Below are 115,343 nucleotides of genomic sequence, written 5' to 3'. Positions count from 1 at the left end.
AAGGGTTTGTTGATGTTGAGCGCGACAGTCTGCTCCATCAATTGCAAGCGGATATTCTCAATCTTGAAGAACATCAAGATGATCAACAGATTGAAAACAGTCATCACAAACAAGTGGTTAGCTTGGGTGATAAATCACTGAGCCTACACGCTTGTCACAGCCCGATGCGTGAAGTGGAAGTGCTGCATGATCAACTATTGGCGATGTTCGATGCTGACCCAACGTTAAAACCGCGCGATATTATCGTGATGGTCGCGGACATCAACGCTTACAGCCCTGCGATTCAGGCGGTCTTTGGTAACGCGCCGGGTGAGCGTTTTATTCCATATTCGATTTCTGACCGAACCGCCGATCAAGAGAGCCCAATTCTGGCCGCATTTATGCAGTTGGTGAACTTACCCAATACGCGCTGTTTGGCATCAGAACTACTCGAACTTCTGGAAACTCCGGCGATATTAAAGCGTTTTGAACTCAGCGAAGATGATTTCTTACAAGCCAAACAATGGGTTGAAGAATCGGGAATTCGCTGGGGATTGGATGCCAATACCGGACGCGAATTTGAACTGCCGGAAACCCGTCAAAACACATGGCAATTTGGTATTCAACGCATGTTGCTTGGCTACGCGATGCCAGAATCCGCAGGTTTGTTTGAAACCGAGCAAGGCAGTTTATCTCCGTACAACGAAGTGCAAGGCATGGGTGCAGAGCTTGCGGGCAAGTTGGCACACTTTATCCAACAAATTAGCACTTATCGAAGCAAACTTTCTCATGTTCAGACTATTGATGGTTGGCGAGAGACTTTGGTTTCACTGCTGGATGACTTCTTCTCAGTTGAGTTAGAAGGAGAAATGGCGCTCAAATCCATTCGCGATACGCTCAGCCAACTCAAAGAGCAATTAGCTGATGCCGCATTTGATGATGCGTTATCGCCGTCGATCATCAGCCAATACCTTCAAAACAAATTATCTGGCACACGAGTCAGCCAGCGCTTCCTTGCTGGTCAAGTGAACTTTTGTACTCTGATGCCGATGCGCTCTATTCCGTTTAGAACCGTTTGTCTACTGGGGATGAATGACGGCGTGTACCCACGCTCCATGCCGCCAGAAAGCTTTGACTTGATGACAGGAAGAACCAAACCGGGCGACCGTTCGCGCCGAGATGATGACCGTTACCTATTCCTCGAAGCGATGTTGTCTGCACAGCAAACGCTCTACATCAGTTATGTTGGCCGTTCAATCCAAGACAACACCGAGCGAGTGCCTTCGGTTCTGGTTTCTGAGCTGATGGAATACTGCCACCAAAACTATTGTTTAAGTGGTGATGAAGCGTTGCCCGTTGATGAGTCTGGCGATAACTTATTAAATGCGTTGGTGAATACCCATGCCATGGTGCCGTTTAGCCCAAGTGCGTTCCAAGGCATGCACGCCAGCTACGCGAAAGAGTGGATTCCAGCGGCATTGACTCAAAGTAGTCAATCGCAAGGCTATGTTCGTCGTGATTTTAATCGGGCATTAGATGACTATCTGTTAGGAGCGACGTTCCCACTTGAGCTCGACTTAGTCGAGTTACAACGTTTCTGGCGCTTACCGGTGCAGTATTTTTTCAATCGTCGCTTAAAAGTAATCTTTGAACCGCCACTGCCGGTGATGGAAGACGACGAACCCTTTGTTTTAGGTGGTTTGGAAAGCTATCAAATGCGTGATGAGCTGTTAGAAACCTTGCTTGAAACGACATTGATGCAGCCAGAGAAAAAAACAGAGGTGCTTAAACACTTTATGAGTCAACAGCGCGCGCAAGGCAAACTACCGGTGGGGGCGTTTGGTGATATCGAGTTTGAAACCAACCGAGTTCAGGCGGAAGAGCTGGTGGATAAACTGGCGTTTTTATCTGGTGCGCCTCAAGACGATTTGGAAATCGACCTGACGTTTGATTCCTTGTTTGAGCGAAATGAAGGCGAAGAGAAAAACGTTCGCTTAACAGGTTGGCTAACTCAATGCTACCAATCCGGTTTGATTCGCTATCGAAGCGGTAAGATTCGATCGCAGGATTACCTTGCAGCGTGGATCGATCACCTTGCCATGTCGGCGTCGGGTCATGCTAAGAAAACCCACATCATTGGTTACGATCGTAAAGAAGGCGCACTGCATTTGATCTACCCAGAAATTGCCGATGCGCAGTATGCCAAACAGCTACTGACTGAATTAGTTCGCTTATTTTTCGAAGGCATGACTAAGCCTTTGCCTTATTTCCCGAAAACGGCGTTGGCTTGTGTTGAAGCGGGCTTTAGCCGCGGTCAGTGGGTCGATGACGAAGAGAAATCTTTGAAGAAAATGGCTGACGCATTCAATGATGGCTTCATGAGCCCGGGCGAAGGCAGTAATGCGTACATCTCTCGAATTTGGCCTGCTTGGAATGATGAGTTGGCCTCAGAAGTTCGTTTGCTGACAGCATTAGTACTGCAAGGTGCGCGCTTAGCGGTTCAAGACGCTGATGACGTAAAAGCGTAATAAAGACAGTTGGATAAAGAGAAGGAAGAGTAGGGTGGCCGCCAGAAAATCATTATTTTTTGTAGGGCGTTCGCTGTACGGCCACAAGGTCAGAGGGACCATGATACTTTTGTTTAATTCATTTGAGTTGTGTCGCCAAAAAGGTTTGGCTTATCTCGTGGGGCGCATACTAACGGTACGTCTTATGGATAACCGTGAGAAAGATCTCACAAAGCTCTAAATTATCCAACTTGTTAAACATATTAATAGAATTTTTAACTATAGATCACATTTATTAGGTGATACGTCCTAGTAAATAATCCGGAGAGATTCAGCGTTATGGATCAAATGTCAGGTGCAGAGTGCCCTCTACATACGTTAGACCGCACAGAGCAGCCTCAACCAACGCCACTAGAACCGATGACGTTTCCTCTGCACGGTGCGAGGTTAATCGAGGCATCAGCAGGTACAGGTAAAACCTTCACTATTGCAGGTTTATATCTGCGTCTTTTGCTTGGTCATGGCAGCGCGGAAACTCGACATCGCGTACCGCTTACGGTCGACCAAATTCTGGTTGTAACCTTTACCGAAGCGGCAACTGCGGAATTACGCGATCGTATCAGGGCAAGGATCCATGACGCGCGAATCGCGTTTGCGCGTGGACAGAGTTCCGATCCGGTGATCCAACCTTTGCTTAATGAGTTTGACGATCACAAGCAAGCCGCAGAAATTTTATTGCAGGCAGAGCGTCAGATGGACGAGGCGGCGGTCTACACGATTCACGGTTTTTGCCAACGTATGCTAACGCAAAATGCGTTTGAATCTGGCAGCCGATTTAATAACGAGTTTGTGACCGATGAAAGTCACCTAAAAGCGCAAGTTGTAGCCGATTACTGGCGTCGCAATTTCTACCCGTTGCCGTTTACCTTGGCTGGGGAAATTCGCCAGCTATGGAGCTCTCCATCTGCGTTGTTGTCTGACATCAGCAATTACTTAACTGGTGCGCCGTTAAGCCTTTCTGTTCCTGCAATGAAAGGCAGTTTGGCTGATCTTCATACTGAAAACTTGAAAAAAATTGATGAATTAAAAGCACAGTGGCGAGAAAGCCAAGATGACTTCTTCACGCTGATTTCAGATTCAGATATTAACAAACGTAGCTATACCAAAAAGTCTCTGCCGACGTGGTTGGAGGTGGTAAACGCTTGGGCGGCAACGGAAACTACAGGTTACGATTATCCAGACAAGCTGGAGAAATTCGCGCAAAACGTCTTGTTGGAAAAAACACCGAAAGGCAGTGCGCCGCAGCATGCGGTATTTGAAGCCATTGAAACATTTCTTGCCAACCCAATCAGCTTAAAAGCGCCACTGCTTGCTCATGCGATTGAGCATTGTCGTGTGATGCTGGCCAACGCGAAAAATCAAAAACAGTGGCTCTCTTTCGATGATTTGCTGACACAACTTTCTGCTTCTATCGATACGGACGAAAGCGAGCTTTTAGCGGCGCGTATTCGTACTTTGTATCCTGTCGCTATGATTGACGAGTTCCAAGATACCGACCCGCTTCAATACAGTATTTTCAGCCGTATTTATCTGAACAACCCGGAATGCGGTTTGTTTATGATCGGTGACCCAAAGCAGGCGATTTATGGCTTTCGTGGCGCAGACATTTTCACTTATATCAAAGCGCGTAACCAAGTAAGTGCCCACTACACGTTAGGAACCAACTGGCGTTCTAGCGCAGATATGGTGCAGGCGGTAAACCAAGTATTTGCTTTGCCAGACAGTCCATTTATCTACGATTCGGATATTCCGTTCTTACCCGTTAAGTACAGTCCCAATGCCGAAAAACGCATTTGGACTATGGGTGGCCAAAAGCAACCAGCGCTGACTTATTGGTTGCAAGAAGCGGACGATAAACCGCTACCAAAAGGCGAGTATTTGACTCGAATGGCAGAGGCGACCGCAAGCCAAATCCAAACCATTTTGACGCAGGCTCAACAGGGGCAAGCGTGTCTGGTGAATGGCGAAAATCAGAAAGCGGTTCAAGCGGGCGATATCGCGGTGTTGGTTCGAACAGGTAGTGAAGGTCGAATGGTCAAACAAGCCCTGGCAAACCAAGGCATTGCCAGCGTGTACCTGTCTAACCGAGACAGTGTGTTTACCAGTTCTGTGGCGCAGGATTTACAGCGTTTGCTGCAAGCGGTGCTGACTCCAGAAAATGATCGTGCGCTGCGTGCAAGTCTTGCCTCTGAGCTGTTTGCCCTCGATGCAGCAAGTTTGGATGCGCTTAATAACGATGAAGTCGTGTGGGAAAACGCTGTTAACGAATTCAAAGAGTATCGCAAACTTTGGGTTCAGCGTGGTGTGCTACCGATGCTGCGCGCAGTGATCAGCAAACGCCATATTGCTGAGCGATTACTAGAAGAGGGTGCAAGCTCACAGGGTGAAAATGGTGAGCGAGTACTTACCGATTTAATGCACATCGGTGAACTGCTTCAACAAGCTAGTAATGAACTGGACAGCGATCACGGTCTGCTGCGTTGGCTCGCTCAGTCCATCAGTGATGCGGAAAACGGTTTGGGTGGCAGTGATGACCAAATCCAACGTTTAGAATCGGAACGTAACTTAGTGCAGATCGTAACTATTCACAAATCAAAAGGCTTGGAGTATGACCTCGTATTTCTGCCGTTTGTGTTCAGCTATCGAGAAGCCAGCGAAGCCAAATATTACGATGCAGCCAATGACCGCACGGTACTGGATATCACTGGCAACGATGCGTCCATGAAGCAAGCGGATAAAGAGCGTTTGGCGGAAGACTTACGCTTGATATACGTGGCACTAACGCGTGCTGTTTATGCGTGTTTTATCGGAGCCTCGCCTTTGCGCAATGGTCGTTCGACCAAAGAGCCAACTGGCGTACACCGCAGTGCGATTGGCTATTTGATTCAGAATGGTCAAGAAGGTGGCATTAACGATTTGCACCAAGGTTTAACAAAGCAACAAGACGAGCTTGATTGTGTCGTTGTGGCCGATCCGCCGCAGCAACTCGAAGACAAGTACGTAGCGCCACAAGAAGAAATACAAGATCTTAGCGCGAAAGAGCTGCAAAACCCTATCGACAGAAACTGGCGCATCACCAGTTATTCTGGCTTGGTCAAGCAAGGCTCTCATCACGCCGAGCATGATGCCACGATTGAGATTACAGGTTTCGATATCGACTCATCTGAAGAACAAGACGAAGCGGATTTGGTGGAGCCAGAGCGTTCGATTTTTACCTTCCCTCGTGGTGCGCGTCCGGGTACGTTCCTGCACAGCCTGTTTGAGGAAATTGAATTTACTCAGCCAGCCACGACGGAAGAGAATACACAAATCATCCTTGGCTTGATGGAAAGCGAACAGCTCGATGAAGAGTGGTTGCCCATTTTACAGCAATTGATTGATACCGTACTCGCAACGCCGTTGGATGGTAAGTCTTTGCTGCTGAATCAAAAAGCACCGTCGCAACGTTTGGTGGAGATGGAGTTTTTGCTGCCGATTGAAGTTTTGTCTGCACCGGCGTTAAACCGAGTCATTCAACGTCACGATCCGTTGTCGGCGAAAGCGGGGGATTTAGGTTTCCAAACCGTGCAAGGCATGCTCAAAGGTTTTATCGACTTGGTGTTTGAACATCAAGGTAAATACTACGTGCTTGACTGGAAATCGAATCATCTTGGCGACGATGTGACGAGCTACCATGGTGAGGCTCTGAAATCGGCGATGGCGGATCACCGCTACGATTTGCAGTATCAGATTTATGCGTTAGCACTGCATCGTTTCCTACGTAACCGATTGGCCAATTATGATTATGAACAGCACTTCGGTGGCGTGTATTACTTGTTCTTGCGCGGCATGGATGGGCAGAGCGACCACGGCATTTTTGCCGCGAAACCAACCTTAGACTTCTTACAAGAGATGGATCGTTTGATTGATGGTCAAGCACTTGAAACGCGCTCAACTCAAGCCGGGCAGATGGAGCTACTTTAATGACGACAAATCACAATCTTCATTCTGACCAAGATAGCCTATTGGTAGTGTTGGAACGCTTGGCGTACAAAGGTGCTATTCGTCAGCTCGACTACCAATTCGCCTGTTTTATTGATTCTCAAACGCATGATGAACAGTCGGATAGCCAAGCACTGGCGTTTATCGCGGGTGTTGTCAGTAGTGAGCTCGGCAAAGGACATATCTGTCTGCCTCTGTTCGATGCACAAGGGCAATCTACGGATTTGGCTAGTAAGTTAGGGCTGTTTGGTGAGTCGGCATTGGCGCTCAATACACAGTTGCAAGGCATAGACTGGATTCAAGTATTACAAAATTCCACCGTGGTCGGCGCGCAAGGAGAAGCCTTGCCGCTGATGTTCGATGGCGAGCGTCTGTATCTGCACCGCTATTGGCATTATGAAGTGACACTGGCGGAAAAGCTCAATCAGTTGGGCGCCGCAGTTAACTTGCAACCACAAGAGTTTGTGCGATTATCGGAGTTGCTCAACCATTTGTTTGCACGCCAATACCATTTTCTGTTTAACGCGTTAGGCAAAGCAGTAGAAGCGGGAAGCAGCAACCAAGTGTTGCGCCAGCAATTGGTATGTGATCACCTTGATGTGGTCGCAAGCGAATCGTTGGATTGGCCCGCGATTGATGCCGTGCTTAGCAATGCGTGCAGGGTTCAGGACTTGCAAACACTGAATGAACTTGTGCCACTCTCAGCTTGTGTGAACTGGCAAAAAGTCGCGGCGGCGGTTGCGTTAACTCGTCGATTTGCTGTGATTTCTGGTGGCCCAGGTACGGGTAAAACGACGACAGTAACCAAATTGCTTGCTGCTTTGATTGAACAGGCGACGCACGAGAAAAATCTAACCATCAAGCTGGTGGCCCCGACGGGGAAAGCGGCGGCGCGATTAACCGAGTCCATTGGTAAAGCAGTGCAAGAACTGCCAGTTTCTCCGGAGCTAAAAGCCAAAATTCCGACTGAATCGAGCACCTTGCATCGATTGCTGGGCGCGATTCCTAATAGCGCAGAATTTCGTCACAACAAGCAAAATCCACTGCATTTGGATATTTTAGTTATCGACGAAGCGTCGATGGTTGATTTACCAATGATGTATAAAGTGGTTGATGCCTTACCGAAACATGCGCGGCTGATTTTGCTAGGTGATAAAGACCAACTTGCTTCAGTTGAAGCAGGGGCTGTGTTGGGTGATATCTGTTCGTTCCATGCATTGGGTTATGGCAAAGAGCAGGCGTCAGCCATCGCAAAACTGACAGGTTTCGATACTTTAGCGCATACGAGTAACAGTGCATCTAGCATTGCTGATAGTTTATGTATGCTGCAAAAGAGCTACCGATTTGATGCTCGCTCAGGCATTGGTCAGTTGGCAAAAGCGGTTAACTCCGGTTCTGCTGCGAGCGTAGATAACGTCTGGGCGCGTGACTTTTCTGACATCGAACACTTCGCGCTAAGTAGTCAACATTACAACCAAATGATGCAGACGTTGGTGCAGGAATACGGTCGTTACCTCAAACGCATTGGACAACAGGAAACCGATCCTAAAACCGGAGAGCCAGAGTCGCTAACGCACAAAGCCAAAGCGGTGTTAGATACCTTCAACCAATGCCGGTTGCTGTGCGCGATCCGTGAAGGTGACTTCGGTGTGGCTGGGCTAAACCAACGTATCGAGAAAGCGCTCGCAGCGCGCAAGTTCATTCAAGTTCAGGATGAAATTTGGTATCACGGCAGACCCGTCATGGTTACGCGTAATGATCACGGTTTAGGTTTGTATAACGGTGATATTGGTATTTGCATGCGAGATGACACTGAAGAAGAACCGCGTTTGAAAGTCTTTTTTGAGTTACCTGACGGCAGTGTGAAATCGGTCTTGCCAAGCCGAGTACCTGAACATGAAACGGCTTACGCCATGACCATCCATAAATCGCAAGGCAGTGAATTTGATTACACCCTGATGATTTTGCCACCAGACTTTAGCCCGATATTAACCCGTGAGTTGATTTACACAGGCATTACCCGCGCGAAAAAGCGTTTAGCTCTTTACGCCGAACTTAATGTTCTGAAGCGAGGCATTAAGGTGAAAACCACTCGTGCGAGTGGGTTAGTAAAGCGGCTTACTAACTAAAACAAGAAGACCGAGCTTATGGCTCGGTCTTCTTTTATGCATGTTTTGCAAACGCATTGGTAAAAGACACGCTGCGTATTTTGTATTGCTGTTGATAAGCAAGAATAAAATCTCGGATAGCGTCATTTACGGGGAAAACACAGTGGACGTCTAGGCCTTCTAAAAACTGATTGTCAGCCATATCCCAGAAGCTTTGAAGCGAATTACAAATGATTGTTCTCATAACAGTGCTCGTCTCGGCTTATTTAAAGTCAGATTAACAACTGTCCTTGGTGTGCAATACGGAGCTAACTAGTTTTTCAATTGCCCAGTATTTTAGGGTGAAGGCTACATTACATCACCTAGATCCATTCGTATTGGTTAAAAACCAATCACTAGCGAGCAGAGTATAGCCAACCAAATGTATATTTAAAAGATAAAATTGGAACAAAAATCAAGCAATGGTTTGCGCATTTCTAAGTTGGGTTTACATGATGACCCGCTAGTCCGGAGTAGGGTTTATGTGTGGCCTTACTCCTAAACAAACTCGTTCCTAAACAAGCTCGATGTGCAGGGTTGAGCGTTAATGAACTGAATCCTGCCCTTTGAGGTTAGTTGGTATAGTGGAACGTTAAGTTTCGCTCCCTGATTTAAGGTTAAGCTATAAATCTAACGCTAAGATTTTGGACTTACGCTGGAAGTTATATAACCCTTGTTTGGCTCCAGGCAAATAGTCGACACTGACTTCGTAAAAACCTTGCTCTCTAAACCAATGCAAACTGTGTGTCGTGAGGACAAAAATTTGATCAATGGTCTCGGATTTAGAACGATGTTTCATGTAGTTGAGCAGTAACAAACCTCGGTTTCCATCACGATAGTCAGGGTGAATCGCTACGCAAGCCATCTCAGCTTTGCGCTCTTCTGGGTATGGATAAAGGGCAGCACAGCCAATAATCAAGCCGTCTTTTTCGATGATGGTAAATTTTCCAATCTCTTGCTCTAGCTGCTCTCGAGAGCGCCTAACGAGTACACCTTGTTCTTCTAAAGGGCGAATGAGGTCTAAGATACCGCCAATATCGTCAATATTAGCTTGCCTCACTTGTTCAGCACTCGCCATAACAACTTGGGTACCGATACCGTCGAAAGAGAACAACTCCTGAATTAAGGCGCCATCTACTTTATAACTGATCAAGTGGCTACGAGGTACTCCGGCACGGCAAGCGGCAATAGAGCCTTTAAGAAAGCGCAGTGTCCCAGTGTTGTAATCTAGGTCAGGAGACGTATTTTCAGAGAGTGTTTTGATGACATGCTCCGCTTCAATTGGCAGTAACTCGGCGACAGCATTGCCGTTGTCATCAATGACACCTTGTTCGGAGCAAAAACCAATCAGCTTATCCGCACCCAGCTTTATCGCTAGTTGGGTGGCGACTTCTTCCGATAATAAATTGAAGCACTCGCCAGTCACAGAGCTCGCAATGGGGCCAAGTAGCACAATAGAGCCTTGGTCGAGCGTGCGATTAATCGCGTCGGTGTCAATGCGGCGAATACGTCCACTATGGCAATAGTCCACACCATCATCAACGCCGAGTGGTTGGGCAATGATGTAGTTTCCGCTAACGACATTGAGCTGGGTACCTGCCATCGGAGTATTGTTGAGGCTCATTGATAGGCGCGCAGTAATCGCAAGCTGAAGTTGTCCGGCAGCTTGCATAACAACAGATAAAGCCGATTCATCCGTAATGCGGATATTTTTGTGGTAAGGCGTAGTGAGGTCTTGTTTTTCTAGCAGCTGATTAATTTGAGGACGTGCACCATACACCACCACGACTTTGATTCCGAGGCTGTGCATGAGGGCGATATCATTAATAATGTTGCCAAAATTTTTGTGTGCGACGGCTTCTCCGCCCAGCATGATCACCATGGTTTTTCCGCGGTGAGCATTGACATAAGGTGTTGATTGACGGAATCCTTTTACGAGAGCAGTACTACGAATTTTCACTACAGCCATTCCTTTGTTTAATTATGTTAAAATAATGCCTTTTTATTCATTTGGTGGCAAGGTGAAATTTTGGAATAAAGCACAAACATATTGAGGTAGGTTCTTGGTCCCGTTAAAAGGGAAGGTTACAATGGGTGCGTCTTTCCTCAATACGTGAACCTCATGTCTTCTGCTGTTAATAAGAATGCTGCGATCACTGCTTCCAATCTGTCAAAAACGTCATCTAAATCAATGCTTCGTAAGTGGCTAGAGCGTTCTCTCATGCTTATAGCGATAGTTGGAACCGTTGTCGTGTGCATGCTGTATAGTGATTTGATTACTCGAACCATTAATCCGCCCATTCCCAAATCGACAATTTATGGTCGCTGGGTTGAGCAAGATGTTGCGCCTTATGCTCGTGAAGAATTTGTGTTGAGTGAGCGCGGTGTTACCGTAAATGGTTCTACAGTGGCGACCAGTTTTGAATTCGATGGGGATTCGTTTTCGTATCGAGTGGGTTCAAATGAGCGGCACTTCAATTTTGTGGGTAAGCAGCATGCAGAAATGAAGCTGGATGCCAATGCACATTATCTACCTGTATTCCGTTTAGAGGGGCGTGCAAGGATTGCGGTAAGATAGTCGTTTTTATCTTTGTCTGTTAAGCAGAGATCTCTTGCGTCTGTGAGTCACATGGATGATCACAATTTCATCTCTCAATCAGTAAATCTTACTTTCAAACATAATCCGGACAATTCCGTAATTCTTCCGCTGCTATCATGTTGTATTAACTGAATGAATTCACAACGAGTAAACGGATTGGCTTAGCGTTGAAACATTTTGTCGTTGCTTTTCAATTGCACCGTATGCATTTGTTTGCCATCCTTTTGCTATTCTCTTTTACGGAAAAGACACGTGTTAAAAAAACTCCTTCCTATTATCTCTTTGAGCCTACTCTTTGGCTGTGCTCAACAAAATGATCGTGCTCAGCAATATCTTGATGGTGAGTTTCCTCAGATCCTCAATCAAGTGGATGTGGTTGAGTCTAACAAACCACGCGATTTTACTGAATTTAACAAGCAAGCTGAGCAAGTGGTGATAAAGTCACCATCCATGGCGAAGATATACCAACCGCTATATCAACGATTAAGTGAGTGGGCGCAACAGAGCGGAGATACCAGTGCGTTGAGTGCGTTTGGCATTCAAGCCGCGCAATTAGGCGGTGGTGATCAAAAAGGTAATGTACTGTTTACCGGATACTTTTCTCCCGTGATGGAGCTGCGTCATACACCAAACGACATTTTTAAGTACCCAGTTTATGGCAAGCCAAACTGCTCATCAGATTGTCCGACTCGCGCGGAGATCTACAACGGGGCATTAGATGGCCAAGGTTTAGTGCTAGGTTATGCGCCTAATCGTATTGACCCGTTTATGATGGAAGTGCAGGGCAGTGGCTATGTGCATTTTGAAGATGATGATACGTTGGAGTACTTCGCGTACGCAGGGAAAAATAATAAAGCTTACGTTAGTATTGGCCGCATTTTGATTGAACGTGGTGAAGTGCCGCGTGAAAAAATGTCCCTCAAAGCAATCAAAGAGTGGGTGATGGACAACGACGATGCGACAGTGCGCGAGTTGTTGGAGCAAAACCCTTCTTACGTCTTCTTTGCGCCAAAAGCGGAAGCGCCAGTAACGGGGTCGGCTGGTATTCCTTTGTTGCCAATGGCGGCGGTCGCGGGTGACCGTTCTATCTTACCAATGGGGACACCAATCTTGGCGGAAGTACCATTGCTGAATGCAGATGGTACGTGGAGCGGTGCTCATCAACTGCGAATGCTGATCGTTTTAGACACTGGTGGTGCGGTAAAACAGAACCATTTGGATCTGTATCATGGCATTGGTGCGAGAGCAGGAACGGAAGCAGGGCACTACAAGCATTTTGGTCGAGTGTGGAAACTTGGGTTAGAAAACTCACCAACTCAAGCGCCTTGGGCTTTACCGCCAGAAAAGCTACAATAGTCGTCCAAGAGAGAGGAACACTCTCTTATCTAGACATTTCATCAAAGAGTGCGTATAAATCGCACTCTTTGTTTTTCTATCGATCATCTGGACTTCAATATGCGTGAACTCGATACCCCAGCATCTGACAGCTACAATCAACGCTTTGGCGGCACTCGTCGTCTTTATGGCAACAGCGAAGTAGACATTCTTCGCGCTGCACACGTTTGTGTGATTGGTATTGGTGGCGTAGGTTCATGGGCGGTGGAAGCGCTGGCTCGTACGGGGATCGGTGAGTTGACTCTGATTGATATGGATGATGTTTGTGTCACGAATATTAACCGCCAAATTCATGCGATGACGGGCACCGTTGGCCAAAGCAAAATTGAAGTGATGGCCGAGCGTGTCAAATTGATCAACCCAGAGTGTAAAGTCAATCTGATTGATGATTTCATCACGCCAGACAATCAACATGAGTACTTAAGCAAAGAGTTTGATTACGTGCTAGATGCGATTGACAGCGTAAAAGCGAAGGCGTCTTTGTTGGCGTATTGCCGCAGCAACAAGATCAAAGTGATCACTACGGGGGGCGCTGGTGGTCAGGTTGACCCAACGCAGATCATGGTCGCTGATTTAACGAAAACGATCCAAGATCCTCTAGCGAAGAAAATCAAAGACACTTTGCGTCGTCATCATAACTTCCCTAAGAATCCGGCTCGTAAGTTTGGTATTGATTGCGTGTTTTCAACCGAGCAGCTGAAGTATCCTCAAGCAGACGGTTCAGTGTGTGGTGTGAAGTCGACAGCGGAAGGCCCAAAACGTATGGATTGTGCTAGCGGTTTTGGTGCGGCGACTGTTGTAACTGCAACGTTTGGCTTTGTCGCGGTATCGCGAATCGTTGAGAAGTTGATTTCAAAATATAAGAAGTAAACTAGAAGAAGAGCGCATCATGACAGATTTTCCCGTTTCTCCATTTGGTACAGATATCACCAGCGAAGACATTGTAGCGACTATGCAGCAATTTAAAGGCTGGGAAGATCGTTACCGTCAGGTTATTCAGTGGGGTAAAAAGCTGCCACAAATGCCAGAAGAGCTGAAATCAGAACAAGTTACCGTTTCGGGTTGTGAAAGCTTGGTGTGGTTAGTGAGCCAAGAGCAAGATGGCGTTTGGCATTTTTGTGCGGACTCCGATGCGCGTATCGTCCGTGGATTGATTGCCTTGGTGATGGCGGCTTATGACGGAAAAACGGCCGATCAAATTCAAGCATTTGATATTGATGCTTATTTTGATCAGCTGGGGCTTGTCTCCCATTTAAGCCCGTCACGTGGTAATGGCTTGAAAGCTATTGTAGAGCAGATTAAGCAAACCGCCGTGTAACGAGTCATTTTCCCAATTCTTAAAAAACGCCGAATAGCCTAGCTGTTTGGCGTTTTTTGTATCTGAGTTGAGATATTTTTTGCATATGGATAAAAAATATGCAAATGGTCGACTATTTTAGCGTTAATTAACCATTCTATTGATCCTGGTTCATTATATTGCCCACTTGGTTTTTATAAACTCAATTGTATTTAAAATTTGTCTATATTAGATAGTAGACATATGCCTCATTCGCTCCTGTTCCCCAATGCTGACACGCATTTGGAGGCGATTGGGATATTTAGGTACAAACGCTAGGAACCTCCCTATATGCAATTCACCTTGGAACATGCGCAAGACGTGTTATCCGGAATGCCAGACCCCACTTTTATTCTGAGTGAAGATGGTATCTATATTGATGTTTTTGGAGGAACAGATAAAAAAGCCTATCACGATGGAAGCAATTTGATAGGTAAGACACTTCACGGCGTACTTGAAAAAGATAAAGCCGACTGGTTTATCGAACAGATAAATCGGTCACTGAAACAAGACAGTATTGTGACGATCGAGTACAAGATGTGCGCCGACAGCATTCAGGGAATAGATGCTAACAGTGGGCCAAGAGGCGACCTATACTACGAAGGCAAGATCTGCCCACTCGCTATAAAATACCGAGGTCGTCGCGTTGTCCTTATTCTTACACGCAACATCTCCAATCGCCACCGAGTTGAAACCCTTCTTCGCCATCAAAGCCAAATTGATGCTCTTACCAACATCTACAATCGACGTGTCTTTTTCGAAAAGCTCACAGAAGAGGTCATTAAAGCTCAAGAGCCGAACTATCACTCCGCGTTGTTATTGTTTGATTTGGACTTTTTTAAAGTCATCAATGATAAACGTGGTCATGATGCGGGGGATTATGTCTTAGAGACCTTAGCTGATTTGGTTTCTCACTTACTCGTCAAAGACGAAATTTTTGCAAGAGTCGGAGGGGAGGAGTTTGCGATTATTTTGCCAGAAACTTCTCTGTCGGCGGCGAAAGAGGTAGGAGAGGAAGTACGTTCCCACATTCAAAATTGTCAGTTCGAATTTGAAAAGATTGAAATTCCGGTCACGGTGAGTGTAGGCGTGGTGGAAATAGGCAGAAATGAAACCACCAAACGTTTGTATGCGCATGCAGATAAAGCGCTTTATGCTGCGAAAAGAAATGGCAGAAATAGCGTGGCGACTCTGGATAGGTAGATGGAGTAACCTTGTTGGTTACTCCAAATCAAACCGTTGGCGTTATAGCATGTCGACGGCTTTTTCTACGGCGGCGATGAGTCTATCCACATCTTCAGCCGTGTTATAAATACCAAAAGAAACGCGTACCGTGCCTTTAACGTTTAGCGCATCCATCAATGGGTGAGCGCAGTGGTGTCCTGCTCGTACCGCAATGCCTTGTTGATCGAGCAGTGTCGCCATGTCTTGGTGATGAACGCCGTCCATGACGAACGTCAGTACAGAGGCATTCAGCTGATAGCCTAGAATATGAATGTCATCCAAAGCGCTTAGTGCTTGGTAGGCCTTATCCTGAAGCGCATGGAGATGAGTCTCTACTTCATGATGGTCAAAACCTTGGTACCACTCAATGGCTTTCGCTAGAGCAATCGCGCCCGCAACGTTTGGTGTGCCCGCTTCAAATTTTCCAGGAAGTGCAGAAAACGTCGTTTTTTCGAAAGAAACGCGTTCAACCATTTTACCGCCGCCGTGCCATGGTGGCATGGCTTCCAAAAGTTCAAGCTTGCCGTATAAAACCCCAATGCCTGCTGGTGCATAAAGTTTGTGACCTGAGAAAACGTAGAAATCGATATCTGATGTCGATAAATCAAGTTGCTCATGTACGATGCCTTGCGCGCCATCAACTACAACAACCGCGCCAACGTTGTGCGCCAGTTCAGTGATTTTTTCGATAGGTTGGCGTGTGCCTGTTACGTTGGTTATTTGTGCGCAAGCAACAATTTTACAGCGGTCAGACAGAAGCGCCTCAAATGCACTGATGTCGAACTGGCAATCTGATGTCATCGGAACTTTAATGACTTTAGCACCCGTTTGCTCTGCCACGATTTGCCAAGGCACGATGTTGGCGTGGTGCTCCATCTCGCTAATTAAGATCTCATCACCTGGTTGTAACGTGCTACGGGCGTAGGTTTGAGCAATTAAGTTCAGTGCTTCGGTTGCGCCCCGTGTCCAAATGATCTCTTTAGAGCTGTTTGCACCAATAAAGCTTGCCACTCGTTCTCGTGCCGCTTCAAATTGGCTGGTGGCATTAGCCGTTAAACTATGGCTGCCACGGTGAACATTGGCATTTTGCGCACTGTAGTAATGACTGATGACATCAATCACACATTGCGGTTTTTGCGTTGTCGCTGCGCTATCTAGATACACTAAGGGCGTATCGTTGACGGATTGATTTAGAGCGGGAAATTGCTCACGTACAGCATTTACGTCAAACATTATTCTTCACCAAGCTTGTGGTAGTGCAGAGTAGGCAGAGGGAGCATTGGTTCAGCAACTGACCATGCGTGTTTTTTACCTGAGAGTTGAATGATTACTTCCATCGCGAACTCTAAAGCTGTACCCGGACCTTGACTAGTGATCAGGTTGTGGTTGATATCAAAGGTCACGCGTTTGCTGCGCCACTTCTCTTCCGGGATATGTGACTGAAAGCTCGGGTGACAGGTCATCAGTGATTGTGGGAAAAGATCATGGTGTTGCAATACCAACGCCGGTGCTGCGCAGATAGCTGCGACCAATTTTCCCTCATAGATGTGCTGCTTAAGGATTTCTATCATCACCGTACTATCACGAAAAATTTCTGCACCACCAACACCACCAGAAAGCGCTATGGCGTCAAACTCATCATCAGCGATATCGACCAGTTTACAATCGGCTGTTAGTGTGACTCCGCGAGAAGCTTTCATCGTCAATGAGCCATCAAAAGCAGCACTCGCTACCGTAACGTCATAACCCGCGCGAACCATCATGTCGATAACGGTGACGGCTTCCATTTCTTCGGTGCCTGGAGCGATTGGCACTAAGATTTTCTTACTCATTGTTCTGTCCAGCTTTGTTCTATTTGTTTGATGCGTTGGTAAAGTTTTAAATTCTCAGGCGTATTGATGCGATGTTTCTCGGCAGCCTTTAACAAGTATCCGGTTATAAAATCAATTTCCGTTCGACGCTGATGGAATACGTCTTGTCTCATTGAAGAATAGTTCTCAGCTGTGGCGTTCACCACTTGCATTACCGTATCGAAAAGAGAGCGAAACTCGATAGCAATACCTTCTTTACTCATTACTTCAACCAGTTCTTGAGTGATGCTTTCGAGTTGTATCTTAAACTCGGGCTGCGCAAGCTCACCATTCTTACACTGCTGAATCGCAGTCAGTGGGTTAATCGCGCAGTTAATTGCTAACTTAGTCCATAACGCAGATTGGATGTGTGGATTCCAAATGGCCTCTGGAAGAGCATGATGCATAACATCTTGCAGAAAAGCGCACTGCATTCCTTTGTCATTATAACCACCCACTTGCGTTGTTCCGTGACCGGTATGCAGTACGTGTTGGTTATCTGGTTTGTATGCGCCGTGCGTCGTTGTGGCGAGCACGATAGGATTGTTTGGCAGAGCCTTCTCCACGCCAGAGGCGGTACCCATACCATTGTGCATCAGCATGATAATCGTGTCTGCGTTGATATGAGGCAGTAAAGGCTGAATGGCGTCTTCCATTTGCCAAGCTTTTACCGTGATCAAAATGAGATCTGCTTTATTTACGGAGGAAATATCTTGATTACTGAATACGATTGCGGGTGTGTCATCCAACTGAAGTGATTGTTGGCTTTCAGAACTTCTTCCCCACAATGAAACATTGTGCCCGGCAAGCTTAAATTTTGTTGCCCAGAGTGAGCCCACCGCACCTGGACCGAGGATAAGGATATTCACCAAACGCTCTCATTAAAAAGGTTTGCTGCAAGGATAATGAGGGAAAAAAGGAAAGCAAATAAAAATGGCGCCGAAAGGCGCCATTTTTGAGCAAACTTAGTGGTTCAATTAGAACTTGTAAGTTACAGCAAGGTAGTGGCCAAAGCCAGTTGACTTGAACCCATCAGTATCTTTGATACCGTACACGTCTTTGTAACCTTTTAGACCGTAACCCACTGCGAAGCGGTCTGAGTGCCAGTAGATACCGTTGAACATTGCACCACCGTTTGACGCGGTTGAACCAAACTTGTTACCAGCATCATCATCCATACCGAATTGGTAATCGATGTAGCCTTGGTAAGAAATGAATGAACCGTTCTCGAAGAAGTAGAATGGTTTGAACCAGTTAGTCGAGATTTGGAAACCGTTCCAATCCTTTTTGTTGCCGTCGTAAGTGCCGTATAGGTTAACACCAACTTTACCAAACCAAGGAACCATTACGTCAGAACCTAGACCGATTTTTTGAGAGTTAACACCAGAGTTACCACCCCACTCGATTAGAGTTGCAACGTATAGCTCTTGAACTGGACCGAAAGATAGGTCTTTACCAGTTACCGCATCTAGAGACATACGTGGAGCGAATTTCATAAAGATCTTCTCTGCGCCAGCTTTGTCGCTACCTGGATCAGAAGTTAGGTTGAATACATCAACGTAGCCGTAAAGGTCGAAGATACCAGAGCGGCCGCCGAATTCCATTTCTAGGTAGTCGTGTGAAGACTCACCTGGAAGTTCGTCAAATGCACCCATTAGGTTAAATTGCATCCACTTGTAATCGTTTTTGTGAATATCGCCGTCAGAGTAATCTGCCGCCATAACTGGAGCTGAAGTAGCCGCTAGAAGGCTAAGAGCTAAAAGTGATTTACGCATAAGGGGACTCTCTATGTTTGTAATGATTCAGAACACGCAATCTGTGCTGCGCTTTCCAATTGGCGGGAATAATAGCGATAAAAATCCCAAATGAAAGTGATAAAGGGTGCAAAATGAAACGTTTTTGGTGAGTTGCATCACGAAATTATCTTTATTTACGGAACTTTTTGTTTGTTGCATTTTATTGCAATAAATATGTGATTTGGATCGTTTGCGTGAGCGATTTTATGACTTTTTAAGCCAGTCGATTAACCAACATAAATCGTTAGTGATCGGAGTGATAAGGGATTCGTATGTATCCGTGAATCAAAGAGGACGTTTGAATGAAAGAAGTCATGTTATTCCCACTCACTTCAGTTGTACTCCCTGAAGGTAAAATGAATCTGCGCATTTTTGAGCCACGATATAAGCGAATGGTAAAGGAATGCAGCCTACAAAATGTGGGTTTTGGAGTTTGCCTAGTAGGAAGTGAAGGTGACCCTAAAGACGTGGGTAACGTTTCATCTATCGGAACTTTGGTCAGGATCGTTGATTTTGAAACACTCAGTGATGGCCTTCTTGGTATTACAGTTGCTGGTGAGCAACGCTTTGTTGTCAAACGCGTCCGTGCAGATGCGGATGGCTTACGCCATGCAGAGGTTGAATGGTTAGACAATTGGCAACATCTAGACAACTCACCAGATTTCTTCTTTTTAAGCCAGCAGTTATCCCATGTTTATGAAGAGTTTCCTCAACTTGGAAGCCTCTACCAGCATCGTTTTTACGATGACTCTGCTTGGGTTACTCAGCGTTGGCTTGAGTTACTACCCCTAGACTGCAATCTGTTCGAACAGCTAGTCGGCGCAGAGGACTGTATTCCTGCGTTGCAATTTCTGACAGAAACCATAGAAGCCCCGACTAACAAAGAGGCAAGGATATGAAAGGATTTAATAAAGCTGCGCTAACTATTGTTGCGACATTAGGACTGGCGGCGTGTGGCTCCGACAGTGACACTATCGAGTATTCCAATTTACAAGCAGTGCACGCGTCTTCTGATGCGCCGCTTGCAAATGTGTGGATCAACGATAAACCATCATTAACGAATGTTGATTATGGTGTGGGATCTGGCTACGTTAAATTGCGAGAGGGGATGAATTCGATTCAGGTCGATGTTCAGCTCCCAGGTAATGAAACCGCGACCGTAATACCTAAAACAGAACTAGATCTTGATTCCGACCTCAATTATAACGTGTTCGTTGTTGGCGATGCCGATGGTTCGCCAAACCCAGTTGAGCCTTTAGTTGTGACTCGCAGCGCCGATTCAATGGCTGATGCCAATAGTCTAGATGTTCAAGTTGTTCATGCAGCTTCAGGCGTTCCTGCTGTTGATCTTTATGTCACTGAGCCAGGTGCTGCTCTTGCTAGCGCGACTCCAATAACTAACCTTGCTTACAAAGCTTCTACCGACGTATTGAACATCCCAGCTGGTGAGTATCAAGTTCGACTTGCCGTAGGAGACAGCGTTGCTTTTGACTCGGGCACAGTATCTCTTGCGGCTAATTCCAACTTGACGATTGCCGCTATCGGCACAGGAGATTCGAATAGCACGTCACCTGTCAAACTCTTGGTGTTGGACGGTTCGGGCTCTTCTATAATTGAAGATATGGGCAGCCAAGCTGAAGTAAGAGTCGGACACCTTGTCGATGGAGCGCCAGTCGTCGATGTTAACATTAACGGGGCGGCCTTCGCTCCTCTTGCCGACTTAGCGTTCAAAGAGATTCGTGGTTATTTGGATCTTGCTGCTGGCGCTTACGATATTGACGTTTACGTGGATGGCACAACAACCAATCCGATCATAGATGTTGACGGGTTAATGGTTGCAGGTGGAATGGATTACAGTGTTTATGCAGTCGGTGTTGTTAGCCCAGCGATTGATATCGAAGCTCTGATTGTTGAAGATATGAGACGCGCTGTGGCGACTAGCGCGACATTGAATGTGACACACGCGGCGGCTAATCCTATAGCGGAAATGGTGGATATTTACCTCACTACGAGTGCAGGAATAGATGGAAGTGATCCAACTATTGCTAATTTTGCGTATAAAAATAGCGTACAAGGATTATATGTCGCTGAAGGTACATATTATGTAACGGTAACAGTGGCTGGTAACCCAAGTATTGTTGCGGTTGACTCAGCACCTGTCAATGTAATGAACGGTGTTGTGTACCAAGTCGTTGCCATTGATGATGGGAACAACGGTGGTTTCAACTTGTTGGTCGATGACGTGACCGATTAGGACGAATGGGAGGAGGAGACTCCTCCCACAAATTAAGGCCGATTATGATGAGTGATAGCCCGAAAAAACTGGGGCGCAGTGATTGGAACGATTACATGGATAAAGTGAAGGATCGAGACAAAGATGCGTTCGCTTTTGTATTCCGTTTTTACGCACCCAAGCTGAAGCAATTCGCTTACAAACATGTTGGTAATGAGCAAGTTGCTATGGAGATGGTGCAAGAGACCATGGCGACAGTTTGGCAGAAAGCGCACCTCTATGATGGTGAAAAGAGCGCGTTATCGACTTGGATATATACCATAATCCGAAACCTTTGTTTTGATCTGCTGAGAAAACAGAAAGGTAAGGAATTACACATTCATTCTGATGACATTTGGCCGTCAGAGTATTATCCACCTGATCTTGTTGATCACTATTCACCAGAACAAGATATGTTGAAAGAACAGGTGGTTAAGTTTTTAGATATATTACCGAAAAACCAGAGAGATGTTTTACAAGCGGTATATCTTGAAGAGTTACCTCATCAACAGGTCGCGGAATTATTTGATATACCCCTCGGTACCGTAAAATCCAGGCTGAGGCTTGCAGTAGAAAAGCTAAGGCATTCAATGCATACGGAGCAACTATGAACAAACACCCAGATAACAGCTTGTTAGAAGCATACGCTTCGGGAAGCATTGATGCAGTTTCTGGTCTTGTGGTCGCAACCCATTTAGAAACATGCACCAAGTGCCGAGCTTATGTGAACCAAGTCGAAGCAAGTCAAGCGAACATCGTAAGTGACATACCTTCTGAGTATGTTTCTGAATTTGACGACATGTTCAATGACATCATCAACGCGGAGCCAGCGACTGATAACATCGTGATCCGCGACTCTGCTGCTGTTAATGTGGCAGGAAAAAGCTTCGCTCTTCCTAAAACCTTAGCGCGTTTCTCTGACCTCGTAGGGTCATGGAGAAGTTACGGAGGCAAGGTTTTCAGTGCTCAGATTGATCTAGGGGAAGACGCTCGTGTCAGCTTAATGTACATCGGGGAAGATGTGCAAATCCCTCAACATACGCACAAAGGCCTGGAGTCTACATTGATCCTACATGGTGGATTTAGTGACGAGGATGGCCAATATGAAGAGGGCGATTTGATGATTAGAGACGCATCAGTGAAGCACAGCCCTTACACTAAGGCCGGAGAAGACTGCTTGTGTTTAACCGTATTGACTGAGCCGATGATCTTTACTCAAGGCGTGGCACGTATATTTAATATGTTTGGTAAAGGGTTATACCCATAGACCTCTTATCTTATATCTCGCAAAACAAAAACCACCGAATTCGGTGGTTTTTTATATGTTTCGTTAATGTTTGTGACGTGCTTTTTCCAATAGAGCATCAAAGTAATGTCGTAGCGAGTACAACATAATCAAGCTTGGCACGACCATTACAGCGGTAAGCACGAAGAATGTGCTCCAATCATTAAGATAATCCACTAGCTCGCCACTGAAAGAAGCAAGAGTCGTCCGTCCGAAGTTTCCTAGAGAGGCAAGCAACGCATACTGAGTTGCCGAAAATGCTTGCCCGGTTAGAATCGTCAAAAATGAAACAAAAGCGACAGTTGAGAAAGCAGTCGTAAAGTTATCGACAATAATCGTGGCTAAGTACAAGTGCTCGTTTGGGCCTACCGAAGCAATCCAAGCAAACATCAAGTTACTGGCAGACATAGCAATACCGCCGATCATTAATCCACGTACAATACCAAACCTAACGTTGAACATGCTTCCGACAAAAGTAAAGAAGATGGTGGCTCCCCAACCGATTAGTTTGGAGTAATAGCCAATTTGTTCATTGCTAAAACCAATATCTTTGTAGAACGCGATCGACATCCTGCCCAAAAACGCTTCGCCAATTTTAAATAGGAAAACGAACAGCAACAGAGTAATCGCGACACGGACACCATTGCGATTAAAGAAATCAAGGAAAGGTTCCACAACAGTCACGGTAAACCAAGCTACGACTTTCGAACCAACTACTTCTTTGTGGCGTTGTTCAGCGGCAGACTGAAGTTGTTCGCGTTGAGTCTTAGGTTCACCGACTAAAATCGTAAAGACCATTAGACTGCCGACTATCACCGCCATCCCGTAATACACACCATTCCAACCGACACTGTCAGCATTAACAAACGCTAAATAACCCGGTAGTGAATAACCTGTCCACCAGCCAATGACCGCCATTGCAGAAGCTTGAGGCAGTTTAGACTCTTCTGACTTTGGGAAAGTATCAATACGAAAAGCATCAATTGCGATGTCTTGTGTCGCTGAAGCCGTTGCAATACACAAGGCGAGTAGTGACGCAAACACCAAGTTTTCCGCTGGATTAACACCGGCAATAAATAGGGTAGCGACGAGTACGATACTTTGACAAAAGAAAATCCAGCTACGTCTTTGCCCCAGCAGTCTAAAGAGGACTGGCAGCTTCACGCGGTCAACCAGAGGTGCCCACAGAAAGTTGATCGCATAGACCGCAAAAACGCTACCAAAATAGCCAATTGCGGAGAGGGTCAAGCCGGCATCTTTTAGCCAACCTGACATGTTTGAACCGATAAGAACCCACGGAAAGCCGCTAGAGCAGCCCAGCATGAAAACCCACATGAGTCGTTTATCGAGGTAACTTTTTACCGTTTCCAACCAAGTGATGGAAGGTAATGAAGACATAAATCAATCCAATAAAATGAAGCCGTTGAAAGAGAAAGCCCTTCGATTATTCAAAGGGCTTATCGTTTTGGCTATTTAAGTAGTGTAGCTTTGGTGATGACGATTTGCGTCTCTGGTACATCACGCATTCGGCCTACCGTCGTGGTCGGCTGCTGAGCCATTTTCTGGATAACGTCGAACCCCTCAGTAACCTCACCAAATACAGCATAACCTGGTGGTCGAGCGCCATAGTTGAGAAAGTCATTGTCGACTAAGTTGACGAAAAACTGACGAGTTGCAGAGTTTGGTGCATTGGTTCGTGCCATGGCGATGGTAGCACGGTCATTGTTTAGACCATTATTTCCTTCGTTTTTGATTGGCGCGTATGTTTTCACCATCTGCATATCTTGGTTAAAGCCGCCACCTTGTGCCATGAAGCCTGGGATAATACGATGAAAAATAGTACCCTCGTAGCTCCCATCTTCTACATATTTTAGAAAATTAGCGACAGTGATAGGTGCTTTCTCTTCGTTTAACTCAACCGTAAATGAACCAAGTGTCGTTTCAAACGCTACTTTTGGTCCAGCCCAAACGCTGCAGCTGAGTAGTGCTAAAGACAGAATCGCTTTGCGTAACATTAGAAACGCTCCTGCATGTATTGACGAAGCTCAGGGTCATTGGCAATCTCTTTAAGCGTCAATGTCACCACATCATTCAATGTCTCTTCAATATCGGCATCAGAAGCACTCAATGTGCCAGATCGCTTTGCTGTACCTGTATAAGTTTTGACTAGCTTGCCCTCAGGTGTCTCTGCTGTGATTTCCAGCACAACTTTAGCATCCATCTCATTTTCCATCACCGAATGCTTCACGTTGACCAACGCTTCTTGAACGCTCAATTCAATCGCGTTGTTGCTGTTTAGATCCGCATGGAAACCTTGAGATGAGAATTGCTTCTCTAATGCTTCTTCTAACGCAATACGTAAATTCTGTTTAGCATGAAGAGGAAGAATGTTCGAACGGCCGTTATCCACCAACGCCACGTACTGCGCTGCACGTACATCTTTGCTGGTCAAACTGTAAGTCTTGCCTTGAACAATTGGATTGGTGCTCAATGTGCTTTCTGGCATCAGGTTCAGCTGAGGTTGTTGAGGGGCTGAACACGCAGCAAGCAACGCAACCGAAGCCGCAAGTACCAATTTTCTCATTTTATTATTCCTTTTAACTATTTTGCTAAAGCTTATTTTGCGCTTAATTTAGCAGGATTTTTTGTAGCCTGTAAAATCACAAACTTATTGTTGGAAGCGATAAGTTTCACATTTTTATCGCCAAACAGACGTTTGAGTTTTGCGTCGTACCCGAGGTGACGATTTCCGATAACCAGTAAACGGCCATTTTCACTTAATACTTGTTTAGCATCGCAGAACATTTGCCAAGCAATATGATCGGTGATTGCCTGTTGTTGATGAAACGGTGGATTACACATAACCATAGAGCTGCTGCTGTGTTTAAAACCGTCCAAGCAATTGTTCGCTATGCACTGTATGTCTCTATTTTCACCAAGGTTGTCGCGTAGGTTCTGTTTTGCTGATTCAAGCGCCATAAAACTTTCATCAACACATGTTAGCCGAGCATTTGGATTCAACTGACCAAATTTAACAGACAGAACACCATTGCCGCAGCCGAGGTCGATGACATTGTCTATCGAAGGGTCTTGAGGCAGGTGCTGCAGCATAAAGCGTGCACCTAAATCTAAACTTTCTCCTGAATAGACATTTGGCATGTTCTTGAGTTCGATATCTTCGCCATCAACGCGCCAAGTCGTGAAAGGCATCACTTCAATCGGAGGCTCAACTGTTGCTTGAGAAAACACCAATCTGTGCTTTTTCCAGGCCAAAGATGTTTTTGTTTCGCCTAAGTATTTTTCAAACAGTTTTAGCGTCGAAGTATGAATGTCTTTCGCTTTATTGACTGCAATGACGGGGCAGGAAGCCGGTAGCGCCTTTCTTAATTGGCTTAGTATCCACACTAGATGGCGGTTACTTTTGGGCAGTTGCAGCAAGACGAGATCAATATTGGCAGGAACGAGGTCCATCGTGGTGGCAAACGCTACTTTATTGCACTGGTTTTGCTCGAGATTTTGCTGTGCACCTTTATGTGAGATGAATGAATCACTCATTAGCGTTACATGGTGCTTTTCCGAAAACCAGCAGGAGAGGGCACCAAAGCTGTCATTAATCACGAGGATGTTTTGATTGTCTGGCAAAGCAAGCTCTTCAACATGATTAATAAGATACTCATCACCGGCATCCCACGCTTGTAGCGTTTCGTTACTACGTTTTGGGAAACGATGAAGTGTTAAGCTTCGCTCGTGAAGGTTCAGTTCGGTTTTCATAGCTAAATGTAAGTTGATTTAGAAATTAAGTGTTATTGTCGCAAATGATGACGTGTCGAGATACAAAAAGCTGTCAAATTTTACGAGTTCAGTGATGACTGCTCTCTAGGCATGTTCATGGAGTCGAGCGCCTTGAGACAATATGTCTACAAAGTGCGTCAATAATGAGAGTGACGTTTGAGTGATGCATGTCTGCTTTACTTAGGTATATACTTATGGAATTCGCATCAATGAGGAACGAATATGATCCAAGAAATCATAGAGAAGAAACTACACAGTGAGCTGCAACCCAGCTATCTCAAAGTCATTAATGAGAGCTACATGCATAATGTGCCACCAGGCTCAGAGAGTCATTTCAAAGTGATTGTTGTGAGTGATTCGTTCGCGGGACAGCGTTTGATTGGGCGCCATCGTCAAGTTCATCAAATTTTGGCAGATGAACTGGATAACCACATTCATGCATTAGCTATTCATACATACACTGATGAAGAGTGGAAGCGTGAACAAGATGGCGCCCCTGATAGCCCGATGTGTATGGGTGGCGGTCACTAAAAACGCAAGATATAAAGGTGCAGAGAAAGGTGGCTTAAGGCCATCTTTTTTCGTTTTACATTCTTTAGGGACGTTAACGTGGCACAAATTCTGGTTAAAAAATGTGTTAACAGTGTTTCAACAAATGAATGGAAATTGCAGAATATTTCAGGCGATGAATATCACTTTTCCATAAGATATGTATGGAATATGGCATTTGTGCGATGGGTCAAAGTTATGACTATTCTTTGACCTTTTAGACCTGATTCTACCGAAATAACCCCTCTATTCTAATGATTGATCATGGCATCAAGTTCCTAAAAAATGCTAGACTACGGCACCTGATAAATCTCGCGTATTCCTTGTGACGAGATTTTTAATAGGATGTTGCGATTTTGATGTTTAAAACAACATCAAAACCGGACACTGATGTCGTGTCTAAAAGTTACGCAATCAAAAGAATCTTTTTCCCGATAAAAGTAGTGCAAGTGCGTATGATTACAATAAAGAAGGGCTTGGATCTTCCTATCGCAGGAACTCCATCCCAGGTGATTAATGATGGTAAGACCATCAAAAAAGTCGCCTTGCTTGGCGAAGAGTACGTTGGCATGCGACCTACCATGCATGTCCGCGTTGGTGATGAAGTGAAAAAAGCGCAAGTTCTTTTTGAAGATAAAAAGAACCCAGGCGTGAAATTTACTGCACCAGCAGCCGGTAAAGTGATCGAAGTTAACCGTGGCGCTAAACGTGTCCTTCAATCTGTAGTGATTGAAGTGGCAGGTGAAGAGCAGGTGACATTTGATAAGTTCGAAGCCGCTCAACTTTCAGGTCTAGATCGTGAAGTGATCAAGACTCAGTTGGTTGACTCTGGCTTATGGACCGCTTTACGTACTCGTCCGTTTAGCAAGGTTCCTGCAATCGAGTCTTCTACTAAGGCTATTTTCGTAACTGCAATGGATACTAATCCACTAGCAGCTAAGCCTGAGTTGATCATTAATGAGCAACAAGAAGCATTCATTGCTGGTCTAGACATTCTTTCAGCCCTGACAGAAGGCAAGGTTTACGTATGTAAATCTGGCACTAGCTTGCCACGCTCTTCACAGTCTAACGTAGAAGAACACGTCTTCGATGGCCCTCACCCAGCAGGTCTTGCTGGCACCCACATGCATTTCCTATACCCAGTAAATGCAGAGAATGTGGCATGGAGCATCAACTACCAAGACGTTATCGCGTTCGGTAAGCTGTTCCTAACTGGTGAGCTATGCACAGATCGTGTTGTGTCTCTAGCTGGCCCAGTTGTGAATAACCCTCGTCTAGTTCGTACCGTAATGGGTGCAAGCTTAGATGACCTAACAGATAACGAGCTGATGCCTGGCGAAGTTCGTGTGATCTCTGGTTCAGTACTAACAGGTACACATGCAACTGGTCCACACGCATACCTTGGCCGTTACCATCAACAGGTTTCTGTATTACGTGAAGGCCGTGAAAAAGAACTATTTGGCTGGGCAATGCCTGGTAAGAATAAGTTCTCGGTAACTCGCTCTTTCCTTGGTCACGTATTCAAAGGTCAGTTGTTCAATATGACAACGACGACCAATGGTAGTGATCGTTCAATGGTTCCAATTGGCAACTACGAACGCGTAATGCCTCTAGATATGGAGCCTACTTTGCTGCTTCGTGATCTATGTGCCGGCGACACAGACAGTGCTCAAGCACTGGGTGCGCTTGAACTGGATGAAGAAGATCTAGCATTGTGTACCTTTGTATGTCCAGGTAAGTACGAGTACGGTACGTTACTTCGTGAATGCCTAGATACTATCGAGAAGGAAGGGTAATTTTCATGGCTCTTAAAAAGTTTCTTGAAGACATCGAGCATCATTTTGAGCCTGGTGGCAAACACGAAAAATGGTTTGCCCTGTACGAAGCTGTAGCAACAGTTTTTTACACGCCAGGTATCGTAACAAATAAAAGCTCGCACGTTCGTGATAGCGTTGACCTAAAACGTATCATGATCATGGTTTGGTTTGCGGTATTCCCAGCAATGTTCTGGGGTATGTACAACGCAGGTGGCCAAGCTATTGCAGCACTTAACCACATGTACGCTGGTGACCAACTAGCGACAGTTATCGCAGGTAACTGGCACTACTGGCTAACAGAAATGCTTGGCGGCACTATCGGTGCGGAAGCGGGTGTTGGCAGTAAGATGCTACTAGGTGCGACTTACTTCCTGCCAATCTACGCAACAGTATTTATTGTTGGTGGCTTCTGGGAAGTGTTGTTCTGTATGGTGCGTAAACACGAAGTTAACGAAGGTTTCTTTGTAACTTCTATCTTATTCGCACTTATCGTTCCACCAACGCTACCTCTATGGCAAGCGGCACTAGGTATCACATTTGGTGTTGTTGTAGCAAAAGAGATCTTCGGTGGTACAGGTCGTAACTTCCTTAACCCTGCACTTGCAGGTCGTGCATTTCTATTCTTCGCTTACCCAGCACAAATTTCGGGTGACGTAGTATGGACTGCAGCTGACGGCTTCTCTGGTGCAACTGCTCTTAGCCAATGGGCTCAAGGTGGTAACGGTGCTCTAGTTAACACAGTAACTGGCGCTCCTATCACTTGGATGGACGCGTTCATCGGTAACATCCCTGGCTCTATTGGTGAAGTATCGACTCTAGCTCTAATGATCGGTGCAGCGATGATCGTTTACATGCGAATCGCTTCATGGCGCATCATTGCGGGTGTGATGATCGGTATGATCGCAGTATCGACTCTGTTTAACGTGATCGGTTCTGACACTAATCCAATGTTTAATATGCCATGGCACTGGCACCTAGTTCTAGGTGGTTTTGCATTCGGTATGTTCTTCATGGCAACGGACCCAGTATCAGCGTCATTTACTAGCAAAGGTAAATGGTGGTACGGCATCCTGATTGGTGCAATGTGTGTGATGATCCGTGTAGTTAACCCAGCGTACCCAGAAGGTATGATGCTGGCGATTCTATTCGCGAACCTATTCGCACCTCTGTTCGACCATGTAGTGATTGAGAAGAACATCAAGCGGAGACTAGCACGCTATGGCAAGTAATAACGACAGCATTAAAAAGACGCTGGGTGTTGTTATCGGGTTGAGCCTTGTTTGTTCAATCATCGTATCAACAGCAGCAGTAGGTCTGCGTGATAAGCAAAAAGCTAACGCTGTCCTAGATAAGCAATCAAAGATCGTTGAAGTTGCAGGCATTGACGCAAACGGTAAGAAAGTACCAGAGCTATTTGCTGAGTACATCGAACCTCGTCTAGTAGACCTTGAAACAGGTAACTTTACTGAGGGTAATGCATCTACGTACGATCAACGTGAAGCATCAAAAGATGCAGAACGTTCAATCGCATTGACACCAGAAGAAGACGTAGCTGATATCCGTCGTCGCGCGAATACAGCAGTGGTGTACCTTGTAAAAGATCAAGATGAAGTCCAAAAAGTTATCCTGCCTATGCACGGTAAAGGACTATGGTCGATGATGTATGCCTTTGTAGCCGTTGAAACTGATGGTAACACTGTGTCTGCTATTACTTACTACGAGCAAGGTGAAACTCCTGGACTTGGTGGTGAAGTAGAGAACCCTTCATGGCGCGATCAATTCATTGGCAAGAAATTGTACAATGAAGATCACCAGCCAGCGATTAAGGTCGTGAAAGGCGGCGCACCGCAAGGTTCTGAGCACGGTGTTGATGGCTTATCAGGAGCGACGCTCACTAGTAATGGTGTTCAACACACATTTGACTTCTGGTTAGGTGATATGGGCTTTGGTCCTTTCCTAGCAAAAGTTCGTGACGGAGAACTTAACTAATGTCTAGTGCACAAAACGTTAAAAAGAGCATTCTAGCGCCAGTATTGGATAACAACCCAATCGCGCTACAAGTTCTTGGTGTATGTTCTGCTCTTGCAGTAACAACTAAACTAGAAACAGCTTTTGTAATGACACTAGCGGTAACATTTGTAACTGCGTTGTCTAACTTCTCTGTTTCATTGATCCGTAACCACATTCCTAACAGTGTGCGTATCATCGTTCAGATGGCAATCATTGCATCGTTAGTAATTGTGGTAGACCAAGTGCTAAAAGCTTACCTATACGATATCTCTAAACAGCTATCTGTATTCGTTGGTCTGATTATCACTAACTGTATCGTAATGGGTCGTGCTGAAGCATTCGCAATGAAGTCTGCGCCAGTACCATCTCTTATTGACGGTATTGGTAACGGTCTAGGTTACGGCTTCGTTCTTATCACTGTAGGTTTCTTCCGTGAGCTATTTGGCTCAGGCAAACTATTTGGTCTAGAAGTTCTACCTCTAGTGAGCAACGGTGGTTGGTACCAGCCTAACGGCCTAATGCTACTAGCACCATCAGCATTCTTCCTAATCGGCTTCCTTATCTGGGTAATCCGTATTCTGAAACCAGAACAAGTAGAAGCGAAGGAGTAAGGACGTCATGGAACATTACATTAGTCTGTTAGTTAAATCGATTTTCATCGAAAACATGGCTCTGTCTTTCTTCCTAGGTATGTGTACTTTCCTTGCCGTATCTAAGAAGGTTAAGACCTCTTTCGGCCTAGGTGTTGCAGTTGTGGTAGTTCTGACTATCGCTGTTCCTGTGAACAACCTGGTATACAACCTAGTTCTGAGAGAGAACGCGTTAGTTGAGGGCGTGGACCTTAGCTTCCTAAACTTCATCACCTTTATCGGTGTAATTGCAGCACTTGTACAGATTCTAGAGATGGTCCTAGACCGTTTCTTCCCACCTTTGTACAACGCGCTAGGCATCTTCCTACCGCTGATCACAGTAAACTGTGCAATCTTCGGTGGTGTATCTTTCATGGTACAACGTGACTACAACTTTGCTGAATCGATCGTTTACGGTTTCGGCTCTGGTGTGGGCTGGATGCTAGCAATCGTTGCTCTTGCAGGTATCCGTGAGAAGATGAAGTACTCTGACGTACCTCCAGGTCTACGTGGTCTTGGTATCACATTTATCACTGTAGGTCTTATGGCGTTAGGCTTTATGTCTTTCTCTGGTGTTCAACTGTAAGTCGGGTAAACCGCAACAATTAAGGAATAGTCAATGGACATTATTCTTGGTGTAGTGATGTTTACTCTGATCGTACTAGCACTAGTACTAGTGATTCTTTTCGCTAAGTCTAAGCTTGTACCAACAGGTGACATTACAATTTCTGTGAACGATGACCCTTCTCTGGCGATCGTTACACAACCAGGTGGTAAGCTACTGAGTGCTCTAGCAGGTGCTGGCGTATTCGTATCTTCTGCTTGTGGTGGCGGTGGCTCATGTGGTCAGTGTCGCGTAAAAGTTAAATCAGGTGGTGGCGACATCCTACCAACCGAGCTTGACCATATTACTAAAGGTGAAGCGCGTGAAGGTGAGCGTCTAGCGTGTCAGGTTGCAATGAAAACTGACATGGATATCGAGCTTCCTGAAGAAATCTTCGGCGTTAAGAAGTGGGAATGTACTGTTATCTCTAACGATAACAAAGCGACATTCATCAAAGAGCTTAAGCTACAAATTCCAGATGGCGAATCAGTACCTTTCCGTGCTGGTGGTTACATCCAGATTGAAGCTCCTGCTCACCACGTGAAATACGCAGACTACGATATTCCTGAGGAATACCGTGAAGACTGGGAGAAGTTCAACCTTTTCCGTTACGAGTCTAAAGTTAATGAAGAGACCATTCGTGCATACTCTATGGCTAACTACCCAGAAGAGCACGGTATCATCATGCTTAACGTTCGTATCGCAACTCCGCCGCCGAACAACCCAGACGTACCACCAGGCATCATGTCTTCGTACATCTGGTCTCTAAAAGAAGGCGACAAGTGTACTATTTCTGGTCCATTTGGTGAGTTCTTTGCGAAAGATACAGATGCAGAAATGGTATTCGTTGGTGGTGGTGCTGGTATGGCTCCAATGCGCTCACACATCTTCGACCAACTTAAGCGTCTGCACTCTAAGCGTAAGATGTCTTTCTGGTACGGCGCACGTTCTAAGCGTGAAATGTTCTACGTAGAAGACTTCGATATGCTACAAGCTGAGAATGACAACTTCGTATGGCACTGTGCACTGTCTGATCCACTTCCAGAAGATAACTGGGATGGTTACACTGGCTTTATTCACAACGTTCTTTACGAGAACTACCTACGTGATCACGAAGCGCCAGAAGACTGTGAATACTACATGTGTGGTCCACCTATGATGAACGCTGCTGTAATCGGCATGCTAAAAGATCTAGGTGTAGAGGATGAAAACATCCTACTAGATGACTTCGGTGGTTAATTCCTCCAAGTGATTGAATCTATGGCTAGCTCTCCAAGAGAGCTAGCCATTATTTTTTATAGACATAAAACTGATACTCAACAGTTGATATAGGTAATCGGATTGAAAGGATTGATCCTATTTCCCATATCAATTCAACAACATTGGGAGTTAACAAGTGAAAAAGTGGCTTGTTGCATTTGCTTCTCTATTGATTTTGGCTGGCTGTGAGCAGCCTGCCGATCAAATTCATTTAAGTGGCCCTACCATGGGGACTTCTTACAACATCAAGTATATCGAGCAAGATGGTATTCCAACGCCAAAAGCGATGCAGACAGAAATTGATCGCTTATTGGAAGAGGTTAATGACCAAATGTCGACCTATCGTGACGACTCAGAGTTAAGTCGTTTTAATCAGCATCAAACGAGCGAGCCATTTACAGTTTCGACACAAACTGCAACGGTAGTGAAAGAAGCAATTCGCCTTAACGGTCTTACTTTAGGTGCATTGGATGTGACGGTCGGCCCTCTAGTTAACCTGTGGGGGTTTGGTCCAGAAGCTCGTCCAGATGTAGTTCCAACCGATGAAGAACTCGCTGCTCGCAAAGCAAATACCGGTATTCACCACCTATCTGTTGATGGTAATACACTGTCCAAAGACCTTCCTAACTTGTACGTCGACCTATCGACGATTGCGAAAGGTTGGGGGGTTGACGTGGTTGCTGACTACCTTCAATCTGAAGGGGTACAGAACTTTATGGTCGAAGTTGGCGGTGAAATGCGTCTCAAAGGTGTCAATCGTGAAGGTGTGCCTTGGCGTATCGCAATTGAAAAACCGACCGTTGATGAACGTTCAATTCAAGAAATTATTGAACCAGGCGACATGGCAATTGCAACAAGTGGTGACTATCGTAATTACTTTGAGAGTAATGGTGTGAGATACTCTCATATTATTAATCCACGAACAGGCAAACCAATTCATCATAAAGTGGTGTCTGTAACGGTATTAGATAAATCGTCGATGACTGCTGATGGTCTTGCAACTGGTCTTATGGTGCTAGGTGAAGACAAAGGCATGGCAATTGCGAACGAAAATAATATTCCTGTTTTCATGATTGTGAAAACGGAAGATGGTTTTAAAGAGTTGGCTTCGGAAGCATACAAGCCATTCATGAAGAAATAACAACAGAAGTGAGCATGTTTTTATGAATACATTTCTAATTACCTTTGCTGTGTTTGTCGCGGTAATCACTGCAATGGCTGTCGGATACATTTTCCAAAAGAAAGTCGTGAAAGGTAGCTGTGGTGGCTTAGGGGCAGTTGGCATCGAAAAAGTGTGTAATTGTCCAGAACCCTGCGATGCGCGTAAAAAACGTGAAGCGCGCGAGGCTGCGCGTGCTGAGAAATTGGCGGCGTGGGAAAAAGATAGAATTGCTTAGTATTGGTTAATCGTACTAAGAAAGTGATAAAGCTCAGCGTTCTGCTGAGCTTTATTTTTAGGCAGCTAACCAAAGCTCAGATGTCCGAGAAAGAGCCCAATACCGTGTTTTGTTGTTTCTTTCTCTCATGTTACAGAGCAAGACCACACTGATAGTCATTAGGACGAAGAAATGATTTGGTTACGTCCGTTCTCTTTGGCCATGTAAAGTCGCTCATCCGCCACTTTTATTTGTTGTTCCAGCTCCCCCTCGATGTTGCTTACACCAATACTCGCGGTCACAAGAATGTTTTTGTCCAAATAAGTTATTGGCGTTTTTTCTATGCGCTGTCTCATTTGTTCTAAGCGTGTTAGAAAGCCGTCATAGTCGCCACTGGCTTGAATACAAAACTCCTCGCCACCAAGCCTAACGACAATATCATTTGGAAAATAGATTTTTAGAATATTCGCTATCATGACTAACACTGCATCGCCGCCCTCATGTCCGTGTGTATCATTTACTTGCTTAAAGAAATCGATATCAAGCATCGCGATGTTTCTTTGAGCGTTTTCTACATGGGGTTGCTCAAACAGAAAGCGGCGGTTCCATAAGCCCGTTAGCGCATCTTGATTTGCCATTTTAAACAGTTCAGATGTTGCGTCTTTGATATCTAACAGTTGGTGAATACGGCAAAAAAATTCTTCTTGATTAAATGGCTTGTATAAAAAGTCATTGGCCCCTGCTTTTAGAAACCTAGCCGTCATGGTCTTAGAGTTACTACCCGACAAGCCGAGAATGGCTAATTGATTTTTATCCCACTTCCGACGTAATTCACGCACCATAGTAATGCCATCTTTAACGGGCATATCATGGTCGGTTAAAACGAGAGTGATATCTGGATTTTGCTCGACAAGCTCTAGGGCTTTTTGCCCATTGTCAGCTTCCAACGTCTGAATATATTGATGCTCCAAAAGTTGGGCAATGTGTCTTCTTACGGTGTGTGAATCATCAACGACTAAACATTTGTGTTGTTGATTGTTGGTTAGTCGCTTGAGGAGTGGTAATAGATAGGAAACGGACGCCATGCTGTCTTTCAAAATATAGTCGAGGACACCTTTTGCAAGCATCTTTTCGCGAGTGTCTTCTTGAAATCGAGCCGTTAAAACAATGACACGATGACCATGTTCCAAAACGAGGTCAATAATCTCGCCATCTTGAGCATCCGGTAAACAATAGTCTAAAACCGCACAGAAGAGGTCCTGTGCTGAAGATAACAAGTTCTTTGCCTCCGCGTAGCTTTCCGCTGCGATGACCTCATAACCAGCTTGGCTTATTGTTTGGCAAAGAAAGTTTTTAAATGCACGACTATCTTCAACAACCAGAATCTTATTACTCAAGCGCAGTCCCCAAAATTAATTGTTTAAAATCAATGATAACTAAAATTAAACTTATCGCCATCAAAAAACACATGTCAACCAAAAGTAGAACAACTACTCAAATGTTTGACACGCATCCGTTAACATCACATCATTATTCCTGTCTTAGTTATATAATTATGTTTAGCTAACGTAGGGAGAAAGTAGTATGGAAATGCATCAACATGGTATGGCTGAGCTATTTCAACAACTGGGCCTCGGTAGCTCTCCTCAAGAAATGAAAGATTTTATTAATCAACATCGACACAAAAGAGATTCTGCGCCTTTACATGAAGCTAGCTTTTGGACGATGTCACAGGCGAACTTTCTAAAACAAGCCATCGAAGAAGATGCAGATTGGGCCGAATTAGTCGATCAATTGGACGTAATGCTTCGAGATTGACGTTCGCTTAAACACGCCCATTTCTCTTCAGGTAGATTTGATTTATACTGTTTTTTTGAACAGTGCTTTGATGGCTATGTCAGATCGAATTAGAAAAATTATTCATGTCGATATGGATTGTTTTTATGCTGCCGTAGAGATGAGAGATAACCCCAGTTACCGTGGCATTGCACTCGCTGTTGGCGGACATGAAAAGCAGCGTGGAGTGATTAGCACCTGTAATTATGATGCGCGTAAATATGGTGTTCGCAGTGCAATGTCAACGGCGCGCGCGTTGCAACTCTGTCCTCATTTGTTGGTTGTGCCCGGTAGAATGCATGTATATAAGCAAGTCTCTCAGCAGATTCGTGCTATTTTTGAGCGTTATACGCCTATCATTGAACCTCTCTCATTGGATGAAGCATACCTCGATGTCACGGACTCGACAGCTTGCCGTGGCTCCGCTACGTTGATCGCAGAGTCAATTCGCCGCGATATCTGGAGTGAACTTGGGTTGACGGCATCGGCGGGCATTGCTCCGATAAAGTTTCTTGCCAAGGTCGCGTCAGACATGAACAAGCCCAACGGTCAGTTTGTGATTCCGCCAGAGAAAGTCCAAGAGGTTATCGATAGTCTTCCGCTAGAGAACATTCCTGGTGTGGGGAAGGTGAGTCTTGAGAAGCTCCACCAAGCCGGTTTTTATCGATGTGAGGACATTAAAAACAGTGACTATCGAGAGTTGTTGAGGCAGTTTGGTCGTCAGGGTGCCTCCTTATGGCAGCGAAGCCATGGAATTGATAATCGAGAAGTCGTTGTTGAGCGCGAGAGAAAGTCCGTCGGTGTGGAAAGGACATTCAGCCAGAACATCGCAACCTATGATGAATGTTGGCAAGTGATTGAGGAGAAACTTTATCCTGAACTCGAGAAACGTTTAGAGCGTGCAAGCCCAGATAAGTCGATTATTAAACAAGGTATTAAAGTCAAATTTGCCGACTTTCAACTGACAACAATTGAGCACATCCATCCGCAATTAGAGCTTGAGGACTTCAAGATCTTGCTAAGAGATATTCTTAAACGCCAAAATGGACGGGAAATTCGCCTTTTAGGCTTGAACGTGATGCTCAAGCCCGAATACCAAGCGCGTCAATTGAGCTTTTTTTAGGCCCTTACCGTTTCTACCTGCGTTAATACCTGCTCAAAACTTACATTTGCCATTGCACCATAACCTGCTAGCTTTGAGGCTTTTAGCTGGCTAATCAAAGGAGTGCTGATTCCGCACAAGAAGCGAGCAACGGCATCATTACTGATGGCCGATGGGGAAAGCTGAATAAACTCCCGCGCCCATATCGATACTTGAGATTGTTCAATATCTTCAGGTTCTGGTGCTGTGAATGTGGCGACGTGACCACGACACACGGAGCAGTGACCACATTGCTTTGGTGCATCGTGATCCGCAAAGTAGTTCGCCAATTGTGAGCTCAAACAGTGCTCGGACTGGAACAAGTGCAGCATGGTGTGGATTCTTTCGATATCTTTGCTTTCTTTGGATTGGAACAGTTCATACAGTTGTTGGATTAAAACATCCGAGCTCTGTTTGGTTGGCATAACTGAGTACACGTCCGTCAGTTGTTTGCTCTCTAGTTCTATCCAGCCGTTCTGGTGAAAATAGTCGAGCGCTGCGACAACTCGGCTGCGTTCCGATTGATAGTTCATCCATAGCGCTTCTAGATCAACTTGGCACCACACTTTGGCTTTTTGTGAGCAGGAAAAAATAGCCTCCACAAATTGACGTCGCTCGCCTTGAAATTGATTCACAATAAATTGCTGATCGTGCAAAAACTTAAACCGATATTCCGCAAAGTAACTGTACTTTGCTTCAATGACGTTATGTAGCTCCAAATAAACCAACAAGGTTTTGAGTGGCAATTGGCGGATATTACTTTCACGCGACAAACGCAGTGGCACTACCTCCCATTGTGGAGCATGTTCTTTCGCTTGCTCGACTACATAGTTAATTGACGTAAATTCTGGTGTGTCACCATAGACAAAATTCTCCAACACCGTTAGGCCGGACGTATTGCCTAGCAGAATGCACTCCGAGCGTTGCCCGTCCCTGCCTGCACGTCCAATCTCTTGTGCGTAGTTCTCGATTGATTTGGGTAAGTCGAAGTGAATGACGCGTCGAATATCAGATTTATCGACCCCCATACCAAATGCAATCGTTGCAACAATACAGTCAATTTGGCCATCCATGAACTGCTGTTGGATTTGTTCACGAACGTCGCTTTTCATGCCAGCGTGGTATGCGTGAGCGTTAATGCCAATATGGATTAATGACTTTGCTACTCGTTCTGCTGTTTGCTGCTGCGTCACGTATACGATGGTCGGAAGCTTAGGTGAAGAGGCGATGATCTCACTGAGCTGTTCTTGTTTCTTTGTTTCCTCACACGGGATCACCGAGATATCCAGATTAGAGCGGTAGAAGCCTGTAACGGTAATATGTTCACTGGAAATATCGAACTTTTTTTGCATGTCTTCAATAACTGCAGGCGTTGCCGTTGCGGTGAGAAGTAAAGACTGTGGGATGTTCAGTTCACGTTGATATTGCGGTAGTTTGAGATAATCTGGACGAAAGTTATGCCCCCATTCGGAAATACAGTGCGCTTCATCAATGACCATCAAAGAAATCGGTACTTGGCGAATGAATTCACGAAAACGCTCATTTTTTAGTCGCTCAACAGAAATCATCAAGGTTTTGATTTGTCCATTCTTCACGCCAGCCATGACCTGTTGTGCTTCTTCTCTACTTTGACTGCTATCGATAGAAGCGGCCGCGATTCCTTTACTTTGTAAAAAGCTCAGTTGATCCTTCATTAACGCCAACAACGGAGAGATCACCAACGTAAGGTTGGGTAATATGGTTGCAGGTAGTTGATAACAGAGTGACTTCCCCGAGCCTGTAGGAAAGATTGCCGCAGCAGAGTAACCATTCATAACGGCTTCAATAACGGGTTGCTGACCTTGGCGTAATGAGTCAAAACCAAATACAGATTGAAGTGTTTGATGCAGCGAGTCACTTTGCATAATAGGGAAACCTTTCTTTGATGGTAAACTTGGCTACATTAACACACCCCGAGTACTAAACGCGCGTCCTAAAAGTATGAACAAAGCTGACTTAGTCCAAATTATCATCCAACATCTGGAAGAAAAACTTCAAGTTGCCCATTCATCGGCTCAGCGAGCTATCGATGCCGCCACAGATGAAGAAACTGTTCCCGAGCACAAGTACGATACATTGGCACTTGAAGCCGCGTATCTTGCTCATGGACAAGCCATGCGAATTCAAGATAGTGAAGAGGAGTTGCGTCAATATCGTTCTCTAGTGACTCGTAACTTTAAGAATGCGCCTGTTGGTGTTGGTGCTTACGTTGTTCTCGCAGATGAGAATTTGATCGAAAAGCACTTCTTTGTAGGCCCTTGCTCTGGTGGTTTGACTGTTCAATATCAGACTCTGGAAGTCTTTGTCTTAACAGCCAAATCTCCTCTGGGTCGAGCGTTGTTCGGAAAAGAAGAAGGTGATGAGGTTGACGTGAAAATAGGAGATAAAACAACTTGTTACGAAGTCGTGACGATTTGCTGACATCTCATGTATCACTCAGTGTTATGTTTAACACGAGTAATGTTAAATAAAAGAGAATGACATGAAAAAGCTTTTTACACTCTCATTGCTGATGGTCAGTGCTACTGGTTATGCAGCGCAGTGTCGTGTGGACATCAATAATGAAGTCCGTATGGATGGGCAAAGCTTGGAAATTCGCCAAACGACAGGTGATAAAGCTGTCGTGGATGAGGATAACAACCTCTTCATCAAAGGTGAGCTAATTGAACTCAATGCCGACCAAAAAGCGGCAATTGAAGACTATCGCGAAAAAATGAACGCGTATATTCCACAAGCAAAGCAATTGGCGAGTGATGGTTTAGCGCTTGCGAATGATATTATTGATGATGTTGCGGAAAGCCTCGATGCACCTGGTGCGTTTGATAATGTAAAAGTCGCAGTAAAGGACTTTTTCGCTGATGTTGAATCACGTTACTACAAAGATGGTGATTTCATCCTGCCTGCGGAGAGTTTTGAGTCTATGACACAAGGGTGGACTGAAGACTTTGCAAAAGCACAAGAGATCTTCAATAAAGAGTTTTTAGCCAGTTCGTTGGATGCTTTATCGAAAAAAATGAAGGAAGAGGGAGGGATAAACCTCACTGCATTATCAGAGAGTATGGCTGAACTCAGCGCGAAAGTAGAAGAGCGTTTAGCCGAGCATTCGAAAGAGGTAGAACAACAAGCAGAAGACTTGTGCGATTCGCTGGATGACATGGCAGGGCAAGAAAACGATCTGTTGAAGAAAATCCCTGAGCTAAAAGATTACCGAGTATTTACGATTTAATTACTCATTAAAAAGTAAAAAAACTCAATGAGATAAAGAAAGAGAGCACGATTGTGCTCTCTTTTCGTTTTTACATACTTGAATAAGTAATGGAAACAAGACGATATTTGCGTTTTACTCGCTTGTTCTTTGATAGCTTATTGCGTATTCATCTCGGTGAGTTTATCGCCGACAGGTTTTGAGAAGTTAAAACCATCATGCTGATCCCAGTTGATAGACCATGTCATTACTCCTGCATAATTCGGGTAATTGAACGCTGGCTTGACGGTGCCACATGAAGTGCCTTTGGTTAAACAATCTAGTGCGCTGATAATATTCTGTGTCGGAGCCTGCCCTGAATTTGCCGAGCTAGGACCTGAAGGTAAGCCGATTGCGACTTGATCATCACGTAGTGGTGCAAACTGAGTGCCGTCGGCCAATTCAAAGCCTTCGATAAGCATTTTAGATTGCGCTACCATCATATCCACAGAGCCTTCTGGTGCACTGCCTGGCAGGTATGGGTTTGGCAAACCGCCGTTGTTATATAACTGGACGTGAAGCAAGTCGAGCGTGCTGCGTGTCTCGTTTATCACAGGAATGTAAGCTCCCCAAATACCGCTGTAAGCCACATAGCCGCCTTGAACATAAGGGTGCTCAGGCGCCATGGTTAGGTACATATCGCCACCCATGTTTTGCTCTATTTGAAGCAAAGCACGACCAAGGCGAGCTTGAATTTGCGAGCCATGAACTAAGTTAGAACCACTCTCTAAATCCACATCTAGACCATCAAAGCCCCACTCAGCGATAAGACCTGTTAGGCTAGAGACAAAGTTGGCTTCATCTTGGTCGGTATTCAGCGTAATCGTGCCTTCTGCGCCGCCAAGAGAGAGAACAAACTTCTTACCTTTAGCTTGAAGCGCTGCCATGTCCTGTTTGAATTGTGTTGGATCGAGTGCTGGACAATCGCTGTAAATATCGCCTGAATATAGATTAAAGTGCACGGTGCCATCACTGTTGCGATCATTTTCAGCAAAGGCAATATCAATCACATCCCAAGCATCAGCCATATCCGCTAGACGAATTGGACAGCCCGCTCCATTTACAAAATTGTGCCAGTAACCGATGAGTTTATGGCGTTTATCTACTTGCTCAACCACCGTTATTGCTGCGGCGTCAGACAATGCATTGCTTCCTGACAAATCCACAGCTTGGGCGCTAACTGTAAAGTTACCAAGTGCAGTTGGTGTCCAGTTGGCTGTGTAAGGTGCCGTGGTATCGGTTGCAACAATAGAGCCGTTGATCATGAAATCAACGTGTTTAATGCCTGAAGTTAAAGACGTTGCATCGGCGCTTAATGCGAGGCTTTTGCCTAATCCGGCGGTCTGACCGCTGCTTGGTGAAGTCAGAGAGACGACCAAATCTTTATCGCTGACTTCCACACCAACCAGGGACTCTGACGTGTTGTTATCATTATCGGTTGCGACGGCTTTAAGCTGGTTAGCGCCAATAAGTGTGGCGTTCCAAGTAACGGAATATGGCGCTTGAGTGGTGACCCCTAAGCTGGTGTTGTTCGCAAAAAACTCAACTTGCGTGACTGTGCCATCAGCATCGCTTGCGTTTGCCGTGATTTCGTTATTGCTGCCAGCGAGCACGACTTGTCCATCCGTTGGTGCCGTAATGGTAACTTGCGGTGGTGTCGAACAAGCACCTAGGCCACTCCAAGCATCTTGCCAGTATAGCCCTTCACCAGGCTCGTAAGCCCATGTCGCATCCGAGGAGCACCAACCAGCAACATCACAACGATATTTTTGGTTGAAGTGAGAAACCAGGTCGCCAGCTTGATAACTTGTGCCTGCCACATAAGGTACTGCATCTGCACATCCGCCCGTTCCGGTTTCTGAATTACTAATAACCAGCGCTACTTCTTGGCTCATCGTTGCGAGGTTTGTATCATCAGTCGCTTGTGCTTTGAACGAGTATGTACCTGGACTCGCGGTCCATTGATATTCGTAAGGTGCGCTAGTATCAATGGCGACAGATTGATTGTTTACGAAGAACTCAACTTGTGTGACCACACCATCAATATCGTCAGCTTGAGCGGCTACGGTTAGGTTATCGCCTACATTAAGCACTTCTGTGCCTACTGGGCTTGTCAATGAAATGCTTGGTGGCGGTAATTCGACTTGTGGTTGAACTTGGATAGAAATCGTCGTGGTGCTAACAGCTCCCTCATTATCGGTCGCAATTGCGGTCAATTGCGAGATCCCTTCAATAGCTGTCCAAGAAGCTTCGAATGGTGCTTGAGTTACCACAGCAACGGTTTGGTTGCCTGCAACAAACTCAATTTGTGTGATTTGGCCATCTTCGTCAGCTGCGTTGGCTAACAAAGTGATCGCACTGCCTTCGGGAATTTGTGCGTTGTTTATTGGAGAGGAGAACGACACCGTTGGTGATAAGTTGTTGCTTCCACCATCGCATTGCCCTAACGCTTTCCATGCTTCCCAAGATCCTGAGTTGGTCACGGGGTCATTGCCTTGCGTCCAATATGCAGCCTCATAAGCGGCTCCTTGCGTTTTTACTAAAGCGCCCGATGTATAAGTCGCAGTGCTGTCCCAGTCGGGTAGACTTTGACAGTTATAGGCTTGAGCTTGGTAGCTGGCGCTGAGTGCTACAATCATCGCTCCGTAAAGTAGGGTGACCTTCATTTTCCTCTCCTTGAATCATGGGTATAAATGAGAACAGAGTAATAACTAGCTGATAAATAGACATTAGGGGGAAAAAGCGAAGCACAATATTCTGCTTTTCGACACAGTATCACGAGGAACAGTTCGTCCCTTACACCAGAGCTCATTATTTTTCGGCTCACTTCACGGCAGAAGGATTGGTAAAATTCAGCCACGTGAAACGAGTAACAGTCACGAGGCTTTTGAGCGATGAATATGAGATGTACGTTAAAATTTACAAGCTGAATGACTATAAATTATTTCAACTGTCGAGGATTTAACCGAGGTACTCTTGTTGAATAGTGAATATTGCTATAGTGTACTAGTTAGCTAGTTCAATGATATTTTTGTGTGAGTAGTATGACACAGCAAACCTCTTCTCAGCCTCGCGAGCATTTTGGCTCTCGTCTCGGGTTCATCTTAGCTGCCGCAGGTGCCGCAGTTGGCCTTGGCAATATTTGGGGCTTCCCAACTCAAGCAGCCAGTAATGGTGGCGGTGCTTTCCTGTTAGTTTATTTGGTGATGATTCTTATCGTCGCATTTCCGATGCTGGTGGTTGAAATGGCGATTGGTCGCCATGGTCAAGCCAACCCTGTAGATAGTATGCGTGCAATCACAGATAACCCTACCGGTAAAAAGCTCGGCGGTATTGTGGGTTGGATTGGTCTAAGCGTACCAAGCGCTGTCTTAGCGTTTTATTCAATTGTTGGTGGTTGGTTGATCTGCTTTTTACTAGGTGCAATCACAGATCTAATGGGGTTAGAAGCAGCAACTCAATGGCTAAAGGGCTTTAGTGTTGAACGTAACTTGTTCGGAACCATTACTTTTTATGTACTGACGATTCTCATCGTACAAGGTGGCGTAAAACAAGGTATTGAGAAGTGGTCCACACGTTTGATGCCAGCATTGTTTGTTTTGTTTGCTCTACTGTTTGCTTACATCATGACGCAAAACGGTGCGATGGAAGGTCTGAAACATTACCTAGTGCCGGATTTTGAAAAGGTATGGGACCGCAAGTTGATTCTTGCTGCAATGGGACAGGGCTTCTTCTCGCTTACGATCGGTGGCTGCTCAATGTTGATTTACGGATCTTACTTGAGTAAGAAAGAAAACCTACCAAAGATGGCGATGAACGTGACCATGGTAGATACTGCCGTTGCTTTCATTGCAGGGTTAGTGGTGATGCCAGCGATGTTTGTAGCAATGCAAAAAGGCGTTCAAATCTACGCAGAAGATGGCTCTCTCTTAAGCTCAGATACGTTAGTGTTTACGGTATTGCCACTAATGTTTGATAGTTTAGGTTTGCTTGGTCAACTATTCTCTATTGTATTCTTCTTATTGCTGACGATTGCGGCGCTAACGTCCTCCATTTCAATGTTAGAGTGTCCAGTGGCTTTAGTGAGTGAGCGTTTCAACACCAAGCGTAGCGCAACGAGCTGGGTTTTAGGTGGTCTCATTGCCTTGTTCAGTGTGGTGATTGTTTATAACTTTGGCGCTCTGTTTGGTATGGTCGCGACGGTTGCTACTCAGTATCTACAACCAACCGCTGCGCTCTTATTCTGCTTATTTGGTGGTTGGGTATGGAATCGCAACTCAAAAATCAAAGAGCTTGAGCAAGGTTGCCCGGAGTTTACGCAAGGTTGGTTTGGTAAGTTATGGCCTGCGTATGTGAAGTTTGTATGTCCAATTCTTGTGGCGACAGTCATCTGGGCTTCATTTGGCTAACCGAGACGTCTATCGAATAAAAGAAAAGGGCTTGATGGTAACTCATCAAGCCCTTTTTCATATTGGTTATTCTCGTTTCGGTTATCCGCCAAGCATGGTGTGGATTAACGGAATTGTCCTGCTTCTGGAAGAAAGTCAAAACCAGCAGAAGCCAGTTTTGTCTCCAGTGCTGTGCGCTCGATATCGAAGAAAGCCACCAGTTTGTCCAGATCACCTCCGAAGTCATCGCGTAGCTTCATATTCACAATGCTCATCAGCATGACAGGGTCCATGGATTCAAAGTTCGCTAGATTCATTACTTATCCTCAAAATCTGAAATCAGTAGGTTTGCCGCAGCAAATGCCGCTTTTTCACGCACTTCTTTAGGCAGAGACTCATCCGCCGCAACATCGTTCAGTGCTTTAACTGCACATGAAATTGCTTGGGGAATATAAGCTTGATCGCCACTACCAATCTGAGCATAAAGCTCACGAACCAGTTCACAACAGCCGTATACTTGCATGTTTTCTTTCCACTAAATGATAACTTATCTCAATATACACACAGCGGATTTGAAACTCAAAGTACAGAGTTGTTTTGGCTCAAGTTGAAGGTTTGCTTGAGCGAGATTTAATCACTGCATTTGTGCTTCTAACTGCTGAGTGACTTCTGGTGAAAGTTGAAGTTGTTTCGCTAGTTCTTGCAGATACGCTTTTTCCATAAAGTTTTGTTCATCAGCGACGATCAAAGACGCCAGGTAAATTTCTGACGCTTGTTGAGGAGAGGTCGCCTGATTAGCAATTTCAGCAGGATCAAGCGGTTTGTTTAACTCTTGCTGAACGAGGTGACGAACGTGCTCATCTGCGCCCATATCCGCGAGAGCTTGTTCAATGCGCGCCATTTCCTCTTCATCAACGTGACCATCAGCTTTTGCAGCTCCAATCATTGCTTTTAAAATTAAGACACTGTGTTTACTGTCATCGGGGTCAAAGGTTTCTTGAACACCTTGACCGGATTGCTTGGCTTGCCAGTCGTTATACACTTTGTAGGCCAAGGCTCCAAGCGCAGCTGCGCCACCGACTTTTAATGCGCTTGACGCTACTTTTTTAGTCATTTTTTTACTTTTCTTTGAGCCCATCAGCATACCGATGAGGCCTCCGCCTACAGCACCTGCTCCTAGCGTTTTTAGGCTACTTGAATTTGATGAGGATTTGATGTTGTTGGTTTGTTTGCCCAATGCATCTGCACCTTGCTTAAGTAAGTCTGATTTGAGTGCTTGGTTTAGAAGACTTTTTAAATCCATAACTGACCTCCTTTAGATGATGAAATCAGTTTAATAGCAAGAAGCTGAACCAAAGATTAACAAAGTGAATAGTTCGAAAAAGGTGGAGGGAGGATGTTGAGCTGTAATAAAAAAGGGCTGACCGAAGCCAACCCTTTTTAACTATTTGAAATTACTTCAAATGAGAACTCGTCGAGTGCTTACTTTAGTTGAGCTTTTACGTGCTCAACAATGTCAGTCATTGCGACTGCTGTTTTCTCACCAGTAGCACGGTTCTTGTATTCGAAGTTGCCTTCTTTCATTGAGCGGTCACCGATAATAATGGTATGCGGTACACCAATAAGCTCCATGTCAGAGAACATTACGCCTGGGCGTTCTTTACGGTCGTCAAATAGCACTTCGATGCCCATTGCCGTTAGCTCAGCGTACAATTTCTCAGCGGCTTCTTTCACTTCTTCTGACTTGTGCATGTTCATTGGAACGATCGCTACCTGGAATGGTGCGATTGCATCTGGCCAGATGATGCCGTATTTGTCGTGGTTTTGTTCAATAGCAGCTGCTACTACGCGAGTGATACCGATACCGTAACAACCCATTTCTAGGATGACGTTCTTACCATCAGGACCCAGTACACCACAGTTCATCGCTGCGGAGTAAGCGTTACCTAGTTGGAAGATATGGCCAACTTCGATACCACGCTTAAGCTGGATAATGCCCTTGCCACATGGGCTTGGGTCACCTTCCACAACGTTACGTAGGTCTTCAACTTGACCAAGCTCTACATCACGACCCCAGTTAATACCGAAGTAGTGTTTGCCATCGATGTTCGCGCCCGCACCGAAGTCGTTCATTACCGCAACGCTGCGGTCAACAATGAACGGCAGTTTAAGGCCAACAGGGCCTAGTGAACCAGGGCCTGCACCGATAAGCTCACGAATTTCTTCTTCAGATGCCATTTCCAGTGGAGCTGCAACCTGAGGAAGGTTTTCTGCTTTCACTTCGTTCAGTTCATGATCACCACGAATAATAAGCGCGATGATTGGCGCATCAACTTCGTCAGATGCTTTCACAAACAGTGTTTTCACTGTTTTTTCAATTGGTAGTTCGAACTGCTCAACCAATTCAGCGATTGTTTTCGCGTTTGGCGTATCAACCAACGTCATTTCTTGTGTTGGTGCCGCAGCCTCAGAGGCTGGAGCTAGTGCTTCTGCTTTTTCAATGTTTGCCGCGTAATCTGACTCGCTAGAAAATGCGATGATATCTTCGCCGCTTTCAGCCAGTACGTGGAACTCTTGAGAGCCGCTACCACCGATAGCACCGCTATCTGCAAGTACAGGACGGTAATCCAGACCCATGCGATCGAATGCTTTACAGTAAGCATCGTGCATTGCGTCGTATGACTTTTGTAGGCCGTCTTTATCAATGTCAAAGCTGTACGCATCCATCATTGAGAATTCACGTGAACGCATTACACCGAAGCGTGGACGACGTTCGTCACGAAATTTAGTTTGGATTTGGTACAGGTTTAGCGGAAGCTGTTTGTAAGAGCTCACTTCATTGCGAACAAGGCTAGTGATCACTTCTTCAGCGGTTGGGCTAAGTACAAACGGACGAACATGACGGTCAGTAAAGCGAAGTAGCTCAGGGCCCATCTTTTCGCTGCGGCCTGTCTCTTCCCATAGTTCAAACGGCTGAACAACGGGCATCAAAGTTTCGACTGCGCCTGCATTGTCGATTTCTTGACGAACGATGTTTTCGACTTTACGCAGTACACGTAGACCAGTAGGTAGCCAGGTGTATAAACCTGAAGCCAGCTTACGGATCATACCTGCACGTAGCATGAGCTGGTGGCTCACTACTTCTGCGTCGTTTGGAGTCTCCTTCAGAGTAGAAAGAAGATAATTACTGGTACGCATTAAATTTATCCGTTTATTTAAGTTAGATACTCAAGCTTGAATAAGCAGGAGTATGGGAGTTCCCTAAAGGGAAATTTGTTAGCCGTCTATAATATCAGCCAATTGCGTTTGTCAAAAGCTTTCAATAGCGGTAACCGTTATTAAGTTGCTTGTTGCTGTGAACTTTACGTTCAAGTCGAACAAATTTACCGCATATTCTTTGTCGTCCGGCTTGTTTTTCTTATATGCAGGGCGAGGATCTTGTGCCAGAACTTGTTCAATGACTGATCTTACATAGTCAGTATCGGATCGATTTTCTATCGTTGCTAATGCTTGAGCAGAAAAGGTGACTTGTGACTTTTCTGGCTCTTGGTCTGCGTATCCGCCTTGTGCTTCCGAAATAGAATCCGAATAGGGGATATAAGGCTTAATATCCACAATCGGTGTCCCATCCACGAGATCTACACTGCCTAAATCAAGATAGATTTGATCGCCTTGCTTAGTGACTCCTTTCACTTCAACGGCTGACATTCCGATTCCGTTTGGACGGAAAGTCGAGCGCGAGGCAAAGACACCAATTCGTTCATTGCCGCCTAATCGTGGCGGACGTACAGTTGGTTTCCAACCAGCTTCCAGATTCTGATCAAATAGAAACAACAACCAAACGTGAGAGAACTGTTCTAGCCCACGCACTGCTTCAGGGCTATTTGCTGCACCTAACAGTTTTACGCGTGCTTTAGCCTCTGGTACTAAGCGTGGTTGGCGCGGAACTGCAAACTTTTCTTTGTACGGTGTCTCAATGACGCCGATGGGTTCGATGGAATACATGGTGGACATCTTTAAGAATTCATTGAGATGAAAAGTATCACAAATTTCTCTTGCTTTTCTTGTTGATAATGATTATTAATTAAAATGTTATAACATAACAATTTAATTGAAAGGAAAAGTATTATGAAACCAGGAATCCACCCTGAATATCGTCCTGTGGTGTTCCACGACACCAGTGTAGATAAGTACTTTGTCGTTGGTTCTACGTTGAAAACGGAGAGAACCATCGAATGGAAAGATGGCAAAACTTACCCTTACTTTACGTTAGATGTGTCGTCAGCTTCTCACCCGTACTACACCGGTAAACAGCGCGTTGTACAAACCGAAGGTCGCATTGCGAACTTCAACCGTCGTTTTGGTCAATTTAAGAGCGAAAAGGAATAAATCATGAAGGTAGTAAAATCATTAAAAAGTGCAAAAAGTCGTCATCCGGATTGCCAGATTGTAAAACGGAGAGGGCGTCTTTATGTCATTTGTAAAACGAACCCGAGATTCAAAGCTGTGCAAAAGTAATCAACCTGCATATATCTAACTTATGGTTTTGTTTAATTGATAATGTTGAGTTAATTATCTTACATGGATGAAATATCTACATTTTTATTCAATGTTGGTTATAAATGCCTCTGTTCGTCACAGTTTGTAACATTTAGGGCTTTTATTTGACCTTCTACTCAAGTACCCTTCGCACGCTTTTTGACATTTTTGTCACATTTGCATAGGAATAAAAACAAGGAGGGAACAGATGAGTTCATCTGATTCAATTAAACAAAACTCGCCTAAGAAGCCGCTGTTTACGCGCTTTTTGGATACTGTCGAATATTTGGGGAACTTATTACCCCACCCGATCACACTATTTGCCATTTTCTGTTTAGCCATTCTGGTGATGTCGGGTATTGCAGGATACTTCGAAGTTTCCGTAGTTGATCCTCGTCCTGAGGGTGCAAAAGGTCGTGCCGCGGATGGCATGATTCATGTCGTTAGCTTGCTTAACGCTGATGGCCTTGAACTAATCGTTACCAATCTAGTGAAAAACTTTGTCGGCTTTGCACCTTTGGGTACGGTATTGGTTGCGATGTTGGGTGTTGCTATTGCTGAATACTCAGGCTTGCTATCTGCAGCAATGCGTGGCTTAGTCATGGGTGCATCACAACGCATGGTAACAGTGACGGTCGTTTTCGCGGGTATCATTTCAAATACGGCATCAGAGCTTGGCTATGTGGTACTTATTCCACTGGCTGCAATGCTGTTCCATTCTTTAGGTCGTCACCCACTTGCCGGTCTTGCTGCGGCGTTCGCTGGTGTATCTGGTGGTTACTCAGCAAACCTACTTATTGGTACGGTTGACCCGCTGTTGTCAGGCATTACTGAAACGGCGGCGCAAATGATTGACCCAACTTACACTGTTGGTCCAGAAGTTAACTGGTACTTCATGTTTGTGTCGACATTCTTCATTGCAATCACAGGTGCGTTTGTTACTGAAAAAATTGTTGAGCCAAAGCTTGGCAAATACAGTGAAGAAGAAGCCTCAGAAGATTTGTCGAACGACAAAATGGGTGGCTTAACAGACATTGAGAAGAAAGGCCTAAAACTAGCAGGTGTTGCTGTACTGGTTGTTTCAGCGCTGCTTGCTTGGACGGTTGTTCCAGAAGACGGCATTCTACGTTCTGATGCAGGTACAATTGCAGGTTCACCATTCCTGAAAAGTATCGTGGCATTCATCTTTGTGTTCTTTGCTATTCCAGGCTTTGTGTTTGGTAAAGTTGTTGGCACGATGAAGACGGATCGCGATGTAATTGATGCAATGGCGAAATCTATGTCTTCTATGGGCATGTACATTGTATTAGTTTTCTTTGCGGCTCAGTTCGTTGCTTTCTTTAAATGGACTAACTTCGGTCAGGTATTCGCGGTTGCTGGCGCTAGCTTCCTGCAAGAAATTGGCTTAACTGGCCCAATGTTGTTCTTTGCCTTCATCCTGATGTGTGGCTTTATCAACCTAATGATTGGTTCGGCATCGGCACAGTGGGCAGTAACGGCTCCGATTTTTGTTCCTATGTTGATGCTTGTTGGTTATGCACCGGAAACGATTCAGGCTGCTTACCGAATTGGTGACTCGACGACAAACATCATTACTCCAATGATGAGCTACTTTGGTTTGATTCTTGCCGTAGCGACTCGTTACATGAAGAACTTAGGTATCGGTACGCTGATCGCGACCATGCTACCTTACTCAATCTGCTTCATTGTAGGTTGGAGTGTGCTGTTCTACCTATGGGTATTCGTATTTGGTTTACCAGTAGGCCCTGGCGCAGCAACATACTACACACCGTAGAAAACGGTTACCTCACACAGCTCCATTATAAAAAGCCTGCGAACGTCGCAGGCTTTTTTATCGATTGAGACTGTGTACGCAGGCTTACCTGATTATAGATGTCGGTTTATAGCTGAAAACGCATCAACAAAGGGCGATAAAAGTGCTGAGTGAGCCAGCATAAGCTTTTCCAAATTATGCGTTTGTACCAAGGTAAGTGCGCAATATAAACATAGCTAAATTCAATTTCTGGCCGGGCTTTTCTGTTGCGTTTAAAAGCCGGAGCACCTGAGCTCATATTAAAGCGACGCTGGTATATCATGGCATGGCGGATGGTATAGGCCGATATTCGACGATACAATGCGAGGCGTTGTGGCTTATTGGTATCGTAGCCAAAAATTGGGCAAGTCATATCATTATCAATTTCTACAATGCCTAACGTAGCCAGCATCTCTTCTTGATAAAACAGTCCCACTAAATGTACTAATTTGTTCTGGCTCGCCTGTTTTAAATATTGACTTGAAAACTGGATGTTATTGATGCTGTATTTATTAAGGTAAAGCATGTCATATAACTCTTTGGCGCGCTGAAATTCTTCATCAGTGGTCAGTGGCCTAAACTGCCAATCTTTATCATTAAGCAGTTTGAAGTCTTTCGTTAAATCTCGGTTGAAGCTGAACGCTTGCCAATCATCAAGTAAATACACTTGTCGTGTTACCAAGCTTTGCCATTTTGGCTGCTTCAATCGCTGAATTAAGTGTAAATGCTGACGCTGGTTGAGGGAGCGAAGCACCAAGGGAAAGGTGGGGTATTGATCGAGTGCGACGCGACGCAGTTCATCGAGATTTAAGGCTGCCCATTGTTCGCTATACATATTGGTGGACAAGCACTGATTGTTGAGCGTTTGGACTTGATCCAATCCAGCCAATGATAAGATTGGTTTAGTCATATTAATAAGTAACTTACATACCCATCGAACAGCCACATTTTTGACTTTGTGAAGCTCTTCTTCGGCGTAGCCACTAAGCAGTGTCATAGGGGAGACTGCATAACAGTTGTTTGGTATTTTTGGTGTTACGGAGTAAGGAATGGCAACATCATCGATATAGTAGCAACCAAAGCTTGCTGTGCATTCATCAATAGGATTTGACTGCATAAGAGTGATAAAGGTTTGATGCCATTCTTGAGAGGAAAGTGTCATGAGTTCAATGCCTCTCCATTCCACTCAATATCAACGGTAGAAGCGTCGCTCCACTTCGTCTTGTTCTGCCTAGCTAACCGGAGTAATTCAAACATACTCCGGATTTGGCTCCCGACCGGTAAGTTATGCTGTTGCATCACATTCACTCCAGACCACCAATCTTGCCAAGTTCGAGCCTTGAACAGGGATAACCCGCCTGCAGCGATGAGTGTTATTGGACCTAAATGATGCAATCGCTGCTTGGAAGGACTGGTAAACTCCATATTAGGAAGCAGTTGGTTGCATCGAGACGAGAGTAGGTGCAAACCACTGGTGGCTCTTGGGTTACATTCAATCACGTAGAGTTCATCTTGTGATTTGATGAAGTCAAACGACACTTGCCCATGATAAGTATGACGTTTACCAAAAGCGGCGATAAATCTATCTAGTCGTTTGCATGAGATCGGCTGAAAAGCACTGGCGGCCGAGCTGTTTACACAGTATTTCGGTACATAAGCTTGGTGTGCTTTAAGTTCACCATGTTCAAAAATTGCATAGTTACACACCGGAGTCCCTTGGATTTTTTGTTGCTGAACCCAAGGGAAAAGGGGCGATATCGTGGCGGCAGAAATAGACTGAGTCGTCACATCTCTTATGACTTGCCCGCCAAACCGAGAGTAAACTGGCTTTAGAACGGTTCTCTTATTAATTTCAACCTCACTTTTATCAGCGACCAAACGAGTTTTGGGAAGTGTAATTTCTGGCAAATCTTGAAGCTGTTCAAAGACGGTCAACTTGTTGTGCAGGGCATTGAGTAGTCCTACATTGGGCAGAAAAAAATCTACTTCTGGGCATTGTTTGGCAACATGAGCCAAGTAATACACTTCTTCACAAGTGGGTATCACCATATCAATACGCATCTGAGTAATGATTTTTAGGATCTGCTGTTGATAGGTGGGAAACGCAAATCGAGGCGAAGCGGTGGGGATATAAGACTCGATACCTCGCAAAAACGATCCTAGAGTTTTTTTTAGCGAATCGGTGAGAATTACGTCATGTCCATGATGCATACACATGGTTGCCCACTCTAGTGCAACTGGTGCTCGGGCTCCGGTGATTAAGACCCGCATATGTTCACCACACGTCGTTGTTTATTCATTGGCGTCCAAATAGGCGCAGGGCGGTAACTAAATCTGACAGGATCAAGCCGCAATTGGTCAAACAACTTTATCAAGGCTTGATGTATAACCCGATGGTGGTGAACATCCGCTTCAATTTGAATGGCTTGTGACCCTGTTTGGGTGATTCGGTAATCCACGCGACTTTGGGCGGATAGTGTTATAGCGCGGTAGATGAGATCTGGTAACACCGTCACTGGGACGTGGTTTGCGTTTAGCGTGAGGCGATCACCACATCGTCCGGCAATCGCGCCAAGAGGTTCAAATACGCCATTATCCTGTTTATTCTCAATAATATCGTCGAGCTGATAACGAATAATGGGCTGAGTTTTACGACGAAAATCGGTGATAATTGGGCTGTAATGAGTACGTTCGGTATTCAGCCAATGTTTTTCGATGTAAACAACATCTTGATTCCAGCGCATTTGTCCATGCTGATCAGTACATGCAAGAAAACCTTCGGTACATTGATAGACTTCATGGAGTTCGCTGTCGAACCGTTGAGAGATAAAGTGACGGTCACTCTCAGTTAGGACTTCTGCACCAGAAATGATCCGCTGTGGTTGAATTGCGGGTTGACCAAATTGACCGCTGAACTGGGCGCAGAGCTGAAGAGCTTGCGCACTACCAACCAAAAGCGTGGGTTGGAACTCATCCAACTCTTTTATCCATTCTTGGTAAGGTTTAGTTAAATCCGCATAAAAGAATGTGACAGGGCCTTTCGCGACGGATTTATACAGTGGGCTGTTGGCGCGCAAGGCTAGCGCAATTCGGTGCTTTTGCCATAGGTTGGGCAACAGGCGAGCCAATATATTGCCAGCCCACAGTTGCGTTTCCTGTTTGTCAGCAAGAAACAACCCGCGCATGCCTGATGTGCCCGAAGAAAGCCCAACAGTAACATCGCCAACTTTTGAAGCGGCGAAGTTGCGTGACTGTTCTGCTTCGAGTGCTTGTTGCATTAGCTGTTCAGCATCTAAGCCTTTCGTATTCAACTCCGAGAGGTTCTCCATCATGGTTTGCTTATTCATGATAGGGAAATCACTAAGTACTGCACCTTGAAGTGAGCGGTAATACGGTGAATTACAGCATACCCAATCTAGGTGTTGCGTTAAATGTCGTTGCTGCCAAGCTTCGACTTGTTCCCTTGAACCGAAAGGGCGGTAGCGGGTTCGCCAGAATTCTGAGATAAGCGTTATCACTTCATCCACCCTTCTTTGATTAGCTGCTGGATAGTTTCCTGACAATGTGAAGGCACGAAGCGAACAAAGTGGTGGGTTTGTTGGTAGCAACTTCTCAACTCGGAGAGGGTGTTTTTATAGGCCTTTGTGTCATCGCAAAGCATGTTAGCCAGCCAATGCTGATCGATATTTTCACTCAAGCTCTCAATTAACCAACATGCATCGGCGAGTAAGAACATCCAATCTCGTTCTCTCTTAACTAATAGGCCCACTTGACCCGCAGCATGGCCTGGCAAGCTAACCATATAAATGAATCCGTCGTCGAACATGTCTTTACAGAGCAAATTAACACCTTGGCACTGAGGAAGAATTTGGCTGATTGGTACAGAAAAGTCACTATGAATGAATAATTTAGATTCAAGTTGTGGAGGAAGTAGAGCTTTTAGGTATCCTTTTCTTACGCCTCCAATTCGACCACTTTTAGTAATTGCATCCACCCCTTTTTGTTGGCAATGCAATTGAGAGTGGGAAAACTCAGACACGGCAGCAATGTGATCAGCATGGAAGTGGGAGAGTACTAAGTGTTCAATATCATGAGGTTTGAGACTTTCTTTTGCTAACTGCGCAACAATTCCGTGTTCTTTTTTATAGCGACAAGGTGTTGTCCAAGCATAAAAACGTTCAGGGAAGGGGCGAGTCGCGCTAAAAAAATGCTCGTGATATCCCGTGTCAAACAGGATGTTGCCTTGTGTTGGGTGCTGAATTAACGCAACGGCTGCCGGAAATGCTCTAGGCTTGATACCAGAACCTGGTTTGACAACAAAGCCTGGGTGTACGCAGTGTCCAGCCTCAAAGATTTTTATTTTTAGACCAGTTTGCATACTGCTGTATTCCTTCTTGAATTGAAAAAAGCGGTTGGTAATTCAGTGTTTGTTTCGCCTTGCTGATATCCAGAGTTTGATGATAGTTAAATAATCCTGCGCTGTATGAGGTGAGCCTTGGTTCTGGCTGATGTGGTAAGTGCCTTCGTATTTGCTCACTGAGCTTTAATAATGGTGATACCACACCGTATGGTAATGATTGTAACGTTACTTTTAGGTTTAACCCCTCACATAAAGCTTGCAGAACAGTCTCAATTGGCATTGGTTCGTTGTTGGAAATGTTGAACACATCACCATGCTGAAGTTGGCCTGCCTGAGTGCAAGCGAGCATCGCTGCATGGGCAACGTTGTCGACATAGGTCAGATCAACCACAGGATTTCTACCCGATGGCAGAAGCAGAGTGTTGTTTTTTATCGCCTTAAGCACTCTTGGGATAATCGCGCGATCATTGGGTCCAAAAATGCCACGCGGTCTTAAAATGATCGCTTTGCTTTGGCCTTTTACGGCTTCAATTTCCGATAGGTATTTTGTGTGTGCGTAATCATTACACCAGTATGAAGCTATGGCGTCGGTTTCTCGAATATTCCAACGGTCTTGATGGTCAAAGTAGACGCTGGTGGAGGAAATATGGATAAAACGCGAGATTTGATAGGTATTAGCCGCATTGACGAGGTTTTTGGTGGCATCTACATTGGCTTGATAAAACGCCTGCCACTTTCCCCATGGGCTTGAGAGAGCGGCACAATGGATGATTGCATCCATACCTTGGCATACCGCATGAACTGCTGAGTGGTCTCTTAAATCGACTATATGTGGGATAACATCGAATTGCTCGGCGAGTTGTTTAGCTATGACTGTATTTCGTGCTGTAAAGTGCAGTTCATGCTGCTGGTGAAACATTCTCAGAATTGCGCTACCCAACATCCCGCTGCCACCAGTGACCAATATCTTCATAGTTTTAGCACTCCCATCCCTAGTGACAACCCTGCGGCGGTGCCAGCTAATAACACATGTTTTCCTGCGGCTTCTGGCTGATTACGCAGCCAGTGTAAGTTAATTGGGAGTGAGGCGGCGACTTGGTTTCCCAAAGTCGAAAAGTGATTAACGGTTTTCTCTGTTGGTAGCCCGGTGAGTGAAGGCAGTTTTTTTAATCCATGCGCGCTGGCTTGATGAGGAAGAAAATAATCAATATCGCCGAGTGTTACCGGAGAGGCGTCAAAGCCTTTTTTTAGAAACGCTGGTAAGGCTTTACGCACATGTTTAAAGAGTGCTTTGCCCTCCATTTCAAACTGGCAACTTTTTAAATAGGCTTGATGCTCGGAGGTATGCGGATTGATATGACTACCTCCGCCCTTAATTTGACAAAATGAATACCCGGTATGATGCGTTTCAAAGTGACTGGTGAGCAATCCATCATCGTCGTGTTCTTCGAGCAAAAATGCGGCGGCACCGTCCGCGAATAAGGTTGCAACTTCTGGTTTGAGCGTAAAATTTCGATTCAGTGTGATGCCAGTGGCGAGTTCGCTGGTGACAATAAGAATCCGACGGTACCGTTTTGCTAAGAATAGACTCTGAGCAAGGTCAAGCGCAGAGAGAAAGGATAAACAGGTGCTGTTCAAATCAAAGCTTTCTAGCCATGTTGGAGCGTCTAACGCGGCGAGAACCGCTGAGGCGTCGTAGGGTAGAGACTGGTGGTGTGTGCCGCTAGCGTAGATAAGGAGATCAACGGAGCTTAAGGTATGTGTGTTTCCTAAACACTGCTCTATTGCCTGCACCGCCATGTAAATAGCGGTCTCTTTTGTATTGGCTACATGACGATATTCAACGTCGAATTTATTTCGGCAGGTCCCTGGCGCTAATTTTAGGAAGTGATCCATCTCTCGATCAGACCATTGATTCGTTGGCAGGTAGCTTCCACTGGAAACGATGTTAAAGCCCATTATTCTCTATACACTTATTAAAAACGTCGTTCAAAATAAACCACGTTGCATATTGAAGCTATGGTGAGCGAGATGAAAAATAAACAGAACAAAACAAATGGGAGTAAGAGCACGCTTTGGGTGCAATGCTGAGAATGAATTTTCAGGAATGAGCCAGGCTTTTATTTGCTGGCTCAATATGAATAGAGTGAGGGTTACTTCTTAAATTTCGCCAAAATACGATCCAAATGGTTTGCAAATTCGCGTCGATCGGTTTGAGAAAGCGCGGCGGGCCCACCTGTCTGAATTCCGCTTGAACGCATGGTTTCCATAAAGTCGCGGATATTTAGGCGAGCTTTGATGGTGTCTTTTGTATAGAGCTCGCCACGAGAACTGAGGGCTTGAGCGCCTTTAGAGATAACCTCATCTGCAAGCGGAATATCTGACGTGATCACCAAATCGTTGGCTTCTACACGCTTGACGATTTCGTTGTCTGCGATGTCAAATCCCGCAGGGACTTGCAGCGAGTGGATGTTGTCTCTTTTCGGCACAGGGACAACGTGGTTAGCGACAAACGTACATTCAATCCCCGTACGCTCGGCGGCACGCACAATGGTTTCGCGAATAACTTTTGGACACGCGTCTGCATCTACCCATAACTTCATGATGATTTCTCACTGAGTTTCGCTTCTAACTCTTCAATACGAATGGCTAGCATTTTTACGGTGTGTTCTAGGGCTTCAAGACGATCATTATCGGTGTGGTGCTGTGCTGCGATTTCAACCTTGGGTACGCGTTGAGCACTCTTCCAACTTTTTATTGCGGTGATTAACGCTGGCATTGGAACTGGCGTTTTCAATCGTGCTTTCACTAACGCTACGGTTGGCTCTTTTCCTTGTTGTTGCAACTGTTCCATTGCCGCTTCTAATTCTTTAGTAACGTCTTGAGTTAACATTTTTAATCCTTAACAACGATATATCTATCATCATACGTTGAGTGCGCTGATTTGGCGAATGGCATTTTGGAGAGTGTAGTGTGAGAGATCTCTTACATAGGTTGTGAGAGAAAACGATTTCGTAAGCGGAAAAAGAGAAGATAAAGAGCTTAAGTTTATGATAAATAATGATTTAACAACTTGTTAACCAATGTGAGGGCCAAATATTTATCTTGGATAGATTGTCTATTTTTGGAAAAGGCGTAAATTGAGAGTTGTCAGCAGGAAGCAGACATGGAACAGGAAAGCACCAAGGATTTGGTTATCGTCAGGAAGACGATTTGGTTGGTCAGGATGATTAATCAAGCATGGAGCGTAGGACATTGTAAGGATACGATCATCAATAGGATGTTGATGACTAAGGATAGACAATGGACCCCTCTAGGATTGAGGTTATGGACAGCATCAGGAAGATGCAAGGGACACCGCTCAAGGAACAAGTGACGTGTGCTAACGAGGAATGTTAGCAGTCAGGATGATAAGGACACCGCTAGGACGGCGACGTAAGGAATAAGCTGACGGAATCAGCCACTATTATGGATGATGCATGGAGCACTTTTAGTAGCCGGACTGCTGCGAGTAAGACCATGACCCCGATACTTATGTGTCGGGGTCTTTCTTATATAAAAACGATATCCAGTGTTCTCATTGAATTAAGCGTCTCGATGTTACTTGGGGATATCAATATCACAAAATATATAAATTCCTAATAACACTTAATAAAAAACAACTCAGATCAATATCCTTTCCAACCAGTTGGTTTAACTTTCGGCTTCTCTACAAGGTGTTATGCCCGCAATCATTGAGCATGTTCAGCTCATCGAGTTTGTGATCTGCGGATAGATTAAGTTTGTTGTAATCAAGGAACAGATGTGGCCATAGTAACCAGAAGAATGCTTCTTCTACCCTACAATGAGTCGTTGCAACTAGAATTCGTCATGCTGAATTGCTGTGCGAAAAACCGTGCTGAATTGAATGGTCCGTATACAGTTGCGTCTGCCAAACAGATGTTTGAGAAAATACTGGATGATGAGAACATTTATAGTATGGCAGTGCTAGAGAGCACCAGTCGTGACTATATGGGGCACGTGTTCATTGCTAATCTCGATTCCGAACCTGAATTAGGGTTTATTTTTGATAAATCATATTGGGGTAAAGGGTTAGCAACAGAAGCACTAAAAGCATTTTTCCCCAAAGCGTGCCGTGAATTGGGCTTGAATAAGGTGAAAGCTAACGTGAATAGCAATCATCAAGCTTCTATGGCAGTACTGAAAAAGCTGGGATTTGTTGAAACAAAAGAAAGTAAGGATATATATGGTCCTTACTTTGAAATGGAATTTACAAGCGATGCGGTGGTAGGTGAAAGTTCTGCGGCCTGAAACCGACCATGGTTAACTCTCCTTGGTAGCAATCGTCACCAAGAGATGAAAACTCAAATTGATACACCGTATGCCAACGCCAGACTCCGTCTGGCGTTTTTAGTTTATGGGCACCAAAGGCGATGCTGATTAATTGGAGATCCAATTGCTCACATTTACGCGTGATGGCCGCTTTTGCGAGTTCGGCTTGGCGACGCTGTTGCCAAAACAGGTAACAGAAAAAGCAGAGCCCTAAAATTGCTAAAAGATCACCAATCATTCCTGAACCTTTCTTAGCTTTTTGTTGCTTGTTGTAAGCTTACTAGCGCATTTGCTAGTTCCTCTGATGGGTTTGAATGCAGCAAAGGCAATAACACCATTCTTAACTCTGGCAGCATCACTAAATCGGCAAATAACTGATTAAATAGGGCTTGATTACCGGTTTGAGCTAAACGCAGCAAAAACTGTTCTGCTACCTTTTCATTGGCGAGTAAGTGCCAAGCGCGACCCGCCACACCAATCAATACCTCCTGATGGCTTAAACGAGGGCTATGCAATATCGCATCTAATACTGGAGAGGCGACTTCTGTTGGCGCACCAGCAAGGGCTCGGATAAGTGCTGAAAGTAGGAAGAGATCAGGTTCGCTACTTGCGATTTCTTGCTGTGCCTTTTCCGCGATACGTTCTGCTAAACGCTCTTGAAGCTCTACATGCTCAAGCGCACCTAATAGGGCATAAAGTGGCTCATTTGGTAGGTGGTTCAACGCTTTGCGTATCATTACCCCGTTTTGCTCTTTGTCCAAACGAGCGGCCATGTCGGTGATCCCTTGCAGACCTACGGTTTGCCAATTATCCCAGCCTAAACCACCTGAAAAGTAATGCTGAGTGTGCTCATAATATTGGCTGGTAGGAAGATCGAGGTTCGCGCGGACCTGGCTATGAAACACGGCCATTTTGTCTTCGGAAGGTTTGAACGTATATGGGTTATTAGACAGCTTTTGCTGTTGCTCTTCAGAGATATCACCATTGAGGCGTGTTCCCATGGCTTCCACTACGTATTTAATGAAATTGCCGATATCTGATTGCTTTAACAAACCGCGCTCGTCCAATTCAAACTTTAGAAACCAAATCCAAGGTTGCTTTTGTTCATTCCAATAAGCGATGGCAAGGTGTGCTTTACGCTGCATTGGGAATGGGTACGGTGCTTGACCTTTTTCTACATCGGCAAACTCTTTCTTAGCGATGGTTTTGATACGACGACCAAGATCGAAGATTTGATAATCACAGCGGCTGTTGTTCAACAGTTGAGTGAGGGTTTGAATGTTTTCCATTAAATACGACGTCCTAACGTTCTTTTCACAAGAAATGGTATCATTCTCGGCTAATTCAAGGTTCGAGATAGAATTAATGGTAACAAATACTCAATTGGTCGACTTACTTCACCAACTTGAAACGCAGCTTAAAGAACATAAGTTGTGGCAACACACTAGGCCTTCAGAGCAAGCCTTACAAAGCGTGGAGCCATTTGCGATTGATACATTGCATCCTCATGAGTGGTTGCAGTGGGTCTTTATAGACAGAATGCACGTGCTAGTGGAAAACAACCAACCATTGCCAAGAGGGTTTTCTCTCGAGCCCTATTTTTCAGAAGCGTGGAAGCAGGAACCGCAGTTCGCAGAGCTGCTTGTTACAATCCGAACCATTGACGAACTGTGTAAGTAAACGAATGCTAGAACAAGAAATAGCGCGATCTTCAGAACCAGTTGAGCTGGAGATCGTTTATCAGGATGAATATTTTGTAGCGGTCAACAAGCCTGCCGGCATGTTAGTGCATCGCAGTTGGTTAGATAAACACGAAACTCAATTTGTCATGCAAACTTTGCGCGACCAAATTGGTCAGCATGTGTTCCCATTGCATCGTCTGGATCGTCCAACATCTGGTGTGCTCGTGTTTGCTTTGTCGAGTGAAGTCGCATCACAAGTCATGCCGATGTTTGCTGAACATAAAATGGAAAAGACATACCACGCGATAGTACGCGGTTGGATTGAGGAAGAGGGCGTCTTGGATTACGCACTCAAAGTGGAGTTAGACAAGATTGCTGATAAGTTCGCTTCACAAGAAAAAGAAGCGCAAGAAGCGGTGACGGAATATAAGCCGTTGGCTAAAGTGGAGGTTCCCTATTCGACGGGTAAATTTCCTACAACGCGTTATTGCTTAGTTGAGATGAAACCTAAAACGGGGCGTAAGCACCAACTTCGTCGTCATATGGCACATCTACGCCATCCGATCGTGGGTGATACAACGCACGGGGATGGAAAGCACAACAAGCTGTATCGCACAGAGTTTGATTCTCATCGTTTGCTACTGCATGCTTCAGAGTTACGGTTTGTCCATCCATTTACCGATCAAGAGATTGTCATGACGGCCAATCTTGATGAAACTTGGCAGCAATTGTTTACTCGATTTGAGTGGGATGAATCGATGATCAACCGATAATCGGCGCAGTTAGATCTAGATAATGATTGGGTACAAATAAAAAGGGTTAGCATCAATGCTAACCCTTTTTTAATATTTAAGACTTAACGTTTTACTTTAGTTTTGCGAGATCCGCTTCGATCTCTGCGATCTTGCTCGAAACGACTTTTTCTAAATGACGAAGGTCTGAAAGAATTTTCTCTTTTACATCAACCTCAGGTTGTTTCGTTGGCTTAGTGATTTTATTCAGTTCATCAATGACTAATGTGAGGTTACGGTTGATTTCCGTTACTTCTTTATATTTGTGACTGCCACTATCAACAAGAACATTTTTGATTTGGCGTGGGTATTTGAATTTAACGCTTTTAGCGAATAGTTCGCCTTTTTGCTTGTGGAAATAGATCTTGAGTACGTCTTTGTGTGCTTCTTGGCGTAGGGAATAACGTTCAATCTGCTTAGGGTCGTGAATACCCAAACCAGTGAGGTGGGGATACATAGGCTACCTCTATTACATCGAATTGATATTGATATAACTGTAGCAGCCTATGTATGAGCTAGATAGCTGATATTTAGCCAAAATGCTTAACTTGTGGGCAAGATCGCTCTCGCCCTGAACCGAAAAGATTGGCAGGTTTTATCTAAGCTGCGACCTCATCAGATAACTTTTCGATCAATCTCTCTCTTAGCTCATCTTGCTGTTCTTCACTTAATCTTCCTCCTGCATCACTGGTTAAAATAAACAAGTCTTCTGCTCGCTCACCAATGGTGGTGATTTTGGCACCGTGAAGGTTGATATTTAAATCAGCAAACGTACGGCCTACTTTGGCCAACAGCCCTGGTGTGTCTAGCGCGACAAACTCCATTAAAGTGTGTTTTTTACCTTTGGTTGGTAAGAAGTCGACTTTGGTTTTCACATTAAAGTGCTGAAGTTTGTTCGGAGTACGGCGCGTTTTAATCTTGGTTGGTCGGCCCGCCTCCAGTACATGGGTGAGGTGTTTAATCACCGCCGCGTGACGAGACTCATCGATCGCTTCGCCATGTTGATCGAGTACCATAAAGGTATCAATCACGTGCCCATCTTTGCTGGTCATGATTTGCGCGTCGTGTACATTAAAATTACGCCTATCTAACTCCGCCACGACTGTCGCAAATAAAGCAGGCTGGTCTTTCGTATATACAAACACCTCAGTGCCGCCACGAGTGGCTTTTTTACTGATCAACACCAAAGGCTTAGTCGGATCTTCCATGCGAAGTAAGTGTTCGCAGTGCCACGCGATTTGCGTATGGGTATGACGAAGGAAGTAGTCAGCTTTGAAGCGTTGCCACAATACTTCAATTTCGCGCGCGGCAAACCCCTCTTTGCGCAGCATTGCGGAGGCCATTTGTTGATTGTGGCGAATTCGCTCACGCACATCGACAGGGTTCTCTAGGCCTCTACGTAAAGCACGTTGTGTGGAGTAATACAGCTCCGCAAGTAAAGTTCGTTTCCAAGCATTCCAAAGTTCTGGGTTGGTTGCACAAATATCTGCAACTGTCAGGCATACAAGATAATCGAGAGATTCTTCGTCTCTGACTTTTTTGGCAAACTCGGTAATGACATCAGGATCATAAATATCTCGGCGCTGTGCGGTGACAGACATTAATAGATGATGTCTTACCAACCAAGCGACAAGTTTCGCTTCGGGCTTCGATAAACCATGCTCAATGCAGAAGTCGTACGCTTCTCCTTCACCGATAATCGAGTGATCGCCGCCACGACCTTTCCCGATATCGTGGAAAATAGCGGCAATAATCAGCAGCTCTTTCTTTTGCATCCGAGGGTAGACGTCACAGCAAATAGGGTGCTTCGCATGATTTTCTGGGTCACTAAAAGTGTTGATGTGTTTAAGTAATCGAATACTGTGTTCATCAACGGTGTAGGCATGGAATAAGTCAAACTGCATTTGACCAACAATCTGACTCCATTGCGGTAAATAGGCCGCCATAACCCCTAATCGGTGCATGAGACTGAATGCTTTGTGCAGAGCATTAGGGTGACGACATAACGCCATGAACTTTTCACGCGCAGCAGGAATGGTGTGCAAAAACTTGTTGAGCCGACGGCGAGCGGTGCGCAGTTGACGCAGCGTTGGTGGGCTCACCCCTTCAATAGTTGAGTCGTTAGCAATATGTAAGAACATATCCAGAATAGTTTCTGGGCGAGCTTGGAACAATGCGGGTTTCCGCGCTTCAATTAAAGAACCGCGACGTTGAAAGTCCGTATCGAGAATCTCGGCACTTTCTGTTGCCCCACCATTAATGATCGCTTGGTCAAAGAGTTTGAGTAGCATTTTATTGAGCTCTGCCACACGACGAAGCGTGCGGTAGAACTCTTTCATCATCATTTCTACGCCTCGATTGCCTTCTCCGACGTAGCCTAGATTTTCCGCAACTTGTGCTTGATGGGCAAAGGTCAAGCGGTTGTCATAGCGGCGAAGCTCCATGTGCAGAGCGAAACGTACTCGCCAAAGGAAGTCCTGACATTCAACCAATTCTCGGTATTCTGCGTCAGTTAAAAATCCGTATCGGCTCATTTCCAACAATGAAGTCGCACCAAAGTGACGTCGAGCGACCCAGCTTAATGTATGAATATCGCGTAGCCCGCCAGGGGTTGATTTAATGTCCGGTTCTAAGTTGTAGGTCGTGTCGTGGTAACGCGCATGGCGTTCGCGCTGCTCTTGAATTTTAGCGCGGTAAAACGTCTCACTTGGCCAGAAGGAGTCTGATAACACGACTTTCTTCAGTGCCTGAAAGGTGTCCTCGCTTCCACACAGCAGTCGCGCTTCTTGCAGGTTTGTCGCGACCGTTAGATCGGTTTTACCAATTTCAGCACATTCAGTAACGGTGCGAACAGCGTGTCCGACCTCGAGTTTTAAATCCCACAACAGCGTAATGAATTCGCTGATTTTTGCTTCTAACGCGGTTGGCAGTTTATTGTTCGACAGAATCAAAATATCGATATCGGAGAGCGGATGCAGCTCGCCTCGTCCGTAGCCACCAACGGCAACTAGGGAAATGTTGTAAATATCCTTGAAACCAAAATGTTGCCACAAACGATTGAGAAGCAGATCCATATATTCAGCTCTGGCTAAAACCAAGCTTGTTACCGGATGATGATTGAGAAACTCTTGGTTTTGATTAGAGCTAAACTTCTCTAATTCTTGTTTGAGTTCACCGATATTGATTTGTTCATCGGAAAAGGTAAGAGGGGACTGAAGTGTCATATTTGCCATCCGTGCAAGCTAATCTAATAACAATCTAACAAATTTGCGGCAGATAAAAAATATCCCCGCCGAAGCAGGGATATAGTAAACAACGAGTGGTCGTCAGCTTTACGCGTTTTTCATTAGGCGAGGAATCGTATCGTCGCTACGAAGCGTTAGTACTTCACAACCTTCTTTTGTTACTACAATGGTATGTTCCCATTGCGCAGAGTTCTTGCCGTCGCCCGTGTAAACAGTCCAGTCATCTTGTGCATCAACAGAGCAACCAAATTTACCAGCGTTAATCATCGGCTCAATAGTAAAGCACATGCCTTCTTTTAGTACGCGGCGGTCTTTGTTCTTGTAATGAACCACTTGTGGTTCTTCATGGAACTCATCGCCGATACCGTGACCACAGAAGTCTTTCACAATAGAAAACTTGTTGCGAGGATTGTTCTTGTTATTCTCTTTGATGTACTTCTCGATAGCTGTACCGATGTCACCAACCGTTGAACCTGGCTTAACGGTACGCATACCAACATACAGTGCTTCTTGAGCTACCATGCACAGACGTTTGTTTGCAGGCGAAACATCACCGACTAGGAACATCTTAGAAGTGTCACCATGGTACCCCTGAGGACGCACGCTCAGATCGGCATTCTCATCATTTGGAACGATTACGGTAATATCAACGTTCAAGATGTCACCATCTTTTAGTACCGCCGGCTTCATTTGGCCGTTGCTACCGATTTCGTCTTTTTCCGCTGGAATACCGTGGCATACGATATGGTTGATTGAAGTACAGATCGACTTAGGGAAACCATGGTAATCAAGCGGAGCAGAGTATGCACCTTTTTCTAGAGCGTACTCATGACAGATTTTGTTTAACTCTTCTGTCGTCACACCAACTTTGATGTGTGGTTCGATCATTTCTAGAATCTCTGCGGCTAGCTTGCCCGCAATGCGCATGCGTTCTATTTCTTCAGCAGTTTTAATCTTGATTGACATTGGCTTTCTCTACTTATTCCTAAGCACGTAAACGTGCGAATGGCCGCATTCTATCAGACATCGGGGCGTTAACCCAAGTTAGATAGGAATATGCATCATTCTTAATTCGATCATATGTTTAAAGTTTTGCTTATAAATAGGAGAAAGTGGCTCGGTGAAGAAATAATTTTTACTAGCCACAGTGAGCTAAAATATGGTATAAAGCGCGCCGGAATAGAGGACTGTTCTCTTCGTTTAGCAAAGTTAAGCGGCGAAGCAAGCTTCATCCGAATAACCTTTTATCTTTAAATCACACACATTCCGTCACATATTCCGGGGTGCTGAGCAGAAGCTTGGTCGGAGTTATGGGGAATGTGGAGGCCTAACCCCATAGAGGATTTTAAAATGGCAACTGTATCAATGCGCGATATGCTAAAAGCTGGTGTTCACTTCGGTCACCAGACTCGTTACTGGAACCCAAAAATGAAGCCATTCATCTTTGGCGCTCGTAACAAAGTTCATATCATCAACCTAGAAAAAACTGTACCAATGTTCAACGACGCTCTAGCTGAACTAGCTAAAGTTGGCGAGAAGAAAGGTAAGGTTCTATTCGTAGGTACTAAGCGCGCTGCATCTGAAGCTGTTAAAGAAGCTGCAATCGCAAGCAACCAGTTTTACGTAAACAACCGCTGGTTAGGCGGTATGCTTACAAACTACAAAACAGTTCGTCAGTCTATCAAGCGTCTAAAAGAACTAGAGACTCAATCTCAAGACGGTACTTTTGACAAACTAACTAAGAAAGAAGCTCTAATGCGTACTCGCGAAATGGAGAAGCTAGAGAAATCTCTTGGTGGTATCAAAGACATGGGCGGCCTACCAGACGCTCTATTCGTAATCGACGCTGATCACGAACACATTGCAATTAAAGAAGCTAACAACCTAGGTATTCCAGTATACGCTGTGGTAGATACTAACTCTAACCCAGACGGCGTTGACTACGTAATCCCAGGTAACGACGACGCGATCCGCGCTGTACAGCTATACCTGAACGCTGCTGCTTCAGCAGTATCTGAAGGTCGTAACAAAGACGTAGCTGCAGTTGCTGAAAAAGACGGTTTCGTAGAAGCTGAATAATAGCGGCTCTGTGTCACACTTGGTCTATGTGAAACCTTTGTGTAGCATAAACTAAGTTATAGTTAGCAATGGGGGCCGACAATGTTAGGCCCCTGTTTTTTACCTTATTTCGAATCAAACGAGGAAGACAGAATGGCAACTGTAACTGCTGCTCTAGTTAAAGAACTTCGCGAGCGTACTGGCGCTGGCATGATGGAATGTAAGAAAGCGCTTGTAGAAGCAAACGCTGACATCGAACTAGCAATTGAAAACATGCGTAAATCTGGCGCAGCGAAAGCAGCTAAGAAAGCTGGTAACGTTGCAGCTGAAGGCGCAATCATCATCAAAGAAGAAAACGGCGTTGCTGTTCTTCTTGAAGTTAACTGCCAAACTGACTTCGTTGCTAAAGACGGTAACTTCACTGCATTCGCAGAAGAAGTTGCAGCTGCAGCTCTAGCTTCAAAAGCTTCTGTTGAAGAACTACAAGCACAATTCGAAGACGCACGTGTAGCTCTAGTAGCTAAAATCGGTGAAAACATCACTATCCGTCGCGTAGAATACGTTCAAGGCACTGCAATCGCTTCTTACCGTCACGGTGAGAAAATCGGTGTTGTTGTTGCTGGTGAAGGCGACGCAGAAACTCTTAAGCACGTTGCAATGCACGTTGCTGCTTCTAAGCCAGAGTTCGTTAACCCAGAAGACGTACCAGCTGACGTAGTAGAAAAAGAGAAAGCGGTTCAAGTTGAAATCGCAATGAACGAAGGCAAGCCTGCTGAAATCGCTGAGAAGATGGTTGTTGGCCGCATGAAGAAATTCACTGGCGAGATCTCTCTAACAGGTCAAGCTTTCATCATGGAGCCTAAGAAAACTGTAGGCGAAATGCTGAAAGAAAAAGGCGCTTCAGTTTCTACGTTCGTTCGCCTAGAAGTAGGTGAAGGTATCGAGAAGAAAGAAGAAATGAGCTTCGCTGAAGAAGTTGCAGCAGCTCAAAAAGGTTAATCCTTAGAGACTGTATAAAGATTAGACCGTAGCCAAGGCTGCGGTCTTTTTATGAGCAGTGAACGATTAGCCGTGATGAATAGCCATAACTGAAGTTGTGTCTATTCATGACTGTTAATCAACAACTCTCTTTGGAAGGTAAACTCCATGACTACGAACCCTAAACCAGCGTATCAACGTATTCTATTAAAACTGAGTGGTGAAGCTCTTCAAGGTGAAGACGGTTTTGGTATTGATCCTGCGGTCCTTGATCGTATGGCACAAGAAGTTAAAGAACTGGTTGAACTGGGTGTTCAGGTTGGTGTAGTTATCGGTGGCGGTAACTTGTTCCGTGGTGCAGGCCTAGCTGAAGCTGGTATGAACCGCGTAGTTGGTGACCACATGGGTATGCTTGCTACAGTAATGAATGGCCTAGCGATGCGTGATGCTCTTCACCGTGCATACGTAAATGCGCGCGTTATGTCTGCAATCCCTCTAAAAGGCGTATGTGACGACTATAATTGGGCTGATGCGATCCGTGAGCTTCGCCAAGGCCGAGTTGTCATCTTCTCTGCTGGTACTGGTAACCCGTTCTTTACAACGGATTCTGCTGCTTGTTTACGTGGTATCGAAATTGAAGCGGATGTCGTACTAAAAGCGACGAAAGTTGATGGTGTATTTACTGCTGACCCTGTAGCAAACCCAGACGCAGAGCTGTATGATAAGCTATCTTATGCAGAAGTTCTGGATAAAGAGCTGAAAGTTATGGACTTGGCGGCGTTTACGCTAGCTCGTGACCACAAAATGCCAATCCGCGTATTTAATATGAACAAGCCAGGCGCACTACGTCGCGTGGTTATGGGCGAAGCAGAAGGCACGCTCATCAACGAATAAGCTTGGCTTAAGGTGCCACTCCAAAGCGTTAGGGTGGTGCTTGCTTTGCTCAACCGTTTTAGGCTTTCTTCAGGAAAGATGACATTTTTAAGGTGAAACTGTGATTAACGAAATCAAAAAAGACGCGCAAGAGCGCATGGATAAAAGCGTTGAAGCGCTTAAGAACAACCTTTCTAAAATTCGTACAGGTCGTGCACACCCAAGCCTACTATCTGGTATTTCTGTAGAATACTACGGTGCAGCAACACCTCTAAACCAAGTAGCAAACGTTATTGCTGAAGATGCACGTACACTTGCAATCACGGTTTTTGATAAAGAGCTGACGCCGAAAGTAGAAAAAGCGATCATGACGTCTGACCTTGGTCTAAACCCTATGTCAGCTGGCACTATCATCCGCGTTCCACTTCCACCGCTAACGGAAGAGCGTCGTAAAGACCTAGTTAAGATCGTCCGTGGTGAAGCTGAAGGTGGTCGTGTTGCTGTTCGTAACATCCGTCGTGACGCAAACAACGATCTTAAAGCGCTTCTAAAAGATAAAGAAATCTCTGAAGATGAAGACCGTAAAGCACAAGACGAAATTCAAAAGCTAACTGACGTTGCAGTTAAGAAGATCGATGAAGTTCTTGCTGCAAAAGAAAAAGAGTTGATGGAAGTTTAATACTCCCACACACATCACTGTTGGAAAACGCTGTGCTCACAGCTCAGCGTTTTTTTATGTTAGTCTATCCAACTGATGGAACTCAATTAACTCCCTATGCAAAATTCTCAAGCCTTCTCTGATTCCCTTCCTAAGCATATTGCCATCATTATGGACGGTAATGGCCGTTGGGCTAAGTCCAAAGGAAAACCTCGCGTATTTGGTCATAAAAAAGGCGTTAGTGCCGTTCGTAAGACCGTGGCTGCTGCTTCAAAACTAGGCATTAGAGCCATGACGCTGTTTGCTTTTAGTAGTGAAAACTGGCGTCGTCCGGAGGAAGAAGTGGGTCTTTTGATGGAACTGTTTATCACGGTCCTGTCTAGTGAAGTAAAAAAACTACACAAAAATAACTTACGGTTGCGCGTGATCGGTGATACCAGTCGATTTAGTGAGCGTCTACAAAAGAAAATTGTAGAAGCAGAAAACCTAACGGCAGATAACACGGGTATGGTGATCAACATTGCAGCCAACTATGGCGGTAAATGGGACATCACAGAAGCTGCTAAAACGTTAGCGCTAAAAGCACGTAACGGTGAAATTCGTGTAGAGGATATCAATGAGCAGCTAATCACTGAGCATTTGACCATGGCAGACCTACCGGAAGTGGATCTTTTAATTCGCACCAGTGGAGAGTGCCGCATCAGCAACTTTATGTTGTGGCAAATGGCTTATGCAGAAATGTACTTTACACCAGAGTACTGGCCAGAATTCGATGAAGACAGTTTGGTAGAAGCTGTGACTTGGTTTATCAACCGAGAACGTCGTTTTGGCTGTACAGGTGAACAAATAAAGGCATTGATGGCAGCTCAATAAGGACTAGTTAGTTTGAAACAGAGAATAATAACAGCACTAATTTTAGCTCCCCTGGTTATTTTAGGCATTTTTAAATTACCGCTAATGGGCTTTATTGCCGCTTTAACTGCAATAACGCTATTAGGTTTTTGGGAGTGGACTCAGTTTACAGGAAGCAACTCTCGCATTGGTGCCCTTGTGCCGGCAATCATTATTACCGGACTTAGTTTTCTATACATCTCGCCTGATGCATATAGCCTCAATCACTTAATGACACCTCATTATGTCGTCTTGGGTATTGGTTTTGTTTGGTGGATTATTGCTAGCTTAATGGCGATTACTTACCCCAAAACGACGAAATTTTGGCAAAGTAATTTTGTTTTACGTCATGTATTTGGTTTTCTGACATTAATCCCATTCCTTTGGAGTGTGATTATTCTCAGAGCGTATGACATCACTGTAGATCCATACCACGGCGCAAAGCTTGTGTTGTACGTTTGTTTCTTGGTATGGGCTGCAGATAGCGGCGCATACTTTGCAGGCAAAAGCTTAGGCAAACGTAAGATGGCTCCTCATGTAAGCCCCAATAAAACCATTGAAGGGCTAATTGGTGGCATTATCACGGCATTAATCGTAGCGTGGGCATTTGCTGATTGGTTCGATATCCAGTTCACTAGCCCTGTCCATATGGTGCTGATTACGCTGGTTACTGTCGTTATTTCAGTGCTTGGTGATCTGGTTGAAAGTATGTTCAAACGTGTCTCAGGCATTAAAGACAGCAGTAACATTATCCCAGGGCACGGTGGTGTGCTAGATCGTATCGACAGCCTAACCGCAGCATTCCCAGTTTTTGCTCTTCTTTACTACGTATTCTAATTTATCAGGAGCGGCGTCGTCGCTCCTGAGCTTTCTAACGGTCTTACAACATGCAAAAGTTAACGATTCTTGGTGCTACTGGATCAATTGGTGCAAGCACGCTTAAAGTGGTCGAACAAAACCCAGATCTGTTTTCTGTCGTTGCCTTAGCGGCAAGCACTAACGTTGAAAAGATGATCGGTCTATGTCGTCAGTGGCAACCTAAGTATGCGGTCATGGCAGATAAAGCTGCGGCGTCTCAACTTCAAGCTGAGCTACACTCGGTTTCGCCAGGTACCGAAGTGCTAGGTGGTGTTGATGCGCTATGCCATATTGCTTCGCTGGACGAGGTCGACAGTGTAATGGCTGCTATTGTAGGAGCAGCTGGCTTATTGCCTACCATGGCTGCCGTGAAAGCAGGTAAGCGAGTCTTGTTGGCAAATAAAGAAGCACTTGTAATGTCAGGCCAGCTATTTATTGATGCTGTAGAAGAATTTGGCGCAGAGCTACTTCCCGTCGACAGTGAACACAACGCCATTTTCCAATGTTTACCACAGCAAGTACAAACCAATCTAGGTCGTTGTAATTTACAAGAACATGGCATTTCTCATATTTTGTTGACTGGATCTGGTGGTCCTTTCCGTTACACTGACATCGCAGAACTGGAACAGGTGACACCCGCTCAGGCGATTGCTCATCCAAACTGGTCGATGGGGCCAAAAATTTCTGTTGACTCTGCCACGATGATGAATAAAGGCCTTGAGTATATCGAAGCTAAGTGGCTATTTAATGCTGCTCGCGAACAACTGAAGGTGGTTATTCATCCTCAATCGGTAATTCATTCTATGGTTCAGTATCGTGATGGTTCGGTCTTGGCACAAATGGGAGAAGCGGATATGGCGACGCCAATTGCGCTCACCATGTCATACCCGTCAAGAGTGGAAGCTGGGGTTAAGCCGCTAGACTTCACGAAAGTTGGTGAGCTGACGTTTTTGCAGCCTGATTTTGCTCGTTACCCATGTTTAAAACTCGCAATTGATGCCTGTTATGAAGGTCAACACGCAACAACAGCATTGAACGCAGCTAATGAAGTCGCTGTTGATGCATTTTTAAATAACAGACTAGGTTTTACCGATATTGCTCGCATCAATGAGTCTGTGTTGAATAAAATCAACGCAAGCTGCAAAGCTGAGAATGCGAATAGCTTGGAAAGCTTGCTCGAGCTAGATAGAATGGCACGAACTATTGCCCTAGAAACCATACGCGAGCGTAGCTGATGACTGGTATATTGTGGAATCTCATTTCTTTTATCGTCGCACTGGGCATTCTTGTTGCCGTGCACGAATTTGGGCATTTTTGGGTTGCTCGCCGTTGCGGCGTTAAAGTTGAAAAGTTTTCAATCGGTTTCGGCAAGTCTATTTGGAGTAAAGTAGGCAAAGACGGAACGGAGTACAGCATCTCAATGATCCCTCTCGGCGGCTATGTGAAAATGGTTGATGGCCGTGTCGATGAGGTGCCAGAACATGAGAAGCACCTAGCGTTTGATAAGAAGCCGTTATGGAAGCGAACCTCTATTGTTGCGGCTGGCCCCATCTTTAATTTTCTTTTCGCAATTTTTGCCTATTGGCTGGTATTTCTAATTGGTATCCCGGCTGTTAAGCCTGTAATTGGTGAAGTTACGCCCAATTCGATTGTTGCGGAAGCTGGAATTGAATCTGGAATGGAACTTAAATCGATATCTGGTATCAAAACTCCGGATTGGGAATCAGTAAATATGGGATTGATTTCTCATATTGGCGATGATTTGATGACGGTAACACTAACGTCAGCGAATGAAGTTGGTTCAGAAGTAACGAAAACGCTCGATTTACGTGAGTGGAAGTTCGACCCAGAAACTCAGTCAGCGATGCAGTCGTTAGGTTTTGCTCCGTATACACCGGAGGTGTATCGAGTTATCGAGCAGGTCTCGCAAGGTGGAGCGGCGGAAAAAGCCGGTGTGCTTCCAGGTGATGAGGTTGTCGCAATTGGTCAACAACGCGTAACCGAATGGAAGCAAGTGGTTGAAGCGGTTCGTTCTAATCCTGATACACCGCTTGAATTGACGGTGTTACGTCAGGGTTATGAGCAAACATTGACGCTGACGCCCGGTAGCCGTGAGCTAGCTAACAAAGAAGTCGTTGGTTTTGCAGGTATTGCACCTAAAGTCGCAGAATGGCCAGAAAGTTATCGCTTCGATCTTCAGTTTGGTGTATTCGAGTCAATAGGTAAAGCAGTAGACAAAACTGGCCAAGTCATTGGTTTGACAATCAGCATGCTTAAGAAGCTGATTGTTGGAGACGTTGGTCTGAATAATCTGAGTGGACCAATATCAATAGCCAAAGGCGCAGGCGCGACAGCAGATTATGGTTTGGTCTACTTTTTAGGTTTTCTCGCTCTAATTAGTGTTAACCTAGGTATTATTAACCTCGTTCCTTTACCAATGTTGGATGGCGGTCATTTGTTGTTTTTTGCAATTGAAGCAGTCATTCGACGTCCTGTTCCTGAGAAAGTGCAGGAAATGGGCTTTAGAATTGGTGGTGCGATCATCTTCTCGCTCATGGCGTTAGCGCTATTTAATGATTTTACTCGTCTGTGATAGTTCAGAGACAAAAGCAGTAGCAAGGAATAATTAGAACAAGTATGGCGATTAAGCGAATTCTATTTGCAAGTTTACTGGCGACCAGTGTATCTGCAAATGGAGCAGAGAACTTCGTAGTTCAAGATATTGAAATCGATGGATTGCAGCGTGTAGCACTGGGTGCTGCATTGTTGAAAATGCCTGTACGTGTCGGTGATACCATTGGCCAAGGCGATGTTGCAGAAATTATCCGCGCCCTGTATGCATCTGGTAACTTTGAAGATGTGAAAGTGTTGCGTGACGGTGGTGTTCTGATGGTTCAAGTCAAAGAACGTCCTACCATTGCAAGCATCTCTTTTTCAGGTAACAAAGCAATCAAGGACGAGCAGCTACAAGAAAACCTGAACGCGTCTGGCGTTCGTGAAGGTGAAGCGCTTGACCGCACCACGCTAAGCAACATTGAAAAAGGCTTAGAAGACTTTTACTACAGCGTAGGTAAATACAACGCAACAGTAAAAGCGGTGGTTACTCCACTACCACGTAATCGTTCTGACCTTAAGTTTGTCTTTACTGAAGGTGTGTCGGCAAAAATTCAGCAAATCAACTTTATCGGTAATGAAGTGTTCAGTGATGAAGAACTGCTTTCGCGCTTTAACTTAAATGTTGATGTGCCGTGGTGGAATTTCCTTTCTGATGAAAAGTATCAAAAGCAAGTCCTTGCAGGTGATATTGAAGCACTCAAATCATTCTACCTGGATCGTGGTTACTTAAAATTTAACGTTGATTCGACACAAGTTGCAATCTCTCCTGACAAGAAAGGGGTATACATTACTCTTGGTCTAGAAGAGGGCGAGGTTTACACCGTTAAGGACGTGAAGTTCCGTGGTGATTTGATTGGTGAGGAAGCGACGTTCGAAAGACTTGTGCCATTTGAAGACAATGAGACATACAACGGCTCGTTGGTTACTTCAATGGAAGAAGGAATTAAGCGTGTGCTTGGTGAGTCCGGTTATGCTTATCCTCAAGTGAACACCATTCCTGAGTTTGACGACGAGAATCAAGAAGTTTCTTTGGTCGTTAACGTAGATCCGGGTAACCGAATTTATGTTCGTGATATTCGCTTCACGGGTAATAACTCAACCAAAGATGAAGTCCTTCGTCGTGAAATGCGTCAGATGGAAGGCAGTTGGTTGAACTCGAAATCGATTGAAACGGGTAAAACTCGTCTAAATCGTTTGGGCTACTTTGAAAATGTTGAAGTACAGACGGTTCGAGTTCCTGGTAGTGATGATCAAGTTGACCTAGTTTACTCTGTCAAAGAAGCGAACTCTGGTAGCGTTAACTTCGGTGTTGGCTACGGTACAGAATCGGGTGTGAGCTTCCAGGTTGGCCTGCAACAAGATAACTTTATTGGTAGCGGTAACCGTGTTGGTATCAATGCGATGATGAATGACTACCAGAAAAACATCAGTCTAGATTACCGTGATCCGTACTGGAACTTAGACGGTGTAAGCTTAGGTGGTAAGGTTTTCTATAACGAATTTGAAGCGAAAGAAGCCAATATTGTTGACTATACCAACGAAAGCTATGGCGCGAGCTTAACGTGGGGCTTCCCATTCGATGAGTTGAACCGTTTTGAATTCGGTGTCGGTTATACGCACAACAAGATCGGTAACTTATCGCCTTACTTGCAGGTAGAGCAGTTCTTACGAGCACAAGCAGACAACATTGATTCTAGTGGGGCGTTGAACACAAACGACTTCGACTTCAATATCTCTTGGACACGTAATAACTTAAACCGTGGTTACTTCCCAACGGCAGGTAACCATCAGCGTGCATTCTATAAAATGACCGTACCTGGCTCTGACGTTCAATACTTCAAAATGCAGTACGATGTTCGCCAGTATGTGCCATTGACTAAAAAGCACGAGTTTACCCTCTTGTTCCGTGGCCGCTTAGGTTACGGTAATGGTTACGGTCAAACGGATGGTAACGATAACTTGTTCCCATTCTACGAAAACTACTACGCAGGTGGCTTTACATCGCTTCGTGGCTTTGGCTCAAACTCTGTTGGTCCTAAAGCGGTTTACCGTGATACATCTGGTTCAAACAATGGCGCAGATACAGCAACAGATGACTCTGTTGGTGGTAACGCCGTAGCGCTAGCAAGTGTTGAGTTGATTGTCCCAACACCATTTGCATCAGAAGAAGTACAAAACCAAATTCGTACCAGTATCTTCTTTGATATGGCAAGTGTTTGGGATACGGAGTTTGACTACCGCGATTCAGGTGCGGAATATGGTGACCGTTACTACTACGATTACTCAGATCCAACCAACTACCGCTCTTCTTACGGTGCGGCGTTGCAGTGGATGTCTCCAATGGGGCCACTAGTCTTCTCACTAGCGAAACCAATTAAGAAATTTGATGGCGATGATGAAGAGTTCTTCACATTCACTATCGGTAGAACTTTCTAAAGAGGAAAATATTTTGAATAAAATGATCAAAGCGGCTGGGATTGGCCTTCTTGTACTGAGCTCTTCAATGTTTGCAAATGCGGCAGAAGCTGCACAGAAAATTGCTTACGTAAATACAGCTCAAGTTTTTCAAGCTCTTCCTCAACGTGAAGTTGTACTACAAAAAATGCAGAAAGACTTCAAAAGCAAAGCTGATGAACTGAAGTCAATCCAAGCACAAGCTAAAACAAAGATTGAGAAGCTACAACGTGACGGCGAGCTTTTGGGTCAAGACGAAGTTGAAAAGCTACGTATCGATATCGCGAAGCTAGACAGCGAGTACAAAGTGAAAGCACAAGCACTTGAAAAAGCAAGTGCGCGTCGTGAAGCTGAAGAAAAAGCGAAGCTTTTCAAAACGATTCAAGATGCAGTTAAGAAAGTCGCAGACAAAAATGGTTACGATCTTGTGATTGATATCTCTGCTTTGCAGTACGGCAAGCCAGAATACAATATCTCTGAAGACGTAATTAAAGCTCTAAAATAAGAAGTTATGAAGACATTAACATTAGCCGAATTGGCGACAATTACCGGGGGTGAGCTGTTTGGTGACGAGTCTCTCGTTGTAAGCCGTGTTGCCCCAATGGATAAAGCACAAGAAGGTGACGTAACCTTCTTGTCTAACCCAAAATACGCAAAACACCTTTCTGAGTGCCAAGCTACCGTTGTTATGGTAAAGGCTGAGCATAAAGATCAATGCGTTGGAAGTGCGCTAGTGGTTTCAGACCCTTATGTCGCATTTGCTCGTGTGGTCCAAGCGATGGATACCACACCAACACCGGCAGACGATATTGCACCAAGTGCTGTGATTGCCGCTGACGTTAAGATGGGTGAGAACGTTACAATCGGCGCTAATGCTGTGATTGAAACGGGCGTAGAACTCGGCGATAACGTAAGCGTTGGCGCTGGTTGTTTTATCGGTAAGAACGCCAAGCTAGGGAATAACACCAAGCTTTGGGCTAATGTCACTATCTACCATGAAGTGTCATTGGGTGATGACTGTCTCGTTCAATCGGGTACCGTCATTGGCTCTGATGGCTTTGGTTACGCTAATGACAAAGGCGAGTGGATTAAAATTCCTCAGCTTGGTTCAGTGCGTATCGGTAACCGCGTTGAGATTGGTGCTTGTACTACGATTGACCGCGGTGCACTCGAAGATACTATCATTGAAGACAATGTCATTCTCGATAACCAACTTCAAATCGCGCACAACGTGCAGATCGGATATGGTACCGTGATGCCTGGTGGTACTATTGTCGCAGGCAGTACAAAAATTGGTAAGTACTGCCAGATTGGCGGCGCGTCTGTTCTGAATGGCCATATCACTATCGCAGATGGTGTGGCGATTACAGGTATGGGCATGGTAATGCGCAGTATCGAAGAAAAAGGCCTTTACTCATCAGGTATTCCACTACAAACGAACAGAGAGTGGCGTAAGACCGCAACTCGAGTTCACCGTATTGATGAGATGAATAAGCGCCTAAAAGCGGTTGAAAAACAGCTGGAACAGAAAGAAGAAATTTAGAACAAGTTATCTTTCGCTCTGTATTTAACACGAAGGCTAACAAGCTCTAGTTCCATATTCTGTACGAAGACTCGCGAAATGCGGGTCTTTTTCTTCTATAATGACGCGCTCTAAGTAGATTTAACTCCAAGATGGTGCGTATTTTGCTAGTATATTGCAAAGCGATTCGGCTTTACGACCTGTTGCCACGTTTGCCATCTTGGCGGCAAAAAATTGATATAGGAAGACGACTTTGACTACTGAAAAGAAAACGATGAACATCTCTGAAATTCAAGAGCTACTACCTCATCGCTACCCATTCTTATTGATCGACCGAGTGATAGACTTCCAAGAAGAGAAGTACCTTCACGCGATTAAAAACGTGTCGGTTAACGAACCTCAGTTCACAGGTCACTTTCCTCAACTACCAGTATTCCCAGGTGTTTTGATTTTAGAAGCAATGGCTCAGGCAACAGGCTTACTTGCATTTAAATCATTTGGTGCACCAACAGAAAATGAACTGTACTACTTTGCAAGCGTAGACGGCGCGAAATTCCGTAAACCAGTGGTTCCGGGCGACCAATTGGTTATTGAGGTAGAATTTCTGAAAGAACGTCGTGGCATTGCTGCATTTAGCGGTGTAGCAAAAGTTGACGGCGAAGTAGTATGTTCTGCAGAACTGAAGTGTGCTCGTCGAGAGTTTTAATATGATTCATGAAACCGCTAAAATCCACCCGGCAGCGGTGGTAGAAGAGGGCGCCAAAATTGGTGCTAACGTAACAGTAGGTCCTTTTACGTACATCACCTCTACGGTTGAAATTGGTGAAGGCACAGAAGTGATGTCTCACGTTGTGATCAAAGGTCACACAACTATTGGCAAAGATAACCGTATTTTCCCACATGCTGTCATTGGTGAAGAAAACCAAGACAAAAAATACGGTGGTGAAGACACAACTGTGGTTATCGGTGATCGTAACGTCATTCGTGAAGCGGTCCAAGTTCATCGCGGCACAGTGCAAGACAAAGCAACCACGATCATTGGTGATGACAACTTATTATGTGTGAATGCACACGTTGCGCACGATGTTGTTATTGGTAACCATACTCATATCGGTAATAACTCGATTCTTGGTGGTCACGTTACAGTTGATGATTATGCCGGTGTGATGGCACTGTCTGCGATTCATCCGTTTTGTACAGTGGGCGCTTACGCTTACATTGGCGGCTGTTCAGCTGTGGTGCAAGATGTCCCAGCTTATGTACTCGCGCAAGGTAACCACGCTACTCCATTCGGCTTGAACCTTGTTGGCTTGAAGCGTAATGGCTTTGAGAAACCAGAGATTCGTGCGCTACAAAAAGCGTATAAAGAAATCTACCGTTCAGGTAAGACGCTAGAAGAAGTGAAGCCTATTCTAGCTGAAATGGCTCAAGAGTGGCCAGCAGTGAAGCGTTTCTCAGATATTCTGGAAACGACGGAACGTGGCATTATTCGTTAATTGGCGAATGAACCAATAAATAAAAAGATCGTGACCGAATTTGAGGTTACGATCTTTTTGTGTTTTATGGATAAGGCAAACCGTTATCCATAGCGCACAGGAAAAATAGCGAAGTAGATATGGAAAGACCATTACGTATTGGCATCATTGCCGGAGAATTGTCTGGCGATACGCTAGGTGAAGGCTTTATCAAAGCAGTAAAGCAGCAATATCCAGACGCAGAGTTCGTAGGCATTGGCGGTCCGAAAATGATAGCCCAAGGTTGCGAGTCTCTGTTTGATATGGAAGAGCTTGCGGTGATGGGATTAGTCGAGGTTTTAGGCCGCTTACCGAGACTTCTTAAAGTGAAAGCTGAGCTCGTTCAGTATTTTACTCAGAATCCGCCTGATGTTTTCATAGGGATCGATGCTCCTGACTTCAACTTACGCTTGGAGCTTGACCTCAAGCAAGCGGGCATTAAAACCGTTCATTACGTGAGTCCGTCTGTTTGGGCTTGGCGTCAGAAGCGCATCTTTAAAATAGAAGCGGCAACGAACTTGGTGCTAGCATTTCTTCCGTTTGAGAAAGCGTTCTACGACAAATTTAATGTACCTTGCGAGTTCATTGGTCATACCTTGGCTGATGCCATCCCACTAGAATCAGAACAAGCGCCTGCACGTGAGTTGCTTGGTTTAGAACAAGATAAAAAGTGGCTTGCTGTCCTGCCAGGCAGTCGTGGTAGCGAGTTAAAAATGCTCTCAGAGCCATTTATTGAAACCTGCAAGTTACTCCATAAAAAATTTCCAGAACTGGGGTTTGTTGTCGCGCTTGTTAATCAAAAACGCCGTGAGCAGTTTGAACAAGCCTGGAAAGCGCTCGCGCCAGAGTTGGACTTCAAGTTAGTTGATGACACCGCACGCAACGTCATCACCGCATCCGATGCTGTGATGTTGGCCTCCGGTACCGTAGCGTTGGAGTGTATGCTTCTCAAGCGTCCAATGGTGGTGGGTTATCGTGTGAATGCATTTACTGCTTTCTTAGCTAAACGTCTATTGAAAACGAAGTATGTGTCATTGCCGAATATCTTGGCGGATGATGAGCTCGTCAAAGAATATCTACAAGATGAGTGCACACCGGACAATTTGTTTACTGAGGTTTCTCGCTTATTGGAAAGCGACAATAAACCGATGTTAGATAAATTTACGGAAATGCATCATTGGATTCGTAAAGATGCGGACCAACAAGCCGCAAACGCAGTTCTAAAACTGATTGAGAAATAGAGATTTATCATGGCTGTTAAACCAAAAGCGACCAAAACCAAAGTTGAACTCCCTCCATTTGAATATCCGCAAGGTTATCAGCTTGTGGCCGGAGTCGACGAGGTCGGACGTGGCCCTTTGGTGGGAGACGTCGTCACCGCTGCGGTTATCCTTGATCCTAACAATCCTATTGAAGGGTTGAACGATTCGAAAAAATTGACCGAAAAGAAACGCATTGCGTTGCTTCCTGAAATCAAAGAAAAAGCATTGGCGTGGGCGGTCGGGCGTTGTTCTCCTGAAGAAATCGATCAACTGAATATTTTGCAGGCGACTATGGTTGCGATGCAGCGTGCAGTGGCGGGGTTACAGGTTCAACCTGATTTGGTGTTGATTGATGGTAACCGTTGTCCGGAGCTGCCAATGGATGCTCAAGCTGTAGTAAAAGGCGATCTACGTGTTGCCGAAATCAGTGCGGCTTCAATTATTGCCAAAGTCGTGCGTGACCAAGAGATGGAAGAGTTGGATAAACTTCATCCACAATTTGGCTTCGCGAAGCACAAAGGTTACCCAACTAAAGCGCACTTTGAAGCGATTGAGCAACACGGAGTGATCAGTGAACACCGCAAGAGTTTCAAGCCAGTAAAAAAAGCGTTAGGCATAGAATAATCAAACGATCTAATTGGTGTTATAAACCCAACCTCTTTAGGTTAGAATCCCCAACAAAATAGAGTTACACGGTACCTGTTAATGTCAGATCCCAAATTCATCCACCTGCGTGTTCATAGTGACTTCTCGATGGTGGATGGCCTCAACAAAGTTCCGCCAATCGTAAAGAAAGTTGCTGAGCTCGGTATGCCCGCAATGGCGTTGACCGACTTTACCAACCTATGTGGTTTGGTGAAGTTTTACGGTACGGCGCATGGCAGTGGTGTTAAACCGATCATTGGTGCTGACTTTAAAATGCAGTCGGACGAGTTTGGTGAAGAGCTGACACAAGTGACTTTGCTTGCGGCGGATAATGTAGGTTATAAGAACCTGACGTTATTGATATCAAAAGCGTACTTACGTGGACATGTTCAACACCACCCAGTGATTGACAAAGCCTGGTTGGCTGAAATGTCTGAAGGCCTGATTGTATTATCCGGCGGTAAAAGCGGGGAAATTGGTCGCGGCCTTTTGAAAGGCAACCGTCAAATAGTGCAAGGGTGTATTGATTTCTATAAACAGCATTTTCCAGATCGCTTTTATCTTGAGCTACTTCGTACCGGTCGTCCAGATGAAGAAACTTATCTTCACTTTGCGGTTGAATTGGCAGAGCAGCAGGACTTGCCAGTAGTGGCGACCAATGAAGTTGTATTCCTGAGTCCAGACCTATTTGATGCTCATGAAATACGCGTAGCGATTCACGATGGTTACACATTAGAAGATCCGCGTAGGCCAAAAAACTACAGTCCGCAGCAATATCTTCGTACAGAAGAAGAAATGTGTGAGCTGTTTGCTGATATTCCTGAAGCGTTAGAAAACAGTGTCGAGATAGCGAAGCGTTGTAACGTGACTGTGCGCTTAGGTGAGTACTTCCTACCAGCTTTCCCAACCGAAGGGATGAAAGAGACTGAGTTCCTAGTCATGAAATCCCGAGAGGGGTTGGAAGAGCGTTTAGAGTTCCTATTTCCAGATGAGGAAGAGAGAAAACGTCGCCGCCCTGAATATGATGAACGTCTTCAGATAGAGCTAGATGTTATCAACCAAATGGGATTTCCTGGTTACTTCTTGATCGTAATGGAGTTCATCCAGTGGTCAAAAGATAATGGAATTCCTGTAGGTCCTGGACGTGGTTCCGGTGCTGGTTCTTTGGTGGCTTACGCACTAAAAATCACCGATCTGGATCCACTAGAATATGACTTGCTGTTCGAACGTTTCTTGAACCCAGAACGTGTTTCGATGCCCGATTTCGACGTCGATTTCTGTATGGATAAACGTGACCAGGTTATTGACCACGTTGCGGAAATGTACGGTCGCGACGCGGTATCTCAGATCATCACGTTTGGTACCATGGCGGCAAAAGCGGTAATCCGTGACGTTGGTCGCGTATTGGGCCACCCATTTGGTTTTGTTGATCGTATTTCAAAGCTGATCCCGCCCGATCCAGGCATGACGCTAGATAAAGCGTTTAAAGCTGAACCTGCACTACCTGAATTGTATGAGGCCGATGAGGAAGTTAAAGAACTCATCGACATGTGTCATATTTTGGAAGGCTGTACGCGAAACGCCGGTAAACACGCTGGTGGTGTTGTAATTTCACCTACAACAATTACCGATTTTGCGCCAATTTATGCAGACGCTGAAGGTCACTTTCCGGTTACTCAATTTGATAAAAACGATGTTGAGACCGCTGGCCTAGTTAAGTTTGACTTCTTGGGTCTACGTACCTTAACCATTATTGACTGGGCGTTAGGGCTGATTAACCCACGTCTAGAGCGAGAAGGGAAAGAACCGGTTCAAATTGAATCGATACCGTTAGAAGACCCTGCCTCTTTCCGTTTGTTGCAAAACTCTGAAACGACAGCAGTATTCCAGCTTGAATCTCGAGGCATGAAAGAGCTGATCAAACGACTTCAGCCAGACTGTTTCGAAGACATCATCGCATTGGTAGCACTCTTCCGTCCGGGTCCTTTACAATCGGGCATGGTAGATAACTTTATCGACCGTAAACATGGTCGAGAAGCGATCTCTTATCCAGATGAAAAGTGGCAACACGAGTCGCTAAAAGAGACGCTTGATCCAACCTACGGCATCATCCTGTACCAAGAGCAGGTAATGCAGATTGCGCAGATCTTAGCGGGTTATACGCTAGGTGGTGCGGACATGCTCCGTCGTGCAATGGGTAAGAAAAAGCCAGAAGAGATGGCAAAACAACGTGCTATCTTTGAAGAAGGTGCGATAAAGAACGGTATCGATGGCGAGTTGGCGATGAAAATCTTCGACTTGGTAGAGAAGTTCGCCGGTTATGGTTTTAACAAATCGCACTCTGCTGCTTATGCATTGGTTTCTTATCAAACTCTTTGGCTGAAAACACATTATCCTGCCGAATTTATGGCTGCGGTAATGACAGCCGATATGGATAACACGGAAAAAGTCGTTGGCTTGGTCGATGAGTGTTTCCGTATGAAGCTTACCGTGCTGCCACCAGACATCAACTCTGGCCTATATCGCTTTAATGTTGATGAAAATGGCGCAATTGTTTACGGTATTGGTGCGATAAAAGGGGTTGGTGAGGGCCCTATCGATGCGATTCTTGAGGCGAGAAATAAAGGTGGTCACTTTAAAGACCTATTTGATTTCTGTGCTCGAGTTGATCTAAAACGTGTCAATAAACGAGTGATAGAGAAGCTGATTTACGCGGGCGCGTTGGATCGACTAGGCCCACACCGCGCGGCGATGATGGCGTCACTCAATGATGCGGTAAAAGCAGCAAGTCAACATCACCAAGCTGAGGCGTTTGGTCAAACAGATATGTTTGGTGTGTTAACGGATGCACCTGAAGAAGTAGAGCATAAGTATACGCAGGTTCCGCCTTGGCCAGAAAAAGTGTGGTTAGAGGGCGAGCGTGATACCCTAGGTCTATATTTGACAGGGCACCCAATTAACGCCTACGTAAAGGAACTAAACAAATACACCAGTTGTCGACTAAAAGACGCAACGCCCACTCGCCGCGATCAATCTGTCACGGTAGCCGGCCTGGTTATTGCCGCTCGTGTAATGACGACCAAGCGTGGTACACGAATTGGTATTATGACACTGGATGACCGAAGTGGTCGCATGGAAGTGATGTTGTTCTCAGATGCGCTGGATCGATACGCTGAACTTCTCGAAAAAGACAGAATTTTGGTCGTTTCTGGACAGGTCAGCTTTGATGACTTCAACGGTGGCCTTAAAATGTCGGCGCGTGAAGTTATGGATCTCGGCAGTGCGCGCGAGAAATACGCTCGTGGTTTGTCGGTATCGATAGATGCAAATCAGATCAACGATCAGTTTTTTGAGCAGTTCAGCCGTATTTTAGAACCGCACAAAGCCGGAACCGTACCCGTCAATGTATACTACCAGCGTGCCGACGCCAGAGCGCGGTTAACATTGGGCACCGAGTGGCGAGTTACGCCAAGTGATACATTACTCGACGATTTAAAACAGTTGCTTGGCAAAAGCCAGGTAGAACTCGAATTTAACTAAAAATTCAGCGCAATATGTTAGACGCTGAGTAAACAAGGATTCATAGATGAGCCTAAACTTTCTTGAATTTGAAAAGCCAATTGCAGAACTAGAAGCGAAAATTGAAGCATTACGTGATGTCTCTCGTCACGGTGGTGATTCTGCGATTGACCTGGATAAAGAAATCGAACAGCTTGAGAAGAAAAGCTTAGAGCTGAAGAAAAAAACCTTCAGTGACCTAGGTGCATGGGAAACAGCTCAACTGGCTCGTCACCCACTACGTCCTTACACGCTGGATTACATCCAACACGCTTTTGAGGAGTTTGATGAATTAGCGGGTGACCGCGCGTTTGCAGACGACAAAGCGATTGTGGGTGGCATGGCTCGCCTTGAAGGCCGCCCTGTGATGATCATTGGTCACCAAAAAGGTCGTGAGACCAAAGAAAAGGTGAAACGTAACTTTGGTATGCCGAAACCAGAAGGCTACCGTAAGGCTCTACGCTTGATGGAAATGGCAGAGCGTTTCAACATGCCGATCATCACATTTATTGACACGGCTGGCGCATACCCAGGTGTGGGCGCAGAAGAACGTGGTCAATCTGAAGCTATCGCGAAAAACCTAAAAGTGATGTCTGGTCTTAAAGTACCAGTAATCTGTAACGTTGTCGGTGAAGGCGGTTCTGGTGGTGCATTAGCAATCGGTGTAGGCGACTACGTGAACATGCTTCAGTACTCTACGTACTCAGTAATTTCTCCTGAGGGTTGTGCTTCAATCTTATGGCGTGATTCAGACAAAGCGCCACAAGCGGCAGAGGCAATGGGCCTAACTGCTCCGCGTCTTAAAGAGCTTGAACTGATCGACGAAATCATCGAAGAGCCACTAGGCGGCGCTCATCGCGATCATGTTCAAATGGCAGCGAATATGAAAGCGACACTACTTCGTCAGCTAGAAGATCTAGAACAACTGGATGAAGAGACGCTACGTGAACGTCGTTACCAGCGCCTAATGAGCTACGGTTACTGTTAATTTCGGTGATTGCTGTTAAGCGTTAGCTGATATCTCAATTGATAACAGTTAAAATAGAAAGGGTTGGATGAGAGTCCAGCCCTTTTTTGCACCTATCGGATCGTTTATGGAATCGCTTTACCCGCATTTTGCTCAAGTTCTCGACCGCTACTATCAATTAGGCACTAAGGTTGTCTTAGCGTTTAGCGGAGGAGTGGATTCACGTCTTTTACTCGAATTACTCAGTCGCTACCAACAAGCGCACTCTGTAGAGTGTCACGCTGTGTATGTGCACCATGGTTTAAGCTCGAATGCCGATAATTGGGCCGATAAATGCTTACTTTGGGCACAACAAGTGGGGATATCGTGCTCGATCGAGCGAGTGAGCTTAGACATCAGCAATGGTGAAAGTATTGAACTTCTTGCTCGTGAAGCTCGCTACCAAGCCTTAACTAAGTACATTCAAGAAGGCGATATACTGTTGACTGGTCAACATGCCGACGATCAAATAGAGACTTTTCTCCTTGCGCTTAAGCGCGGCAGCGGGCCTAAAGGGTTATCTTCGATGGCGGAGAGTATGCCGTTTTCTTGCGGATCTCTAGTTCGACCATTGCTTACTATCAAGCGGAAGACCATCGAAGACGCCGCTACTAAATTAGGCTTGGAGTGGGTGGAAGACGAAAGCAATCAAGATACCCGTTATGATCGTAACTTTCTTCGTCATTGTGTTATTCCTGAATTGTCTGGTCGCTGGCCGAGTATCCATCAAGCGGTTCAGCGCAGTGCAAGTTTATGTGCTCAACAAGAAGCGCTATTGGATGAACTATTGAGCGCGGTGTTTGAACGCGCTTTACAAACGGATCTAAGTTTGAGTATTGAAGAACTGGCTAAGCACAGTGGATTAGCGCGTGCGCGCTTGATTCGTATGTGGCTGTCTAAGCTTAATACTAGTATGCCGACTCAGGTACAACTCAATCTCATCTGGAATGAAGTCGCATTAGCTCAGCAAGATGCCAACCCCAAACTACAACTTAAACAAGGTGAAGTGCGCCGTTTTCGAAATTGTCTCTATTGGGTAACGGAAACGGCTGACGTCACTGAGTGGCAAAGTACGATTCAAGTTGATGCGACTTTGTCGCTGCCAGAGCGGCTAGGGGAGCTGACCTTAACGACGAGTTCTAGCAACGCAACGATTGCGCTTCCGAGTCAGCCAGAATTGCTTCGCGTGACCTTTAATCCGGAAGGCTTATCAGCGCATCCAACCACGCGTAATCACAGTCGAAAACTGAAGAAGTTGTTCCAAGAATACAATGTGCCAAGCTGGCTGCGTCGTCAAATTCCGATTTTGATGTATCAAGACCGAGTCGTTGCTGTGGCAGATCTGTTCGTTGATCAGGCATTTAATGGTCAAGATTGTGAACTTATTTGGCGCAGGTAATGAAAATTCATGCCACAATGTCGATTATAAAATATAAAAATCCTTAAATAATAATTGATTAGGTGAAGCAATGAAGAAAACAATCATGGGTGCAATGGTGGCGTTAACCATGTTCAGTGGGCAAGCTCTAGCTGCGGGAGATGTCGCAGCAGGTCAAGCAAAGTCGGGAGTATGCGCGGCGTGTCATGGCGCTGATGGTATTGCTGTCATTCCGGGTTACCCAAATCTGAAAGGGCAAAATGAGCAATATATTATCAGTTCAATTAAAGCTTATAAAAATAAAGAGCGAACAGGTGGGCTTGCTGCTGTGATGCAAGCTCAAGCTTCATTGTTGTCTGATGAAGACATCGCTAACCTAGCGGCTTACTACGCAAGTTTGAAGTAAACGCGAGTCTGAAGTAAAGCTTGGACGATTGGGCATTGAGCAGTCCTCATTGGGTTTTATCAACTTATGATATTCGCCATGTTAATTTGCTCAGCCTGGATTTTCGCTGGTGGATCAGAGACAAACATTGAATGTTGCGAAACGCTAAACGATAATAAGCGCAATCGATTGAAGCTTAAGGGATGAACATGAAAAAAATTGAAGCGATTATCAAGCCATTTAAATTGGATGATGTTCGAGAAGCGCTAGCTGAAGTTGGCATTACAGGGATGACCGTCTCTGAAGTGAAAGGTTTTGGTCGCCAAAAGGGTCACACAGAGCTTTACCGTGGTGCAGAGTATATGGTGGACTTTCTACCTAAAGTGAAGCTCGAAATCGTTGTAACCGAAGATGTGGCTGATAAATGCGTAGAGACAATCATTGAAACCGCGCAAACTGGTAAGATTGGTGATGGTAAAATATTCGTCACTGATATTGAGCGTGTGGTTCGTATTCGTACTGGTGAAGAAGACGAAGACGCGATCTAAGGTTTCTTGTCACCTGTTTCGTATTTATTATGCTAAAAGGGAGCCAAGTGGCTCCTTTTTTGTTGTTTGCTTATTAGTGAAATCATTTAACCCGAGATTGGTTGTTCTAGATTTCGGGTGCCTACATTCAGGTTTGTCGTATGTTTAAGCGTTTTTTTCTGGCGTTAGCTTTTCTCGTAATGGCGGTATTGGTTGGCTTCCAGGTTATTTTCACCGTACCAGATCAGCCGCAAATTATTACTCAAACAGGTACCGAGCTGACACAAGATATCAGGTGCATCGAATTTAGCGATTCAAAAGCTCTCGATCATGACGGCAAAATCAATGTGCTTGTCTGGAATATCTACAAACAGAACCGGGCTAATTGGCAACATGCACTCGATGAGTTTTCTGCTGATAAGCAGTTACTGTTATTGCAAGAAGCCAGCATGACACCATCATTTAAACAGTGGTTGGTGGATGGTCGCTGGGTTAGTAATCAAGTGAGTGCTTTTAAGGCGCTGGGTAGCGGTGCCGGTGTAATTAGTATTGCTCAAGGGCAACCAGAAAAAGCCTGCGCTTACACCTCTAAAGAGCCGTGGCTTCGCTTACCTAAGTCTGCATTATATAGCCAGTATCACTTGAGTAATGGCGAGAAACTCGCAGTGGTGAATGTACATGCGATTAACTTCACCGTGGGTACAAAAGAGTATGTATCTCAGTTAACGGCGCTTGAAATGCTTTTAAAGCATCATGTGGGGCCAATTCTATTTGCTGGAGACTTCAATAGCTGGAGTGAATCTCGCGTTAATGCGATGAGGCAGGCCTTAAAGGCTGCGGACTTACAAGAGGTGACGTTCTTGCCGGATCATCGAGTCCAATTTATAACAGGGTTACCACTGGACCATGTGTTTTACCGAGGTCTGACGCTTAAGTACGCAAAAGCGCCGCAGAGCGACGCTTCCGATCATAACCCATTGTTATTGTCATTTACGTTAAATAACTAGCTTAGGTTACCACAATATAAAGTGCCCAAATAACGTAGAAGAATACCCATGGCAGGCTTGCTATCACCAAAGCTTGGCCACGTTCAAACTCCGTCCACGTCAGTACAACGCCGTAGCCGAGCACAATGTACCAAGGCAGAAGCAAAGGTAACGAGCTAGCGAAATGAGACCATTCGTTAGTAAGAGGCAGCTTTAATAGACCATTGAGGCTATTTAAATCGGCAGCGTAAGTCATTACCTGACCATGCTTGAGTAGCAAGCTCGCGTAGCTTGCTACATCGCCCAATACTGCTGGGAATAAGATAGCACACGATGCGGCAAACCATTTCCAGTAACCGTATTGTTGTTTGCTTGCCTTTGTTGCAAGAAAGAACCAAAGCGCGAGCAATAGTAAGGTGGCAAAGCGGTTGAATACATCATTGATGATCGCGCTTGCCATTAGCGTGTTTGGTTCTAATAGCTCAATCTGCTTCGGGTCGATTTGCTGAAATTGCGCAGCAAGTTGGTCACTGAGCCACGTGAAATCGACATTCGAAAAGTAAGCACCCCAGAATAAAAACGGACTAAGCATCAGGAAGATGAACGGTTGCCATCCCCATCCACCGCGTTGATAAAGCGCAAGAAAACAAGATGTTGGAGAACGAAAAATGTCCAACAGCATCACAAGTGGATTGCTTGATGGGTTCATACACTTACCTTCGTTACGTCAACGTACAACTTAAGCTTTTGACCTGGTTGTAAGTATTTTTTCTTGTGTAGCGAGTTCCATTTCACGATGTCGTTCGTTTTTACTTTGAACTTGCTTGCAATGCCGCTAATGGTGTCGCCAGAGCGAACGTTGTAGAAAACGGTACGGATCACAGAACCTTTGTCTGAGTCCTTCCAAATCACTAGCTTTTGACCCACACGCAATGGATCTTTAGGGCCCATACCATTCCATTTAGCTAACGATTTATACGACACTTTATTGTTACGTGCGATTGACCACAAACTTTCTCCAGACTGAACGACATGGGTGAGCTTGAGTTGACCACGAGCACGAGATTGAGTCTTGTTTAATCGGTTTTGTGCCGTTAATGCATATTTTGCATCGTCTTTTGTTGATGTCGGAATCAATAGGTATTGACCAATACGAATGTTGTTATTCGATAGGCCGTTGGCACGTCGAATGACTTTCGTGGTTGTGCCGTATTTATTAGCTAGCACGCTTAAAGAGTCACCAGATTTCACCTTGTAGCGAGCGACCTTCATCCCTTTACCGCGATTTTTCTCCACCTTGGTGAGAAAAGTCTCTTTTTTCTCTGCGGGAATCAAAAGTTGGTGCGGCCCCTCAGGCGCTGTCGACCACTGGTTGTATGCTGGGTTGTAACTCTGCAACTCTTTTACGCTAATGCCGGCATAATCTGCGGCAATAGCCAGATCTAACTGCTCTTCTGGATCAACAAGCGTTAGAACAGGCTTGTTTGGAATTGCAGGAATATTAAGTCCGTACTTGTCTTGGTTTGCGATAACGTCAGCCAAGGCCAATAGCTTAGGAACGTAACTGCTGGTCTCTTTTGGTAAGTCTAATGAGAAGAAATCGATAGGTTTACCGAGCTTTTTATTCTTACGAATTGCGCTAGAAACTCGGCCTCCACCGCTGTTATAAGCGGCGATTGCATGTTCCCAGTTACCATCAAAACGCTCGTTTAGTTGTACTAGGTAGTCCAGCGCTGCATCCGTTGCTGCTGCCACATCTCTGCGACCGTCATACCAGTAGTTTTGCTCTAGTCCCATCATTTTTCCGGTGCCAGGGACAAATTGCCACAACCCAGCTGCGCTACCATGTGAGTAGGCAAAGGCATCGAATGAACTTTCCACTACAGGAAGTAAAGCAAGCTCCATTGGGAGTCCGCGCTCTTCTATACGTTTTGTTATCATGTATAGAAAAGGAGTCGCACGCTTAGATACCGTGTAAAGGTGATTTGGGTGCTTTAAATACCACGTACGGTAGTAGTCCACTTTCTTGTGGTTTGGGATATCCATGTCCAGCTGCATGGCGATACGTTGCCACACATCTTCTTGTTCTTGGGGGGAGAGAACTTTAGGCGCGTCGTTAGCGGATTTTTTTGCTAGTGACGATTTATTGCCCGGTTGAGCTTTTACTGCATTTTGCTTTGCAGTCTGCTCAGATTTATTGGTTTCTGGTGTAGAAGACGTTGAATCTGACTGAGTCAATTGACAGCCAGATAATAACAACGCTAACGCCCAAGTATACTTCAAACGCATGGATTCAGCCTATTTAGGGCCTGTTTATCTTCACCTGCCTGTCGCGCAACGTAATGTGCGTGGCAGTCGCAAGATAATAGACATCTTTTAAACACTAACTAATTTATAGAGGCAAAGAGCTTCTAATTATGCAATGGGGAGAAATTCAAATAGATTTATATCAACCCCAAACGTAAGAGAAGCGCCAGTGGCGCTTCTCGAAAAATCAGTCCCTGATAATACTGGGGTCTTGCAAACTTACAAGCAGAAAATGGTTAAAATTCGTTCTTCCATTCGCGTAAAGCAGTAAAAACCGAGCATGGATCGCTATTTTTAATACGACTAGCAACAGATTGAACCACGTCAGGGTTAGAGGTTCGCAAGAACGGATTAATCCACTTTTCTTTGCGTATTGTTGTTGGAAGTGTCGGAATGTTGAGTGCTCGCAGTCGGTTTACATCGTCGCGATATTGGCGAAGTTGCTCATTGTCAGGTTCAACCGCTAGAGCAAACGCCACGTTACTCGCCGTGTATTCATGTGCGCAGAAGACTTGAGTTTCTTCTGGTAGAGACGTTAGTTTGCTCAGTGATTCAAACATTTGCTCAGGTGTACCTTCAAAAATACGACCGCAGCCAGCAGAAAAGAGCACATCACCGCAAAACAGTTTTCCGTCCCCAACGTAACCGATATGGCCCAAAGTATGACCGGGTAACCCAAGTACTAAGAAAATCTCACCAAACAACTCTAGCTTGTCGCCTTCTTCCATTGGTGTCGTTAGGGTTGGAATTGGCTCTGATTTTGGGCCCACAACGGCGACGTTAGGAAATGCACGCACTAAGTCTGGAACGCCACCAATGTGATCGTTGTGGTGGTGCGTAATTAAAATCGCTTCTAAAGTTAATTCGTTAGCCTGCAGAAATTCTAATACTGGCTTCGCATCGCCCGGATCAACGATTGCGCAGCGCTTATCGCTATTTTGTATCAGCCAGATGTAATTATCATTAAATGCGGGTATGCTTTTGATCTCTAACACGATTCGTTCTCCGTCACCCATTTTAGTCAGGTGGTTAATGAAACCAGCACTCAGCAACAAAACTATACCACACCCGTCGACTTGGTCAGCAATGAACAACGGTCCGTGGGTGCTTGAGTCAATCCAGACCCGACTTGATGAATGGTGCCCGAAACTCTTCGGCTACCATATGCTCAAACTGGGCGGGTTGAGCTGTGAGCTAACCAGCTGTAATTGTAACATTCAACACCAAGTCAACGTAGATATCCAGAACCCGTTGCATAATGTGATTGCAGATGGTTACGAATTACCCTTTTTGGAAAAAAGCTTTGATGTTGTGATACTCGCTCATCAGCTCGACTATGCAAGCGATCCACACCGTTTGTTGCGTGAAGTCGATAGAGTGATGATGGATGATGGCTATGTAATTATTACTGGATTCAACCCATTAAGCTTGACTGGATTAGCGAGTTTGCTTCCATGGCGTAAACATAATTTGCCTTGGAGTGGACGAATGTTTACGTCGAACCGCATCAAAGATTGGTTAGGGTTACTTAATTATCAAGTGATTCATTGTGATCGTTATGCGCTGTTTCCGATGAAACGTTACCGTACGATGTGGACATGGTTGGAAAATAGTCTTGGTGATTGGGCATCACCCGCTGGGAGTTTGTATTACATAGTCGCGCGGAAACGGACATACCCTCTCAAGCCTATCAAACCGCATTGGCGCTTGAAGAAAAAGCTCACACCACTTGGGGTGATGAATCGAGAGGGTAACACTATGAGGAAAGAATCTCGCTAAGAGGGTTGGTAACCTGTATCTTCCTCAGTTGGGTTTTCTGCAGCAGTCCGGGCTAGCTCGTCACACATTTCGTTCTCACGATGGCCCGCGTGGCCTTTTACCCAATGCCATTCAACTTGATGGCGTGCGGTTTCTTTGTCTAGAGCTTGCCATAAATCGGCATTCTTCACGGGTTTTTTATCCGCTGTTTTCCAACCACGCTTCTTCCAGTTATGGATCCACTGAGTAATACCTTGGCGCACATATTGGCTGTCAGTCGTTAAAGTGACTTTGCAAGGTTGTTTTAGCGTCTGCAGCGCGACGACAGCCGCCAACATTTCCATGCGGTTGTTGGTAGTTAATGTATAGCCTTTGGAAAGTGTCTTTTCTACGTCTTTGTAACGCAATACTATGCCGTAACCACCTGGTCCTGGGTTACCTAAACAAGAACCGTCAGTGAAAATCTCAACGTGTTTGGTCATATTTTTTGGTACTATTAGCCGAAACATTTAATAAAGCATAGTCTGACATACATAACCTTATGAATACCAGCAGCAATTCTGAATATAACCGCATTGTCGTTCTCGATACCGAAACCACTGGTATGAACCGCGAGGGTGGTCCTCACTACATGGGACACCGCATTATTGAAATCGGTGCCGTGGAGATCATCAACCGTAAGCTGACTGGTCGTCACTTCCACGTTTATTTAAAACCCGATCGTGAAATCCAACCAGAAGCGGTGGAAGTTCACGGTATTACGGATGAATTCTTGGTTGATAAACCGGAATACGCGAGCGTGCACCAAGAGTTTCTTGAGTTTATTAAAGGCGCAGAACTTGTTGCCCACAACGCGCCCTTCGATACCGGCTTTATGGATTACGAGTTTGGCATGCTCGATCCTAACATCGGCAAAACGGACGACTACTGCAAGGTGACCGATACCCTTGCTATGGCGAAGAAAATCTTCCCTGGTAAGCGAAACAACCTTGATATCTTATGTGAACGTTACGGTATTGATAACTCGCACCGTACACTCCACGGAGCTTTGCTCGATGCGGAGATTCTAGCCGACGTTTACCTCTTTATGACGGGTGGTCAAACGAGTCTAGAATTTAACGCGAATAAACAAGAGGGTGGAGTAGAAACCATTCGTCGTATTGAAGGAAGAAAAGCGCTAAAGGTTTTGCGCGCAAGTGCCGATGAACTAGAAGCTCACCAAAAAAGATTAGAGTTGGTGAACGACTGTATTTGGCATCAATAGGAGAAGCTATGTTGAGGGCTTTGTTGGTCGCGTTTTTAGCGATATGGAGTAGTCTCTCGAGTGCTGCGAGTGAATCTACAATGTCTTTGTTAGACAATCGCTTTCGAGTTGATCCAACCATCGAGCAGATCACGTTTTTGGTTTATCGTGAGCAAAGTTCTCAGCCAGTTGTTTTAGTCCGTCCTGACGGTAAAAAATACTATGCTTGGGGCTCTTACGACAATGTACGTTGGTATCAAGAAGCCTCACTCGATATTATTTCCGTTGATAACCCTATGCCAGGTCCATGGCAGGCTGTGGGGAAAGTTACGCCTAAAAATAACATCCGCTTAATTTCTCACCTAAAGCTCAGTACGGATCTGTTCCCAAACCGATTATATAATGGGGAAGCGCTTAAGTTTACAGCTCGTCTGACCTCCGACGGAAAACCTCTTGTATTGCGCGACTTCCTTGATCGCGTGAATCTGCGCGTGACATTTACCAAGTTTGTCGAAAATGAAGATGAGCTGATCAAAGAAGCTCGTCCAGTGCCGATGGTTGTGGGTGAGTTTTCTGATGACGGCCGCGGCTTGGATGAAAAAGCAGGGGATGGTGTGTTTACGGTTCAGCTCCCAATAGATGTTGAGCCTGGTAAGTACCGCGCGCGCATCACGTCTGGCAATGGCGTATTCTTACGAGCGCAAGAACAAGTCATCTTGGTTTATCCGAACCCAATTTCTCGTACTTTTATTCAGGCTCGTAATCCCGATAAGCCACACCAATTAGTGGTGAGTGGCGAGCAAGGTATGATTGCACCAGGCTCCATTGCAGTCACAGTGAAAAAGGACGCTCCCGATGGTTTCATTAGTTACAGCCAAGGACAGGTCTCTAAAGATGGAATGAGAGTTACGTTGAACCTCAATAACGATGCTGAGCTTGGTAAGTACGCATGGCGCGGCGAGATCTTTACCACTGATTTTGCAACCCAGCGTCCGTTGGTGTTTCCTATTCCAGAGCAAACCTTCAGTGTTGTTGATGAAGTTGATCTAGAAGCTGCTCGAATTGCAAAAGAAGCTGAATTAGCCGAGCAGCGCCGTATTGAAATGGAAAAGCAAATTATCGCTGAGCGGGAGGCTGAGCGTAAGCGCAGCATGATTATTATCGCGGTGGGTAACGTGATAATGCTGCTGATTGTGATCATTGCATGGATAGTCTGGCGCAAAATTAAAGCGAAGCGCGATGCCATGCCAGAGATGCAGTTAGAAGTGCCAAAGAAATAGTAGTAACACATAAAGCGAGAAACGGAGCCAATCGGCTCCGTTTTTTTCAGTTTAAGTTTGAGACAGAATTTGATATTTCTCATGGTCATTAATCATTTTATTTTAAAGTAACACCATGATTTAACGTTGATTAATCATAATAAAGCTCGCATGATACTCTTTACGTATCGACTTGATTTTAGTGCGTATAGACGGAGTGAGTTATGACAATTGGAGAGTTAGGACTAGAACATTTACCACGACAAAAGGCCTTGGTTGAGTCAGCTTATGATGCCTTTTATTCTGAAAAAGACGTTGTTGCCGCGGTATTGCTTGGCTCCTTGTCATCAGGACAAGGTGACCGTATTTCGGACGCTGATGTTGTTGTATTTACTCAAAACAACTTCCATAAAGCCTCAGAGCCTTGCTTTACCCAGTTTGAAGCTAATAAAGACATTTTTTATCGCCTTGAGGGAGAGCACAACGAAAATGCGTGTTTCAAAAAATACATTTTTAATGACCTAACCAGTGCAGAGATTCATTGTTTAGATCTCTGTGACCCCTTCAAACTTTCTAAGCCATTTAAGACTTTATTTGATAAAGCTGATGTGATTGCGGGCATGGTTACTGATGAACCTGCGCCAAAGCATGAAGATTTCCCAGTTTATACCAGTGGTGATCAAGGCCTGATCTGGGAACTCTTTGATTGTATTAAGTGGTTGAGCAGAGATAACCATGAGCTTGCTAAGTCCTACTTGAAAAAACTCTCTGAGAAACTCTAATTTGAGAGTCATCTCCGTTCCTCCCACTGAAGTTAGTTAGGCGGTTAGGTTATGAAATACAAAAAGCGTCAGAAGTATAAATACACTCTCCATTCTGAAGAAAAGATTGAGACTCACATTTCAGTGAGTAACGCGTATGACAGCCCTTTTCTTAGTTTGTCCAAACAAGGCGTGTTAACGATTAAAAAGGGCTATGCATGGGATGGAGCGAGTGGGCCAGCGTTAGACACAAAAAACATTATGAAAGCTTCTTTAGTGCATGATGCTCTTTACCAACTCATGAGGGAAGAGGTGTTGCCACAAAGTGCTCGAAAGCATGCGGATACGTTGTTGAGAGAAACATGTTTAGAAAAAGGAATGTCTAGCTTCAGAGCAACTTATATCTATTATGGCGTCAGAGTTGTCGGTGGCTTCTTTTCTAGACCTGATACTTTGTGTGCTTAATGGGAACATCTTTCCAACGTTTAACTGTTTATTTATACAGTTTAGTTATGTAAGCTCCAAGGTGATACAAAGGAGTAGTACATAATGACAATAAGATATGAAGAGCATGTGCCAAGCCCGAAAGAATACTGTGATATGCGTGTCAAAGCCGGGCTATCACCCAAATCGTTGAAAGCTGCTGAAATTGGTCTACCCAATTCGTTATATGGCGTATCTGTTCGGGATGAAGGAAAGCTCATTGCAATGGGTCGGGTTGTTGGTGACGGGGCGTGTAACTTCGAAATTGTCGACGTTGCCGTTGATTCTGATTATCAAGGCAACGGTTTAGGTAGAAAAGTCATGGAATACATCGACGGTTATCTTTCATCTGTTGCACTTGAAGGCTCTTACGTTTCTATGATTGCTGATGAACCGGTCTTTTACGAAAAGCTTGGTTATAGGCTGGTGGCTCCTAAAAGCCAAGGGATGACAAAAAAGTTTAAGCCAAAGGTGTAACACGTATTCAGCTGTGAAGATAAGCACTAGAAAACAGGAGTTTAATTTCCTGTTTTCTATATTAAATTTGTATTTAAGCCACTTCTGGAATTGGTTTGGGTGGCTGCTCTAAATCAGGCTCTTTTTGAACAGTAGGAATTTGTCCCTCACCCACAGCACTGATGTAACAGCCACTAAGTTTAATGGCAAGGTACATATCAGCTCGCAGTAAGATGCCTCCTTCACTGGTGCTGATACCAGTAAGCTCACACCATTGACGAAGACGTCGTTTCCTTCCAGCGAGGATTAAGCGTACGCCTCTCTTTTTCAAAGTATTGTGAATATCTGCCAGTGTTGCCATCACACTGAGATCCAAGTGAGTAAAGCTCGATACGGCGTCGATGACAACGCAACTTGCGTCTTTGTGATGCTCTGCCTGCTCTAACACTCTACGTTTAAAGTAAGGAGCATTGAAGTAAGTTAGCGGTGAGTTAAAGCGGTAAATCACCATTCCAGGAATAGGCGAAGCTTTTCCTGAGTCGTCGATGGTCCGAATGGTACCTTTTTCATCCAAGCCAAGTAGCTGATCACTCGGTCGCATGACAATCCGTAAAAATTGAAACAGCCCTAGCAATACCGCCAAAGTGATCCCCGGTATTACACCCACGATCAACACAGAAATAAAAGTAATGATGGCCAGATAAAATGCATCTTTGTCACGAGATTTTAATTTCCAAATTGCTTTAAGATCGAGCAGCGATAGGGACGCAATGATCAATACAACACCAAGTGAAGCGATAGGGATGAACTGCAAAGGCTCGTAAATAAATACCGCAATAATGGCAATGGTGATTGCGGCGACAATCGAAACTAATTGAGATTTACCGCCATTTGCATCATTGACGGCTGTGCGTGAGTCAGCGCCGCTTATCGCGAAACCTTGCGAAAACGCTGAGGCAATGTTGGCAAAACCCAACGCCTGAAACTCTTTATTAGCATCAATATCATAACCGTTTTTAGCAGCGAAACTGCGGGCGGTGAGCATCATGCTAACAAAACTGACAATCGCAAGGTTGAGAGCCGGGACCACTAGTTCACGAACTTCACCTAGCTCAAATTCCGGTGTTTGAAACTGAGGGAAGCCACCTTGAGTGAGTCCGACAACCGATACGCCCATCTCTTGTAAATGGAAAAACCAAACTGACGCAGTAGTTACGAGGATCGCCAGCATGGCAGCAGGCCAAGTTGGTCGGTAGCGTTTGGTGAGCAAATAAACGACAACCGTCACGATACTCAGAGTTACAGTAGGCCAATGAAGATCGGTTAATCGTTGTGGAGCTTCCCATAAACGTTCCAGTAAATAACGTTGCTCGTATTTCAAACCGACTACTTTCGCAAACTGACCAACGATAATTGTGAGAGCAACACCGTTGAGTAGACCCAAAAGAATCGGACGAGAAAGGAAATCTGCAAACACCCCTAGCTTGAAACGACTTGCCAGTACACACCAAACCCCCGTCATTGCTGTCATGGTCATAACCAACTGCCAATGTTTTGTGGGGTCACCTGCGGCAAGTGGTGTCACAACAGCAGCAATCACTGCACAGGTTGCTGCATCGGGTCCGACAATGAGTTGCCGAGATGTGCCCATCATGGCGTAAACCAACATTGGCAGTACACACGAATACAGACCGACAATTGCGGATACACCAGTTAACTGTGCGTAAGCTATGGCAACTGGCAGTGCAACCGCGACAACAGAAAAGGCGGCTCTAAAGTCGTTAACAAACCATTCTTTTTGATAATGCTTAAGCTGAACAAGCCCTGGGAACCACTGTGCGAGTAATATTTTAGCCAACGGATTTACCATATATGTGAGTGAGTTACTTAAAGTATACACCGCTTAGTTGGAACGTCTGTGAGTTAGTTATCACTGGAAATCGGGGGAAAGATTGGAGTGCGTGGCTTTTATTGCGATTGCGCAGGGGCTTCGTGGTGTGAGGTGTTATGAACGCTATTCTGGTAGCAATAAAAAACGGGAGTTGTCACTCCCGTTGTATGGTTTCAGATTAGAGAGTTAGGCAACGCTATCCATCTGAGGGTATAGCGGCTTTGCGGCGAGCAATTCCGGCTCGAAGTCGTCAACGTTGATTGTATCTAGACGATGCTGTTCCGCTTCTCTGAGTAGATCGGCTTCTTCTTGCGTGATAAAGCCTTGCTCTAGCCCTTCCTGAGCAATCATATCCAAACGTAAGAATGGGCGACGCTTACCCTGCGCTTTACATACTTTGTCAAACACAGGTTCAGCTTGAAGAATGACTGATAGTGCAAGCTCAATCTTACCTGCTGCGTTGTGCTCGGTTGGTTCAAGGTATTGACCGCGACCAATGCGTGAGCGCGTTGCACTTGGCGTTTGTAGAATGCGTGCCACTTTACTGTCTAGTTTATCGCTTGGTGCTTTGCGTACGCGACCAAATGGCATGATTAATACGCGTAGCGCACGGCCAATCACTTTGTTCGGGAAGTTTGCTAAGAACTCATCTACTGCCACTTCCGCTTGTTTCAAACTGTCTTGTAGACCCCAGTGTACTAATGGTAAATCTTCTACTGGACGGCCATCTTGCTCAAAACGTTTCAACGTCGCAGAGCTCAAATATAGCTGGCTTAGAATGTCACCAAGACGTGCTGATAGACGCTCTTTACGCTTCAAAGAGCCACCTAGCACTGCCATTGAGATATCCGATAGCAGAGCAAGGTTTGCACTGTAACGGTTCAATTGTTGGTAGTAACGCTTGGTTGCATCTTTGGTTGGTGATGAAGAGCCCAGACCGTCGCTCAAACCAAACCAGATACTGCGCACTAGGTTACTCATTGTAAAGCTCACGTGACCAGCAAGCGCTTTATCAAATTTCTCGACAGCATTACTTGCTTCAGAATACGCCGCGTTCATTTCTTCAAGAACGTACGGATGGCAACGGATTGCGCCTTGGCCAAAGATGATCATTGAGCGTGTTAGAATGTTAGCACCCTCAACCGTTACCGCGATTGGCGCACCTTGGTAACCACGAGCTAGGAAGTTAGAAGGTCCCATACAGATACCTTTACCGCCTACGATGTCCATTGCATCGATGATGCTTTGCTGGCCGCGGTGCGTACAGTGATACTTCACGATAGCTGAGATAACTGAAGGTTTTTCACCTAAGTCGATACCCGCAACGGTTAAGTTGCTTGCTGCATCCATCACGTAAGCATTACCACCCAAGCGTGCTAATGGTTCTTCAACTCCTTCCATATGGCCGATCGGCTGTTTGAACTGACGGCGAATACGTGAGTAAGCACCGGTTGCCATTGCCGCAGTTTTGATGCCACCTGTTGAGTTTGAAGGTAGCGTGATACCACGTCCAACCGACAGACACTCAACCAGCATACGCCAACCTTGGCCCGCCATTTTTTCACCACCGATAATGAAATCGATAGGAACAAAGATGTCTTTACCGCGCGTTGGACCATTTTGGAATGGTACATTGAGCGGGAAGTGTCGGTTACCAATCTCAACACCTTTGACATCAGTTGGGATAAGCGCACAAGTGATGCCAAGATCTTCTTTGTCGCCTAGCAAACCTTCAGGATCGCGAAGTTTAAATGCTAAGCCTAGTACCGTTGCGACTGGCGCTAGGGTGATGTAGCGCTTGTTCCAAGTCAGGCGCATACCCAGTACTTCTTTTCCTTCCCATTCGCCTTTACAGACCACACCGTAATCTGGAATAGATCCAGCGTCAGAACCCGCTTCTGGACTTGTTAGGGCGAAACAAGGGATTTCCTTACCTTCAGCTAGACGCGGTAAGTAATGATTTTTTTGATCTTCAGTACCGTAGTGTTGCAGTAGCTCACCTGGGCCCAAAGAGTTAGGAACACCAACGGTAGACGATAGAACGCCAGAAACACCCGTTAGTTTTTGTAGTACTAGTGATTGCGCGTATGCTGAGAACTCAAGACCACCGTACTTTTTCTTAATGATCATGGCGAAGAACTTATGATCTTTCAGGTATTGCCAAACTTCTGGCGGTAAGTCCGCGAGTTCATGGGTCACTTGGAAATCACTCACCATGGCGCACACTTCATTCACAGGGCCGTCTAAAAAGGCTTGTTCTTCCGCACTTAACTTAGGTGCTTGAATTGCGTGTAGCTTTTGCCACTCTGGTTTGCCTTTAAATAGTTCGGCTTCCCACCAGACGGTACCTGCGTCTAACGCTTCTTTTTCGGTTTGAGACATAGCTGGCAGCACTTTCTTGAAAAGCACTAACGCTTTGCGGCTAATTAAAGACTGACGTACGCCAGGAACCGCGAGCACAGCTGCGGCGAGAACGTAAATCGCCCAACCAATAACGCCGACAGTACCAGCTACTGTAAGAGCCAGCATGGCTGCGGTGAGTAAGCTAATAGATTTCACGAGAGACATGCGGTGGTAGAGCGTAATGCCTAGCACGATCGCCATCGTGATGATTGAGAGCAAGATGTCCATATATATTTTCCTTTTCAGACTTTATAAGTTTTGTACGTCTGCATGTTAGGTAAGAGGTCTAACCAGTTGGTTTAAGTGTAATCAAAATATTAAGGAAATGTAAAACATAAGATTGGATAAAAAGTGATCTAAGTAGAGTTAAAATTCTAAAGTTGAGATTTGAGTGATGGTTTCATGAGCAAGTTGACAAGTTTATTACCATCACTAATCTAAATCTGTTGGTTCACTATCGACACTAATTCTCGTTTGTGGGTAAACTCAGAGTAATCAAACCCGAGTTCCGGTTTATGAAATGTCCGATACCAAATTGGTATCAGAACAATTTGCTCAGTGAGTCAAGAGCTGACTGAAGCCGAAATAATAAAGAGAACGTCTTATGTACCATGATCTGATTAGAAGTGAATTAAACGAAGCTGCTGAAGTGCTCAACAAATTTTTAAGCGATGACCATAACATTGCGCAAATCGAAGCAGCGGCGAAAATGATTGCTGACTCATTCAAGCAAGATGGTAAAGTATTGTCGTGTGGTAACGGTGGTTCTCACTGTGATTCAATGCACTTTGCCGAAGAGCTAACAGGCCGTTACCGAGAAAATCGTCCTGGCTATGCTGGTATTGCTATTTCAGATCCAAGCCACCTTTCTTGTGTGAGTAATGACTTTGGTTATGACTTCGTGTTTTCACGCTATGTAGAAGCGGTTGGTCGAAAAGGTGACGTACTGTTTGGTCTGTCGACGTCAGGTAACTCAGGTAACATCCTGAAAGCGATTGAAGCAGCACAAGCGAAAGGCATGAAGACGATTGCGCTAACAGGTAAAGATGGCGGCAAAATGGCAGGCCTTGCAGATATTGAAATCCGCGTGCCACACTTTGGTTATGCAGACCGCATTCAGGAAATTCATATTAAGATTATTCATATCATCATTCAGTTGATCGAAAAAGAGATGGAATAATCGTTTACGGCCACCGTTTCGAGCTGTGTTGTTAGGGAGTTTTTTAAACCATGTGTGAATTGCTCGGTATGAGCGCTAATGTTCCAACGGATATTTGTTTCAGTTTTACTGGGCTCATGCAGCGTGGAGGTCGAACCGGCCCACACCGTGACGGATGGGGGATCACCTTCTACGAAGGGAAGGGCTTTCGAACCTTCAAAGATCCCAAGCCAAGTTGTGAGTCTAAAATAGCAGAGTTGGTACAAAATTATCCCATCAAAAGTCGTGCGGTCGTTAGTCATATCCGACAGGCGAATCGTGGTGGTGTTAATTTAGAAAATACTCATCCCTTTACACGTGAGCTGTGGGGTAGGTATTGGACGTTTGCGCATAACGGTCAGCTCTCTGGCTACCAAGACTTGCATACAGGTCGGCATCGACCTGTCGGTGAGACAGATAGTGAACTGGCATTTTGCTGGTTATTGAAGCAAATGGAAGATCGATATCCTGAGCCACCAAAGGATATGGAGTCGGTATTCTTATATGTTGCTAAATGTTGTGATGAGCTAAAAGAGAAGGGTGTATTTAACATGCTTCTGAGTGATGGTGAGTATGTAATGACGTATTGCACCAATCATTTGTATTGGATCACAAGACGCGCACCGTTTGGAAAAGCCGCGTTGCTTGATGAAGATGTGGAAATTAACTTCCAAGAAGAAACAACGCCACACGACATCGTTTCTGTGATCGCAACTCAACCTTTGACGGGCAACGAAGCTTGGCAGCGTATGAAACCTGGCGAATACGGCTTGTTTCACCTAGGTGAACTAGTCAAAAATAATGCCTCTGAACTGGTAAATGTGCCGTTTGCGGCGGCTAAGCCGGGCAATCAAGCGCCAACCGAACCGTTAGAGTGATGGTCTCTTACTCTGAATATAAAAATAAAGCTCGCTTAATCGCGAGCTTTATTTTTATGCGTTTTAAACCGAGGGCGGATACGGATGAGCATTCTTACTTTCTAGAGTGCTGGTAGTAGAGTCCTAGTCTCGCTAAGGCTTGCTGTAAAGACGTAACTGATAGAAATTTCTCATAAAACACCTCGTCAGTCTGAACGGTGAAGAACGAACCAGATTCAGAATCTACTTTCCGAGTGTTATGTTACTCAAGTGGTTATGGGATTTTTTAGAATGTTGGGTTTTAGGTTTCTAGTCTAACTACGGCTTTCTTGAATCAAGTTTATAAGTATTAAAACAACCAAGAGCAGCCCTCAGGCTGCTCTTTTGTGCTTGGAGTTTATTATTCAGGGCTACTCATCTGAGGCGTACCCATGTACGCCAAGCTCTGCGCCATCTAAATAGGCTTTACCATCCTTCATGATCAACCGCTCGTCTACCAGCCACTTAGCCACCATAGGGTAGATTCGGTGCTCCTGCGCCTGAACACGTGCCGCAAGTACACTAGCATCATCGTCTTCGAACACAGGAACTTTTGCTTGCAGTATGACAGGGCCACCATCAAGCTCTTCCGTTACAAAGTGCACACTCGTACCATGTTCTTTATCGCCAGCATCAATTGCTCTCTGGTGTGTGTGTAGCCCAGGATATTTTGGTAGAAGAGAAGGGTGGATATTGATCATCTTACCCATGTAATGAGAAACAAATGCGCTGCTCAGAATGCGCATGTAACCAGCAAGAATAATCACGTCTGGTTGGTATTCATCTATTTGACTCATTAGCTCTGCATCAAAGCTTTCACGCGAGCTGAATGCTTTAGGGTCGACAAAGTGACCGTCTACATCAAACTTTTTTGCACGTTCTAAACCAAAAGCATCTGCTTTGTTAGAGAACACGGCTGCCACTCGTGCGTTTGGCATGCTGTCTTCGCAAGCTTCCAAGATAGCTTGCAGGTTACTTCCGTTACCCGAGATGAGGACCACAAAGTTTTTTAGGGTATGGTTTTTCATGATGTCGAGAGCGCCTTGGTATTGTAGGTTGGAGTTATGTAGCTTCTAAACTACCTACTAATAGAATGGTTTTTAGTGTTCTAGATAGCAAAATGAGGACCTAGTCATCTAGTGTCCTCATTCTTCTTATCTTTTGAGCTCGATTTGCAAATTATTGGATTTCAACTTGCTCTTCGTTCGCGTCTGCTTGTGCGATTTGACCAATCACCCACGCGTTTTCGCCTTCTTCTTTAAGAAGAGCAACTGCTGCGTCTGCCTGGTCTTTCGGTAGTGCGACGATTAGACCTACACCACAGTTGAATGTGCGGTACATTTCGTGTGTGTCGACGTTGCCTTTCTCTTGTAGCCACTTGAAGATAACTGGCCATTCCCAACTGTTACCATCGATAACTGCTTTCGTGCCTTCAGGCAGTACGCGTGGGATGTTTTCCCAGAAACCACCACCAGTGATATGAGAAATCGCATGGATGTCGTGTTTCTCAATCATCTTAAGTGCTGACTTGATGTAAATTTTTGTTGGTTCTAGTAGGTGCTCACCAATAGTGCGGCCTGCTAGCTCTTCGCTCTTATCTGCACCAGATACTTCTAGGATCTTACGGATAAGGGAGTAACCGTTTGAGTGTGGGCCGCTTGAGCCAACAGCGATAAGTGCATCACCAGCAGCGACTTTCGTGCCGTCAATCACGTCTTCTTTTTCTACTACGCCAACACAGAAACCAGCTACGTCGTAGTCTTCGCCTTCATACATGCCAGGCATCTCCGCAGTTTCGCCACCAATTAGGGCACAACCTGCTTGAACACACCCTTCTGCGATACCTGAAACAACATCCGCTGCGGTATCAACGTCTAGTTTGCCTGTTGCATAGTAATCTAGGAAAAACAGTGGCTCTGCGCCTTGCACGATAAGATCATTTACACACATTGCCACTAGGTCGATGCCAATCGTGTCGTGCTTATTCATATCCAGTGCTAGGCGAAGTTTTGTGCCAACGCCATCAGTACCAGAAACCAGTACAGGTTGTTTGTATTTAGTTGGCAATTCGCATAGCGCGCCAAAACCACCGATACCACCCATAACTTCAGGGCGACGAGTACGTTTTACCGCACCCTTAATACGATCCACAAGCGCGTTGCCTGCATCAATATCTACACCAGCGTCTTTATAGCTAAGAGAAGAGTTGTTACCACTCACAGGGAAGTCCTCGGTATTAAGTTGGATATGAAAACGGCGCTATTCTAACAGTGCTTAAACATAGATAGCAAACGTTTGCGTCTGTTTTTTTCTTTAGTGATTTATCCTGATATCCCTGTGAAAATCATGTATAATCTGAAGGTTTGTTTAAATATTGCCAACTATAGCCGGAGATGGACATGAAAGTTGTTGAAGTAAAGCACCCTCTAGTAAAACATAAAATTGGTCTAATGAGAGAAGGTGACATCAGCACAAAACGTTTTCGTGAGTTAGCGACTGAGGTCGGTAGCCTACTTACTTACGAAGCAACGTCAGACTTTGAAACAGAAAAAGTGACCATTGATGGTTGGAACGGTCCGGTAGAAGTAGACCAGATTAAAGGTAAAAAAGTAACCGTAGTGCCAATCCTACGTGCAGGTCTAGGCATGATGGATGGAGTTCTTGAGCACATGCCAAGCGCACGTATCAGTGTTGTGGGTATTTACCGTGATGAAGAAACGCTTGAGCCAGTTCCTTACTTCAACAAGCTTGCTTCAAACATCGAGGAGCGTATTGCGCTTGTTGTTGACCCAATGCTTGCAACAGGTGGTTCTATGATTGCTACTATCGATCTCCTAAAAGAGAAAGGTTGTAACCAAATCAAAGTGCTGGTACTTGTTGCTGCACCAGAAGGTATTGAAGCGCTAGAAAAAGCACACCCAGATGTTGAGCTATACACTGCGGCAATCGATGAGAAGCTTAATGACAAAGGCTACATCGTTCCGGGTCTAGGCGATGCAGGTGATAAGATCTTCGGTACTAAGTAATTCTTTGATGTATTACTATGACTGAACAGAAAAAGGCTTGGTGAAAACCAAGCCTTTTTTGTATCTACAAGAGGAGAAGAGTAAGACACGCCACCTAATAAAGCGGCGCAAACGAACTATTTCGCGCTTTCTTCTTCCATTTGTGCGTTATCCACAACGTGGTTTTCACCTAAATCGTTTGGTAGCACAAGGTTAAGAATAATTGCCACGATACCGCATAGGCTCACACCTTGTAGACTGAACTCACCAATACCGAAAGCCATACCACCAATGCCAAACACAAGTGTTACGGCAACAATCACTAGGTTACGAGACTTATGTAAATCAACGTTATTCTTGATCAGTGTGTTGAGGCCTACCGTTGCGATGGAGCCGAACAGCAGAATCATGATGCCGCCCATAACAGGAACTGGAATCGTTTGAAGAACCGCACCTAGCTTACCTACCAATGCAAGTACGATTGCGGTGATTGCTGCCCAAGTCATGATCACAGGGTTAAATGCTTTGGTTAGCATTACCGCTCCTGTTACTTCACTGTAAGTGGTGTTTGGTGGAGCACCCACCATCGAAGCTGCGATAGTTGCCACCCCGTCACCTGCGATTGTGCGGTGAAGGCCTGGTTTTTTCAGGTAGTTTTTACCTGTAACGTTTGAGATAGCAAGCATGTCACCTACGTGCTCAACCGCAGGTGCGATAGCGACAGGAATCATGAACAAAATTGCGTTGATATTGAACTCTGGCGCGGTGAAGTTTGGCATGGCTAGCCAAGCCGCTTGTTCTACGGGAGTGAAATCAACCACACCGTAGAATAGAGAAACAGAGTAACCAGCAAGAATACCACCAACAATAGGAACGAGCTTCAAAAAGCCTTTTGCAAAAACGCTGAGTACAATGGTTGTGAGCAGTGAGACCGCCGAGATAATGATCGCAGCATCACCATTAACTAGCTGTGCCGCTCCATCACCAGTTTTACCTACCGCCATGTTCACTGCTGTTGGGGCAAGGCCAAGGCCGATAACCATGATCACAGGGCCAACGACAACGGGCGGGAGAATTTTATGGATAAATCCAACACCGCGCACTTTGATCATCGCCCCTAGAGCCACATAAACTAAGCCCGCTGCCATCAAGCCGCCCATTGTTGCACCGATACCCCAAGTTTGGATACCGAACATAATAGGAGCAATAAACGCAAAAGAAGAGGCAAGGAAGATGGGAACAGAACGTTTAGTCATTAATTGGAAGAGGAGAGTACCGACACCGGCACCAAAGAGGGCTACGTTTGGATCAAGGCCAGTTAGGAGCGGCACAAGCACCAAAGCACCAAAAGCGACAAAGAGCATTTGAGCGCCTTGTAACGCGTTTTTCATAATAATTCCCTATTTTCAAGATACGCAGACAAATCCGGCGAATACTATCATCCTGCAATCGTTTGCAATGTTGCATAGATCAAACTTTCGATTGAATTTTTCCCATAAATAGCACTTTTGAGAGTTGCTTGCTTGCAAATTGTCCTCTTTTACGTGTCTTGCGTGAAGATGAAAAATGGACAGCCTAACTTGTTGAGATAGCTTAATAAGCAATGAGTTTATTATAAAAAATAGCACTGAAGCGCTGGTTGAGGCCCGAGTTAACAAAGCTGGTCATAATACAGACAATTTACTCAGTACTTACCTTGCTCAAGATTTGATAGTTGCTTATTATTCGGGTTCTTGTTCAGAGGATTATAAAAACTATGCGCTATTTAGCTCTCTTACTGATAGGTTGGTTGTCCCTACCAGTATATGCATTAACTCAGGTGGATATCTATCGTGCCGAAGTGGTTATCGACAGTGAGCAGAACGACGGTGAGTCTTTGGCTCGTCAACAAGGTATGCAGGATGTGATTGTTCGAGCGACCGGTTCTCAATCCTCTTTAAGCAATCCAGTGATTAAAAAGGCACTCAGCTCAAGTGCGCGTTACATTTCTCAACTGAGCTATGGGCAGGTTGATGGAAAAGCGAGCCTAAAAATGTTGTTTAACAACGACCAAATCAGCTCTCTTTTAACACAAGCACAATTGCCATCTTGGTCGCCAAATCGTGCCAATATTTTAGTTTGGATGGTTGAAGAACGGGGTTACGATCGTAACATTGCGTGGGAACATTCTGAATCTTCAAATGTTGCAGCACTTCGTAGCGCAGCGAAATTAAGAGGCCTACCAATCACTATCCCGGTTGGGGATTTTGATGATGTGACCGGTGTTAATGTCTCTGATCTTTGGGGCGGCTTTATTGAGCCAATTGGTCAAGCCAGCCAGCGCTACCCAGCTGACGCCGTTTTGGTTGTACGAGCTCAAGGTGAACAAATTCGTTGGACACTCTACGACCAGTCGCCAACGAGAATTGTAGAAGCGCAACGTTCTCCGCGTAGCGGGTCTGCATCAGGTGCTAATGCTATTGCAGAAATGGTGGATGGCATCGCAGACTACTATGCAAGTAAGAGTGCAGTTGTGGTTTCAGGAAAGTCTTCAAAAGCGCTAGCAGTGAAAGTCCTTAATGTAACCTCTGCCACGGACTTCTTCCGTTTAGAGAATGCGTTAAAACAACTTAATTCGGTTGCGGGTACAGAGATTAAGCGTGTTCAAGGGGACGAGTTAACGCTCAACATCCACCTTTTGGCATCACAACAAGCTTTTGAGAAAGAAGCTTCTTCTATTTCTCAATTAATGGTTTTTGAAGATCCTTTAGGTGAAGTTGATGCCCCAGCTTCAACTCAAGAAGAAGAGCCATTGGTTCAGAGTAATGAAGCAAAAGACGCCGTGACGCCAAAAGAAGCGCAGCCTGAAGTACCAGTAGATCTTGTGGCAGAAGCAAGTGACGAAACACAGCCAACTCAGCCGATGATTGTGGAGCCTGTCCGAGAACAGTATGACTTGATCTACGAGTGGCGCTCGGCATCGTAATCGCCTTCGTAGCGTTCCAGGCGTGAAACGCAAGGATCAAAGACCAATGTGGTAAGCATAAAAAAGAGTCGCAATAGCGACTCTTTTTGTTTTCTAAATTCGTATTCGAACCAATGATCAGTGATTGACTGCAATTGGCGTTATTTATTGAATTTCGCTTTTTCTTCTTTTTCTACTTGAGAGAGGCGTTTCAACTTAAGACCTAGCTCTTTGCCTCTCGCTCTAGCAAACAAAATATTGCCAGCGAAACCGAGTGAAGTCAGTATCAGTTCCACTGCCGCAAGCCAGCGTTCACCCCCATCCACATAAAGGATGGTCAGCGCATGCAAGAAATACAGCATAAGAACAAAGTTAGCCCAAGCATGAGTGTAAGGCTTACCAGCTAAAATACCAGGTAACGGAAGTAGTAGCGGAATACACCAAGCAATAGCAAGTGTTGTGCTGCTGAGGTGAGGGTGAGGGGATAACGCAAGCTGCCAAATAGCGACCCAGGCTAATAAGGCTAAGTTGCCAAATAAAGCCAGGTAACGATAGGTTTTAGCCTGTGTACCGAGTGGTGTTTGGTCTAAAGAGTCAGACATCGATTAACTATCCTTGATTTTACTAACAGACTTTTAGTTTTAACGCTGCAGTTGCCAGCCTTTTGCCTAATTGTTGTGCCAGGCGAATCTCTTCACTGCTTAGGGTTGCCTCATGGCCTACACTGCTGGCGCCATACGGAGTGCCTCCGGACTGCGTAGTGTGTAACTCTGGCTCGGAATAAGGAATGCCCAAAACCATCATCCCGTGATGCAATAAAGGGGTCATCATGCTTTGTAACGTTGTTTCTTGACCACCATGCATCGAGGACGAAGAGGTAAAGACACAAGCAGGCTTATCGATTAAGTCACCACTGACCCATAAAGATGTAGTCTGATCCCAGAAGTGCTTTAAAGGCGCAGCCATGTTGCCAAACCAGACGGGACTGCCAAACGCTAGACCGTCGCACGTTTTCAGTTCCTCTAGAGTAACAATTGGATCAGAAGGGGAGTGTGAGTGAGGTGACAATTCTTCAACTGTACGCAAAACTGCTTGGCATTGAGGAGTCGATTCGACTCCTCTTGCTATTTGTCTTGCCAGTTGTTTTGTCGAGCCATGACGGCTGAAATACAAAATAAGGATCTGGCAATCCATTTATAAAATATCCAACACTTGCTCTGGTGGGCGACCAATTTTTGCTTTGCCGTTAGCAACGACTACCGGACGCTCAAACAACTTTGGATTTTTCGCCATTGCTTCGAATAATTGCTCATCGCTGACGGAGTCTTCGCCTAAGCCAAGCTCTTTATATTCACTTTCTTTAGTGCGCATCATTTCACGTACAGATGAAAAGCCAAGCTGGGCGTACAGCGCTTTTAGTTCATCCACGTTAAGTGGTGTGTCTAGGTATTTGACGACTTCCGGTGTAACACCATTTTGCTCAAGCAGTTCAAGTGTTTGACGGCTCTTTGAGCAACGAGGGTTGTGATAAATCACGACTGACATGGTTTTCTCCATTTCGTTATTGTAATGCCATGAATCGATCTCTTTGGATCATGAGTTGGTCGATACGGGCATCGTATCGTGCTTGCTCTAAGCTGCCCAACTTGGCCATTTTACTTGCTTCACTATAATATTGAATCGCTTTATTCCAATTTGCTCGCAATGCCAAAATTTCTGCTCGAGCAGCCAACTCTTCATCGCTACGCCCCAGCGCGTGGTAGCTCTTCGATATTAGGTGCCAGCCATTTGTATCTTCAGGATAGTCATGAGTGTATCTTTGAAGAACTCGCGTGGCTTGATCGTTTTTATTGTCCTCAAGTAGCGCATTGGCGTAGTTAATGGTCAATACTTTATTTTGAGGGTTACGAGATAACGCTTTGCGGAGCATCTCGGTTGCTTTTTCTGGCTGCTTCTTCTCGATGTATAAATCCGTCATAGCGTCCAAGTAAAACGGGTTACTTGGGTCTTGTTCCAGTAACTTTTTCAAAATTGGTTCCGCTTGAGATAAGCGTTTATTGTCTAAATGCACGAGTGCTCGACCATAATCAAAAGCAGGTGTAATGTCCGCAGAGGCTTTCTTTTGGGTTCTCTCAAACCAGCTCAGGGCGGCTTGTCCATCAATGCCAGCGTAACGAGCCACAATGCGCGCGCGAGCTAGATGATAGTCTATTGAAGGCACAACACGCATTGGAGGATAGGTTCTTGCTCGCGCACGGCTATCGGTAATTCGATCTTCAGGCAGAGGGTGAGTCAGGAGCATTGGTGGCGGTTTACTCGCATAACGATACTCATCAGCAAGACGGCCAAAAAACCTTGGCATTGCTTGAACATCAAAACCGGCTTTTGCTAGTGTCGAAATACCAAAGCGATCCGCTTCTTTTTCGTTTGCACGAGTGTAGTTGATTTGACTTTGCATGTTGCCCGCGGTTGCTGCTGTAATTGCAGCCATCCCCGCTTCGGGTGAGGCAATTGAAAGCAGTAGTGCCCCCGCAAGTGCGGCTAACGTGGCCGGAGAGCGGCGTGCTTGTTCTTCCATACTCCGAGCAAGATGACGTTGTGTGACGTGCGCTATCTCGTGAGCGACAACAGAGGCCAGCTCACTTTCTGAACGAGCATGAAGAAACAACCCAGAATGCAGCGCTACATAGCCACCAAAAAACGCGAACGCGTTGATATTACGGTCGCGAATCATAAAGAAGTGGAACGGCGTTTTTACATCATTCGCATTGGCCACTAATTTGTGCCCAAGAGAGTCAATATATTCATTGATGACAGGGTCATTAACGATAGGTTTACTGGCTCTGAGCATACGCATATAGGCGTCGCCATAAATCAACTCTTGGTCTATTGAAAGCGTGCCACCAGCAGCTGTGCCAATGTCTGGCAAGTCAATGCTATTGGCATAAGTTGTCGGCGAACTGATGGCAGCAGCAAGACATAAGCAAACTAGCGAGCGAGTGCGTTTTAACATACGTTTAAAAGGTTCTCCAAAATACATAAGCATGTGGTTACAGGTCGAGAGCCTATTAACAGCGCCACATACGTTTTGGTTATCCGTGAGGATATAAGCTAACAGTAAGACCGGAAATAAATGAATTGGTTTCGTAAATTATTTTACATCCGAGCTATTTCAGCATGTGGTTAAATCATGTCAGAAGTGCTAGCACCAGCTCAAAAAGCCGTTACAATACAACCCTATCATAAGTGCAGAGCAATACAATGGAATCCATGTTACTTGATTTGCGTGAGCAACGTTGTCCTATGGCACTGTTACTTGCAAAGCGTCATGCTGCTGAGGTCTTTCAAGGAGAAGCAAAGCAGTATCATCAACTTGTCATTCAAGTGGTGGACAACAGCTCTAAACGAGACATTGTGAACTATCTTAGTGCCCAAGGGTACTCGGTTGATTGCCAATCTACATCAGAGCACTACACATTGACTGTCTTCAATAAGGAATCCGCATAAGATGTTTGAAATGGTTAGTCGTTGGTATAAACGACGTTTCTCTGACCCTCACGCAGTAAGTCTCGTCGCGATCTTGCTGTTTGGCTTTATCACCATTTACTTCTTTGGACACTTGATTGCGCCATTACTTGTCGCGATCGTTTTGGCTTATCTACTTGAATGGCCAGTTGTCAAAATGTGTCGTATGGGCGTGCCGCGCACTTTGTCGGTTATTATCGTGATCTTGGTCTTTGTCGGGTTAATGTTAATTGCGTTGTTTGGCTTGGTTCCGACGATTTGGACTCAGGTCGGTAATCTAATTAACGATATTCCGAACATGTACAACGGGCTACAAAAGTTTATTGTCACATTGCCAGAGCGCCACCCTGAACTAGCCAATTTAGAAATAGTAGAAACCGTGGTGACGAACGCCAAAAACCAAGCATTGGGGCTGGGTGAAAGTGTCGTCAAAGGGTCGCTTGCTTCATTAGTTAGCATTGCAACGCTAGCGGTATATTTGATCTTAGTGCCACTTCTGATCTTCTTTTTGCTTAAAGACAAAGAAGAAATGCTGCGAATCGCAAGCGGTATTCTGCCGAAAAACCGTAAATTGGCGAATAAAGTTTGGCATGAAATGAACGAGCAGATATCAAATTACATTCGCGGTAAAGTGTTAGAGATTTTAATCGTGGGCGGTGTGAGCTACGTGACTTTTGCCCTTTTAGATCTTCGTTACTCGGCGTTGCTTGCCGTAGCCGTTGGTCTGTCGGTTTTGATTCCTTATATCGGTGCGGCGGCTGTTACTGTACCTGTTGCCATCGTTGGTTTGTTCCAATGGGGTTTAACGCCTCCGTTTTATTGGTTGTTGCTTGCTTACGGTATTATCCAGGCGCTTGATGGTAATGTCTTGGTTCCTGTTCTGTTTTCCGAGGCAGTAAACTTACACCCAGTTGCTATCATTGTGGCTGTATTAGTCTTTGGTGGGCTGTGGGGTTTTTGGGGGGTGTTCTTCGCCATTCCTTTAGCGACATTAGTCAAAGCCGTATGGCATGCATTACCAAGCACGGAAGAAAACGAACCTGTCGAACAAGAGTAGTTGTTACCAAAGGTACGATTGACCCGTCCTGAAATGGGTTGACACTTTTTAACTAAAACGCTCGATGTACTTCATCGGGCGTTTTGTATTTTAAAGCCGTATGAGGCCTC

Annotated in this window: 109 protein-coding genes (1 of these 109 running past the window's edge); 65 read left to right on the top strand and 44 right to left on the bottom strand. The window is 45.1% G+C overall.

Features of this window, described 5'->3' with window-relative positions:
* The 3 genes from recC to recD all read left to right on the top strand — a co-directional run.
* Nucleotides 1–2,507: the 3' portion of an exodeoxyribonuclease V subunit gamma gene (gene recC, locus R7P64_RS11945; RefSeq protein ID WP_318119069.1), read on the top strand. Its footprint begins 985 nt before the window's first position; only the last 2,507 of its 3,492 coding nucleotides appear in the window; its start codon lies beyond the left edge, outside the window; the stop codon is at nucleotides 2,505–2,507.
* Nucleotides 2,508–2,834: 327 nt separating this feature from the next.
* Nucleotides 2,835–6,509 (top strand): exodeoxyribonuclease V subunit beta, encoded by a 3,675-nt coding sequence (recB, locus tag R7P64_RS11940; RefSeq protein ID WP_318119077.1) that lies wholly within the window; start codon nucleotides 2,835–2,837, stop codon nucleotides 6,507–6,509.
* Nucleotides 6,509–8,656: an exodeoxyribonuclease V subunit alpha gene (recD, locus tag R7P64_RS11935; protein WP_318119070.1), complete on the top strand. Its 2,148-nt coding sequence runs from the start codon at nucleotides 6,509–6,511 to the stop codon at nucleotides 8,654–8,656. The genes recB and recD overlap by 1 nt, the downstream gene beginning before the upstream one ends.
* A 34-nt stretch (nucleotides 8,657–8,690) precedes the next feature.
* Here the strand turns inward: recD and R7P64_RS11930 are convergent, their stop codons facing one another.
* Both R7P64_RS11930 and argA read right to left on the bottom strand, forming a co-directional pair.
* Nucleotides 8,691–8,879 (bottom strand): hypothetical protein, encoded by a 189-nt coding sequence (locus R7P64_RS11930; RefSeq protein ID WP_005380230.1) that lies wholly within the window; start codon nucleotides 8,877–8,879, stop codon nucleotides 8,691–8,693.
* A 417-nt stretch (nucleotides 8,880–9,296) separates the two neighbouring features.
* Nucleotides 9,297–10,634, bottom strand: coding sequence for an amino-acid N-acetyltransferase (argA, locus tag R7P64_RS11925; protein WP_012841478.1), 1,338 nt, complete (start codon nucleotides 10,632–10,634; stop codon nucleotides 9,297–9,299).
* Between the two features lie 162 nt (nucleotides 10,635–10,796).
* Between argA and R7P64_RS11920 the strand changes: the two genes are divergently transcribed.
* From R7P64_RS11920 to R7P64_RS11900, 5 genes are all read left to right on the top strand, one after another.
* Nucleotides 10,797–11,252, top strand: a complete 456-nt coding sequence (locus tag R7P64_RS11920; RefSeq protein WP_005380234.1) for a DUF2850 domain-containing protein — start codon at nucleotides 10,797–10,799, stop codon at nucleotides 11,250–11,252.
* A 273-nt stretch (nucleotides 11,253–11,525) separates the two neighbouring features.
* A complete protein-coding gene (mltA, locus tag R7P64_RS11915) occupies nucleotides 11,526–12,629 on the top strand; it encodes a murein transglycosylase A (RefSeq protein WP_258644839.1) in 1,104 nt (367 codons plus the stop codon).
* Nucleotides 12,630–12,728: 99 nt separating this feature from the next.
* On the top strand, nucleotides 12,729–13,538 hold the full coding sequence (gene tcdA, locus R7P64_RS11910; RefSeq protein ID WP_005380241.1) for a tRNA cyclic N6-threonylcarbamoyladenosine(37) synthase TcdA: 810 nt from the start codon (nucleotides 12,729–12,731) through the stop codon (nucleotides 13,536–13,538).
* 19 nt (nucleotides 13,539–13,557) lie between these two features.
* Nucleotides 13,558–13,986 carry a cysteine desulfurase sulfur acceptor subunit CsdE gene (csdE, locus tag R7P64_RS11905; protein WP_053809816.1) on the top strand — a complete coding sequence of 143 codons (429 nt, stop codon included), beginning with the start codon at nucleotides 13,558–13,560 and terminating at the stop codon, nucleotides 13,984–13,986.
* Between the two features lie 309 nt (nucleotides 13,987–14,295).
* Nucleotides 14,296–15,207: a GGDEF domain-containing protein gene (locus R7P64_RS11900; RefSeq protein WP_154205086.1), complete on the top strand. Its 912-nt coding sequence runs from the start codon at nucleotides 14,296–14,298 to the stop codon at nucleotides 15,205–15,207.
* 42 nt (nucleotides 15,208–15,249) lie between these two features.
* Here R7P64_RS11900 and csdA read toward each other — a convergent pair whose 3' ends face one another.
* The 4 genes from csdA to R7P64_RS11880 form a co-directional block, all read right to left on the bottom strand.
* Nucleotides 15,250–16,461 carry a cysteine desulfurase CsdA gene (gene csdA, locus R7P64_RS11895; protein WP_086047004.1) on the bottom strand — a complete coding sequence of 404 codons (1,212 nt, stop codon included), beginning with the start codon at nucleotides 16,459–16,461 and terminating at the stop codon, nucleotides 15,250–15,252.
* Entirely contained in the window at nucleotides 16,461–17,060 is a 600-nt protein-coding gene (locus tag R7P64_RS11890; RefSeq protein WP_046874990.1) for a DJ-1 family glyoxalase III, read from the bottom strand. Before R7P64_RS11890 ends, csdA begins: the two co-directional genes overlap by 1 nt.
* Nucleotides 17,057–17,947, bottom strand: a complete 891-nt coding sequence (gene panE / locus R7P64_RS11885; protein ID WP_085569840.1) for a 2-dehydropantoate 2-reductase — start codon at nucleotides 17,945–17,947, stop codon at nucleotides 17,057–17,059. Before panE ends, R7P64_RS11890 begins: the two co-directional genes overlap by 4 nt.
* Nucleotides 17,948–18,055: 108 nt before the next feature.
* The gene (locus tag R7P64_RS11880) at nucleotides 18,056–18,853 is read right to left on the bottom strand and encodes an outer membrane protein OmpK (protein ID WP_005385292.1); all 798 of its coding nucleotides are present in this window, start codon (nucleotides 18,851–18,853) and stop codon (nucleotides 18,056–18,058) included.
* Between the two features lie 323 nt (nucleotides 18,854–19,176).
* Between R7P64_RS11880 and R7P64_RS11875 the strand changes: the two genes are divergently transcribed.
* Genes R7P64_RS11875 through R7P64_RS11860 form a run of 4 tightly spaced genes read left to right on the top strand, consistent with a single transcriptional unit; the run spans nucleotide 19,177 to nucleotide 22,413 of the window.
* Nucleotides 19,177–19,773, top strand: coding sequence for an LON peptidase substrate-binding domain-containing protein (locus R7P64_RS11875; RefSeq protein WP_318119071.1), 597 nt, complete (start codon nucleotides 19,177–19,179; stop codon nucleotides 19,771–19,773).
* Nucleotides 19,770–21,128, top strand: a complete 1,359-nt coding sequence (locus tag R7P64_RS11870; protein ID WP_318119072.1) for a DUF4397 domain-containing protein — start codon at nucleotides 19,770–19,772, stop codon at nucleotides 21,126–21,128. Before R7P64_RS11875 ends, R7P64_RS11870 begins: the two co-directional genes overlap by 4 nt.
* A 44-nt stretch (nucleotides 21,129–21,172) precedes the next feature.
* Nucleotides 21,173–21,757: an RNA polymerase sigma factor gene (locus tag R7P64_RS11865; RefSeq protein ID WP_017636022.1), complete on the top strand. Its 585-nt coding sequence runs from the start codon at nucleotides 21,173–21,175 to the stop codon at nucleotides 21,755–21,757.
* Nucleotides 21,754–22,413: a ChrR family anti-sigma-E factor gene (locus R7P64_RS11860; protein ID WP_005380256.1), complete on the top strand. Its 660-nt coding sequence runs from the start codon at nucleotides 21,754–21,756 to the stop codon at nucleotides 22,411–22,413. Before R7P64_RS11865 ends, R7P64_RS11860 begins: the two co-directional genes overlap by 4 nt.
* 63 nt (nucleotides 22,414–22,476) lie before the next feature.
* Here R7P64_RS11860 and R7P64_RS11855 read toward each other — a convergent pair whose 3' ends face one another.
* From R7P64_RS11855 to R7P64_RS11840, 4 genes are all read right to left on the bottom strand, one after another.
* On the bottom strand, nucleotides 22,477–23,829 hold the full coding sequence (locus R7P64_RS11855; protein ID WP_318119073.1) for an AmpG family muropeptide MFS transporter: 1,353 nt from the start codon (nucleotides 23,827–23,829) through the stop codon (nucleotides 22,477–22,479).
* Between the two features lie 71 nt (nucleotides 23,830–23,900).
* Nucleotides 23,901–24,446: a peptidylprolyl isomerase gene (locus R7P64_RS11850; protein WP_005380258.1), complete on the bottom strand. Its 546-nt coding sequence runs from the start codon at nucleotides 24,444–24,446 to the stop codon at nucleotides 23,901–23,903.
* Nucleotides 24,446–25,015, bottom strand: coding sequence for a YajG family lipoprotein (locus R7P64_RS11845; protein WP_005380259.1), 570 nt, complete (start codon nucleotides 25,013–25,015; stop codon nucleotides 24,446–24,448). The genes R7P64_RS11850 and R7P64_RS11845 overlap by 1 nt, the downstream gene beginning before the upstream one ends.
* 32 nt (nucleotides 25,016–25,047) lie before the next feature.
* Nucleotides 25,048–26,202 (bottom strand): methyltransferase, encoded by a 1,155-nt coding sequence (locus R7P64_RS11840; RefSeq protein ID WP_005385302.1) that lies wholly within the window; start codon nucleotides 26,200–26,202, stop codon nucleotides 25,048–25,050.
* Nucleotides 26,203–26,445: 243 nt separating this feature from the next.
* Between R7P64_RS11840 and bolA the strand changes: the two genes are divergently transcribed.
* From bolA to nqrM, 9 genes are all read left to right on the top strand, one after another.
* Nucleotides 26,446–26,754: a transcriptional regulator BolA gene (gene bolA, locus R7P64_RS11835; protein ID WP_005380262.1), complete on the top strand. Its 309-nt coding sequence runs from the start codon at nucleotides 26,446–26,448 to the stop codon at nucleotides 26,752–26,754.
* Nucleotides 26,755–27,227: 473 nt separating this feature from the next.
* Nucleotides 27,228–28,568, top strand: a complete 1,341-nt coding sequence (locus R7P64_RS11830; protein WP_005380264.1) for a Na(+)-translocating NADH-quinone reductase subunit A — start codon at nucleotides 27,228–27,230, stop codon at nucleotides 28,566–28,568.
* Nucleotides 28,569–28,573: 5 nt separating this feature from the next.
* Complete coding sequence (locus R7P64_RS11825; protein ID WP_005380265.1) at nucleotides 28,574–29,818, top strand: NADH:ubiquinone reductase (Na(+)-transporting) subunit B; 1,245 nt, start codon at nucleotides 28,574–28,576, stop codon at nucleotides 29,816–29,818.
* Complete coding sequence (locus tag R7P64_RS11820; RefSeq protein WP_005380267.1) at nucleotides 29,808–30,578, top strand: Na(+)-translocating NADH-quinone reductase subunit C; 771 nt, start codon at nucleotides 29,808–29,810, stop codon at nucleotides 30,576–30,578. Before R7P64_RS11825 ends, R7P64_RS11820 begins: the two co-directional genes overlap by 11 nt.
* Nucleotides 30,578–31,210 carry an NADH:ubiquinone reductase (Na(+)-transporting) subunit D gene (locus R7P64_RS11815; RefSeq protein WP_005380269.1) on the top strand — a complete coding sequence of 211 codons (633 nt, stop codon included), beginning with the start codon at nucleotides 30,578–30,580 and terminating at the stop codon, nucleotides 31,208–31,210. The genes R7P64_RS11820 and R7P64_RS11815 overlap by 1 nt, the downstream gene beginning before the upstream one ends.
* Nucleotides 31,211–31,217: 7 nt before the next feature.
* Entirely contained in the window at nucleotides 31,218–31,814 is a 597-nt protein-coding gene (gene nqrE, locus R7P64_RS11810) for an NADH:ubiquinone reductase (Na(+)-transporting) subunit E (RefSeq protein ID WP_005380270.1), read from the top strand.
* A gap of 33 nt (nucleotides 31,815–31,847) precedes the next feature.
* Nucleotides 31,848–33,071 (top strand): NADH:ubiquinone reductase (Na(+)-transporting) subunit F, encoded by a 1,224-nt coding sequence (nqrF, locus tag R7P64_RS11805; RefSeq protein WP_005380271.1) that lies wholly within the window; start codon nucleotides 31,848–31,850, stop codon nucleotides 33,069–33,071.
* 157 nt (nucleotides 33,072–33,228) lie between these two features.
* Nucleotides 33,229–34,233, top strand: a complete 1,005-nt coding sequence (locus tag R7P64_RS11800; protein ID WP_005380272.1) for an FAD:protein FMN transferase — start codon at nucleotides 33,229–33,231, stop codon at nucleotides 34,231–34,233.
* 22 nt (nucleotides 34,234–34,255) lie between these two features.
* A complete protein-coding gene (gene nqrM, locus R7P64_RS11795; RefSeq protein WP_005380273.1) occupies nucleotides 34,256–34,489 on the top strand; it encodes a (Na+)-NQR maturation NqrM in 234 nt (77 codons plus the stop codon).
* 158 nt (nucleotides 34,490–34,647) lie between these two features.
* On the opposite strand, the gene R7P64_RS11790 is transcribed toward nqrM, so the two are convergent.
* On the bottom strand, nucleotides 34,648–35,865 hold the full coding sequence (locus R7P64_RS11790; protein ID WP_318123550.1) for a response regulator: 1,218 nt from the start codon (nucleotides 35,863–35,865) through the stop codon (nucleotides 34,648–34,650).
* A gap of 187 nt (nucleotides 35,866–36,052) precedes the next feature.
* Between R7P64_RS11790 and R7P64_RS11785 the strand changes: the two genes are divergently transcribed.
* On the top strand, nucleotides 36,053–36,286 hold the full coding sequence (locus R7P64_RS11785) for a DUF2789 domain-containing protein (RefSeq protein ID WP_005380277.1): 234 nt from the start codon (nucleotides 36,053–36,055) through the stop codon (nucleotides 36,284–36,286).
* 76 nt (nucleotides 36,287–36,362) lie between these two features.
* Nucleotides 36,363–37,427: a DNA polymerase IV gene (dinB, locus tag R7P64_RS11780; RefSeq protein ID WP_395229712.1), complete on the top strand. Its 1,065-nt coding sequence runs from the start codon at nucleotides 36,363–36,365 to the stop codon at nucleotides 37,425–37,427.
* Here dinB and R7P64_RS11775 read toward each other — a convergent pair.
* Nucleotides 37,424–39,349, bottom strand: coding sequence for a RecQ family ATP-dependent DNA helicase (locus tag R7P64_RS11775; protein ID WP_318119075.1), 1,926 nt, complete (start codon nucleotides 39,347–39,349; stop codon nucleotides 37,424–37,426). The genes dinB and R7P64_RS11775 overlap by 4 nt on opposite strands.
* Nucleotides 39,350–39,425: 76 nt before the next feature.
* Here R7P64_RS11775 and R7P64_RS11770 point away from each other — a divergent pair, with 76 nt between their 5' ends.
* Complete coding sequence (locus R7P64_RS11770) at nucleotides 39,426–39,905, top strand: GreA/GreB family elongation factor (protein ID WP_005380280.1); 480 nt, start codon at nucleotides 39,426–39,428, stop codon at nucleotides 39,903–39,905.
* 61 nt (nucleotides 39,906–39,966) lie between these two features.
* Nucleotides 39,967–40,710, top strand: coding sequence for a YggN family protein (locus tag R7P64_RS11765; protein ID WP_005380283.1), 744 nt, complete (start codon nucleotides 39,967–39,969; stop codon nucleotides 40,708–40,710).
* Between the two features lie 137 nt (nucleotides 40,711–40,847).
* Here R7P64_RS11765 and R7P64_RS11760 read toward each other — a convergent pair whose 3' ends face one another.
* Complete coding sequence (locus tag R7P64_RS11760; protein WP_256903030.1) at nucleotides 40,848–43,394, bottom strand: Ig-like domain-containing protein; 2,547 nt, start codon at nucleotides 43,392–43,394, stop codon at nucleotides 40,848–40,850.
* A 378-nt stretch (nucleotides 43,395–43,772) separates the two neighbouring features.
* Between R7P64_RS11760 and R7P64_RS11755 the strand changes: the two genes are divergently transcribed.
* Nucleotides 43,773–45,137, top strand: a complete 1,365-nt coding sequence (locus R7P64_RS11755; protein ID WP_033905531.1) for a sodium-dependent transporter — start codon at nucleotides 43,773–43,775, stop codon at nucleotides 45,135–45,137.
* A gap of 104 nt (nucleotides 45,138–45,241) precedes the next feature.
* Here the strand turns inward: R7P64_RS11755 and R7P64_RS11750 are convergent, their stop codons facing one another.
* The 5 genes from R7P64_RS11750 to tsaA all read right to left on the bottom strand — a co-directional run bounded on the left by R7P64_RS11750 (nucleotide 45,242) and on the right by tsaA (nucleotide 49,121).
* Entirely contained in the window at nucleotides 45,242–45,433 is a 192-nt protein-coding gene (locus tag R7P64_RS11750; RefSeq protein WP_005380289.1) for a DUF4250 domain-containing protein, read from the bottom strand.
* Nucleotides 45,433–45,639 (bottom strand): YaeP family protein, encoded by a 207-nt coding sequence (locus R7P64_RS11745; protein WP_005391765.1) that lies wholly within the window; start codon nucleotides 45,637–45,639, stop codon nucleotides 45,433–45,435. The genes R7P64_RS11750 and R7P64_RS11745 overlap by 1 nt, the downstream gene beginning before the upstream one ends.
* Nucleotides 45,640–45,750: 111 nt before the next feature.
* Nucleotides 45,751–46,419, bottom strand: coding sequence for a tellurite resistance TerB family protein (locus R7P64_RS11740; protein ID WP_213906528.1), 669 nt, complete (start codon nucleotides 46,417–46,419; stop codon nucleotides 45,751–45,753).
* 179 nt (nucleotides 46,420–46,598) lie between these two features.
* On the bottom strand, nucleotides 46,599–48,314 hold the full coding sequence (locus R7P64_RS11735; protein ID WP_213906529.1) for a proline--tRNA ligase: 1,716 nt from the start codon (nucleotides 48,312–48,314) through the stop codon (nucleotides 46,599–46,601).
* Nucleotides 48,315–48,425: 111 nt separating this feature from the next.
* Nucleotides 48,426–49,121, bottom strand: coding sequence for a tRNA (N6-threonylcarbamoyladenosine(37)-N6)-methyltransferase TrmO (gene tsaA / locus R7P64_RS11730; protein ID WP_005380294.1), 696 nt, complete (start codon nucleotides 49,119–49,121; stop codon nucleotides 48,426–48,428).
* A 123-nt stretch (nucleotides 49,122–49,244) separates the two neighbouring features.
* Here tsaA and R7P64_RS11725 point away from each other — a divergent pair, with 123 nt between their 5' ends.
* From R7P64_RS11725 to R7P64_RS11715, 3 genes are all read left to right on the top strand, one after another.
* The gene (locus R7P64_RS11725; protein ID WP_005380295.1) at nucleotides 49,245–49,505 is read left to right on the top strand and encodes a type B 50S ribosomal protein L31; all 261 of its coding nucleotides are present in this window, start codon (nucleotides 49,245–49,247) and stop codon (nucleotides 49,503–49,505) included.
* A gap of 3 nt (nucleotides 49,506–49,508) precedes the next feature.
* Nucleotides 49,509–49,634: a type B 50S ribosomal protein L36 gene (gene ykgO / locus R7P64_RS11720; protein WP_005380299.1), complete on the top strand. Its 126-nt coding sequence runs from the start codon at nucleotides 49,509–49,511 to the stop codon at nucleotides 49,632–49,634.
* A gap of 229 nt (nucleotides 49,635–49,863) precedes the next feature.
* Nucleotides 49,864–51,450 (top strand): AbgT family transporter, encoded by a 1,587-nt coding sequence (locus tag R7P64_RS11715; protein WP_005380301.1) that lies wholly within the window; start codon nucleotides 49,864–49,866, stop codon nucleotides 51,448–51,450.
* A gap of 106 nt (nucleotides 51,451–51,556) precedes the next feature.
* Here R7P64_RS11715 and R7P64_RS11710 read toward each other — a convergent pair whose 3' ends face one another.
* From R7P64_RS11710 to R7P64_RS11675, 8 genes are all read right to left on the bottom strand, one after another.
* Nucleotides 51,557–52,630 carry a hypothetical protein gene (locus tag R7P64_RS11710; protein WP_213973328.1) on the bottom strand — a complete coding sequence of 358 codons (1,074 nt, stop codon included), beginning with the start codon at nucleotides 52,628–52,630 and terminating at the stop codon, nucleotides 51,557–51,559.
* Nucleotides 52,627–53,739 (bottom strand): ATP-grasp domain-containing protein, encoded by a 1,113-nt coding sequence (locus tag R7P64_RS11705; protein WP_064368721.1) that lies wholly within the window; start codon nucleotides 53,737–53,739, stop codon nucleotides 52,627–52,629. Before R7P64_RS11705 ends, R7P64_RS11710 begins: the two co-directional genes overlap by 4 nt.
* Nucleotides 53,727–54,995: a F390 synthetase-related protein gene (locus tag R7P64_RS11700; RefSeq protein ID WP_373921009.1), complete on the bottom strand. Its 1,269-nt coding sequence runs from the start codon at nucleotides 54,993–54,995 to the stop codon at nucleotides 53,727–53,729. Before R7P64_RS11700 ends, R7P64_RS11705 begins: the two co-directional genes overlap by 13 nt.
* Nucleotides 54,983–55,846 (bottom strand): MBL fold metallo-hydrolase, encoded by an 864-nt coding sequence (locus R7P64_RS11695; RefSeq protein WP_064368720.1) that lies wholly within the window; start codon nucleotides 55,844–55,846, stop codon nucleotides 54,983–54,985. The genes R7P64_RS11700 and R7P64_RS11695 overlap by 13 nt, the downstream gene beginning before the upstream one ends.
* Nucleotides 55,815–56,801 carry an NAD-dependent epimerase/dehydratase family protein gene (locus tag R7P64_RS11690; protein WP_053349821.1) on the bottom strand — a complete coding sequence of 329 codons (987 nt, stop codon included), beginning with the start codon at nucleotides 56,799–56,801 and terminating at the stop codon, nucleotides 55,815–55,817. The genes R7P64_RS11695 and R7P64_RS11690 overlap by 32 nt, the downstream gene beginning before the upstream one ends.
* Complete coding sequence (locus tag R7P64_RS11685) at nucleotides 56,798–57,787, bottom strand: ketoacyl-ACP synthase III (protein ID WP_172797315.1); 990 nt, start codon at nucleotides 57,785–57,787, stop codon at nucleotides 56,798–56,800. Before R7P64_RS11685 ends, R7P64_RS11690 begins: the two co-directional genes overlap by 4 nt.
* Nucleotides 57,788–57,981: 194 nt before the next feature.
* Nucleotides 57,982–58,431 (bottom strand): YaiI/YqxD family protein, encoded by a 450-nt coding sequence (locus R7P64_RS11680; RefSeq protein WP_005380310.1) that lies wholly within the window; start codon nucleotides 58,429–58,431, stop codon nucleotides 57,982–57,984.
* Nucleotides 58,428–58,721: a hypothetical protein gene (locus R7P64_RS11675; RefSeq protein WP_033905520.1), complete on the bottom strand. Its 294-nt coding sequence runs from the start codon at nucleotides 58,719–58,721 to the stop codon at nucleotides 58,428–58,430. The genes R7P64_RS11680 and R7P64_RS11675 overlap by 4 nt, the downstream gene beginning before the upstream one ends.
* A gap of 932 nt (nucleotides 58,722–59,653) precedes the next feature.
* Here R7P64_RS11675 and R7P64_RS11670 point away from each other — a divergent pair.
* Nucleotides 59,654–60,139 (top strand): GNAT family N-acetyltransferase, encoded by a 486-nt coding sequence (locus tag R7P64_RS11670; protein ID WP_005380314.1) that lies wholly within the window; start codon nucleotides 59,654–59,656, stop codon nucleotides 60,137–60,139.
* Here R7P64_RS11670 and R7P64_RS11665 read toward each other — a convergent pair.
* Together R7P64_RS11665 and R7P64_RS11660 are read right to left on the bottom strand one after the other, a co-directional pair.
* Nucleotides 60,099–60,398: a DUF3301 domain-containing protein gene (locus R7P64_RS11665; RefSeq protein WP_005380315.1), complete on the bottom strand. Its 300-nt coding sequence runs from the start codon at nucleotides 60,396–60,398 to the stop codon at nucleotides 60,099–60,101. The genes R7P64_RS11670 and R7P64_RS11665 overlap by 41 nt on opposite strands.
* Nucleotides 60,399–60,411: 13 nt before the next feature.
* Nucleotides 60,412–61,449 (bottom strand): DUF3549 family protein, encoded by a 1,038-nt coding sequence (locus R7P64_RS11660; RefSeq protein ID WP_017636035.1) that lies wholly within the window; start codon nucleotides 61,447–61,449, stop codon nucleotides 60,412–60,414.
* A 76-nt stretch (nucleotides 61,450–61,525) separates the two neighbouring features.
* On the opposite strand from R7P64_RS11660, the gene R7P64_RS11655 reads away from it, so the two are divergent.
* Together R7P64_RS11655 and truC are read left to right on the top strand one after the other, a co-directional pair.
* Nucleotides 61,526–61,840, top strand: coding sequence for a YqcC family protein (locus R7P64_RS11655; protein ID WP_213868612.1), 315 nt, complete (start codon nucleotides 61,526–61,528; stop codon nucleotides 61,838–61,840).
* Between the two features lie 4 nt (nucleotides 61,841–61,844).
* Entirely contained in the window at nucleotides 61,845–62,615 is a 771-nt protein-coding gene (gene truC / locus R7P64_RS11650) for a tRNA pseudouridine(65) synthase TruC (protein ID WP_171343217.1), read from the top strand.
* A 91-nt stretch (nucleotides 62,616–62,706) separates the two neighbouring features.
* Here truC and R7P64_RS11645 read toward each other — a convergent pair whose 3' ends face one another.
* From R7P64_RS11645 to map, 3 genes are all read right to left on the bottom strand, one after another.
* A complete protein-coding gene (locus R7P64_RS11645) occupies nucleotides 62,707–63,090 on the bottom strand; it encodes a DUF3461 family protein (RefSeq protein ID WP_171344492.1) in 384 nt (127 codons plus the stop codon).
* A gap of 142 nt (nucleotides 63,091–63,232) precedes the next feature.
* Complete coding sequence (gene glnD / locus R7P64_RS11640) at nucleotides 63,233–65,857, bottom strand: bifunctional uridylyltransferase/uridylyl-removing protein GlnD (protein WP_213960702.1); 2,625 nt, start codon at nucleotides 65,855–65,857, stop codon at nucleotides 63,233–63,235.
* A 108-nt stretch (nucleotides 65,858–65,965) separates the two neighbouring features.
* Nucleotides 65,966–66,844, bottom strand: a complete 879-nt coding sequence (gene map, locus R7P64_RS11635; RefSeq protein ID WP_005380326.1) for a type I methionyl aminopeptidase — start codon at nucleotides 66,842–66,844, stop codon at nucleotides 65,966–65,968.
* A 384-nt stretch (nucleotides 66,845–67,228) separates the two neighbouring features.
* On the opposite strand from map, the gene rpsB reads away from it, so the two are divergent.
* The 21 genes from rpsB to R7P64_RS11530 all read left to right on the top strand — a co-directional run bounded on the left by rpsB (nucleotide 67,229) and on the right by R7P64_RS11530 (nucleotide 90,068).
* Nucleotides 67,229–67,957: a 30S ribosomal protein S2 gene (gene rpsB / locus R7P64_RS11630; RefSeq protein ID WP_005380327.1), complete on the top strand. Its 729-nt coding sequence runs from the start codon at nucleotides 67,229–67,231 to the stop codon at nucleotides 67,955–67,957.
* Between the two features lie 132 nt (nucleotides 67,958–68,089).
* Entirely contained in the window at nucleotides 68,090–68,935 is an 846-nt protein-coding gene (tsf, locus tag R7P64_RS11625; RefSeq protein ID WP_005380328.1) for a translation elongation factor Ts, read from the top strand.
* Between the two features lie 147 nt (nucleotides 68,936–69,082).
* Nucleotides 69,083–69,808, top strand: a complete 726-nt coding sequence (gene pyrH / locus R7P64_RS11620) for a UMP kinase (protein ID WP_005380329.1) — start codon at nucleotides 69,083–69,085, stop codon at nucleotides 69,806–69,808.
* 100 nt (nucleotides 69,809–69,908) lie between these two features.
* Nucleotides 69,909–70,466 carry a ribosome recycling factor gene (gene frr, locus R7P64_RS11615; RefSeq protein WP_005380330.1) on the top strand — a complete coding sequence of 186 codons (558 nt, stop codon included), beginning with the start codon at nucleotides 69,909–69,911 and terminating at the stop codon, nucleotides 70,464–70,466.
* Between the two features lie 96 nt (nucleotides 70,467–70,562).
* Entirely contained in the window at nucleotides 70,563–71,318 is a 756-nt protein-coding gene (locus R7P64_RS11610; RefSeq protein ID WP_005380331.1) for an isoprenyl transferase, read from the top strand.
* 12 nt (nucleotides 71,319–71,330) lie between these two features.
* On the top strand, nucleotides 71,331–72,173 hold the full coding sequence (locus R7P64_RS11605) for a phosphatidate cytidylyltransferase (RefSeq protein ID WP_213973326.1): 843 nt from the start codon (nucleotides 71,331–71,333) through the stop codon (nucleotides 72,171–72,173).
* A 50-nt stretch (nucleotides 72,174–72,223) separates the two neighbouring features.
* Nucleotides 72,224–73,429 carry a 1-deoxy-D-xylulose-5-phosphate reductoisomerase gene (ispC, locus tag R7P64_RS11600; RefSeq protein WP_005385353.1) on the top strand — a complete coding sequence of 402 codons (1,206 nt, stop codon included), beginning with the start codon at nucleotides 72,224–72,226 and terminating at the stop codon, nucleotides 73,427–73,429.
* Nucleotides 73,429–74,787 (top strand): sigma E protease regulator RseP, encoded by a 1,359-nt coding sequence (gene rseP / locus R7P64_RS11595; protein ID WP_318123546.1) that lies wholly within the window; start codon nucleotides 73,429–73,431, stop codon nucleotides 74,785–74,787. Before ispC ends, rseP begins: the two co-directional genes overlap by 1 nt.
* A gap of 44 nt (nucleotides 74,788–74,831) precedes the next feature.
* Nucleotides 74,832–77,246, top strand: coding sequence for an outer membrane protein assembly factor BamA (bamA, locus tag R7P64_RS11590; protein WP_005391802.1), 2,415 nt, complete (start codon nucleotides 74,832–74,834; stop codon nucleotides 77,244–77,246).
* A 13-nt stretch (nucleotides 77,247–77,259) separates the two neighbouring features.
* On the top strand, nucleotides 77,260–77,769 hold the full coding sequence (locus R7P64_RS11585; protein WP_005391804.1) for an OmpH family outer membrane protein: 510 nt from the start codon (nucleotides 77,260–77,262) through the stop codon (nucleotides 77,767–77,769).
* A 6-nt stretch (nucleotides 77,770–77,775) separates the two neighbouring features.
* Nucleotides 77,776–78,807: a UDP-3-O-(3-hydroxymyristoyl)glucosamine N-acyltransferase gene (lpxD, locus tag R7P64_RS11580; RefSeq protein WP_171343218.1), complete on the top strand. Its 1,032-nt coding sequence runs from the start codon at nucleotides 77,776–77,778 to the stop codon at nucleotides 78,805–78,807.
* A 232-nt stretch (nucleotides 78,808–79,039) separates the two neighbouring features.
* A complete protein-coding gene (gene fabZ / locus R7P64_RS11575; RefSeq protein WP_005380349.1) occupies nucleotides 79,040–79,492 on the top strand; it encodes a 3-hydroxyacyl-ACP dehydratase FabZ in 453 nt (150 codons plus the stop codon).
* A gap of 1 nt (nucleotide 79,493) precedes the next feature.
* Nucleotides 79,494–80,282 carry an acyl-ACP--UDP-N-acetylglucosamine O-acyltransferase gene (lpxA, locus tag R7P64_RS11570; protein ID WP_005380357.1) on the top strand — a complete coding sequence of 263 codons (789 nt, stop codon included), beginning with the start codon at nucleotides 79,494–79,496 and terminating at the stop codon, nucleotides 80,280–80,282.
* A 119-nt stretch (nucleotides 80,283–80,401) separates the two neighbouring features.
* Complete coding sequence (gene lpxB, locus R7P64_RS11565) at nucleotides 80,402–81,541, top strand: lipid-A-disaccharide synthase (protein ID WP_065274758.1); 1,140 nt, start codon at nucleotides 80,402–80,404, stop codon at nucleotides 81,539–81,541.
* Nucleotides 81,542–81,550: 9 nt separating this feature from the next.
* Nucleotides 81,551–82,186 (top strand): ribonuclease HII, encoded by a 636-nt coding sequence (gene rnhB, locus R7P64_RS11560; RefSeq protein WP_065274757.1) that lies wholly within the window; start codon nucleotides 81,551–81,553, stop codon nucleotides 82,184–82,186.
* An 81-nt stretch (nucleotides 82,187–82,267) separates the two neighbouring features.
* Nucleotides 82,268–85,747, top strand: a complete 3,480-nt coding sequence (gene dnaE / locus R7P64_RS11555) for a DNA polymerase III subunit alpha (protein ID WP_222712280.1) — start codon at nucleotides 82,268–82,270, stop codon at nucleotides 85,745–85,747.
* Between the two features lie 46 nt (nucleotides 85,748–85,793).
* Nucleotides 85,794–86,753 carry an acetyl-CoA carboxylase carboxyl transferase subunit alpha gene (gene accA / locus R7P64_RS11550; protein ID WP_005380365.1) on the top strand — a complete coding sequence of 320 codons (960 nt, stop codon included), beginning with the start codon at nucleotides 85,794–85,796 and terminating at the stop codon, nucleotides 86,751–86,753.
* Nucleotides 86,754–86,859: 106 nt separating this feature from the next.
* Nucleotides 86,860–88,170: a tRNA lysidine(34) synthetase TilS gene (gene tilS / locus R7P64_RS11545; protein WP_151515048.1), complete on the top strand. Its 1,311-nt coding sequence runs from the start codon at nucleotides 86,860–86,862 to the stop codon at nucleotides 88,168–88,170.
* Between the two features lie 70 nt (nucleotides 88,171–88,240).
* Entirely contained in the window at nucleotides 88,241–88,555 is a 315-nt protein-coding gene (locus R7P64_RS11540; protein ID WP_033905507.1) for a c-type cytochrome, read from the top strand.
* A gap of 188 nt (nucleotides 88,556–88,743) precedes the next feature.
* The gene (gene glnB / locus R7P64_RS11535; protein ID WP_005380372.1) at nucleotides 88,744–89,082 is read left to right on the top strand and encodes a nitrogen regulatory protein P-II; all 339 of its coding nucleotides are present in this window, start codon (nucleotides 88,744–88,746) and stop codon (nucleotides 89,080–89,082) included.
* Between the two features lie 140 nt (nucleotides 89,083–89,222).
* Nucleotides 89,223–90,068 carry an endonuclease/exonuclease/phosphatase family protein gene (locus R7P64_RS11530; protein WP_005385372.1) on the top strand — a complete coding sequence of 282 codons (846 nt, stop codon included), beginning with the start codon at nucleotides 89,223–89,225 and terminating at the stop codon, nucleotides 90,066–90,068.
* A 1-nt stretch (nucleotide 90,069) separates the two neighbouring features.
* On the opposite strand, the gene R7P64_RS11525 is transcribed toward R7P64_RS11530, so the two are convergent.
* The 3 genes from R7P64_RS11525 to gloB all read right to left on the bottom strand — a co-directional run bounded on the left by R7P64_RS11525 (nucleotide 90,070) and on the right by gloB (nucleotide 93,349).
* Nucleotides 90,070–90,756, bottom strand: coding sequence for a YIP1 family protein (locus R7P64_RS11525; protein ID WP_005380375.1), 687 nt, complete (start codon nucleotides 90,754–90,756; stop codon nucleotides 90,070–90,072).
* Nucleotides 90,753–92,336: a LysM peptidoglycan-binding domain-containing protein gene (locus R7P64_RS11520; RefSeq protein WP_005385375.1), complete on the bottom strand. Its 1,584-nt coding sequence runs from the start codon at nucleotides 92,334–92,336 to the stop codon at nucleotides 90,753–90,755. The genes R7P64_RS11525 and R7P64_RS11520 overlap by 4 nt, the downstream gene beginning before the upstream one ends.
* Nucleotides 92,337–92,590: 254 nt before the next feature.
* Nucleotides 92,591–93,349 (bottom strand): hydroxyacylglutathione hydrolase, encoded by a 759-nt coding sequence (gene gloB, locus R7P64_RS11515; protein ID WP_005385377.1) that lies wholly within the window; start codon nucleotides 93,347–93,349, stop codon nucleotides 92,591–92,593.
* Between the two features lie 37 nt (nucleotides 93,350–93,386).
* Here gloB and R7P64_RS11510 point away from each other — a divergent pair, with 37 nt between their 5' ends.
* On the top strand, nucleotides 93,387–94,133 hold the full coding sequence (locus tag R7P64_RS11510; protein ID WP_017636046.1) for a class I SAM-dependent methyltransferase: 747 nt from the start codon (nucleotides 93,387–93,389) through the stop codon (nucleotides 94,131–94,133).
* Here the strand turns inward: R7P64_RS11510 and rnhA are convergent.
* A complete protein-coding gene (gene rnhA, locus R7P64_RS11505) occupies nucleotides 94,130–94,594 on the bottom strand; it encodes a ribonuclease HI (protein ID WP_005380384.1) in 465 nt (154 codons plus the stop codon). The genes R7P64_RS11510 and rnhA overlap by 4 nt on opposite strands.
* Nucleotides 94,595–94,653: 59 nt before the next feature.
* On the opposite strand from rnhA, the gene dnaQ reads away from it, so the two are divergent.
* The 5 genes from dnaQ to R7P64_RS11480 all read left to right on the top strand — a co-directional run bounded on the left by dnaQ (nucleotide 94,654) and on the right by R7P64_RS11480 (nucleotide 98,335).
* Nucleotides 94,654–95,376: a DNA polymerase III subunit epsilon gene (dnaQ, locus tag R7P64_RS11500; protein ID WP_005380385.1), complete on the top strand. Its 723-nt coding sequence runs from the start codon at nucleotides 94,654–94,656 to the stop codon at nucleotides 95,374–95,376.
* An 8-nt stretch (nucleotides 95,377–95,384) separates the two neighbouring features.
* Nucleotides 95,385–96,635, top strand: coding sequence for a TIGR03503 family protein (locus R7P64_RS11495; protein ID WP_167415387.1), 1,251 nt, complete (start codon nucleotides 95,385–95,387; stop codon nucleotides 96,633–96,635).
* A 203-nt stretch (nucleotides 96,636–96,838) separates the two neighbouring features.
* The gene (locus R7P64_RS11490) at nucleotides 96,839–97,396 is read left to right on the top strand and encodes a hypothetical protein (protein WP_047102599.1); all 558 of its coding nucleotides are present in this window, start codon (nucleotides 96,839–96,841) and stop codon (nucleotides 97,394–97,396) included.
* Nucleotides 97,397–97,447: 51 nt separating this feature from the next.
* Complete coding sequence (locus R7P64_RS11485; protein WP_017633769.1) at nucleotides 97,448–97,840, top strand: DUF1353 domain-containing protein; 393 nt, start codon at nucleotides 97,448–97,450, stop codon at nucleotides 97,838–97,840.
* Between the two features lie 84 nt (nucleotides 97,841–97,924).
* Nucleotides 97,925–98,335 carry a GNAT family N-acetyltransferase gene (locus R7P64_RS11480; protein ID WP_114323537.1) on the top strand — a complete coding sequence of 137 codons (411 nt, stop codon included), beginning with the start codon at nucleotides 97,925–97,927 and terminating at the stop codon, nucleotides 98,333–98,335.
* 73 nt (nucleotides 98,336–98,408) lie between these two features.
* On the opposite strand, the gene R7P64_RS11475 is transcribed toward R7P64_RS11480, so the two are convergent.
* Nucleotides 98,409–100,184, bottom strand: a complete 1,776-nt coding sequence (locus R7P64_RS11475; RefSeq protein ID WP_213886666.1) for a SulP family inorganic anion transporter — start codon at nucleotides 100,182–100,184, stop codon at nucleotides 98,409–98,411.
* A 207-nt stretch (nucleotides 100,185–100,391) separates the two neighbouring features.
* On the bottom strand, nucleotides 100,392–102,836 hold the full coding sequence (gene fadE / locus R7P64_RS11470; protein ID WP_005385392.1) for an acyl-CoA dehydrogenase FadE: 2,445 nt from the start codon (nucleotides 102,834–102,836) through the stop codon (nucleotides 100,392–100,394).
* A 376-nt stretch (nucleotides 102,837–103,212) separates the two neighbouring features.
* Between fadE and lpcA the strand changes: the two genes are divergently transcribed.
* Both lpcA and R7P64_RS11460 read left to right on the top strand, forming a co-directional pair.
* The gene (gene lpcA / locus R7P64_RS11465; RefSeq protein ID WP_005380392.1) at nucleotides 103,213–103,788 is read left to right on the top strand and encodes a D-sedoheptulose 7-phosphate isomerase; all 576 of its coding nucleotides are present in this window, start codon (nucleotides 103,213–103,215) and stop codon (nucleotides 103,786–103,788) included.
* A 50-nt stretch (nucleotides 103,789–103,838) separates the two neighbouring features.
* Entirely contained in the window at nucleotides 103,839–104,684 is an 846-nt protein-coding gene (locus R7P64_RS11460) for a class II glutamine amidotransferase (protein WP_005385395.1), read from the top strand.
* Between the two features lie 389 nt (nucleotides 104,685–105,073).
* Here R7P64_RS11460 and purN read toward each other — a convergent pair whose 3' ends face one another.
* Nucleotides 105,074–105,730: a phosphoribosylglycinamide formyltransferase gene (gene purN / locus R7P64_RS11455; protein WP_025768256.1), complete on the bottom strand. Its 657-nt coding sequence runs from the start codon at nucleotides 105,728–105,730 to the stop codon at nucleotides 105,074–105,076.
* Nucleotides 105,731–105,881: 151 nt separating this feature from the next.
* Nucleotides 105,882–106,922, bottom strand: coding sequence for a phosphoribosylformylglycinamidine cyclo-ligase (gene purM / locus R7P64_RS11450; RefSeq protein WP_005389861.1), 1,041 nt, complete (start codon nucleotides 106,920–106,922; stop codon nucleotides 105,882–105,884).
* Between the two features lie 179 nt (nucleotides 106,923–107,101).
* On the opposite strand from purM, the gene upp reads away from it, so the two are divergent.
* Complete coding sequence (gene upp / locus R7P64_RS11445) at nucleotides 107,102–107,728, top strand: uracil phosphoribosyltransferase (protein ID WP_005380401.1); 627 nt, start codon at nucleotides 107,102–107,104, stop codon at nucleotides 107,726–107,728.
* Between the two features lie 116 nt (nucleotides 107,729–107,844).
* Here the strand turns inward: upp and R7P64_RS11440 are convergent, their stop codons facing one another.
* Entirely contained in the window at nucleotides 107,845–109,098 is a 1,254-nt protein-coding gene (locus R7P64_RS11440; protein WP_005389855.1) for a uracil-xanthine permease family protein, read from the bottom strand.
* A gap of 365 nt (nucleotides 109,099–109,463) precedes the next feature.
* On the opposite strand from R7P64_RS11440, the gene R7P64_RS11435 reads away from it, so the two are divergent.
* On the top strand, nucleotides 109,464–110,672 hold the full coding sequence (locus R7P64_RS11435) for a DUF2066 domain-containing protein (protein ID WP_005389853.1): 1,209 nt from the start codon (nucleotides 109,464–109,466) through the stop codon (nucleotides 110,670–110,672).
* Between the two features lie 140 nt (nucleotides 110,673–110,812).
* Here R7P64_RS11435 and R7P64_RS11430 read toward each other — a convergent pair whose 3' ends face one another.
* From R7P64_RS11430 to R7P64_RS11415, 4 genes are read right to left on the bottom strand one after another with little or no spacing between them, the layout of a single operon-like run.
* Nucleotides 110,813–111,253: a DUF2069 domain-containing protein gene (locus R7P64_RS11430; protein ID WP_005380407.1), complete on the bottom strand. Its 441-nt coding sequence runs from the start codon at nucleotides 111,251–111,253 to the stop codon at nucleotides 110,813–110,815.
* A gap of 22 nt (nucleotides 111,254–111,275) precedes the next feature.
* A complete protein-coding gene (gene wrbA / locus R7P64_RS11425) occupies nucleotides 111,276–111,845 on the bottom strand; it encodes an NAD(P)H:quinone oxidoreductase (RefSeq protein WP_025768258.1) in 570 nt (189 codons plus the stop codon).
* Nucleotides 111,846–112,196, bottom strand: coding sequence for an arsenate reductase (glutaredoxin) (gene arsC / locus R7P64_RS11420; protein WP_005380410.1), 351 nt, complete (start codon nucleotides 112,194–112,196; stop codon nucleotides 111,846–111,848). It lies immediately after the preceding gene.
* A 16-nt stretch (nucleotides 112,197–112,212) separates the two neighbouring features.
* Nucleotides 112,213–113,664, bottom strand: a complete 1,452-nt coding sequence (locus R7P64_RS11415; RefSeq protein ID WP_005394337.1) for a tetratricopeptide repeat protein — start codon at nucleotides 113,662–113,664, stop codon at nucleotides 112,213–112,215.
* Nucleotides 113,665–113,921: 257 nt separating this feature from the next.
* On the opposite strand from R7P64_RS11415, the gene R7P64_RS11410 reads away from it, so the two are divergent.
* A complete protein-coding gene (locus R7P64_RS11410; protein ID WP_005380414.1) occupies nucleotides 113,922–114,158 on the top strand; it encodes a sulfurtransferase TusA family protein in 237 nt (78 codons plus the stop codon).
* A 1-nt stretch (nucleotide 114,159) separates the two neighbouring features.
* Nucleotides 114,160–115,233 (top strand): AI-2E family transporter, encoded by a 1,074-nt coding sequence (locus tag R7P64_RS11405; protein ID WP_005389843.1) that lies wholly within the window; start codon nucleotides 114,160–114,162, stop codon nucleotides 115,231–115,233.
* Nucleotides 115,234–115,343: the final 110 nt, after the last annotated feature.

Source organism: Vibrio sp. 2304, assembly GCF_033339475.1.
Taxonomy (GTDB): domain Bacteria; phylum Pseudomonadota; class Gammaproteobacteria; order Enterobacterales; family Vibrionaceae; genus Vibrio; species Vibrio alginolyticus.
This window is presented reverse-complemented; position numbering and strand designations above follow the sequence as displayed.

Bases quoted from the DNA above. Each gene is read 5' to 3' on its own strand.
- recB (WP_318119077.1), top strand. From the start codon at position 2,835: ATGTCAGGTGCAGAGTGCCCTCTACATACGTTAGACCGCACAGAGCAG.
- recD (WP_318119070.1), top strand. From the start codon at position 6,509: ATGACGACAAATCACAATCTTCATTCTGACCAAGATAGCCTATTGGTA.
- R7P64_RS11930 (WP_005380230.1), bottom strand. From the start codon at position 8,879: ATGAGAACAATCATTTGTAATTCGCTTCAAAGCTTCTGGGATATGGCT.
- R7P64_RS11920 (WP_005380234.1), top strand. From the start codon at position 10,797: ATGTCTTCTGCTGTTAATAAGAATGCTGCGATCACTGCTTCCAATCTG.
- tcdA (WP_005380241.1), top strand. From the start codon at position 12,729: ATGCGTGAACTCGATACCCCAGCATCTGACAGCTACAATCAACGCTTT.
- csdE (WP_053809816.1), top strand. From the start codon at position 13,558: ATGACAGATTTTCCCGTTTCTCCATTTGGTACAGATATCACCAGCGAA.
- R7P64_RS11900 (WP_154205086.1), top strand. From the start codon at position 14,296: ATGCAATTCACCTTGGAACATGCGCAAGACGTGTTATCCGGAATGCCA.
- csdA (WP_086047004.1), bottom strand. From the start codon at position 16,461: ATGTTTGACGTAAATGCTGTACGTGAGCAATTTCCCGCTCTAAATCAA.
- R7P64_RS11890 (WP_046874990.1), bottom strand. From the start codon at position 17,060: ATGAGTAAGAAAATCTTAGTGCCAATCGCTCCAGGCACCGAAGAAATG.
- R7P64_RS11880 (WP_005385292.1), bottom strand. From the start codon at position 18,853: ATGCGTAAATCACTTTTAGCTCTTAGCCTTCTAGCGGCTACTTCAGCT.
- R7P64_RS11875 (WP_318119071.1), top strand. From the start codon at position 19,177: ATGAAAGAAGTCATGTTATTCCCACTCACTTCAGTTGTACTCCCTGAA.
- R7P64_RS11870 (WP_318119072.1), top strand. From the start codon at position 19,770: ATGAAAGGATTTAATAAAGCTGCGCTAACTATTGTTGCGACATTAGGA.
- R7P64_RS11865 (WP_017636022.1), top strand. From the start codon at position 21,173: ATGATGAGTGATAGCCCGAAAAAACTGGGGCGCAGTGATTGGAACGAT.
- R7P64_RS11860 (WP_005380256.1), top strand. From the start codon at position 21,754: ATGAACAAACACCCAGATAACAGCTTGTTAGAAGCATACGCTTCGGGA.
- R7P64_RS11855 (WP_318119073.1), bottom strand. From the start codon at position 23,829: ATGTCTTCATTACCTTCCATCACTTGGTTGGAAACGGTAAAAAGTTAC.
- R7P64_RS11850 (WP_005380258.1), bottom strand. From the start codon at position 24,446: ATGTTACGCAAAGCGATTCTGTCTTTAGCACTACTCAGCTGCAGCGTT.
- R7P64_RS11845 (WP_005380259.1), bottom strand. From the start codon at position 25,015: ATGAGAAAATTGGTACTTGCGGCTTCGGTTGCGTTGCTTGCTGCGTGT.
- R7P64_RS11840 (WP_005385302.1), bottom strand. From the start codon at position 26,202: ATGAAAACCGAACTGAACCTTCACGAGCGAAGCTTAACACTTCATCGT.
- bolA (WP_005380262.1), top strand. From the start codon at position 26,446: ATGATCCAAGAAATCATAGAGAAGAAACTACACAGTGAGCTGCAACCC.
- R7P64_RS11830 (WP_005380264.1), top strand. From the start codon at position 27,228: ATGATTACAATAAAGAAGGGCTTGGATCTTCCTATCGCAGGAACTCCA.
- R7P64_RS11825 (WP_005380265.1), top strand. From the start codon at position 28,574: ATGGCTCTTAAAAAGTTTCTTGAAGACATCGAGCATCATTTTGAGCCT.
- R7P64_RS11820 (WP_005380267.1), top strand. From the start codon at position 29,808: ATGGCAAGTAATAACGACAGCATTAAAAAGACGCTGGGTGTTGTTATC.
- R7P64_RS11815 (WP_005380269.1), top strand. From the start codon at position 30,578: ATGTCTAGTGCACAAAACGTTAAAAAGAGCATTCTAGCGCCAGTATTG.
- nqrE (WP_005380270.1), top strand. From the start codon at position 31,218: ATGGAACATTACATTAGTCTGTTAGTTAAATCGATTTTCATCGAAAAC.
- nqrF (WP_005380271.1), top strand. From the start codon at position 31,848: ATGGACATTATTCTTGGTGTAGTGATGTTTACTCTGATCGTACTAGCA.
- nqrM (WP_005380273.1), top strand. From the start codon at position 34,256: ATGAATACATTTCTAATTACCTTTGCTGTGTTTGTCGCGGTAATCACT.
- R7P64_RS11785 (WP_005380277.1), top strand. From the start codon at position 36,053: ATGGAAATGCATCAACATGGTATGGCTGAGCTATTTCAACAACTGGGC.
- dinB (WP_395229712.1), top strand. From the start codon at position 36,363: ATGTCAGATCGAATTAGAAAAATTATTCATGTCGATATGGATTGTTTT.
- R7P64_RS11775 (WP_318119075.1), bottom strand. From the start codon at position 39,349: ATGCAAAGTGACTCGCTGCATCAAACACTTCAATCTGTATTTGGTTTT.
- R7P64_RS11770 (WP_005380280.1), top strand. From the start codon at position 39,426: ATGAACAAAGCTGACTTAGTCCAAATTATCATCCAACATCTGGAAGAA.
- R7P64_RS11765 (WP_005380283.1), top strand. From the start codon at position 39,967: ATGAAAAAGCTTTTTACACTCTCATTGCTGATGGTCAGTGCTACTGGT.
- R7P64_RS11760 (WP_256903030.1), bottom strand. From the start codon at position 43,394: ATGAAGGTCACCCTACTTTACGGAGCGATGATTGTAGCACTCAGCGCC.
- R7P64_RS11755 (WP_033905531.1), top strand. From the start codon at position 43,773: ATGACACAGCAAACCTCTTCTCAGCCTCGCGAGCATTTTGGCTCTCGT.
- R7P64_RS11750 (WP_005380289.1), bottom strand. From the start codon at position 45,433: ATGAATCTAGCGAACTTTGAATCCATGGACCCTGTCATGCTGATGAGC.
- R7P64_RS11745 (WP_005391765.1), bottom strand. From the start codon at position 45,639: ATGCAAGTATACGGCTGTTGTGAACTGGTTCGTGAGCTTTATGCTCAG.
- R7P64_RS11740 (WP_213906528.1), bottom strand. From the start codon at position 46,419: ATGGATTTAAAAAGTCTTCTAAACCAAGCACTCAAATCAGACTTACTT.
- R7P64_RS11735 (WP_213906529.1), bottom strand. From the start codon at position 48,314: ATGCGTACCAGTAATTATCTTCTTTCTACTCTGAAGGAGACTCCAAAC.
- tsaA (WP_005380294.1), bottom strand. From the start codon at position 49,121: ATGTATTCCATCGAACCCATCGGCGTCATTGAGACACCGTACAAAGAA.
- R7P64_RS11725 (WP_005380295.1), top strand. From the start codon at position 49,245: ATGAAACCAGGAATCCACCCTGAATATCGTCCTGTGGTGTTCCACGAC.
- ykgO (WP_005380299.1), top strand. From the start codon at position 49,509: ATGAAGGTAGTAAAATCATTAAAAAGTGCAAAAAGTCGTCATCCGGAT.
- R7P64_RS11715 (WP_005380301.1), top strand. From the start codon at position 49,864: ATGAGTTCATCTGATTCAATTAAACAAAACTCGCCTAAGAAGCCGCTG.
- R7P64_RS11710 (WP_213973328.1), bottom strand. From the start codon at position 52,630: ATGACACTTTCCTCTCAAGAATGGCATCAAACCTTTATCACTCTTATG.
- R7P64_RS11705 (WP_064368721.1), bottom strand. From the start codon at position 53,739: ATGCGGGTCTTAATCACCGGAGCCCGAGCACCAGTTGCACTAGAGTGG.
- R7P64_RS11695 (WP_064368720.1), bottom strand. From the start codon at position 55,846: ATGCAAACTGGTCTAAAAATAAAAATCTTTGAGGCTGGACACTGCGTA.
- R7P64_RS11690 (WP_053349821.1), bottom strand. From the start codon at position 56,801: ATGAAGATATTGGTCACTGGTGGCAGCGGGATGTTGGGTAGCGCAATT.
- R7P64_RS11685 (WP_172797315.1), bottom strand. From the start codon at position 57,787: ATGGGCTTTAACATCGTTTCCAGTGGAAGCTACCTGCCAACGAATCAA.
- R7P64_RS11680 (WP_005380310.1), bottom strand. From the start codon at position 58,431: ATGAAGTTATGGGTAGATGCAGACGCGTGTCCAAAAGTTATTCGCGAA.
- R7P64_RS11675 (WP_033905520.1), bottom strand. From the start codon at position 58,721: ATGTTAACTCAAGACGTTACTAAAGAATTAGAAGCGGCAATGGAACAG.
- R7P64_RS11670 (WP_005380314.1), top strand. From the start codon at position 59,654: ATGCTTCTTCTACCCTACAATGAGTCGTTGCAACTAGAATTCGTCATG.
- R7P64_RS11665 (WP_005380315.1), bottom strand. From the start codon at position 60,398: ATGATTGGTGATCTTTTAGCAATTTTAGGGCTCTGCTTTTTCTGTTAC.
- R7P64_RS11660 (WP_017636035.1), bottom strand. From the start codon at position 61,449: ATGGAAAACATTCAAACCCTCACTCAACTGTTGAACAACAGCCGCTGT.
- R7P64_RS11655 (WP_213868612.1), top strand. From the start codon at position 61,526: ATGGTAACAAATACTCAATTGGTCGACTTACTTCACCAACTTGAAACG.
- truC (WP_171343217.1), top strand. From the start codon at position 61,845: ATGCTAGAACAAGAAATAGCGCGATCTTCAGAACCAGTTGAGCTGGAG.
- R7P64_RS11645 (WP_171344492.1), bottom strand. From the start codon at position 63,090: ATGTATCCCCACCTCACTGGTTTGGGTATTCACGACCCTAAGCAGATT.
- glnD (WP_213960702.1), bottom strand. From the start codon at position 65,857: ATGACACTTCAGTCCCCTCTTACCTTTTCCGATGAACAAATCAATATC.
- map (WP_005380326.1), bottom strand. From the start codon at position 66,844: ATGTCAATCAAGATTAAAACTGCTGAAGAAATAGAACGCATGCGCATT.
- rpsB (WP_005380327.1), top strand. From the start codon at position 67,229: ATGGCAACTGTATCAATGCGCGATATGCTAAAAGCTGGTGTTCACTTC.
- tsf (WP_005380328.1), top strand. From the start codon at position 68,090: ATGGCAACTGTAACTGCTGCTCTAGTTAAAGAACTTCGCGAGCGTACT.
- pyrH (WP_005380329.1), top strand. From the start codon at position 69,083: ATGACTACGAACCCTAAACCAGCGTATCAACGTATTCTATTAAAACTG.
- R7P64_RS11610 (WP_005380331.1), top strand. From the start codon at position 70,563: ATGCAAAATTCTCAAGCCTTCTCTGATTCCCTTCCTAAGCATATTGCC.
- ispC (WP_005385353.1), top strand. From the start codon at position 72,224: ATGCAAAAGTTAACGATTCTTGGTGCTACTGGATCAATTGGTGCAAGC.
- rseP (WP_318123546.1), top strand. From the start codon at position 73,429: ATGACTGGTATATTGTGGAATCTCATTTCTTTTATCGTCGCACTGGGC.
- bamA (WP_005391802.1), top strand. From the start codon at position 74,832: ATGGCGATTAAGCGAATTCTATTTGCAAGTTTACTGGCGACCAGTGTA.
- lpxD (WP_171343218.1), top strand. From the start codon at position 77,776: ATGAAGACATTAACATTAGCCGAATTGGCGACAATTACCGGGGGTGAG.
- lpxA (WP_005380357.1), top strand. From the start codon at position 79,494: ATGATTCATGAAACCGCTAAAATCCACCCGGCAGCGGTGGTAGAAGAG.
- lpxB (WP_065274758.1), top strand. From the start codon at position 80,402: ATGGAAAGACCATTACGTATTGGCATCATTGCCGGAGAATTGTCTGGC.
- rnhB (WP_065274757.1), top strand. From the start codon at position 81,551: ATGGCTGTTAAACCAAAAGCGACCAAAACCAAAGTTGAACTCCCTCCA.
- dnaE (WP_222712280.1), top strand. From the start codon at position 82,268: ATGTCAGATCCCAAATTCATCCACCTGCGTGTTCATAGTGACTTCTCG.
- accA (WP_005380365.1), top strand. From the start codon at position 85,794: ATGAGCCTAAACTTTCTTGAATTTGAAAAGCCAATTGCAGAACTAGAA.
- tilS (WP_151515048.1), top strand. From the start codon at position 86,860: ATGGAATCGCTTTACCCGCATTTTGCTCAAGTTCTCGACCGCTACTAT.
- R7P64_RS11540 (WP_033905507.1), top strand. From the start codon at position 88,241: ATGAAGAAAACAATCATGGGTGCAATGGTGGCGTTAACCATGTTCAGT.
- glnB (WP_005380372.1), top strand. From the start codon at position 88,744: ATGAAAAAAATTGAAGCGATTATCAAGCCATTTAAATTGGATGATGTT.
- R7P64_RS11530 (WP_005385372.1), top strand. From the start codon at position 89,223: ATGTTTAAGCGTTTTTTTCTGGCGTTAGCTTTTCTCGTAATGGCGGTA.
- R7P64_RS11525 (WP_005380375.1), bottom strand. From the start codon at position 90,756: ATGAACCCATCAAGCAATCCACTTGTGATGCTGTTGGACATTTTTCGT.
- R7P64_RS11520 (WP_005385375.1), bottom strand. From the start codon at position 92,336: ATGCGTTTGAAGTATACTTGGGCGTTAGCGTTGTTATTATCTGGCTGT.
- R7P64_RS11510 (WP_017636046.1), top strand. From the start codon at position 93,387: ATGAAACCAGCACTCAGCAACAAAACTATACCACACCCGTCGACTTGG.
- rnhA (WP_005380384.1), bottom strand. From the start codon at position 94,594: ATGACCAAACACGTTGAGATTTTCACTGACGGTTCTTGTTTAGGTAAC.
- dnaQ (WP_005380385.1), top strand. From the start codon at position 94,654: ATGAATACCAGCAGCAATTCTGAATATAACCGCATTGTCGTTCTCGAT.
- R7P64_RS11495 (WP_167415387.1), top strand. From the start codon at position 95,385: ATGTTGAGGGCTTTGTTGGTCGCGTTTTTAGCGATATGGAGTAGTCTC.
- R7P64_RS11490 (WP_047102599.1), top strand. From the start codon at position 96,839: ATGACAATTGGAGAGTTAGGACTAGAACATTTACCACGACAAAAGGCC.
- R7P64_RS11485 (WP_017633769.1), top strand. From the start codon at position 97,448: ATGAAATACAAAAAGCGTCAGAAGTATAAATACACTCTCCATTCTGAA.
- R7P64_RS11480 (WP_114323537.1), top strand. From the start codon at position 97,925: ATGACAATAAGATATGAAGAGCATGTGCCAAGCCCGAAAGAATACTGT.
- R7P64_RS11475 (WP_213886666.1), bottom strand. From the start codon at position 100,184: ATGGTAAATCCGTTGGCTAAAATATTACTCGCACAGTGGTTCCCAGGG.
- fadE (WP_005385392.1), bottom strand. From the start codon at position 102,836: ATGGACATCTTGCTCTCAATCATCACGATGGCGATCGTGCTAGGCATT.
- lpcA (WP_005380392.1), top strand. From the start codon at position 103,213: ATGTACCATGATCTGATTAGAAGTGAATTAAACGAAGCTGCTGAAGTG.
- R7P64_RS11460 (WP_005385395.1), top strand. From the start codon at position 103,839: ATGTGTGAATTGCTCGGTATGAGCGCTAATGTTCCAACGGATATTTGT.
- purN (WP_025768256.1), bottom strand. From the start codon at position 105,730: ATGAAAAACCATACCCTAAAAAACTTTGTGGTCCTCATCTCGGGTAAC.
- upp (WP_005380401.1), top strand. From the start codon at position 107,102: ATGAAAGTTGTTGAAGTAAAGCACCCTCTAGTAAAACATAAAATTGGT.
- R7P64_RS11440 (WP_005389855.1), bottom strand. From the start codon at position 109,098: ATGAAAAACGCGTTACAAGGCGCTCAAATGCTCTTTGTCGCTTTTGGT.
- R7P64_RS11435 (WP_005389853.1), top strand. From the start codon at position 109,464: ATGCGCTATTTAGCTCTCTTACTGATAGGTTGGTTGTCCCTACCAGTA.
- R7P64_RS11430 (WP_005380407.1), bottom strand. From the start codon at position 111,253: ATGTCTGACTCTTTAGACCAAACACCACTCGGTACACAGGCTAAAACC.
- wrbA (WP_025768258.1), bottom strand. From the start codon at position 111,845: ATGGATTGCCAGATCCTTATTTTGTATTTCAGCCGTCATGGCTCGACA.
- arsC (WP_005380410.1), bottom strand. From the start codon at position 112,196: ATGTCAGTCGTGATTTATCACAACCCTCGTTGCTCAAAGAGCCGTCAA.
- R7P64_RS11415 (WP_005394337.1), bottom strand. From the start codon at position 113,664: ATGTTAAAACGCACTCGCTCGCTAGTTTGCTTATGTCTTGCTGCTGCC.
- R7P64_RS11410 (WP_005380414.1), top strand. From the start codon at position 113,922: ATGTTACTTGATTTGCGTGAGCAACGTTGTCCTATGGCACTGTTACTT.
- R7P64_RS11405 (WP_005389843.1), top strand. From the start codon at position 114,160: ATGTTTGAAATGGTTAGTCGTTGGTATAAACGACGTTTCTCTGACCCT.